The 115,343-nt window shown below is 70.6% G+C and carries 92 protein-coding genes and 1 pseudogene (2 of these 93 cut by a window edge); 51 read left to right on the plus strand and 42 right to left on the minus strand.

What is annotated here, in order from left to right:
- The 4 genes from DN051_RS06840 to DN051_RS06855 form a co-directional block, all read right to left on the minus strand.
- Nucleotides 1-398, minus strand: the 5' portion of a protein-coding gene (locus DN051_RS06840; protein WP_053760561.1) for a GNAT family N-acetyltransferase. Its footprint begins 376 nt before the window's first position; only the first 398 of its 774 coding nucleotides appear in the window; it begins with the start codon at nucleotides 396-398; its stop codon lies off the left edge, out of view.
- A gap of 238 nt (nucleotides 399-636) precedes the next feature.
- Nucleotides 637-1,386, minus strand: coding sequence for a succinate dehydrogenase/fumarate reductase iron-sulfur subunit (locus DN051_RS06845; protein WP_053760560.1), 750 nt, complete (start codon nucleotides 1,384-1,386; stop codon nucleotides 637-639).
- Entirely contained in the window at nucleotides 1,383-3,332 is a 1,950-nt protein-coding gene (locus tag DN051_RS06850; protein WP_053760559.1) for a fumarate reductase/succinate dehydrogenase flavoprotein subunit, read from the minus strand. The genes DN051_RS06845 and DN051_RS06850 overlap by 4 nt, the downstream gene beginning before the upstream one ends.
- Nucleotide 3,333: 1 nt before the next feature.
- Nucleotides 3,334-4,041 carry a succinate dehydrogenase gene (locus DN051_RS06855; RefSeq protein WP_079001218.1) on the minus strand — a complete coding sequence of 236 codons (708 nt, stop codon included), beginning with the start codon at nucleotides 4,039-4,041 and terminating at the stop codon, nucleotides 3,334-3,336.
- A gap of 84 nt (nucleotides 4,042-4,125) precedes the next feature.
- On the opposite strand from DN051_RS06855, the gene DN051_RS06860 reads away from it, so the two are divergent.
- Nucleotides 4,126-5,010, plus strand: coding sequence for a LysR family transcriptional regulator (locus DN051_RS06860; protein ID WP_112438244.1), 885 nt, complete (start codon nucleotides 4,126-4,128; stop codon nucleotides 5,008-5,010).
- A gap of 154 nt (nucleotides 5,011-5,164) precedes the next feature.
- On the opposite strand, the gene DN051_RS06865 is transcribed toward DN051_RS06860, so the two are convergent.
- The 3 genes from DN051_RS06865 to DN051_RS06875 form a co-directional block, all read right to left on the minus strand.
- Nucleotides 5,165-7,306, minus strand: coding sequence for a putative bifunctional diguanylate cyclase/phosphodiesterase (locus DN051_RS06865; protein WP_053760556.1), 2,142 nt, complete (start codon nucleotides 7,304-7,306; stop codon nucleotides 5,165-5,167).
- Complete coding sequence (locus tag DN051_RS06870; RefSeq protein WP_053760555.1) at nucleotides 7,303-8,115, minus strand: SAM-dependent methyltransferase; 813 nt, start codon at nucleotides 8,113-8,115, stop codon at nucleotides 7,303-7,305. Before DN051_RS06870 ends, DN051_RS06865 begins: the two co-directional genes overlap by 4 nt.
- Nucleotides 8,116-8,426: 311 nt before the next feature.
- Nucleotides 8,427-9,365: an SCO0930 family lipoprotein gene (locus DN051_RS06875; protein ID WP_053760554.1), complete on the minus strand. Its 939-nt coding sequence runs from the start codon at nucleotides 9,363-9,365 to the stop codon at nucleotides 8,427-8,429.
- A 727-nt stretch (nucleotides 9,366-10,092) separates the two neighbouring features.
- On the opposite strand from DN051_RS06875, the gene DN051_RS47240 reads away from it, so the two are divergent.
- Together DN051_RS47240 and DN051_RS06885 are read left to right on the plus strand one after the other, a co-directional pair.
- Nucleotides 10,093-10,221 (plus strand): hypothetical protein, encoded by a 129-nt coding sequence (locus tag DN051_RS47240; RefSeq protein ID WP_267890912.1) that lies wholly within the window; start codon nucleotides 10,093-10,095, stop codon nucleotides 10,219-10,221.
- 16 nt (nucleotides 10,222-10,237) lie between these two features.
- Entirely contained in the window at nucleotides 10,238-11,002 is a 765-nt protein-coding gene (locus tag DN051_RS06885; RefSeq protein ID WP_079001700.1) for a bestrophin-like domain, read from the plus strand.
- 110 nt (nucleotides 11,003-11,112) lie between these two features.
- On the opposite strand, the pseudogene DN051_RS46385 reads toward DN051_RS06885, so the two are convergent.
- Nucleotides 11,113-11,502: pseudogene (locus tag DN051_RS46385) on the minus strand (hypothetical protein); the annotation flags it as partial.
- 859 nt (nucleotides 11,503-12,361) lie between these two features.
- Between DN051_RS46385 and DN051_RS06895 the strand changes: the two are divergent.
- Complete coding sequence (locus DN051_RS06895) at nucleotides 12,362-13,024, plus strand: class F sortase (RefSeq protein WP_053762594.1); 663 nt, start codon at nucleotides 12,362-12,364, stop codon at nucleotides 13,022-13,024.
- 28 nt (nucleotides 13,025-13,052) lie between these two features.
- Here DN051_RS06895 and DN051_RS06900 read toward each other — a convergent pair whose 3' ends face one another.
- Entirely contained in the window at nucleotides 13,053-13,883 is an 831-nt protein-coding gene (locus DN051_RS06900) for a polysaccharide deacetylase family protein (RefSeq protein WP_053762593.1), read from the minus strand.
- Between the two features lie 200 nt (nucleotides 13,884-14,083).
- On the opposite strand from DN051_RS06900, the gene DN051_RS06905 reads away from it, so the two are divergent.
- Both DN051_RS06905 and DN051_RS06910 read left to right on the plus strand, forming a co-directional pair.
- The gene (locus DN051_RS06905) at nucleotides 14,084-14,542 is read left to right on the plus strand and encodes a universal stress protein (RefSeq protein ID WP_420709223.1); all 459 of its coding nucleotides are present in this window, start codon (nucleotides 14,084-14,086) and stop codon (nucleotides 14,540-14,542) included.
- 86 nt (nucleotides 14,543-14,628) lie between these two features.
- Nucleotides 14,629-16,041 (plus strand): amino acid permease, encoded by a 1,413-nt coding sequence (locus tag DN051_RS06910; RefSeq protein WP_053762591.1) that lies wholly within the window; start codon nucleotides 14,629-14,631, stop codon nucleotides 16,039-16,041.
- 17 nt (nucleotides 16,042-16,058) lie between these two features.
- On the opposite strand, the gene DN051_RS06915 is transcribed toward DN051_RS06910, so the two are convergent.
- A complete protein-coding gene (locus DN051_RS06915; RefSeq protein WP_246040939.1) occupies nucleotides 16,059-17,231 on the minus strand; it encodes a CapA family protein in 1,173 nt (390 codons plus the stop codon).
- Between the two features lie 208 nt (nucleotides 17,232-17,439).
- Between DN051_RS06915 and DN051_RS06920 the strand changes: the two genes are divergently transcribed.
- The 4 genes from DN051_RS06920 to DN051_RS06935 all read left to right on the plus strand — a co-directional run bounded on the left by DN051_RS06920 (nucleotide 17,440) and on the right by DN051_RS06935 (nucleotide 20,788).
- Entirely contained in the window at nucleotides 17,440-17,985 is a 546-nt protein-coding gene (locus DN051_RS06920) for a sigma-70 family RNA polymerase sigma factor (RefSeq protein ID WP_112442115.1), read from the plus strand.
- A gap of 135 nt (nucleotides 17,986-18,120) precedes the next feature.
- On the plus strand, nucleotides 18,121-18,636 hold the full coding sequence (locus tag DN051_RS06925) for a hypothetical protein (protein ID WP_112438246.1): 516 nt from the start codon (nucleotides 18,121-18,123) through the stop codon (nucleotides 18,634-18,636).
- 151 nt (nucleotides 18,637-18,787) lie between these two features.
- On the plus strand, nucleotides 18,788-19,438 hold the full coding sequence (locus DN051_RS06930) for a zf-HC2 domain-containing protein (RefSeq protein ID WP_053762588.1): 651 nt from the start codon (nucleotides 18,788-18,790) through the stop codon (nucleotides 19,436-19,438).
- A gap of 168 nt (nucleotides 19,439-19,606) precedes the next feature.
- On the plus strand, nucleotides 19,607-20,788 hold the full coding sequence (locus tag DN051_RS06935; protein WP_112438247.1) for a PP2C family protein-serine/threonine phosphatase: 1,182 nt from the start codon (nucleotides 19,607-19,609) through the stop codon (nucleotides 20,786-20,788).
- A gap of 15 nt (nucleotides 20,789-20,803) precedes the next feature.
- Here the strand turns inward: DN051_RS06935 and DN051_RS06940 are convergent, their stop codons facing one another.
- Entirely contained in the window at nucleotides 20,804-21,667 is an 864-nt protein-coding gene (locus DN051_RS06940) for an Fpg/Nei family DNA glycosylase (RefSeq protein ID WP_112438248.1), read from the minus strand.
- A gap of 31 nt (nucleotides 21,668-21,698) precedes the next feature.
- The gene (locus tag DN051_RS06945; RefSeq protein ID WP_053762585.1) at nucleotides 21,699-23,765 is read right to left on the minus strand and encodes a SpoIIE family protein phosphatase; all 2,067 of its coding nucleotides are present in this window, start codon (nucleotides 23,763-23,765) and stop codon (nucleotides 21,699-21,701) included.
- Between the two features lie 346 nt (nucleotides 23,766-24,111).
- On the opposite strand from DN051_RS06945, the gene DN051_RS06950 reads away from it, so the two are divergent.
- The gene (locus tag DN051_RS06950) at nucleotides 24,112-25,533 is read left to right on the plus strand and encodes a lipase maturation factor family protein (protein WP_112438249.1); all 1,422 of its coding nucleotides are present in this window, start codon (nucleotides 24,112-24,114) and stop codon (nucleotides 25,531-25,533) included.
- Here the strand turns inward: DN051_RS06950 and DN051_RS06955 are convergent.
- From DN051_RS06955 to DN051_RS06990, 8 genes are read right to left on the minus strand one after another with little or no spacing between them, the layout of a single operon-like run.
- Nucleotides 25,521-26,360: an amidohydrolase family protein gene (locus DN051_RS06955; protein WP_112438250.1), complete on the minus strand. Its 840-nt coding sequence runs from the start codon at nucleotides 26,358-26,360 to the stop codon at nucleotides 25,521-25,523. The genes DN051_RS06950 and DN051_RS06955 overlap by 13 nt on opposite strands.
- Nucleotides 26,357-26,671, minus strand: a complete 315-nt coding sequence (locus tag DN051_RS06960; RefSeq protein ID WP_053762582.1) for an L-rhamnose mutarotase — start codon at nucleotides 26,669-26,671, stop codon at nucleotides 26,357-26,359. The genes DN051_RS06955 and DN051_RS06960 overlap by 4 nt, the downstream gene beginning before the upstream one ends.
- Complete coding sequence (locus DN051_RS06965; RefSeq protein ID WP_112438251.1) at nucleotides 26,668-27,663, minus strand: aldo/keto reductase; 996 nt, start codon at nucleotides 27,661-27,663, stop codon at nucleotides 26,668-26,670. The genes DN051_RS06960 and DN051_RS06965 overlap by 4 nt, the downstream gene beginning before the upstream one ends.
- Complete coding sequence (locus tag DN051_RS06970; protein WP_053762580.1) at nucleotides 27,660-28,427, minus strand: SDR family NAD(P)-dependent oxidoreductase; 768 nt, start codon at nucleotides 28,425-28,427, stop codon at nucleotides 27,660-27,662. Before DN051_RS06970 ends, DN051_RS06965 begins: the two co-directional genes overlap by 4 nt.
- Entirely contained in the window at nucleotides 28,424-29,821 is a 1,398-nt protein-coding gene (locus DN051_RS06975) for an L-fuconate dehydratase (RefSeq protein WP_079001696.1), read from the minus strand. The genes DN051_RS06970 and DN051_RS06975 overlap by 4 nt, the downstream gene beginning before the upstream one ends.
- A gap of 37 nt (nucleotides 29,822-29,858) precedes the next feature.
- On the minus strand, nucleotides 29,859-30,887 hold the full coding sequence (locus DN051_RS06980) for an ABC transporter permease (RefSeq protein ID WP_112438252.1): 1,029 nt from the start codon (nucleotides 30,885-30,887) through the stop codon (nucleotides 29,859-29,861).
- Nucleotides 30,880-32,388: a sugar ABC transporter ATP-binding protein gene (locus DN051_RS06985; RefSeq protein ID WP_112438253.1), complete on the minus strand. Its 1,509-nt coding sequence runs from the start codon at nucleotides 32,386-32,388 to the stop codon at nucleotides 30,880-30,882. Before DN051_RS06985 ends, DN051_RS06980 begins: the two co-directional genes overlap by 8 nt.
- Entirely contained in the window at nucleotides 32,385-33,461 is a 1,077-nt protein-coding gene (locus DN051_RS06990) for a sugar ABC transporter substrate-binding protein (RefSeq protein ID WP_053762577.1), read from the minus strand. Before DN051_RS06990 ends, DN051_RS06985 begins: the two co-directional genes overlap by 4 nt.
- 162 nt (nucleotides 33,462-33,623) lie before the next feature.
- On the opposite strand from DN051_RS06990, the gene DN051_RS06995 reads away from it, so the two are divergent.
- Complete coding sequence (locus tag DN051_RS06995) at nucleotides 33,624-34,337, plus strand: FadR/GntR family transcriptional regulator (RefSeq protein ID WP_053762576.1); 714 nt, start codon at nucleotides 33,624-33,626, stop codon at nucleotides 34,335-34,337.
- 25 nt (nucleotides 34,338-34,362) lie between these two features.
- Here the strand turns inward: DN051_RS06995 and DN051_RS07000 are convergent, their stop codons facing one another.
- From DN051_RS07000 to DN051_RS07025, 6 genes are read right to left on the minus strand one after another with little or no spacing between them, the layout of a single operon-like run.
- The gene (locus DN051_RS07000; protein ID WP_112438254.1) at nucleotides 34,363-37,383 is read right to left on the minus strand and encodes an alpha-mannosidase; all 3,021 of its coding nucleotides are present in this window, start codon (nucleotides 37,381-37,383) and stop codon (nucleotides 34,363-34,365) included.
- A 31-nt stretch (nucleotides 37,384-37,414) separates the two neighbouring features.
- Nucleotides 37,415-39,427 (minus strand): endo-beta-N-acetylglucosaminidase, encoded by a 2,013-nt coding sequence (locus tag DN051_RS07005; RefSeq protein ID WP_112438255.1) that lies wholly within the window; start codon nucleotides 39,425-39,427, stop codon nucleotides 37,415-37,417.
- Nucleotides 39,424-40,689, minus strand: a complete 1,266-nt coding sequence (locus tag DN051_RS07010; RefSeq protein ID WP_112438256.1) for a glycoside hydrolase 5 family protein — start codon at nucleotides 40,687-40,689, stop codon at nucleotides 39,424-39,426. The genes DN051_RS07005 and DN051_RS07010 overlap by 4 nt, the downstream gene beginning before the upstream one ends.
- A 33-nt stretch (nucleotides 40,690-40,722) precedes the next feature.
- On the minus strand, nucleotides 40,723-41,637 hold the full coding sequence (locus DN051_RS07015; RefSeq protein WP_112438257.1) for a carbohydrate ABC transporter permease: 915 nt from the start codon (nucleotides 41,635-41,637) through the stop codon (nucleotides 40,723-40,725).
- Nucleotides 41,634-42,527, minus strand: coding sequence for a carbohydrate ABC transporter permease (locus DN051_RS07020; RefSeq protein WP_053762571.1), 894 nt, complete (start codon nucleotides 42,525-42,527; stop codon nucleotides 41,634-41,636). Before DN051_RS07020 ends, DN051_RS07015 begins: the two co-directional genes overlap by 4 nt.
- Before the next feature lie 6 nt (nucleotides 42,528-42,533).
- Entirely contained in the window at nucleotides 42,534-43,826 is a 1,293-nt protein-coding gene (locus DN051_RS07025) for an ABC transporter substrate-binding protein (protein ID WP_112438258.1), read from the minus strand.
- Nucleotides 43,827-44,086: 260 nt separating this feature from the next.
- Between DN051_RS07025 and DN051_RS07030 the strand changes: the two genes are divergently transcribed.
- Both DN051_RS07030 and DN051_RS07035 read left to right on the plus strand, forming a co-directional pair.
- Complete coding sequence (locus DN051_RS07030) at nucleotides 44,087-45,097, plus strand: LacI family DNA-binding transcriptional regulator (protein WP_053762569.1); 1,011 nt, start codon at nucleotides 44,087-44,089, stop codon at nucleotides 45,095-45,097.
- A gap of 175 nt (nucleotides 45,098-45,272) precedes the next feature.
- A complete protein-coding gene (locus tag DN051_RS07035; RefSeq protein ID WP_112438259.1) occupies nucleotides 45,273-46,619 on the plus strand; it encodes an amidase in 1,347 nt (448 codons plus the stop codon).
- A gap of 19 nt (nucleotides 46,620-46,638) precedes the next feature.
- On the opposite strand, the gene DN051_RS07040 is transcribed toward DN051_RS07035, so the two are convergent.
- Both DN051_RS07040 and DN051_RS45740 read right to left on the minus strand, forming a co-directional pair.
- Entirely contained in the window at nucleotides 46,639-47,121 is a 483-nt protein-coding gene (locus DN051_RS07040) for a GNAT family N-acetyltransferase (protein ID WP_112438260.1), read from the minus strand.
- Nucleotides 47,122-47,172: 51 nt separating this feature from the next.
- Complete coding sequence (locus tag DN051_RS45740) at nucleotides 47,173-47,343, minus strand: hypothetical protein (RefSeq protein ID WP_199314898.1); 171 nt, start codon at nucleotides 47,341-47,343, stop codon at nucleotides 47,173-47,175.
- A gap of 473 nt (nucleotides 47,344-47,816) precedes the next feature.
- Here DN051_RS45740 and DN051_RS07045 point away from each other — a divergent pair, with 473 nt between their 5' ends.
- Both DN051_RS07045 and DN051_RS07050 read left to right on the plus strand, forming a co-directional pair.
- On the plus strand, nucleotides 47,817-48,377 hold the full coding sequence (locus DN051_RS07045) for an HD domain-containing protein (RefSeq protein ID WP_112438261.1): 561 nt from the start codon (nucleotides 47,817-47,819) through the stop codon (nucleotides 48,375-48,377).
- A gap of 123 nt (nucleotides 48,378-48,500) precedes the next feature.
- Nucleotides 48,501-48,695: a hypothetical protein gene (locus DN051_RS07050; RefSeq protein ID WP_053762565.1), complete on the plus strand. Its 195-nt coding sequence runs from the start codon at nucleotides 48,501-48,503 to the stop codon at nucleotides 48,693-48,695.
- 12 nt (nucleotides 48,696-48,707) lie between these two features.
- On the opposite strand, the gene DN051_RS07055 is transcribed toward DN051_RS07050, so the two are convergent.
- The 5 genes from DN051_RS07055 to DN051_RS07075 all read right to left on the minus strand — a co-directional run bounded on the left by DN051_RS07055 (nucleotide 48,708) and on the right by DN051_RS07075 (nucleotide 55,482).
- Nucleotides 48,708-50,183 carry an SDR family NAD(P)-dependent oxidoreductase gene (locus DN051_RS07055; RefSeq protein ID WP_053762564.1) on the minus strand — a complete coding sequence of 492 codons (1,476 nt, stop codon included), beginning with the start codon at nucleotides 50,181-50,183 and terminating at the stop codon, nucleotides 48,708-48,710.
- Between the two features lie 106 nt (nucleotides 50,184-50,289).
- Nucleotides 50,290-51,651 (minus strand): wax ester/triacylglycerol synthase family O-acyltransferase, encoded by a 1,362-nt coding sequence (locus tag DN051_RS07060; RefSeq protein WP_112438262.1) that lies wholly within the window; start codon nucleotides 51,649-51,651, stop codon nucleotides 50,290-50,292.
- 529 nt (nucleotides 51,652-52,180) lie between these two features.
- A complete protein-coding gene (glgC, locus tag DN051_RS07065; RefSeq protein WP_112438263.1) occupies nucleotides 52,181-53,401 on the minus strand; it encodes a glucose-1-phosphate adenylyltransferase in 1,221 nt (406 codons plus the stop codon).
- Between the two features lie 130 nt (nucleotides 53,402-53,531).
- Nucleotides 53,532-54,686, minus strand: a complete 1,155-nt coding sequence (glgA, locus tag DN051_RS07070) for a glycogen synthase (RefSeq protein ID WP_112438264.1) — start codon at nucleotides 54,684-54,686, stop codon at nucleotides 53,532-53,534.
- Nucleotides 54,687-54,723: 37 nt separating this feature from the next.
- Complete coding sequence (locus tag DN051_RS07075; protein ID WP_112438265.1) at nucleotides 54,724-55,482, minus strand: (2Fe-2S)-binding protein; 759 nt, start codon at nucleotides 55,480-55,482, stop codon at nucleotides 54,724-54,726.
- A 228-nt stretch (nucleotides 55,483-55,710) separates the two neighbouring features.
- Here DN051_RS07075 and DN051_RS07080 point away from each other — a divergent pair, with 228 nt between their 5' ends.
- Nucleotides 55,711-56,841, plus strand: coding sequence for a DMT family transporter (locus tag DN051_RS07080; RefSeq protein WP_112438266.1), 1,131 nt, complete (start codon nucleotides 55,711-55,713; stop codon nucleotides 56,839-56,841).
- Here DN051_RS07080 and DN051_RS07085 read toward each other — a convergent pair.
- On the minus strand, nucleotides 56,831-58,006 hold the full coding sequence (locus DN051_RS07085; protein ID WP_112438267.1) for a transglycosylase family protein: 1,176 nt from the start codon (nucleotides 58,004-58,006) through the stop codon (nucleotides 56,831-56,833). The two genes, DN051_RS07080 and DN051_RS07085, sit on opposite strands and share 11 nt — an antisense overlap.
- Before the next feature lie 383 nt (nucleotides 58,007-58,389).
- On the opposite strand from DN051_RS07085, the gene gndA reads away from it, so the two are divergent.
- Entirely contained in the window at nucleotides 58,390-59,829 is a 1,440-nt protein-coding gene (gene gndA / locus DN051_RS07090; protein WP_112438268.1) for an NADP-dependent phosphogluconate dehydrogenase, read from the plus strand.
- A gap of 647 nt (nucleotides 59,830-60,476) precedes the next feature.
- Here gndA and DN051_RS07095 read toward each other — a convergent pair.
- From DN051_RS07095 to panD, 3 genes are read right to left on the minus strand one after another with little or no spacing between them, the layout of a single operon-like run.
- Nucleotides 60,477-61,124: an aspartate/glutamate racemase family protein gene (locus DN051_RS07095; protein ID WP_112438269.1), complete on the minus strand. Its 648-nt coding sequence runs from the start codon at nucleotides 61,122-61,124 to the stop codon at nucleotides 60,477-60,479.
- Between the two features lie 17 nt (nucleotides 61,125-61,141).
- Nucleotides 61,142-61,486, minus strand: a complete 345-nt coding sequence (locus DN051_RS07100) for a GNAT family N-acetyltransferase (protein WP_112438270.1) — start codon at nucleotides 61,484-61,486, stop codon at nucleotides 61,142-61,144.
- 23 nt (nucleotides 61,487-61,509) lie between these two features.
- Nucleotides 61,510-61,929: an aspartate 1-decarboxylase gene (panD, locus tag DN051_RS07105; protein WP_053762555.1), complete on the minus strand. Its 420-nt coding sequence runs from the start codon at nucleotides 61,927-61,929 to the stop codon at nucleotides 61,510-61,512.
- Between the two features lie 700 nt (nucleotides 61,930-62,629).
- Between panD and DN051_RS46390 the strand changes: the two genes are divergently transcribed.
- The 6 genes from DN051_RS46390 (at nucleotide 62,630) to DN051_RS07135 (ending at nucleotide 81,838) form a co-directional block, all read left to right on the plus strand.
- On the plus strand, nucleotides 62,630-62,767 hold the full coding sequence (locus DN051_RS46390; protein WP_246040940.1) for a hypothetical protein: 138 nt from the start codon (nucleotides 62,630-62,632) through the stop codon (nucleotides 62,765-62,767).
- Between the two features lie 233 nt (nucleotides 62,768-63,000).
- On the plus strand, nucleotides 63,001-64,176 hold the full coding sequence (locus DN051_RS07115; RefSeq protein ID WP_112438272.1) for a serine/threonine-protein kinase: 1,176 nt from the start codon (nucleotides 63,001-63,003) through the stop codon (nucleotides 64,174-64,176).
- Nucleotides 64,177-64,306: 130 nt separating this feature from the next.
- Nucleotides 64,307-67,366, plus strand: coding sequence for an SNF2-related protein (locus DN051_RS07120; RefSeq protein WP_246040941.1), 3,060 nt, complete (start codon nucleotides 64,307-64,309; stop codon nucleotides 67,364-67,366).
- Nucleotides 67,363-72,783: a hypothetical protein gene (locus DN051_RS07125; protein ID WP_112438273.1), complete on the plus strand. Its 5,421-nt coding sequence runs from the start codon at nucleotides 67,363-67,365 to the stop codon at nucleotides 72,781-72,783. Before DN051_RS07120 ends, DN051_RS07125 begins: the two co-directional genes overlap by 4 nt.
- Nucleotides 72,780-79,517, plus strand: a complete 6,738-nt coding sequence (locus DN051_RS07130; RefSeq protein ID WP_112438274.1) for a DEAD/DEAH box helicase — start codon at nucleotides 72,780-72,782, stop codon at nucleotides 79,515-79,517. Before DN051_RS07125 ends, DN051_RS07130 begins: the two co-directional genes overlap by 4 nt.
- Nucleotides 79,514-81,838, plus strand: a complete 2,325-nt coding sequence (locus tag DN051_RS07135; RefSeq protein WP_112438275.1) for a UvrD-helicase domain-containing protein — start codon at nucleotides 79,514-79,516, stop codon at nucleotides 81,836-81,838. Before DN051_RS07130 ends, DN051_RS07135 begins: the two co-directional genes overlap by 4 nt.
- A 57-nt stretch (nucleotides 81,839-81,895) precedes the next feature.
- On the opposite strand, the gene DN051_RS07140 is transcribed toward DN051_RS07135, so the two are convergent.
- Together DN051_RS07140 and DN051_RS07145 are read right to left on the minus strand one after the other, a co-directional pair.
- A complete protein-coding gene (locus tag DN051_RS07140; RefSeq protein WP_112442119.1) occupies nucleotides 81,896-82,954 on the minus strand; it encodes a restriction endonuclease in 1,059 nt (352 codons plus the stop codon).
- A gap of 112 nt (nucleotides 82,955-83,066) precedes the next feature.
- Nucleotides 83,067-84,068 carry a restriction endonuclease gene (locus DN051_RS07145; RefSeq protein WP_162624875.1) on the minus strand — a complete coding sequence of 334 codons (1,002 nt, stop codon included), beginning with the start codon at nucleotides 84,066-84,068 and terminating at the stop codon, nucleotides 83,067-83,069.
- A gap of 921 nt (nucleotides 84,069-84,989) precedes the next feature.
- Between DN051_RS07145 and DN051_RS07150 the strand changes: the two genes are divergently transcribed.
- Both DN051_RS07150 and cutA read left to right on the plus strand, forming a co-directional pair.
- Nucleotides 84,990-85,181: a hypothetical protein gene (locus DN051_RS07150; RefSeq protein WP_112438277.1), complete on the plus strand. Its 192-nt coding sequence runs from the start codon at nucleotides 84,990-84,992 to the stop codon at nucleotides 85,179-85,181.
- Between the two features lie 298 nt (nucleotides 85,182-85,479).
- The gene (gene cutA, locus DN051_RS07155; RefSeq protein ID WP_112438278.1) at nucleotides 85,480-85,800 is read left to right on the plus strand and encodes a divalent-cation tolerance protein CutA; all 321 of its coding nucleotides are present in this window, start codon (nucleotides 85,480-85,482) and stop codon (nucleotides 85,798-85,800) included.
- A gap of 71 nt (nucleotides 85,801-85,871) precedes the next feature.
- Here cutA and DN051_RS07160 read toward each other — a convergent pair whose 3' ends face one another.
- Entirely contained in the window at nucleotides 85,872-87,113 is a 1,242-nt protein-coding gene (locus DN051_RS07160) for a helix-turn-helix transcriptional regulator (RefSeq protein WP_112438279.1), read from the minus strand.
- Nucleotides 87,114-87,244: 131 nt separating this feature from the next.
- Between DN051_RS07160 and DN051_RS07165 the strand changes: the two genes are divergently transcribed.
- Entirely contained in the window at nucleotides 87,245-87,754 is a 510-nt protein-coding gene (locus tag DN051_RS07165; RefSeq protein ID WP_246040943.1) for an ATP-binding protein, read from the plus strand.
- 62 nt (nucleotides 87,755-87,816) lie between these two features.
- Here DN051_RS07165 and DN051_RS07170 read toward each other — a convergent pair whose 3' ends face one another.
- Nucleotides 87,817-88,317 carry an SAM-dependent methyltransferase gene (locus DN051_RS07170; RefSeq protein WP_112438280.1) on the minus strand — a complete coding sequence of 167 codons (501 nt, stop codon included), beginning with the start codon at nucleotides 88,315-88,317 and terminating at the stop codon, nucleotides 87,817-87,819.
- A gap of 72 nt (nucleotides 88,318-88,389) precedes the next feature.
- Entirely contained in the window at nucleotides 88,390-89,778 is a 1,389-nt protein-coding gene (locus tag DN051_RS07175; RefSeq protein WP_199314899.1) for an NsdA family TPR-like regulatory protein, read from the minus strand.
- Nucleotides 89,779-89,967: 189 nt separating this feature from the next.
- On the opposite strand from DN051_RS07175, the gene DN051_RS07180 reads away from it, so the two are divergent.
- The 24 genes from DN051_RS07180 to DN051_RS07305 all read left to right on the plus strand — a co-directional run.
- Nucleotides 89,968-90,465 carry a DUF6415 family natural product biosynthesis protein gene (locus DN051_RS07180; RefSeq protein WP_220451582.1) on the plus strand — a complete coding sequence of 166 codons (498 nt, stop codon included), beginning with the start codon at nucleotides 89,968-89,970 and terminating at the stop codon, nucleotides 90,463-90,465.
- Nucleotides 90,466-90,694: 229 nt separating this feature from the next.
- Nucleotides 90,695-92,596 (plus strand): glycoside hydrolase family 15 protein, encoded by a 1,902-nt coding sequence (locus DN051_RS07185; protein ID WP_112438281.1) that lies wholly within the window; start codon nucleotides 90,695-90,697, stop codon nucleotides 92,594-92,596.
- Nucleotides 92,597-92,621: 25 nt separating this feature from the next.
- Nucleotides 92,622-94,136: a sensor histidine kinase gene (locus tag DN051_RS07190; protein WP_112438282.1), complete on the plus strand. Its 1,515-nt coding sequence runs from the start codon at nucleotides 92,622-92,624 to the stop codon at nucleotides 94,134-94,136.
- A 70-nt stretch (nucleotides 94,137-94,206) separates the two neighbouring features.
- Nucleotides 94,207-94,722: a roadblock/LC7 domain-containing protein gene (locus DN051_RS07195; protein WP_112438283.1), complete on the plus strand. Its 516-nt coding sequence runs from the start codon at nucleotides 94,207-94,209 to the stop codon at nucleotides 94,720-94,722.
- Entirely contained in the window at nucleotides 94,719-95,126 is a 408-nt protein-coding gene (locus DN051_RS07200) for a DUF742 domain-containing protein (protein ID WP_112438284.1), read from the plus strand. Before DN051_RS07195 ends, DN051_RS07200 begins: the two co-directional genes overlap by 4 nt.
- Nucleotides 95,127-95,181: 55 nt before the next feature.
- A complete protein-coding gene (locus DN051_RS07205) occupies nucleotides 95,182-95,769 on the plus strand; it encodes a GTP-binding protein (RefSeq protein ID WP_162625126.1) in 588 nt (195 codons plus the stop codon).
- Nucleotides 95,769-96,413 (plus strand): GAF domain-containing protein, encoded by a 645-nt coding sequence (locus DN051_RS07210; protein ID WP_112438285.1) that lies wholly within the window; start codon nucleotides 95,769-95,771, stop codon nucleotides 96,411-96,413. The genes DN051_RS07205 and DN051_RS07210 overlap by 1 nt, the downstream gene beginning before the upstream one ends.
- Nucleotides 96,414-96,493: 80 nt before the next feature.
- Nucleotides 96,494-97,747: an acyl-CoA dehydrogenase family protein gene (locus tag DN051_RS07215; RefSeq protein WP_112438286.1), complete on the plus strand. Its 1,254-nt coding sequence runs from the start codon at nucleotides 96,494-96,496 to the stop codon at nucleotides 97,745-97,747.
- 128 nt (nucleotides 97,748-97,875) lie between these two features.
- On the plus strand, nucleotides 97,876-98,370 hold the full coding sequence (locus tag DN051_RS07220; RefSeq protein ID WP_060904573.1) for a LuxR C-terminal-related transcriptional regulator: 495 nt from the start codon (nucleotides 97,876-97,878) through the stop codon (nucleotides 98,368-98,370).
- Entirely contained in the window at nucleotides 98,367-99,017 is a 651-nt protein-coding gene (locus tag DN051_RS07225) for a hypothetical protein (protein WP_246040944.1), read from the plus strand. The genes DN051_RS07220 and DN051_RS07225 overlap by 4 nt, the downstream gene beginning before the upstream one ends.
- The gene (locus DN051_RS07230; protein WP_112438287.1) at nucleotides 99,014-99,589 is read left to right on the plus strand and encodes a DUF6624 domain-containing protein; all 576 of its coding nucleotides are present in this window, start codon (nucleotides 99,014-99,016) and stop codon (nucleotides 99,587-99,589) included. Before DN051_RS07225 ends, DN051_RS07230 begins: the two co-directional genes overlap by 4 nt.
- Nucleotides 99,590-99,663: 74 nt before the next feature.
- The gene (locus tag DN051_RS07235; RefSeq protein WP_112438288.1) at nucleotides 99,664-100,131 is read left to right on the plus strand and encodes a DUF6082 family protein; all 468 of its coding nucleotides are present in this window, start codon (nucleotides 99,664-99,666) and stop codon (nucleotides 100,129-100,131) included.
- Between the two features lie 132 nt (nucleotides 100,132-100,263).
- Nucleotides 100,264-100,452, plus strand: coding sequence for an FxLD family lanthipeptide (locus DN051_RS07240; protein WP_057608338.1), 189 nt, complete (start codon nucleotides 100,264-100,266; stop codon nucleotides 100,450-100,452).
- Between the two features lie 89 nt (nucleotides 100,453-100,541).
- A complete protein-coding gene (locus tag DN051_RS07245; protein WP_246040946.1) occupies nucleotides 100,542-102,581 on the plus strand; it encodes a lantibiotic dehydratase family protein in 2,040 nt (679 codons plus the stop codon).
- The gene (locus DN051_RS07250) at nucleotides 102,578-103,648 is read left to right on the plus strand and encodes a lanthionine synthetase C family protein (RefSeq protein WP_112438289.1); all 1,071 of its coding nucleotides are present in this window, start codon (nucleotides 102,578-102,580) and stop codon (nucleotides 103,646-103,648) included. The genes DN051_RS07245 and DN051_RS07250 overlap by 4 nt, the downstream gene beginning before the upstream one ends.
- Nucleotides 103,649-103,687: 39 nt before the next feature.
- Complete coding sequence (fxlM, locus tag DN051_RS07255; RefSeq protein WP_112438290.1) at nucleotides 103,688-105,733, plus strand: methyltransferase, FxLD system; 2,046 nt, start codon at nucleotides 103,688-103,690, stop codon at nucleotides 105,731-105,733.
- Nucleotides 105,734-105,737: 4 nt separating this feature from the next.
- Nucleotides 105,738-106,850 carry a hypothetical protein gene (locus DN051_RS07260; RefSeq protein WP_112438291.1) on the plus strand — a complete coding sequence of 371 codons (1,113 nt, stop codon included), beginning with the start codon at nucleotides 105,738-105,740 and terminating at the stop codon, nucleotides 106,848-106,850.
- A 232-nt stretch (nucleotides 106,851-107,082) separates the two neighbouring features.
- Nucleotides 107,083-109,023 (plus strand): ATP-binding cassette domain-containing protein, encoded by a 1,941-nt coding sequence (locus DN051_RS07265; protein WP_112438292.1) that lies wholly within the window; start codon nucleotides 107,083-107,085, stop codon nucleotides 109,021-109,023.
- Nucleotides 109,024-109,167: 144 nt separating this feature from the next.
- Nucleotides 109,168-109,347 carry a hypothetical protein gene (locus DN051_RS07270; RefSeq protein WP_112438293.1) on the plus strand — a complete coding sequence of 60 codons (180 nt, stop codon included), beginning with the start codon at nucleotides 109,168-109,170 and terminating at the stop codon, nucleotides 109,345-109,347.
- Nucleotides 109,344-110,429 (plus strand): methyltransferase, FxLD system, encoded by a 1,086-nt coding sequence (gene fxlM / locus DN051_RS07275; protein ID WP_162624876.1) that lies wholly within the window; start codon nucleotides 109,344-109,346, stop codon nucleotides 110,427-110,429. The genes DN051_RS07270 and fxlM (DN051_RS07275) overlap by 4 nt, the downstream gene beginning before the upstream one ends.
- Nucleotides 110,430-110,505: 76 nt before the next feature.
- Nucleotides 110,506-111,645, plus strand: coding sequence for an NUDIX domain-containing protein (locus tag DN051_RS07280; protein WP_112438295.1), 1,140 nt, complete (start codon nucleotides 110,506-110,508; stop codon nucleotides 111,643-111,645).
- Nucleotides 111,646-111,702: 57 nt separating this feature from the next.
- A complete protein-coding gene (locus DN051_RS07285; RefSeq protein ID WP_112438296.1) occupies nucleotides 111,703-113,187 on the plus strand; it encodes an NUDIX hydrolase in 1,485 nt (494 codons plus the stop codon).
- Nucleotides 113,184-114,452 (plus strand): M15 family metallopeptidase, encoded by a 1,269-nt coding sequence (locus tag DN051_RS46115; protein WP_246040948.1) that lies wholly within the window; start codon nucleotides 113,184-113,186, stop codon nucleotides 114,450-114,452. Before DN051_RS07285 ends, DN051_RS46115 begins: the two co-directional genes overlap by 4 nt.
- A gap of 129 nt (nucleotides 114,453-114,581) precedes the next feature.
- Nucleotides 114,582-115,343: the 5' portion of an NUDIX domain-containing protein gene (locus tag DN051_RS07305; RefSeq protein ID WP_246040950.1), read on the plus strand. 141 nt of this gene lie beyond the right edge of the window; only the first 762 of its 903 coding nucleotides appear in the window; it begins with the start codon at nucleotides 114,582-114,584; its stop codon lies beyond the right edge, outside the window.

Raw genomic sequence — 115,343 nt, forward strand, 5'->3', positions numbered from 1 at the left:
CCGATGACGGTGCCGTCGCGGTGGTCGGGGTGGACGCAGGAGCGGCCGACCTCGACGAGACCGGAGCGGATCGGGTCGAGCCGGGTGAGGTCGAACTCGCCCTCGGAGTAGAGCCGGCCGGCGACCGAGGCGCGCTCGGGCGGCAGCAGCCGGTAGGTGCCGACGACCTGCCCGGTGAGCGTGTCGCGGACCAGCAGGTGGTCGCAGTACGCGTCGAAGGGGTCGACGTCGAGGCCCGGCTGCGGCGTGGACAGCAGCGCGCCCATCTCGCCCGCGAAGACGTCGTGCCGCAGCCGCTGGGCGGCACGGACGTCGTCCTCGTCGCGGGCGAGGGTGACGGTGTAGCGGGTGGGAGCCGCTGGCTGCGGGGGACGGTCGAGGGTGGAAACGCCGGTCATGGCACACTCCTGGTCACGGGCCGGTTCGACGACGGCAGCGGGCGGGCCGGTGTCGTCCGGCCTGCCGCCACAGTTCTTCCTAGGCCGGTTGGCGTGTGCGTGACCTGCGGCAGGAGCGGGGATGTGCGGCTGTTGAATGCCAGGGGTGGCCCGGAATGCGAGACGGGACCGGGGATGAGCACCACTCCCGGTCCCGCCCGTCCGCACGCTTTGCGAACGTCTCCCCCACGTCGGTGGGCTACTTCTTGGCCGCCTTTCGGGTGGCCCGCAGCCACTCCTTGTTCATACCGGTGATGGAGCTCAGCGGAATGCCCTTCGGGCAGGCGGTGGCGCACTCCCCGGTGAGGGTGCAGCCGCCGAAGCCCTCCTCGTCCATCTGCGCCACCATGTCCAGCACCCGGGTCTCCCGTTCGGGCGCGCCCTGCGGCAGGACGTTGAGGTGGTTGACCTTCGCGGAGGCGAAGAGCATCGCCGCGCCGTTGGGGCACGCGGCCACGCACGCGCCGCAGCCGATGCACTCGGCGTGCTCGAAGGCGAAGTCGGCGTCGGGCTTCGGCACGGCCGTGGCGTGGGCCTCGGGCGCGGAGCCGGTCGGGGCGGTGATGTAGCCGCCGGCCTGGATGATCCGGTCGAAGGCGGACCGGTCCACGACCAGGTCCTTGATCACCGGGAAGGCCGAGGCGCGCCACGGCTCGATGTCGATGGCGTCGCCGTCCTTGAAGGACCGCATGTGCAATTGGCAGGTGGTGGTGCGCTCGGGGCCGTGCGCGTCGCCGTTGATGACGAGCGAGCAGGCACCGCAGATGCCCTCACGGCAGTCGTGGTCGAACGCGACCGGGTCCTCCCCCTTGAGGATGAGCTCCTCGTTGAGGGTGTCGAGCATCTCCAGGAAGGACATGTCGGGTGAGATGCCGTCCACCTCGTACGTGGACATGGCGCCTTGTGCGTCGGCGTTCTGCTGCCGCCAGACGCGCAGGGTGAGCTTCATGCGTAGCTCCGCTGGGTGGGGTGGACGTACTCGAAGACCAGGTCTTCCTTGTGCAGGACGGGGGACTCGCCGGTGCGGGTGAACTCCCAGGCGGCGGCGTAGGAGAACTCGTCGTCCCTGCGGGCGGCCTCGCCGTCGGGGGTCTGCGACTCCTCACGGAAGTGGCCGCCGCAGGACTCGCTGCGGTGCAGCGCGTCCAGGCACATCAGCTCGGCCAGCTCCAGGTAGTCGACGACCCGGTTGGCCTTCTCCAGGGACTGGTTGAACTCCTCGCCGGTGCCGGGCACCCGGATCCGCCGCCAGAACTCCTCGCGGATCTGCGGGATGCGCTCCAGCGCCTTGCGGAGTCCGCTGTCGCTGCGGGCCATGCCGCAGAACTCCCACATCAGCTCACCGATCTCGCGGTGGAAGGAGTCGGGGGTGCGGTCGCCGTCGATGGACAGCAGCAGGTTGAGCCGGTCCTGTGTCTCGGCCAGCACCTCCTGGACCACCGGGTGCGCCTCGGTGACCTGGCCCTGCGCCGGATTGCGCGCGAGGTAGTCGTTGATGGTCGCCGGCAGCACGAAGTAGCCGTCGGCGAGTCCCTGCATCAGCGCGGAGGCGCCGAGGCGGTTCGCGCCGTGGTCGGAGAAGTTGGCCTCGCCGATCGCGAACAGGCCGGGGATGGTGGTCTGGAGGTCGTAGTCGACCCACAGTCCGCCCATCGTGTAGTGCACCGCGGGGTAGATCCGCATGGGCACCTCGTACGGATCCTCGTCGGTGATCCGCTGGTACATGTCGAAGAGGTTGCCGTACTTCGCCTCGACGGCCTTGCGGCCCATCCGCGCGATGGCGTCGGCGAAGTCGAGGTAGACGCCCTGGCCGCCGGGACCCACGCCCCTGCCCTCGTCGCAGACGTTCTTCGCGGCGCGGGAGGCGATGTCGCGGGGCACCAGGTTGCCGAAGGACGGGTAGATGCGCTCCAGGTAGTAGTCGCGCTCGTCCTCGGGGATGCCGCTCGGCGGCCGGGTGTCTCCCTTGGCCTTGGGCACCCAGATACGGCCGTCGTTGCGCAGCGACTCGCTCATCAGGGTCAGCTTGGACTGGTGGTCGCCGGTGCGCGGGATGCAGGTCGGGTGGATCTGGGTGAAGCACGGGTTGGCGAAGTAGGCGCCGCGCCGGTGCGCCCGCCAGACCGCGGTCGCGTTGGAGTTCATCGCGTTGGTCGACAGATAGAACACGTTGCCGTAGCCGCCGGAGGCGAGGACGACGGCGTCCGCGAAGTAGGTGTCGATCTTCCCGGTGATCAGGTCGCGGGCGACGATCCCGCGGGCCCGGCCGTCGATGACGATCAGGTCCAGCATCTCGGTGCGCGGGTGCATCTCCACGTTGCCCGCCGCGATCTGCCGGCTGAGTGCCTGGTACGCGCCGAGCAGCAGCTGCTGGCCCGTCTGGCCGCGGGCGTAGAAGGTGCGGGAGACCTGGACGCCGCCGAAGGAGCGGGTGTCGAGCAGTCCGCCGTACTCGCGGGCGAAGGGCACGCCCTGCGCGACGCACTGGTCGATGATCTCCACCGACACCTGGGCGAGGCGGTGCACGTTCGACTCGCGGGCGCGGAAGTCACCGCCCTTGACGGTGTCGTAGAAGAGGCGGTGGACGGAGTCGCCGTCGTTGCGGTAGTTCTTCGCGGCGTTGATACCACCCTGCGCGGCGATCGAGTGGGCGCGGCGCGGGGAGTCCTGGTAGCAGAACTGGACGACGTGGTAGCCCTGTTCGGCCAGCGTGGCGCCGGCGGAGCCGCCGGCCAGGCCGGTGCCGACCACGATCACGGTGTGCTTGCGGCGGTTGGCGGGGTTGACCAGCTTGGCCTCGAAACGGCGCTTGTCCCAGCGTTCGTTGACGGGGCCCGCGGGGGCCTTGGTGTCGACGACCGGTTCACCGGTCGTGTAGTCGTCGTAGGAGGTCATGTCAGCTCACCAATCCGGTCATGACGCCCACGGGAACGGCGAGGAAACCGACCGTGAGCAGCAGCGCGAGGCCGTTGGCCGTCGTCTTCAGGGCGCGGTCGCGGGTGCGGCTGCCGACGCCGAGGGTCTGTGCGGCGCTCCAGAAGCCGTGCCGGATGTGCAGGCCGACGGCGAGCACCGCGACGATGTAGATGACGTTGCTGTACCAGGTCGAGAAGGTGTCGATGAGGTTCTGGTACGGGCGCAGGTGCTCGTAGCCACCGGGGTGCACGGTGCCGGTGGTCAGGTCGAGGATGTGCCAGACGATGAACAGGGCGAGGATGATCCCGCCCCAGCGCATGGTGCGCGTCGCGTAGGACGCCCTCGGCTTCTTGTGGACGTACTTGGTCGGCCGGGCCTTGATGTCGCGGCGGCTGAGCTGGTACGCGGAGACGGCGTGGGCGACGACCGCCACCACGAGCACGACCCGCACGATCCACAGCGCCCACTCGTAGTGGAGGACGGGCCCGCCCATGGTGCGCAGCCAGTGGGCGTAATGGTTGATGTCGTCGGGGCCGAAGAAGACCTTGAGGTTCCCGATCATGTGGGCGACCAGGTACATGAGCATGATGAGGCCGCTGACCGCCATCACTGTCTTCTTGCCGACGGAGCTGTCCCACACGGTGCGTGCCATGGACGGCCGTCGGTCCGTCCGCGTTGCCAGAGCCATGTCACAGGACGCTAGAGGGGAAGTACCCCATCGGTCCAAGACATGGTCCGGCTTGATTCGATAGCCGAGGCCTATGCTGGTGGTGTGCAGTTCCAGCAGCTTCAGTACTTCGTGGCGGTCGCCGAGACCCGGCACTTCACCCGTGCCGCGGATCTCGTCCATGTCGCCCAGCCCTCGTTGTCCCAGCAGATCAAGACGCTGGAGCGGGAGCTGGGCGCGGATCTGTTCCTGCGGGCGCGCGGGAACATCACACTGACCGACGCCGGCGAGGCGCTGCTGCCGCTGGCCCGGCGGATCCTGGCCGACGCGGACACGGCCCGGCACGAGGTGCAGGAGCTGGTGCAGCTGCGCCGGGGCCGGGTGCGGCTCGGCGCGACACCGAGTCTGTGCACCGGTCTGCTGCCGGACGTGCTGCGCGCCTTCCACGACCGGTACCCCGGCATCCAGCTGCTGATCGAGGAGGGCGGCTCGCACGACCTCGTACGGCACCTCGCGCGCGGAGCCCTGGATCTGGCCCTGGTCGTCCTGCCGCTGCCGACGCCGTCACCGGCGCTGACCACGGTGGAGCTGCTGCGCGAGGACCTGGTGGTGGTCTCCTCGCCCGATGCGCCCCGGCCGGGCGGTGACCGGCGTGCCGTGCAGGTCGCCGATCTGGAGGGAGAACGCCTGGTGATGTTCCGGCACGGCTACGACCTGCGGGAACTGACCGTCGCCGCGTGCCGCGCCGAGGGCTTCGAACCGGATTTCGCGGTGGAGGGCGGTGAGATGGACGCGGTGCTGGGCTTCGTCCGCGCGGGCCTCGGTGTCGCCGTCGTCCCGCGCATGGTGGCGGCCCGGTCCGGCCGCGGACTGCGGGTGACCCCACTGGCCCGCCCCGGCCTGCACCGCACGATCGCCCTGGCGCACCGCAGCGACGTGGCACCGCCCCGGGCGGCACGCGAGCTCCAGCGGATGCTGCTGGAGCGCTGACCCACCCGCGGGCGCGACCGGCCGGAGGCGCACCGCGCGCCGACGACAGCACCGGGACGAAACCCCGCGCGGCCCGTCCCCGGCATCTCCGGCACGAACCCCCGCGCCCCCGTCCCCGGCGAAGCCGCCCGAGGCTCCTCGGGCGGCGGCCGGCTCAGCCCGTCGCGTCGGCCAGGGCCAGTTCGTGCAGACGGTCCGGGGGACCCGGGCGGGCGTAGTACCAGCCCTGGGCCGTGTCGCAGCCCAGTATCCGCAGCTGCTCGGCCTGCGCTCCGGTCTCCACTCCCTCGACGGTGACCGCGAGATCGAGGCTGTGGGCGAGCGACACGATCCCCTCGACGATCTTGAGGTCGACGGGGTCGGCCGGGAACCTCTGCATGCTCTGGGTGAAGGAGCGGTCCAGCTTCAGGATGCTCACCGGCAGCCGCCGGAGGTTGGCGAGGTTGGAGTAGCCGGTGCCGAAGTCGTCCAGCGCGATGTCGACACCCATGTCGGCCAGTCGGCGCAGCGGCTTCAGGAGCGCGTCGTCGGCGCCGATCAGTGCCGACTCGGTGACCTCCAGGCAGAGCGCGTCGGGCGCGACGCCCGCGGCCTGGAGGATCTCGACGGTGTCCTGCACCAGCCCGGGGTGGGTGAGCTGGCAGGGCGAGAGGTTGACGTTGATGCGCAGCGGGGTGCCGGCCGAGGCGGCGTGGCGCTCCCGCCAGTCCCGGGCCTGGCGCACCGACTGCTCCAGCACCCAGCGGCCGAGCGGCACGATCAGGCCGGTGTGCTCGGCGAGCGGGATGAAACGGTCCGGGCCGAGGACGCCGTGCTGCGGATGCAGCCAGCGCACCAGGGCCTCCGCGCCGCGGACACTGCCGTCGCCGAGGTGGACCAGCGGCTGGTACTCGATGAAGAACTCGCCCCGCTCCAGGGCGGTCGGCAGGGCCGTGGTGAGACCGTGCCGGGTGATCGCCCGGGCGTCGGCCTCCGCGTCGGCCAGTTCGAACCGGTTGCCGCCCGCGGACTTGGCCCGGTACATCGTGATGTCGGCGCTGCGCAGCACCTCCGCCGCGCTCCGCTCCCCCGCGGCTCCCTCGACGATGCCGATACTGCCGCGCACGGTCAGTTCCCGGCCGTCGATGCTGATCGGGGCCACCAGCGCGTTCATGATGCGGGCGGCGAGTTCGTCCACCTCGCGCTGGGCGTCGGCTCCGGTGGTCAGCGCCACGAACTCGTCGCCGCCGAGGCGGGCGACCATCTCGCCGGGCGCGGTGGCGCAGCCCTGGAGCCGGTCGGCGACCTCGACGAGCAGCCGGTCGCCGGCCGCGTGGCCGAGGCTGTCGTTGATGGTCTTGAAGCCGTCGAGGTCGAGGTAGCACAGGCCGAAGCGCTGGTTCTCGCCCGAGGCCAGCACCTTCTCCAGACGTTCGAAGAACAGGGTGCGGTTGGGTAGTCCGGTGAGGGCGTCGTGCGTGGCCTCGTAGCGCAGCCGGAGGTTGAGCAGCCGCCGCTCGGTGGTGTCCTCCATGAGGGCGAGCTGGTACTGCGGGTTGCCGTCGGCGTCGCGCAGCAGGGAGACGGTCAGATTGGTCCACAGGACCGTGCCGTCCGGCCGGTAGAAGGCCTTCTCCACGTGGTAGTGCTCGCGCTCGCCGCGCACCAGTTCCTCGTACAGCCGCCACACCTGCGGGGCGTCCTCGGCGTGCGTCCACTCCCGCACGTTGCGGCCGCGCAGATTGTTCTCGGAGCCACCGAACATACGCAGCAGCGCGTCGTTGATCTCCAGGACGTTGCCGTCCAGGTCGGCGATGCCGATGCCTATGGCCGCGCCTTCGAACACCGCGCGGAACCGGGCCTCGCTGGCGTGCAGCGCCTGCGCCACCACGCCCTGGGCGCGCAGCGCGGCCTGGGCGATGGACTCCTGCTCGGCCAGCGTGCGTTCGCGCAGTGCCTCGGCGAATCCGGCGGCCATGGCGTGCTGCAGCCGCGCCGACCGCGCCCGCAGATCCTCCTGGGGGCCGTCCTCGCCGCAGTAGAGCACCAGATAGGCGTCGACGCAGTCCAGCGCCCGGCTGAGCGCCTCCGGGTCGGTGCAGTGCGCGCCGATCAGCGCGGCACCCACCGCCCGGCCCTCGGCCGCGTCGAAGGTCCGGGCCCGCAGCGCCCCGCTCAACCGGCGGGCCAGCGGCAGCAGTTCCTCCTCGAACTCCGGCCGGGTCAGCGATGTCGAGGTCGCCGGGAAGACGGCTCGGCTCCAGATCGTGGCGAACCGCCTCAGTCTGTCCTCCGGCCCGTCCGGCTCCGCGATCACGCTGTACGCCCCACGCCCGCGAAACCTGAGAAGGCGTAGGGATCCTCGTCCTCCGGTGCGGTGTCCGGCCGCCATACGGGCATCGGCACCAGTCCCGGTTCCACCATGTCGTACCCCTCGAAGAACCGCGCGATCTCCTCGCGCGAACGCATGATCAGCGGGTTGCGGAGGTCCTTGTACACGTCCACCGCGCCGCCCGCCCGCTCGGGTGGCAACGGGATTCCCTCGTACGAGGCATGCGTCAGGACCAGCATGCTGCCGGGTGCGAGCGCCTCGCCCAGCCGGGCCACCGCCCCGTAGGGGTCGTCCGTGTCCTCCACGAAGTGAAGTATGGCAACGAGGAGCAGCGCCACCGGCTGCTTCAGGTCGAGCAGGCGCTCCACCTGAGGGCTCGCCAGGATGTCCTGCGGCTTGCGGAGGTCGGCGGCGACGACGTCCGCGTGCTCGTTGCCCCGGAGCACGGCGTGGCTGTGCGCGACGGCCACCGGGTCGTGGTCGACGTACACCACGCGCGCGCCGGGGCTGGCCGACTGGGCCACCTCGTGGACGTTGCCGAAGGTCGGGATGCCCGAACCGATGTCCAGGAACTGCGAGATGCCCTGCCCTGCCGCGTACGCCACGGCGCGGCGCATGAACGCCCGGTTCGCCTGCATGATCTTGGGGAGCCCCGGCATGAACTCCATCGCCCTGCGGGCCGCCTCCCGGTCGACCTCGAAGTTGTGCGAACCGCCCAGGTAGTAGTCGTAGATCCGCGCAACGCTCGGCAGCGAGATGTCGATGCTCCGTGGGGCCCAGGCGGGACGCTCCATCCAGCTCTCCAAGACATAGGCGATCCGGTGTTCGAGCAGAGGCTACTGATCGCCCGCCAAACGGGCGAGCTGAAACGGAAATTGACCATCCGTTCCCGGTCACTGCCTCCGGCACGTGCCGGTTCGCGCCGTGCCGAGCCATGTCACGAAGGGTGTCCGGAGCGTCTCGCAGAGTTCCGGCGCACGGCACCGGGGTGGGTGGGTTTCTGAAGAAACACGACAAAGCGGCCCGCCTCCCGCATGGTGGGTTCGGGAGGCGGACCGCGGGGCCGCGCGCTGTGGGACGGACCGGTGGGGTGGTCCTCCTGCCCCTACTTCGCGGGCGCGCCGACCGGTTTTCCGTCGGGCGAGACGGCGTACCAGGTACCGCCCACGCCCTGACCGTTGGTGTCGCCGGGCTTCTTGTCACCGGCGAAGGTGTAGATGGGCCAGCAGTCGACCGTCTGCTGCTTGACGCCGTCGGACCGGGTGAAGCTCATCAGGCCCTCCTTGTCGAGGCCCTTGGTGTCGTTGGCGCCGACGGGGGCGACGACCGGCCACTTCTCCAGGCACTCGCCGTTGCAGGCCGACACCGGCTTCGGCCAGGCCTCGTCCTTCATGAAGCGGTAGACCGTGTGCCCGTTCTTGTCGACGACGATCTCGCCGAGCTTCGGGTCCTTGCGGGTGGACAGCCCGGGCAGGTCGGCGACTTCGGCCTTCTTGCCGTCGGGGGCCAGCGCGTACCAGGTGCCGCCCACGCCCTGGCCCTTGGTGTCACCGGGGTTGACGTCCTTCGCGAAGCGGTACGCCGGCCAGCCCGCGACCGTGAGCTGCTTGGTGCCGTCGGGGCGGGTGACCTCGCCGAGCAGCGCCGCGTCGATGCCCTCGCCGGCCTCGGCGTCGCCCGCGGGCACGGGCGGCCAAGCGGTCGCGCAGTCGCCTTCACAGGTGGACTTGGGCGGCTCGGCGGTGTCCTGGTCGAACCGGTAGAGAGTACGGCCGGCGCTGTCGATCAGCACCTTGCCCAGCTCCGCGTTGGCGGAGACGGCCAGCTTGCCCGCGGGAGCGGCCTGGGCCCCGGCCTGCTGGCCGTCGGCGGCCGCACCCGCGTCGGTGCCCAGTCCCGTACCTCCATAACCACCGGCCGCCGCGGAGGCGCCCACGTTCTGGCTGGCCGACTGGGTGCCGCTGTCCTGACCGCACGCCGTCGTCAGCGCCAGGACGGCCACGGCGCTCGCCACGAGTGAGGCGCTCCGCCAGGAGGTCTTCATCGTCAACTCCCCATAATCGCAAGGGTGTTGCAGCGCCCTACTGCGCCGCCGCACGACAATGGGTACGAACGGGGGCGCCGGTTGTGTTCAACGGAATCGCAGATTTCTTTCCGGGACCTGTGAAATCGCCCCCGGGCCGCACGCGCGTCCGCCCCCGCCGACCCCGGCCGGCCGCCGAATCAAACCCCCGGACGCCCTGATCCCTCCTTCGGGGGGTATCCCCCGTTCGGGCGCATGCGGCCGCCCGCGAGACCACATGATCTCGGTCGTGCATGGATCCGAAACGAGCCATTCGTCCGTCGGTGTGCGGGTGTTGGCCCTGGTGACGTTGGCCTGGGTCCTCGTCGGCCCTGCGGCGGGTGTCGCGGCGGCCGACGCCTGCGCGTACGCCTCGACGGGCCCCGGCGGCACCGACGCGGTGGCCGTCGCGGGGAGCGGCACCTGGCCCACTTTCCCGGGCTGCCCGCCGCCCACCCCCACTCCGACGCCCGAACCGCCACCACCGCCTCCTCCGCCGCCTCCTCCGCCACCGCCACCGCCACCGCCGAAGCCCACCCCGCCTCCGCCACCGGAGCCGCCACCACCACCGCCGCCGAAACCGGCGCCCGAGCCGCCTCCGCCGCCGGCGCCCAGGGCGGCGCCGCCCACCTCCGCGCCTCCGCCACCCGCTCCGCCGCCCGCACCGGCTCCGAAGCCGAAGCCGGCCCCTCGCCCCTCGGTGACGCCGGTGAGCTACCCGGAGTACCGCGCCGCGCCACGCAACCGGCCCGCACACCAAGGCCAGTCACCCGTCACCTACGTCCTGCTCATCACCGCGCCCGCGGTGATCGCCGTCGCCGCCCTGCGGCCGCGCTGATCCCTGGAGGAACCCGTTGCCGGAATGGCTTGTTCTCACCCTCGCAATGCTGGCCGCCTGCACCGTGGTGGTCGTCATCACCCTCCTGCGCAACCGCACGGCGTCCGAGGACGAGGATCCCTCCGAGACACCCGACGTCATCGAGTACATGACCATGTGGATCGGCGTGGTCTACGCCATCGTCCTCGGCCTGGCCATCGCCGGCGTCTGGGAGGCCCGCAATGTCGCCCAGGACCAGGTACGGGCGGAGGCGCAGGCGCTGCACGAGATCACGGAGCGGGTGCGGGTCTACCCCGCCGACGTCCGTGACCGGATCCGCGCCGATGTCAACGACTATGTCGGACACGTGGTGCACACCGAGTGGAAGGCGATGGCCGACACCGGCAAGGTCACCGATCGCGGCACCGAGCTGCTGAACCGTATCCGCACGGACGTCACGGACTACGAGCCGCGCACGGACTTCCAGGCGCAGGCCTACCAGCCGCTCATCGACCAGGTGGCCGCGGCCGACCAGGCGCGCACCGCGCGCGCGGACTCGACGGAGCCGACCATGCCGGGCGTCGTCTGGTTCGGCCTCGTGGTGGGGGCCGTGGTGACCGTCGGAATGGTCCTGGCCCTCCAGATCCGGCGCACCCCGCGCGAGCTGATCCTCGCGGGCGTCTTCTCCGCGCTGATCGCCTTCCTGCTGTTCCTGATCTGGGACTTCGACTCGCCCTACGGCCGCGGCATCGCGGCGTCGGCCGAGCCGTTCATCAATCTGTTCCCCGACGCCAAGGGCTGACGCCGGCGTCACCTGTCGGGCCTTCGCCCCTGCATTCCATCGGAACGGGGGCGGAGGCCCGGCGCGTGTCCTGTGCCCGGGTACGCCGTGGGAGACAGGGCCCGGATCCGCTACTCGGAGCGGCGGCGCACCCAGAACAGCCCGCCGCCGACGACGGCCGTCGCCACCAGGCCGCCGCCGATCGCCATGTCGGTGGGTGTCGCCCCGGTGGTGCTGCTGCCGCCGATGCCGCCCCGTACGCCGCCGAGGACGGTGAGCGCGGCGGGGCGCGTCAGAGTGCGGCCGGAGCAGTCGATGGTGATGTCGTACGACCCGGGCCGGGCGTTGGGGCTGATGTTCACGATGCCCCTGGACGAGCCGTTGACCCCGCCGATCGCCCCGAGCCTGGTCGAGGGGAAGACGGACGACCTCATGGTGCCGCCGTTGGGGCAGCCGTCGATCGTGACGCTCATACGGCCCCCGCGGGCGATGGCACGGGGCAGAGCGTTGATGTTGCTCGGAAAGAAGCGGCCGGGTCCGAAGCCGTTGCCGTTCCCCCCGAATCCGTTTCCGTTGCCGCCGAATCCGTTTCCGCCGAATCCGTTGCCGTTGCCCCCGAATCCGTTCCCGTTCCCGTTCCCGTTCCCGATCCCGTTTCCGTTGCCGCCGATCCCGTTTCCGCCGATGCCGTTTCCGTTGCCGATCCCGTTCCCGCCGATGCCGTTCCCGCCGATGCCCCCGATCCCGCCGTTTCCGGTGCCGTCGAGTCCGCCCAGGTTGTTGCCGCCGATCCCGCCTCCGTTGCCACCGATGCCCCCGTTGCCGACATTCCCGTTCCCGCCGATTCCGTTTCCGGTGCCGTCGTTCCCGTTGCCCGGCACTCCATTGGCGGGGTTGCCGGGGTTGCCGGGGTTGCCGTTGTTGTTGCCGACGCCGTTGCCGTTGCCGGCGTTCGGGTCCTCCTGGGCGAGGGCGAGGGGAGCGGTCAGCCCGAGCGCTGCCACGGCGGCCGCAGAGGCTGCCAGAGCACGAAGAGTACGCATGTGTTCCTCCGCGGAAGACGCCGCCCGGAGCCTGTCCCCGGTCGATCGGCGAGTGAGCGCCTCCCGCAACGACCCTCAGATGCCCGGCACGCGTCCGCATTTCGGGAATGGTCCGTCCTGGTGAGAGGACACGCCGAGCGACAATCGCACAATCCGATATTGCCGCAGGTCACATACCGTCAGAAAATTCCTGCTCACGGCGACTCGGATGGCGCACCCGAAACCCGTGCGGGCCACCCGTTCGTCTCCGCCCCCGTCGCCGGTGGCCTCCGCGGGACTTAGCGTTCTCCTATGCGCGAAGTGACGCGGCGACGGCCGCGTCGAGAGGGGAAGACCAATGTACTTTTCCGAGCCGGACGAAGAGGAGGTGCAGCGGAAGAAGCGTGCCCCGTGGGGCGTGATAGCGCTTGTTCTGCTGACCGGTCTCGCACTCATCCGGAATGGTTCGGGGGAGTTCGACGCCGGACCGCCGCAGCCCGCGTCGGCCGCCGCGGCGGACACCCGCACCGCCCCGGGCACGTCCCCGAACGCCCCGCAAGCGCTGCCCTTCTCCACACCCGGGCGGGTCAGGATTCCCGCCATCCAGGTCGACGCGCCCATGACACCCGTCGGCCTGGACGCGCAGGGCTGGGTCGACGCGCCGCCGCCGGAGACCCCGAACCTCGCGGGCTGGTTCACCGGTGCCGTCACCCCGGGCGAGAAGGGCACCGCCGTGGTGGTCGGCCATGTGGACAACTCGAAGGGTCCCGCCGTGTTCTACGGCCTCGGCGCGCTGAAGCAGCGCAACCGGGTCGAGATCACCCGGCAGGACGGGAAGACCGCCGTGTTCGAGGTCTACAGCGTCGAGGTGTTCAACAAGGACGACTTCCCGGGCGACCGGGTCTACGGCTCCAAGGGCACGCCCGAACTGCGGGTCATCACCTGCGGCGGCGGCTTCACCCAGCAGAACGGCTACGACGGGAACGTCGTCGCGTTCGCCCGCATGGTCGAGGTCCGCTGAGCGGCCCGGACCGTGCGGGCGGCCGGGATCACACCTGGTGGCGACGGGGCACGGTGATGTGGTAGCCGTCGTCCAGCAGCTGCGGCAGATAGTCGCGCAGTGCCCGCACGCTCTGCGAGCGGTCTCCCCCGGCGTCGTGCGAGAGCACCACGACACCGGGCCCGGCGCCGTTCTCCACCTGGTCGACGATGGTGCGGGTGCCCGGTTCGGTCCAGTCGAGCGTGTCGACGGTCCAGGCGAGCGGCTCCATGCCCAGCTCGGCGCCCAGCTGGAAGGCCGACCGGTTCCAGGCGCCGTAGGGGGCGCGGAACCAGCGGGGGCGCTCGCCGTACGTCTCCTCGATCACGTCGCTGGTGCGTTCCATCTCGGAGCGGATGCGTCCACGGCTCAGCTCGGTCAGCAGCGGGTGGGACCAGGTGTGGTTGCCGACGACGTGGCCCTCCTCGGCCATCTCCGCGAGCAGGTCCTTGTTGTCGACGACCATCTCGCCGCACACGAAGAACATGGCGCGGACGTCGTACGCGCGCAGCGTGCTCAGGATGTCGGGGGTGTAGCGCCGGTCGGGTCCGTCGTCGAAGGTCAGCACCATGGTGCGGCCGACGCCCGTCATGCGCAGGACCGGCTCGCGGCGTACGAGGGTCCTGGAGGCGTTCGGCCCGCCGTGTCCCACGAGGGGCTGGAGGCGGTAGGTGGAGGGCTTGAGCGGGCGGCGTGCCGGGGCTCCCGCGGCGGGGGCCGCGGGAGCGGCCGGGTCGCCGCCCGCGCCCAGTCCGAGGAGACCGGCGGCGCCGGCCGCGCCCAGAGCGGCGACGCCCCCGAGCAACGCCCGCCGGCGCGTGAGCAACTGATCCTTCTTCATGTGTCATCAGTCGCCCGGCATCCGCCCGGCGCACTTCAGCAACACCGCAGCAGCGGCAGGAAAACACCCGTGCGGCCCAGGGCGGAACGGTCGGCGTCGGGGCCGTCAGGGGCGGCGGACGGCCGGGGAGTCGAGCCGGAGGAGGACGGGTGCCCGCCCGACGCCCGGAAGCGGAGGTTCCGATAGCCTCGGGAGATGTGATGGAAAAGCACCCGCAACGGTTCGAGCGCGGCACGGACGGTCCCAAGGTCATCCTGGTCGGCGCGGACGGCTCCGACAGCTCGATGCGGGCCGTTGCCTACGCGGCCGGCCTGGCCCGCAGGCAGAACGCGCTGCTCGCCGTCGTGTACGTCCAGCCGGTGATGGCGGCGGGTGCGGCGTTCGGGGCGCCGGTCGCGGCGACCACCCGCGAGATCGCCGACGAGCTGGTGGCGGAGATCCGCGAGGCGACCGAGCGGCTGAAGGGGATATTCGAGCTGCGCTGGGAGTTCCGCACCTTCCACGGCGATCCCTACAACGGTCTGGTGAAGGCGGCGGACGAGCTGAAGGCGGACGCGGTCGTCGTGGGCGCCTCCGAACAGGCCGGTCATCGCATCGTGGGCTCCGTGGCGGTGCGGCTGGTGAAGGTGGGCCGCTGGCCGGTGACCGTGGTGCCGTAGCCATGCGTGGCGTCTTCCTTCGCGAGCGCGGCTGAGTCATCATGATCCGCCGTCAGCCGTTTGCCGATCGCGAAGAGGTGAGACGCATGGCCCGGCTCCGCGCGGGGGAAGGGGTTCTCCGCCGCAAACCCATCGAGCACATCGAGGAGACGGAGGTCGGCGAGGGCCCCCGTCTCGACCGGACCCTCGGACTGTGGCAGCTCACCGCGATCGGGGTCGGCGGCATCATCGGCGCAGGGATCTTCACGCTCGCCGGCACGGTGGCCAACGGCACGGCGGGGCCGGCGGTGGTCGTCTCGTTCCTCATCGCCGGGGTGGCGAGCGCGGCGGCGGCGCTGTCGTACGCCGAGTTCGCCGGCCTGATCCCCAAGGCGGGTTCCGCCTACACGTACGGGTACGCGGTGCTCGGCGAGTTGGCGGGCTGGTTCATCGGCTGGGACCTGCTGCTCGAGTACACGGCGATCGTGGCGGTGGTCGCGATCGGCATCTCGGGGTACTTCGGCTTCCTGATCGGCGAACTGGGCGCCGATCTGCCGAGTTGGATGCTGGGCGCGCCCGGCACCGGCGCGGGGCACCGGATCGACCTCTTCGCGGCGGTGCTGTGCCTGCTCATCGCGTATCTGCTGAACCTCGGCATGCGCAACGCGGCCCGCTTCGAGACGGTGGTCGTGGTCCTGAAGGTGCTGGTGGTGCTGCTGGTCATCGTGGTGGGCGTGTTCCACATCGACACCGCGAACTACGACCCGTTCTTCCCCTACGGCGTCGGCGGCGCGTTCACGGGTGCCGCGACGGTGTTCTTCGCCGTGTTCGGCTACGACGCGATGTCGACGGCGGCCGAGGAGTCGAAGGACGCGCAGCGGCACATGCCGAAGGCGATCCTGTACTCGCTGGCGATCTCGATGGTCCTCTACGTGGCCGCCTGCATGGTGCTGACGGGTATGCAGAACTACCGGGAGATCGACCAGGAGAGCGGCTTCTCCACCGCGTTCAAGTCGGTGGGCCTGAGCGGGCTGGCGGACGTGATCGCGGTGGGCGCGATCATCGGCATCCTGACCGTCATGTTCACCTTCATGCTGGGGGTGACCCGGGTCTGGTACAGCATGTCGCGGGACGGGCTGCTGCCGACGTGGTTCGCCAAGACGCACCCCACGCGCCATGTGCCGACCAGGGTGACCTGGATCGTCGGGGCGGCCTCGGCCGCGATCGCCGGGTTCCTGCCGATCGGTGAGGCGGCCGAGCTCACCAACATCGGGATCCTGCTGGCGTTCGTGGTGGTGTGCGTGGCGGTCATCGTGCTGCGCTACCGGCAGCCGGAGCTGCCGCGCTCCTTCCGTACGCCGTGGATGCCGTTCGTGCCGGCGCTGGGGATCGTCTTCTCGATCTGGCTGATCACGTTCCTCCACTGGCAGACCTGGGCGCGGTTCGCCGTGTGGTTGGCGATCGGGCTCGTCATCTACTTCGGTTACTCGTACCGGAAGTCGGCGCTGGCGGGCCGTTAGACGCCACCGGGGCCCGGCTAGCGACCGGTCCCCATCACCAGGCCGTCCTCGGCCGCGCCCCGGCCGAGCACCACCTGCTGGATGCGTTCGCGCACACCGGCCACGTCGGCGCCCCGGGCCAGTGCCGTGTCGAGGTCGACCACCCGGCCGGCGTCCATGTCGTACATCTGCGGGATGAACTCGGCCGTCGTCACCTCCCAGCGCCCGCCCGGGCGGGTGGGCGGGGCGAAGGTGAAGCGGCCGATGGTGGACTGGTTGCCGCGCGGGTCCACGGCGCCGCGCCGGTCGGCGGGCTGGCCGGTGACCTGGTCGCCCGTGCCGTAGATCACCCAGGTGCCGTTGACCTTCTCGTAGGCCTGCGGGACATGGGCGTGGCCGCCGACGATCAGGTCGATGTCGGGGCGGCCGTGGCTGGAGGCGGCAGTGAGGGCGTCCGCGAGGGCCAGCTGCCGCGCGTCCGGTTCGTCCTGCCCCGCGGTACCCCAGTGCAGCGAGACGACGACCACGTCGGCGCCCGCCTGCCGGGCGGCCCGGGCGTCGGCGACGATCCGGCCCTCGTCGATCAGGCCGACCGCCCAGGACTGCCCGGCCGGGAGCGCCGGGCCGCCGCTGTCCTGGGTGTAGGCGAGATGGGCGACCATCGCGGGGCCCGCGGGCATGATCGTGACCGTGCGCGCCTCGCCCTCGCTGCGGGCCGCGCCGGCATGCCGGATCCCGGCCCGGTCCAGGGCGTCCAGGATGTGCCGGACGCCGTCGGCGCCCGCGGCCAGGCCGTCCTCGGAGGCTACGGAGCAGCCGTCGTAGCCGACCGCGGCGAGCGCCTGGGCGAGTTCCGGCGGCGTCCTGGTCGGCGGACCGCCGGTGCCGGCGCCGTCGGCGTCGTACCCCGGCTCCAGGTGACAGAGCGCCAGGTCCGCTCGGGAGACGACCGGCAGCGCGCCCGCGAACAGGGGCCGGAAGTCGAGTCCTCCGGCGCCGCCCGCGTCGAAGCGCGCCCGGTCGACGACGGACGGGTGCGGCAGGACGCCGCCGGACGCCACCAGGGTGAAGGCGCGGGGAGCGGCCGGGCCCGGATGGCCGGAACGGGCCGGCGGCTCCCCGATCCGCGCCTGGCAGGCCGCGGCCGCGGCGAGGAGCGCCGTCACGGCCAGCGCCATCTGACGTCTGCGTGCGATGCGTACGATCATCATTCACCCCAGAGTGGTCGTACTTACACACAAATAGGTATGAAGCTACCCGGACCGGCAAACAGCCCCAGGGCCCCCATTAACCCGTCCGGTGCGCACGACCGGAGGTATCGGACCGTTCGTCGTACCGTTCGTCGACGCGTTCGACCGTCCGCCGCACCACCGTGTGCGCCCACTGTCCGGACCCGGCACCCTGCGGTGCCATACGGCCATGACGGCCGGAACCACCATCACCGACGGGACGACCGCCGAGCACGAGCTCGCCGCACTCCAGCGCGAGCACGGCCGACCGCTGTTCGCGCTGCTGCTCAGGCTGTGCGACGGCGACCGGCAACGCGCCGAGGACCTCGTCCAGGAAACGCTGGTACGCGCCTGGCAGCACCCCGAGGCGCTGCGCACCGACGCCTTCGAGTCCGTGCGCCCCTGGCTGCTGACCGTGGGCCGGCGGCTCGCGATCGACGCGCGGCGCGCCCGGCAGGCCCGTCCGCCGGAGGTCGGCGACGCGATCCTGGAGAACGCCCGGGTCTGCGCCGACCACGCCGAGCGGTCGGCGGCCACCGTCGATGTGCGCGAGGCTGTGAAGACACTCACTCCCGAGCATCGTGAAGTCCTGGTGCTCGTGTACTTCCAGGGGGCCAGCGTGGCGGAAGCGGCGCAGGCCCTCGGCATCCCGCCCGGTACGGTGAAATCCCGCGCGTACTACGCGCTGCGCGCCCTGCGCAGGGTTCTTCCGGGTTACGCCGCCGACCTGCGATGAAACCGATCGTTGAGTCAAGCCTCCGTAAAGCGCCTTGCTGAGGACCCCGGTTGAGTAATCGGCTGTCCTCATCCGTGTTCCGGACTGGGGCCCGGGGTCGGGCGACACGCACGCACCGGAGGAAGGCAGGAAGGGATGCAGCACAGAGGTCATCAGAGTACGGAGGGGACCGGCGGCGGAGAACTGAACGTCCCCATGGCCTGGTTGTACGCCGAGTACATCGCCGACGAACTGCTGCGGACCGGCGATCTCATGCCGCCGACGTCCTTCGAGTTCCGAGCCGGGCGGGACGCCCTGGCACTGACCATCTTCCTGTCCGACACCGAGGGCGAGCTCTCCGGCATCCGTGTCGTCTCCCAGCTGGAGACCTGGCTGTCGCTCACCGCCTACGACCAGCCGTGGCAGCACTGGGTCCGCGAGCGCATCGCCGAGCTGGCCGCCGAGGCGGGCCGGGCCGGCGGCCCCGCGCCGGACCTGGAGCTGGCCCGGGCGGCGTGGCGCTGGCTCCAGGAGACCGAGCTGCTCGCCCCCGATCTGAACGCGGTGCCGGGCGGCGGCCCGCCGGTGGGCGAGGACGACGGGCCCAAGGTCTGGACGCCCGCGTGGCAGCTGGGACTGCCGCTCGGGCACCTCGCCATCCACCTCTTCTGAGATTTCCCGGAATCCGACCAATCCTCGCGCCGGGCCGCTCCGAACTCCTTGGTTGCGATTCGGTTGAGGTCTTGAGTGATTCGGCGGCTCGGTGCGTACCGGTGGGAGCAAGGAGTAACCCCATCCGCACCCACCGACACGAGGATTCGCCATGAGGTCCCTGGAGAGGCATCGCGACGTCGGCGCGTACGCGCTCGGCGTGCTGAACGAGGCGGACGCCTTCCGTTTCGAGGACCACCTCATGGAGTGCCCCAGCTGCTCCGTGCAGGTCACCGAATTCGGCCCGACCGCACGGCAGTTGATGCTCTACCGGCGGGCCACACCGCGCGCGGTGCACCCCGTGGCCGGGCCCGGTCCGCGACTGCTGGACCGGCTGCTCGGCGAGGTGGCGCAGCGGCGCCGGGCCGGACGCCGGCGGATGCTCGTCGCGGTGGCCGCCGCGGTGCTGTGCGCCGTCGCCGGACCCGGCATCGCGATCGTCACCGACGACGGCGACCGGTCCGTGCGCGTCTCGGCCACCGACGAGCGCACCGGGGTGTGGGCGCAGGTCACCAGCGAGGACGAGGCCTGGGGCAGCCAGGTGGTGCTGGAGGTCAAGGACGCGGCGGGTCCCCGGGTCTGCCGGCTGGTCGCCGTCGGCCGCGACGGTTCCGAGGAGACGGTGACCAGCTGGACCGTGCCCCGGCTCGACGCCCGTCCGAACACCATGCAGGGCGCGGCGGCCCTGCACCCGGACCAGATCGAGCGCTACGAGGTGCGTACGACGGGCGGGAAGCGCCTGGTGACGCTCGACCCGCGGTAGCACCCGCGTCCGCCCCGGCCGCGCGCGACCGTTCACCCGTACGGCCCCGGCGGCCCGCCCTCCCGCACACCCCGCCCTTCCGGTCGCCGGGCAGGCCCTCCGGCCCGGTGTGAGACTGCTGGCACGACGCGCCCCGCCCGCGTCGGCGGTCCGACGAGGGGAGAAGAGGTGACGACGGGAGAGACCGGCGAGGGTGGACTGGAGGGCTTCCTCGCCGATCCGGAGAACGTGACGCTGGACCTGGCCACCGCGGTGGCCCGCTGCACCGAGGCCCTCGGACTTCAGCACTCGGTCGTCTACCTCGCCGATCTCCAGCAGCGCCAGCTGATCCCGCTGACCGACGTGGCGTGCACCCTGTCGGTGGACGACTCGCTCGCCGGCAGCACCTACCGCACCCAGTCGCTGCGGGTGGAGGAGTCCGGTACCGGCGGCATGACGGCCTGGCTGCCCCTGGTGGACGGCGCGGAGCGGCTCGGTGTGCTCGCGGTGCACTCCCCCGCGCTCACCCCGGCCTCGCTGCGCCGCGGCCGGACCCTCGCCGCGCTGCTGGCCATGATGATCACCTCCAGGCGGGCGTACCAGGACTCGTTCGTACGGCTGACCCGCACCGAGCGCATGCAACTGCCCGCCGAGATGCTCCGCGCCTTCCTGCCGCCCCGCACCATCGGCACCGCGCACGTCGTCTCCACCGCCGTGCTGGAGCCCGCCTACGACCTCGGCGGCGACGCCTTCGACCACTCGCTGACCGAGACCACCCTGCACACGGCGGTCTTCGACGCCATGGGCCACGATCTGCCCTCGGGCCTGACCACCGCGGTGTCGCTGGCCGCGTGCCGCAACGCCCGCCGTGCCGGGGCCGATCTGCCCGAGCTGGTCAAGAGCGTGGACGAGGCGCTGGCCCGCTGGCTCCCGGACCAGTTCTGCACCGGGGTGCTCGCCCAACTGGACCTGGCGAGCGGTGTCCTGCGCTGGACCAACTGCGGTCACCCGGCTCCGCTGCTCATCCGGGACCAGCGGCTGCTCGCCGACGCGATGGAGCGGGAGGCCGACCCGCCGATGGGGCTGCCGTCCATGCTCGCCGGGCGGACGCGGCAGTTGCACGAGACCGGCCTGCGGCCCGGCGACCGGGTGCTGCTCTACACCGACGGGGTCACCGAGGCGCGCACCCGGGAGGGCGCGCTGTTCGGTCTTGAACGGTTCACGGACGAGGTCATCCGGGCCTCCGTCACGGGCGAACTGGCCCCGGAGACGCTGCGGCGGCTGATCCACTCGATCCTGGACGCCCAGCCGGGCCGGCTGCGGGACGACGCGACGATCCTGATGTTCGAGTGGTGGCCGCCGGGCGGGTGACGTCCGCACGGACCGTCACTTCAAAAGCCGGGACATCCTGCGGTCCGCGAGCGGCTTGCCGCCGGTCTGGCAGGTCGGGCAGTACTGGAGCGAGGAGTCGCTGAAGGAGACCTCGCGGATGGTGTCACCGCACACGGGGCAGGCCTCGCCGGCGCGGCCGTGGACCCGCAGCCCGCTCTTCTTCTCGGCCTTCAGACGTCCGGCGGCCAGGCCCCGGGAGCGCTCGACGGCGTCCGTGAGCGTCGTGCGCAGCGCCTCGTACAGCCGTGCGGTCTCCTCGGGCGTGAGGGAGGCGGCGAGCTTGAACGGGGACATCTTCGCGGCGTGCAGGACCTCGTCGCTGTAGGCGTTGCCCACGCCGGCGATCAGGCTCTGGTCGCGCAGGGCGCCCTTGAGCTGCCGGCGCTCGCCCCGGAGCAGTGCGGCCAGGCGCGCCTCGTCGAAGTCCTCGGCGAGCGGATCCGGGCCGAGCCGGGCCACGCCGGGCACCTGCTGCGGATCCGCCACGAGGTACACCGCGAGCCGCTTCTGGGTGCCGGCCTCCGTCAGGTCGAAGCCCGCGCCGGTCTCCAGCGCCACGCGCAGCGCGAGCGGGCCCTTGCCGGGGCGGGGCGGGCCGTCGGGGAGGCGGTCCTTCCACTGGAGCCAGCCCGCGCGGGCCAGATGGGTCACGAAGTGCGGGCCGCCGTCCGTCGCGATGTCGAGGAACTTGCCGTGGCGGTGCACCGCGGCGACCTCGTGCCCCTCGATGGCGGACGGCGGCGGGTCGTAGGTCTTGAGCACGCTGATCGCGACCGGCAGGACCCGCACGATCTCGTGGCCGACCAGGTTGTCGGTCAGGAAGTCCTTGAGCGCTTCCACCTCGGGCAGTTCGGGCATACGTCCAGGGTGCCATCCGGCGCCGACGGTCTCAGGACCGTTCCGGCACCACGAACTCGCACCACACGCACTTGCCCCCGCCCCGGGCCTCCACACCCCACACGTCGGTGAGCAGCTCGACCAGAAGCAGCCCGCGCCCGGAGACCCCGGACTCCCCCGCGTCCCGGCGGCGCGGCAGGGCGCTGGAGGAGTCCTCGACCTCGACACGCAGACGGCGGTCGGTGCCGGACAGCACCCGCAGGGTGACGATCGCCGCGCCCTCGGTGTGCATCAGGGCGTTGGTGATCAGTTCGTCGGCGACCAGTTCCACCTCGTCCGACCGGTCGGCGGCGCTCCAGGCCCGGACCGCGGCACGGATCATGTGCCGGGCCGCGATGAGGGCCTCGGGGTCGCCCGGGGCGACGTGCTGCTGGAGGCGGCCCCCGGTCTGCGGGGTCTCCAGGCCGCGGCGGCGCAGCAGGAGCAGCGCCACGTCGTCCTCGCCGCCGCGCTCCTCGGCCACCTCGATCAGCTCGTCGGCGAGCTGCCACACGTCCCGGGGTCCGGCGGCGACCAGCCCGGCGAGGGTCTGCATACCGTCGTCGAGGTCGGCGCCGGGCTGTTCTACGAGGCCGTCCGTGCAGAGCAGCAGCGTGTGGCCGGGGTCGAGTTCTATGGTCCCGACGGGGTAGTCGAGACGCCCGAACTCGGCGGACAGGCCGAGGGGCAGGCCACCGCCGACCGGGACGCGGCGGCAGCTGCCGTCGGTGGCCCGTACCAGGGGGTCGATGTGCCCGGCGCGGACGACCTGGACCACTCCGGTGGCCAGGTCGGCCTCCGCGTAGAGGCAGGTGGCGAAGCGGTCGGTGTCCAGTTCGTGGAGGAAGACGGAGGCGCGGGCCATCACGGTGGCCGGGGTGTGCCCCTCGGCGGCGTAGGCGCGCAGCACGATGCGCAGCTGGCCCATGACGGCGGCGGCGTGCGTGTCGTGGCCCTGGACGTCGCCGATGACGGCGCCGACCCGGCCGCCGGGCAGCGGGATCAGGTCGTACCAGTCGCCGCCGATGTCGCGGCCGAGGGAGGCGGACCGGTAGCGGACGGCGACGTCGGCGCCGGGCACGCTGGGGATGGTGCGCGGCAGCATGGCCTGCTGGAGGCCGCTCGCCAGGTCCTTCTCCTGTTCGTAGAACATCGCCCGTTGCAGGCTCTGGGCGATGCTGGAGCCGAGTGCGACGAGGATGTTGCGTTCCTCGGGGGCGAAGCCGCGGCGGTCGTTGTAGAGCAGGCCCATGGCCCCGATGGGGCGGGCCTGCACGATCAGCGGCAGATAGGCGGCCGAGGTGATGTCGAGGTCGGTGATGTGCGGCCAGAGGATGGGGTAGCCGTCGGCGAACTCCTCGGGCGACTCGATGAAGCGGGGGCTCAGGGTGCGCACGACCTCGCTCATCGGGTACGGCTCGTCGATACGGGTGACCAGGGTGCCGGGCACGAAGCTGCCCTCGGGGCCCTCGGCGACCAGCCGGATGCGTCCCGCCTCGACCAGCCCCATGACCAGGCTGGTCGCGCCGAGGTGGCTGACGCCGTGGGTGTCCTTGAGCACGTCGATGACGTCCTGGACGGTACGGGCGTGCGCGAGGGCGGCCGTGGTGATCTGCACGACGCTGGTCTGGTCGCGGTCGGCGTCCACCTGTTCGCGGCGCTCGGCGAACTCGCTCAGCTCCTGGGTGGCGTCCCGGACGATGCCGATGATCCGGCGCGGCCGTCCCGTCTCGTCGCGCCGGATGTAGCCCTGGGTGTGGGTCCAGCGCTGTGTGCCGTCGCGGCGGCGGACCCGAAAGTACGCGCCGTAGTTCTCGCTGCCGTCCTTGATGGCCTGGGCGACCAGGGTGTCGAGGCGGCGGGCCTCGGCGGGCGGGACCCGGACCGACAGGGACTCGGGGTCGCCGTCGTATTCGTCGGGGCGCACGTCGAAGACCTCGTGGGCCTGGGCGTCCATGTGGAACAGACCCGTGTCCAGGTCCCAGTCGAAGCTGCCCATCTGGTTGAGCGCCAGGATCGGGTCCGGGTGGGCGGGCCAGTCGTCCGGGAGTGACAGGGCGCTCGCTCCCCGATCAGCCATGGGCCCACCTTGCCAGGGTTCAACCGATTCTTCGACCGGATCAGATCTCGGGGACATCGGCCGGGCCGGGGAGGTCGTCGGGGTCCCGTCGGGGCGTCTCGGGCGTTCGGGTGACGGGCCGCGAGGCGGGTGCGGAGGCCGCGGCGGGACACGGTCGCGCGCGGGCCACGGCGAAGGTTCCGGTCGGTTCGCGCACCAGTTTCTCCCGGCTCGTCCAAGATTTTCGACACCATTGTCTGCTTCACTCTGCTGGGTCACGCAAACCGGGCGGAGGGAGACGCAGAGTGACGGCACGGCCGGTGGCGACGGCGCCGGCAGCACAATGGGAGGAGAGGAGCGCACGCCCGTGGAGTGGTTCACCGCACCCGACTACTGGCTGAGCCGACTGGTCGTCCAGCGGTCCCTGGCCGCCGTGTACCTGTTCGCGTTTCTGACGGCGGCGCTCCAGTTCCGGGCGCTGATCGGCGCGCGAGGGATGCTGCCCGTACCGCGGTTCGTGGCGCAGGTGCCGTTCAAGCGGGCGCCGAGCCTGTTCCAACTCCACTACTCCGACCGCTTCTTCGCGCTGTGCGCCTGGTCGGGCTGCGCGGTGTCGGCCGCGCTGCTGGCGGGCCTGGACTCGCTGCTGCCGCTGTGGGGCGGCATGCTGCTGTGGCTCCTGCCGTGGGCGCTGTACCTGTCGATCGTCAACGTCGGCCAGACCTGGTACGGGTTCGGCTGGGAGTCGCTGCTGCTGGAGGTGGGCTTCCTCGCCGTGTTCCTCGGCAACGACGAGGTGGCGCCGCCCGTCGTGGTGCTGTTCCTGATGCGGTGGGTGCTGTTCCGCGTCGAGTTCGGCGCCGGTCTGATCAAACTGCGCGGCGACGCGTGCTGGCGGAAGCTGACGTGCCTGGACTACCACCACGAGACCCAGCCCATGCCGGGCCCGCTGAGCTGGTTCTTCCACCGTCTGCCCCGCCCGTTGCACCGGGTGGAGGTCGCCGCCAACCACGTCACGCAACTGGTGGTGCCCGTCCTGCTGTTCACCCCGCAGCCGGTGGCCTCGGCCGCCGCCGCCCTGATGATCGTGACGCAGCTGTGGCTCGTCCTGTCGGGCAACTTCTCCTGGCTGAACTGGATCACGATCGTGCTGGCCCTGTCCGCGGTGCGGTTCCCGGCCGCCCCGCCGCGGACGCCGGAAGCGCCGCTCTGGTACGTGGCCGTGGTCCTCGCGATCACCGCGCTGATCGCTCTCCTCAGCTACCACCCGGTGCGCAACATGCTCTCCCGCGGCCAGGTCATGAACCGCTCCTTCGACCCGCTGCACCTGGTGAACACCTACGGCGCGTTCGGCAGCGTGAGCCGGGTGCGCTACGAGGTGGTGATCGAGGGCACCGCCGACGACGTGCCGCACGAGGACTCGGACTGGCGTGAGTACGAGTTCCGGGGCAAACCCGGGGATCCTCGGCACTGGCCGCGCCAGTTCGCGCCGTACCATCTGCGGCTGGACTGGATGATGTGGTTCGCGGCGCTGTCGCCCGGGTACGCCGGCTCGTGGTTCGGGGCGCTGGTGGAGCGGCTGCTGGAGAACGACCGGGACACCCTGCGGCTGCTGCGCCGCTCGCCCTTCCCGCCCGACGCACCGCCGCGCTACGTCCGCGCCCGACTGTTCCGCTACCGCTTCACGACCTGGCGCGAGCTGCGCGAGACGGGGGCGTGCTGGCAGCGGACGTACGTGCGGGAGTACCTGCCGCCGACCCGGCTGGCCGCGGCGGCTCAGAGGTCGTAGACACGTGCGGCGGTGCCCTCGAAGACCTCCGCGCGTTCCGCCTCCCCGAGACCGGCGGTCAACTCGCCCGCTGCGTCGATGACTTCGCGGTAGGACGCGGCCAGGACGCACACCGGCCAGTCGGAGCCGAACATCAGCCGGCGCGGGCCGAAGGCGTCCAGGGCGACCTCGCCGTAGGGGCGCAGGTCGTCGACGGTCCAGGCCGCCGGGTCCGCCTCGGTGACCAGGCCCGACAGTTTGCAGACGGTGTTGGGCAGGGCGGCCAGCGCGCGGACTCCGGTGGCCCACGGCTCCCGCTCGCCGGAGGCGATGCCGGGCTTGCCGAGGTGGTCCAGGACGAAGGTGAGTCCGGGGTGCGCGGCGACGGCCTCCACGCACGCGGGCAGTTGGTGGGGCCGCACGACCAGGTCGTACACCAGCCCCGCGGCGGCGACGGCGGCCAGCCCGCGGTGCACGTCGGGCCGCAGCAGCCACCGCGGGTCGGGCTCGCCCTGCACCTGGTGACGGACGCCCTTGAGGTACCGGCCGCCGGGGAGTTCGCGCAGCCGCGCCAGTTCGTCGGCGATGTCGGGGCGGGTCAGGTCCGTCCAGCCGACGACTCCGGCGACCAGGTCGTGCGCGGCGGCGAGGGCGAGGAACTCGGGTGTCTCCTCGGGGACCGTGACCGTCTGCACGAGCACGGTGCGGTCGACTCCGGCCGCCGCCGCCTCGGGTGCGAGGTCGGTGAGGGTGAAGTCGCGGCGCAGCGGCCGGAGCGCGGGGCCGGTGATCCAGTCCTGGTCCCGTACCGACAGGTCCCAGACGTGGTGGTGGGCGTCCACGGTCACGGCAGCTCCCAGACGACGGGCAGGGCCGCGTCGGCGCCCCCGCCGGAGTAGTCGTGCACCACGTCGAGCAGTTCGGCCATCCGTGCCTGCCAGGCGACGTTGACGGGCAGTTCCTCCAGGGCGGCCAGGAGCCGGGCGTAGTCGGCGCACTCCACGACATGGAACAGCTCGTTCCCGCTGCGCCAGATCGTCCAGGAGGTGGCCCCGGCGGCCCGGACGGCCTGTGTGAGTTCCTCGGGGACCTCGCGGTGGGCGGCCTCGTAGGCGGCGACGCGGTCCGCGCGGACCCTGGTGTGCAGCGCGACTCTCATGACGGCTCCTCGGTCCGGTCGGCGGGCACCGGGGCCTCGGGCGGCAGCAGGCCCGTCTCGCGCAGCTCCCGCCAGAAGGAGGGCGGGGGCGGCCGGTGGAACTGCTCGGCGCAGTCGTCCACCTCGGCGGCCGAGCGCGCCCCGACCAGGACGCTCGCCACGGCGGGGTGGGCGGCGCAGAAGGCCAGGGCGGCGGCCCGCAGGGTCGTGCCGTGTCCCTCGGCCACGGATTTCAGGCGCAGCGCGCGGCCGAGCAATTCGGGCGGCGCGGCGGCGTAGTTGTAGGTGGAGCCGGGTCTCGGGTCGGCGAGGAGGCCGGAGTTGAAGGCGCCGCCGATGACGACCGAGGTCCCGCGGCGCCGCGCGGCGGGCAGCAGTTCGGTGAGCGCGCTCTGGTCGAGCAGGGTGTAGCGGCCGGCGCACAGCACCACGTCGACGTCGGTGTCCTCGACGAATCGGGTCAGCAGGGCGGTCTGGTTCATGCCGGCCCCGATCGCGCCGACCACGCCCTGCGCGCGCAGTTCCTCCAGCGCCGGGTAGCCCTCGCGGAAGGCCTGCTCGGCGTGGTCGTCGGGGTCGTGCAGATAGACGACGTCCACGCGGTCGACGCCGAGCCGTTCCAGGCTCGCCTCCAGGGTGCGGCGGATGCCGTCGGCGGTGAAGTCCCACACCCTGCGGTGGGTGGCCGGCACGGCGAAGCCGTTCGCCAGGTCGTCGCCGATGCCGTCGGCCGGTTCCAGGCGGCGGCCGACCTTGGTGGAGATCGTCGTCCCGGACCGCGGGTACTGCCTCAGGGCTTCGCCGAGGCGGCGTTCGGACAGGCCGAGGCCGTAGTGCGGGGCGGTGTCGAAGTAGCGGATGCCCCGGCGCCGGGCGGCGGCGACCGCCTCGTGCGCCTGCTCGTCGGTGACCGCCGTGTAGAGGTTGCCGATCCCGCCGCCGCCGAAGGCGAGGGGGCCGACCTCGACGCCGCTGCGGCCGAGGGTGTTCACGGCCGTGCCGCCGGACGCAGCCGCAGCCCGTGCATGCCGCCGTCGACGGCGAGGACGGTGCCGGTGGTGGCGCCGGACAGCGGACTGGCCAGATGGGCGATGGCGCCGGCGACCTCGGCCGGCGTGACCAGGCGGCCGGTGGGCTGGCGGGCCCGGAGCGCGGCGCGTTCGGCCGCCGGGTCGTCGGCGGCGTCGAGGAGACGGGCGATCCACGGGGTGTCGACGGTGCCGGGATTGACGCAGTTGACCCGGATGCCCTCGCGGACGTGGTCGGCGGCCATGGCCAGGGTGAGGGACTGGACGGCGCCCTTGGAGGCGCTGTACAGGGCGCGTTGCGGCAGTCCCGCGGTGGCGGCGATGGAGCAGGTGTTCACGATCGCGGCGCGGGACGAGGCCCGCAGGTGGGGCAGGGCGGCCCGGGTGCAGCGGACCATGCCGACGACGTTGACGTCCAGGACGCGATGCCATTCGGCGTCGTCGTTGTCCTCGACGGTGCCCTGGGCGCCGATGCCGGCGTTGTTGACCAGGACGTCGAGCACGCCCTGTCCGCCGAGGTCGGTGACCGCGGCGGCGATCGCCTCGCGCACCGAGGCGTCGTCGGTCACGTCGGCGGCGTAGGCCAGCAGGGGCTTGTCGACCGTCGAGGGGTCCAGGTCGAGGACGGCGACCCGGGCGCCCCGTCCGGCCAGCAGTTCCGCGGTGGCCCTGCCGATGCCGGAGGCGCCGCCCGTCACCAGGGCCCTCATGCCGTCGAAGTCGTTCATGCCGCGTGCCCCTTCTTGTTCTCGTGGAGCTTGTCGTCCTTGTTCTCGGGGTTCCCGTGGAGCGTGTCGTCGAGGTCCGCGGCCCAGAAGGTGCCGCCGGGAAACGTGTACCGCGCGATGGACTCGGGGCGCATCGCGGCGGAGAAGCCCGGCCGGGTGGGTGCCGCGTAGTGGCCCTCGCGGATCACGACCGGATCGAGGAAGTGCTCGTGCAGATGGTCGACGTACTCGATGACCCGGTCGTCGGTGGTGCCGGAGACGGCCACGTAGTCGAACATCGACAGGTGCTGGACGAGTTCGCACAGGCCCACCCCGCCCGCGTGCGGGCAGACCGGGACGCCGAACTTCGCGGCCAGCAGCAGGATGGCGAGGTTCTCGTTGACTCCGCCGACGCGGGCCGCGTCGAGCTGGAGGACGTCGATCGCGCCGGCCTGCAGGAGTTGCTTGAAGACGATCCGGTTGTGGGCGTGCTCGCCGGTGGCGACCCTGACCGGGGCGACGGCGCGGCGGATCGCCGCGTGGCCGAGGACGTCGTCGGGGCTGGTGGGCTCCTCGATCCAGTACGGGTCGAACTCGGCGAGGGCCTTGGTCCAGCGGATCGCCTCCTCGACGTCCCAGCGCTGGTTGGCGTCGATCGCCAGCCGGATGCCCGGTCCGACGACGCCGCGGGCGACCCGGCAGCGGCGGATGTCGTCGGCGAGGTCCGCGCCGACCTTGAGCTTGATCTGCCGGAATCCGTCGGCGACCGCCCGGGCGGCGAGCCGGGACAGCTTGGCGTCGTCGTAGCCGAGCCAGCCGGCGGACGTGGTGTAGGCGGGGTAGCCCCGTTCCAGGAGCCGGGCGCGCCGCTCGTCGGCGCCCTGCCGTCCCCGGCTCAGGAGGGACAGCGCCTCACCCGGCGTCAGGGCGTCGGTGATGTACCGGAAGTCGATCTGGCGCACCAGCCACTCGGGGTCGGCGTCGGCGAGCAGCCGCCACAGCGGCTTGTGCGCGCGCTTGGCGGCGAGGTCCCACACGGCGTTGAGGACCGCCCCGATCGCCATGTGCATCACCCCCTTCTCCGGCCCGAGCCAGCGCAACTGGCTGTCGCCGACCAGGGCGCGGTTCAAGGTGCCCGGGTCGGCGCACAGCTCGTCGACGGACAGCCCGACCACATGCCCGCGCAGCGCCTCGATCGCGGCGACCTGGACCTCGTTGCCCCGCCCGATGGTGAAGGTGAACCCGTGCCCCTCGTGCCCGTCCTCGGCGTCGGTGCGCAGCACGACGTACGCCGCCGAGTAGTCGGGGTCCGGGTTCATCGCGTCGGAGCCGTCGAGCTCGCGCGAGGTGGGGAAGCGGATGTCGTGGGTCTCGACCGCGGTGACGCGGGCGGGAGACGCGGGAGACGGGGACACGTAGGGCCTTTCCGTAGGTGACGGGGGATCCGGCGGTTCAGTCCTGGGCGCGGCCCGTGGTGACCCGGGCGATCATGAGGGCGACCAGGATGATTCCGCCGTAGATGGCCTGGATCCAGAAGGACGGCACCTGGGCGAGGGTGAGCAGGTTCTGCACGACTCCGAGCAGGAGTACGCCGGTGAGCGCGCCGAACATGGTGCCCCGGCCGCCGTCGAGGCTGATGCCGCCGATCACCGCGGCCGCGAACACGGTGAAGATCATGTTGTTGCCCTGGTTGGCGCTGATCGCGCCGACGTACCCGGTCTGCATGATTCCGCCGACGGCGGCGAGGGTGCCGGCGACGACGAACACGCCGAGCATGACCCGCTCCACCCGGATGCCGGCCGCGCGGGCCGCGTCCGCGTTGCCGCCGATGGCGTACAGGGCGCGGCCGACGCGGTGGTACCTCAGCACCAGTCCGACGGCGGCGAAGGCACCGGCGGCCACCCACACCGACAACGGGACGGTCAGGAACGTGGTCGTGGCCAGCGCGTAGAACGCGTCGGGCATGCCGAACAGGGTCTTGCCCTTGGTGGCGCCGACCAGCAGTCCGCGCAGCACGATCAGCATCGCGAGCGTCACGATGAACGCGTTGAGCCGGAACTTCACCACCAGGACGCCGTTGAAGGCACCGACCGCCGCCCCCACCAGGAGGACGGCGAGCAGCGCCGGCGCGGCGGACAGCTCGGTGCCCCAGCCGGACTGGGCGACCGGCAGCACGAGCAGCGCTCCGACGGCGGGCGCGATGCCGACGACCGACTCCAGCGACAGATCGAACTTGCCGGTGATCAGGACCAGCGACTCGGCGAGCACCACCATGGCGAGGGCGGCGGACGCGCCCAGGATGGAGATCAGGTTGCGTTCGGTGAGGAACGAGTCGTTCACCACCGCGCCGAGCACCATGAGCAGCACCAGCGCGGGCAGCAGGGCCAGTTCGCGGGCTCGGCGGAGCAGCACCGTCCTGGCCTGGCCCGCGGCGGCGGTGCGCGGGGGCGCCGCCGCCGGGGCGGCCTTGGTGTCAGCCATGGTCCACTCCTTCGATGGAGGCGATCAGCTCGTGGTCGTGCCAGCCGGCCGGGTGCTCGGCGACGACCCTGCCGTGGAAGAGGACCAGGACGCGGTCGCAGCGGCGCAGGTCGTCGAGTTCGTCGGAGACGACGAGCACGGCGGTGCCGTCCTCGCGGGCACTGTCCATCCGGGCGAGCAGCGACTCCTTGGACTTCACGTCGACACCGGCGGTGGGGTTGATGAGCACCAGCAGGCGCGGGTCGGAGGCGAGCGCGCGGGCCATGACGACCTTCTGCGCGTTCCCCCCGGACAGGTCGGACACCGGCTGGTCGGCGCCCTCGGTGTGGATGTCGAGGCGGTCGATCAGCTCGCCGGCGACCCGGCGCCGGCGGTCGGTGCCGACGAAGCCGTACCGGCCGAGCCGGTCCAGGACGCTCAGGGTGGCGTTGTCGCCGACGGTCATGCCGGCGATCAGGCCCTGGTCGTGCCGGTCCCGCGGGACGCAGCCGACGCCCGCCGACAGAGCGGCCCGTACGTCGCCGAACGGCAGCTCCACGCCGTCCAGTCGGGCGCTGCCCGCGGTCGGGGTGTGCAGTCCGGCGAACGTCTCGGCCAGTTCCGTCTTGCCGCTGCCGCTGATCCCGGCGAGTCCGACGACCTCGCCCCGGCGCACGGTGAGGTCGACGTTCTCGTACGCCGGTGAGCTCAGCCCTTGCGCGCGGAGCACCACGGGGGCGTCCGCGGGCACCTCGGCGCGGGCGCGCCCGCGCGTCTCGGCGACCGTCTCCCCGGCCATCGCCTCCACCAGGGCCTGGCGCGGGAGTTCGGCGACGGGGGCGGTGGTGATCCAGCGGGCGTCGCGCAGCACGGTCACGGCCTGGCAGACCTCGTAGACCTCCTGGAGGTGGTGCGAGATGAACAGGAAGGTGACGCCGGAGTCCTGGAGCGCCCGCATGCGGGTGAACAGCCGCTCGATCTCCCGGTTGTCGAGCTGGGCGGTGGGCTCGTCGAGGATGATGAACCGGGCGCCGAAGCTGAGCGCCCGGGCGATCTCCACCATCTGGCGGTCCTCGACCCTGAGGTCCGCGGTGCGGGCCTCGGGGTCGACGCGCACGTCCCAGGTGGCGAGGAGTTCGGCGGCCTCGGTCCGGAGCCTGCGCCAGCTGATCAGGCCGCCGCGGCCCTGGGGCTGGCGGTTGATGAACAGGTTCTCGGCGACCGTCAGCTCGGGCACGACGGTCGGCTTCTGGTAGACGCAGGCCACCTTGCGGCGCCACGCGTCGCGGTCGGACAGCGGGGGTGCGGGGGCACCGTCGAAGACGACGGTGCCCTCGTCGGCCGCCTGGAGTCCGGTGAGCACGGCGACCAGGGTGGACTTCCCCGCGCCGTTGCGGCCGACGAGCGCGTGGGACTCGCCGGGCCGGACCGTGAGCCGGCCGTCCTGGAGGGCGACGGTGGGACCGTAGCGCTTGACGATCCCCCGTGCCTGGACGAGTGGGATGTTCGACGGGGTGCTCATCCGACCGTGTTGCCCCACAGCTCGGGGTCGTCGACGTTGTCCTTGGTCACCAGCGGCGCGGGCAGCTGGTCCTCCAGGTTTCCGCTGGGCAGCCGGACGATCTCGGAGCCGTGGTCGGTCGGCCCGGGCTCGAACTTCTTCCCCTCCATGGCCGCCTTGATGTAGTACATGCCGTACTTCGCGTACAGGTCGGCCGGCTGGGAGACGGTGGCGTCGATCTCGCCCTTGCGGATGGCGTCGTACTCCTGCGGGATGCCGTCGTTGGAGACGATCGTGATGTGGCCGTCCTGGCCGGCCTTCTTCAGCATGCCCTTGGCCTTGAGGGTCTGGAGGGTGGGCGCGAGGTAGACGCCGCCCGCCTGCATGTAGATGCCCTTGATGTCGGGGTTGGCGTTGAGCAGTGTGTCCAGCTTGGCGGCGGCCGTGTCGGACTCCCACTTGGCCGGGATCTCCAGCACCTTCAGCTTCGGGAAGTTCTCCTTCACGCAGGTGCGGAACGCCTCCGAGCGCTCGCGGCCGTTGACCGAGGCGAGGTCGCCCATGATCTGCACGACCTTGCCGGAGGTGATGTGCTCACCGAGGTACTGGCAGGCCTTCTCGCCGTACGCCACGTTGTTCGCGCGGACCACCATCGCGACCTTGCCCTGGTCGGGCGCCACGTCCACCGCGACGACCGGGACCCCCTTGCGCTCGGCCTGGTCGAGTCCGGCCTCGATCGCGGCGCTGTCCAGCGGTGCCACGACAAGACCGCGCACGCCCTGGTTGAGCTGGTTGTTGATGTCGGTGATCTGCTGCGAGGGGTCGCTGTTGGAGTTGACCGTCTTCAGGGCGTCGACGCCCTCGGAGTCGGCCATCTTCGGCACGTAGTCGTTGTAGGACTGCCAGAACGGCGAGGTGAGCAGCGGCAGGATCACCCCCACCTTGCCGGTGCCGTCGCCCCCGGCGGTGGTGGCGCCGGTGTCCTTGGTGCTGCCGCATGCCGTCAGGACGAGGGCGGCGCAGACGGCCGCAGCCGCCGCGCGCGGGGTCCCTCGCCCGTACCGCCGTCCGTTGCGCACTGTTCCGTGGGCCATCTGCCAGCTCCTCATCGAGCGCGATCGAGCAGTTGCCCGCATATTTATCAGACCACTTCGCGCCCACAACACCCTCGGGAGCCGAAATTCTGCGACATTCGGCCGTAGTGGTCGGACCACATGGCTGGTTAGACTTCCGCGCACGGCGACGGGAGAACTGGCGTGAACGAAACCGGGACGGGTGCGGCACCGCAGAAGGGCACGGTGACGCAGCGCGCCATCGAGCAGATCAAGGCGATGATCGCCGAGGGCCTGCTGGAGCCCGGCGGACGGCTGCCCACCGAACGGGACCTGGCGGCCCAGCTCGGCATCTCCCGCAGCTCGATGCGGGAGGCGATCCGCGCGCTGACGGTGATGGGCGTCCTGGAGGCCCGGCACGGCTCGGGCATCTACGTCACCCAGCTCCAGGCCGGCGACCTGCTGGAGACCTTCGGCGTGGTGGCCGATCTGTCCCGCGGACCCCGCCTGGTGGAGCTGCTGGAGGTCCGCCGGATCCTGGAGTCGACGGCGACCGCGCTGGCCGCCGCCCGGATCACACCGGAGCGGCTGGCCGCGGTGGAGACCCATCTGGCGGCGATGAACGCCACCGACGACCCCGACGAGATCCTCGCCCACGACCTGGCCTTCCACCGCGAGATCGCGGCGGCGGCCGGCAACGAGACGATGGCCGCGATCCTGGAGGGCCTGTCCTCGCGCACCTTCCGTGCCCGGGTCTGGCGCGGCTACCAGGAGGAGGGCGCGTTCGCCCGGACCCGCCGCGAGCACGCCGCCATCCATCGCGCGCTGGTCGCCCGGGACCCCGAGGCGGCACGGGCGGCCGCCGCCGCGCACGTGGGAGAGGTGGAGGAGTGGCTGCGGGACCGGCTCACGCGCTGAGCCGGTCCCGGTACCGCGGTGCCGCTCAGGCGCGCTTCAGCCGCAGGGTCGTCAGCTCGAAGGGCCGCAGCCGTACGGCGATCCGGTTGCCGTCGAGCTCGGGCGCGGCCGTCCCCGGCAGCGGGCGCTCCAGCAGGTCGGTCACCGTGACCCCGGTCGTCTCGAAGCCCACCGTGAGCGTGGCGCGGGCCCGGCCGCCGTGCGCCTCGTGGAAGCGGACGACGACATCGCCGCTGCCGTCGTCCGCCAGCTTCACGGCGGTGACCACGACCGCGTCCTGATCGACCGTGACCAGCGGCGCGACCTCCCCCGCACCGGTGGCCCGCCGTTCCGGCAGGTTCAGCCGCCAGCCCTCGCGGACCGCGTCACCGATGTCCGCGCCCGGCACCAGGGCGTGCCGGAAGCGGTGGACACCCTGGTCGGTCTCGGGGTCGGGGAAGCGCGGGGCGCGCAGCAGGGACACCCGGACCGTGGTCGTCGTGCCGTGGTCGCCGTCGGTGCGCACCGTGCGGGTCACGTCGTGGCCGTAGGTCGAGTCGTTGACGACCGCCACGCCCCAGCCCGGCTCCGCCAGGTGGACGAAGCGGTGGTTGCAGGCCTCGAACTTGGCGGCCTCCCACGAGGTGTTGGTGTGGGTGGGGCGGTGGAAGTGCCCGAACTGCGTCTCGGACGCGTACCGTTCGGCGTGCACGTCGAGCGGGAAGGCGAGCTTGAGGAACTTCTCCGTCTCGTGCCAGTCCACCGCCGTGTCCAGGACCAGCCGCCGCTCGCCCGGCGGGAGCGACAGCTCCTGGGTCACGCGCGAGGCGCCGAAGGTGCGCACGATGCGCACGGACACGCCGTCCGCGCCGGCGGCGACCTCGTCGGCGCCGGTCAGATCGGTCACCGTGTTGCGGTAGAACTCGTCGACGTCCCAGGCGTCCCACATGTTCGGGAAGTCGGGGTGGAGCTGGAGGAGGTTCGCCGCGCGGCCCGGCGCGACCGTCTCGCGGCCTGCCTCGACGTCGAAGGCCGAGACGACCAGACCGCGGGCGTCGATCTCGATCCGCAGAAGCCCGTTGTCCAGGACGTGCCCGCCGTCCGCGAGGGAGGTGAGCACGGTCCCGCCCGCGGTCTCGGCGGTGGCCGCGCCGCCCGCGGGGACGCCGGCCCGGGTGTGCGGCGCGGCGTTGAAGACCAGGGGCGTCGTGCCCTCGCCGGCCAGGGCCCGCTGGGCCGCGTCGATGATCGCGTTCAGCTCCTCGGCGACCCGCTCGTACGTCCGGCGGGCCTCCCGGTGCACCCACGCGATGGACGAGCCGGGCAGGATGTCGTGGAACTGGTGCAGCAGCACCGTCTTCCAGATCCGGTCCAGTTCCTCGTAGGGGTAGGCGAATCCGGCGCGGACCGCGGCCGTGGCCGCCCAGAGCTCCGCCTCGCGCAGCAGGTGTTCGCTGCGCCGGTTGCCCTGCTTGGTCTTGGCCTGACTGGTGAGGGTGGCCCGGTGGAGTTCGAGGTAGAGCTCGCCGACCCAGACCGGCGGGGCGGGGTACTCGGCCGCGGCCTTGGCGAAGAAGTCGGCGGGTGACTCCCAGGTCACCGTCGCCGACCCTTCCAGGTCGCGCAGCCGGGCCGCCTTGGCGACCATCTCGCGGGTGGTGCCGCCGCCTCCGTCGCCCCAGCCGGTGGGCGCCAGGGAGCGGCGGGCGACGCCCTTGTCCTTGAAGTTCCGCGCCGCGTGGGCGATCTCGCTGCCCTTCATGGAGCAGTTGTAGGTGTCGACCGGCGGGAAGTGGGTGAAGATCCGGGTGCCGTCGATGCCCTCCCACCAGAAGGTGTGGTGGGGGAACTTGTTGGTGCGGGACCAGGAGATCTTCTGCGTCAGCAGGTACTTGCTGCCGGCCGCCTTGATGATCTGCGGCAGCCCGGCGGCGAAGCCGAAGGTGTCGGGCAGCCATGCCTCGTCGTTCTCGATGCCGAACTCGTCGAGGAAGAACCGCTTGCCGTGCACGAACTGCCGGGCCATCGCCTCCGAGCCGGGCATGTTGGTGTCCGACTCGACCCACATGCCGCCGGCCGGCACGAACCGGCCGTCGGCCACGGCCTTCTTGACCCGGGCCCACACCTCGGGCCGGTGCTCCTTGACCCAGGCCCACTGCTGGGCCTGCGACATGGCGAACACGAAGTCGGGCTCGTCCTCCAGCAGGGCGGTCATGTTCGAGGTGGTACGGGCCACCTTGCGGACGGTCTCGCGCAGCGGCCACAGCCACGCCGAGTCGATGTGCGCGTGTCCGACGGCGCTGATGCGGTGCGCGGACGGCGCGGCGGGCGCGGCGAGGACGTCGGTCAGCCGGGACCGGGCCTCGGCCGCGGTGCCGCCCACGTCCTGGAGGTCCAGGGCGTCGAGGGCCCGTTCCACCGCGCGCAGGATGTCCCACCGGCGCGCCGACTCCGGCGGCAGCTCGGCCATCAGCTCGCCGAGCACCTCCAGGTCGATCACCAGCTGCCAGACGGTCTCGTCCAGGACGGCGAGGTCCATCCGGGTGAGCGTGTACTGCGGCTCGCTGCCGGCGGTCTCCTTGTCGCCGAGCCGGGTGGGCCGGAAGGGGCGGTAGTCGAGGATGACGGGGTTGGAGGCGGCCTCGATGTGCAGGCGCACCTCCTCACCGCCCTCGACGGGCGCGCCGACGCGCACCCACTGGTTGCGCGGGTTGAGGCCCTTCACCGGCGTGCCGTCGGGCCGGTAGACCAGGCCCTCGCACTGGAAGCCGGGCATGTTCTCGTCGAAGCCGAGGTCCAGGACCGCCTCGACGGTGCGGCCGGCCCACGCCTCGGGAACGGTTCCGGTGACCCGGAACCAGCTGGTGCCCCAGGGAGCACCCCACCGGGCGCCCACCTCGATCGGCTCGGGCTCGGCCGCGAGCCCTTCGGCGACCGGTACCGGCTCGTCCGGGGCGTGCCACACGGCCACCTCCAGAGGCACGGACTCGGGATACACGGCGGGTCGGATGCGTTCGTCGAGGACACGCCTCAGGCGGGCCTCGACCAGGCTGCGGTCGTCATGCATGTGGGGTGCTCCGTAGCTGTGTTGCGGGTGGTTACCAGGTGTGGTGCACGGTCACGGGGTCCGACGCGTTGTACAGCTCCCCTACGGAACGCAGTTCGAACCGTGCCGACCGCTCACCCTGTTCGGGACGGAGCCCGCCGACGTGGTGGGCGCGCTGACAGGTGCCGCCGAGGAACCGGCGGGTCCCGTCGGGCAGGAGCCGGTGCACTGTGTAGTGGCGGACGTCGCCCGGAGCGGGCTGCCAGCCGAAACGCAGCTGGTCGGCCGAGGCTGCGGTGACGCGGAAGGCGGTGGGGGCGGCCGGGGGCCCGGGCCGCGCCGCGCGGACGGCGAGGGCGCCGAGGCGCCAGCGGACGGGTCTGCCGGGGTCGACCGGGGTGAGCCGGACGGCGATCGAACGGATCGTTCCGCTCAGCCCGGTGTGCGGCACGGTCACGGTCTGCCACCGATCGCCCGAGTCCACCGGCAGCCAGGTGTACGGGGGTGTCGCACCCGGTGCGCTCGGTTCGGCGGTGGCGACCGCGAGCTCCACGTCCACCGCACCCGCGTCGGTCCGGTGCGTCAGCTCGAGGACCGTGTCGTCACCGACCGGCAGCCGGGTGGCGTACACGTCGACCGTCGTCGCGGCGTCCAGAGCGCCGTCGACCAGCACACTGCTTCCGCCGCGCCACGCGTCGGCGAAGTCGAAGTTCACGGCCGGACGCGTGCCGTCGGTGCGCACGACCCATCGCCGCGACGGCAACCGGTCCTGGAGCCCGAGGTGGTTCCACGGCGTGTCCGAGGTGACCCGCCCCTCCTCGTACCACCGCAGCCCGTGCCCTGTGTTGAACGCGCTCGCGAAGGGCACCGACACGACCGTCGACCGGTCCGCCACCACCGTCGCGGGCGCTCGCCAGCGGTCCGTGGCGTCCGGCCGGGACGGATCGAGCGAGCGCCCGGTCCAGAACCTGTCGTCGGCCGCGTGGAAGTCCGCCGGCGCCCTGCCGTCGGCCGGCAGATGGTTGCGCGTCCACTCCGGCCGGTAGAAGCCGAGCGAGGTGATGTGCGGCGCGCCCGTCGGCACGATGGCGTCCCAGTCGACCGAGGCGTTCCAGCCGTTCGCCTCCACGTCGACACCCGCCCACAGTTCGTACCGGCTGCGCCCCAGCCGGTCCGCGAGCCGCCCCGACGACACCAGGCTGCCCGGCGTCCACCGGAAGTCGACGAACATGTCGTCGGCGGCCAGGAAGAACGGCTGGTTCTGGGTGTCGAGCGCGCCCTGCCAGCTGACGTTCCCGTTCACGGTCATCGAGTCGTACCAGGTCACACGCTGTCCGTGGGCCGCCGCGAGCGACTTCAGCTCCCGCATGAAGAACTGCATGTCCCTGCCGAGGGCGGCGTCCCCTCCCCCTGTCTCGGCGTTCACGAACCACCCGTCGAAGCCGTACGCCGCGGCGACGGCGACGAGCCGGGCCGCCAGCGGACACCGCCCGGCGGCGTCCCGCTGCACCAGGTCCCGCGTCCATTGCAACTGCCCGCCGTACGCCGCGGGCGGCAGGAACACATTGCCGAGGACCCGCACCCCGTGCCGGTGCGCGGCGTCCACGATCGGCGCGTTGGGGGCGAGGATCAGCCCCTCCCCCGACGAGCCGCCCCAGAAGACCAGTTCGTCGATGAGGGCCCAGTGGGTCAGGGCGTAGTAGTCGGCGGTGGCCGAGCCCTGGGAGGGGTTGCCCGAGGTCGGCCCGAAGGAGACCAGCGACTGGATGCGGGCCTGGTCGGTGCGGGCGGTGGGGCTCGCCGGGGTGGGGGTGAAGCGCGGCGCGAGCGGTACGGAGGCGGCGTTCAGGGCGAGGTCGGGGTCGTCGGCGGCGCGCCAGGCCTTCAGGCTGCGCCAGGTGATGCCGGTGCCCGGCGTGCCCGGCGGCAGCGAGTCCGGGTACCAGTAGGACGCGTACGGCTGGAGCGACGCGGCGGCCTCGCGGGGTGCGGCCGCGGCGGGCACGCCGGGCAGCAGGGCGGCCGCGGCGCCGGCGAGCAGCACGGTGCGTCGGGTGGGGTTCACGAGCGGGTGCCTCCGTGGGTTCCTTGTGGGAGGGGAAGTACCTGGTCGGGACGGACGACTTCGGTGATGCCGCGGGCGGTGAGGTGGTCGGGGTCCGCGGCGTTGGTGTCGAGGACCGTGGTGGGCCGGGCCCCGTCGGCGACGAGTGAGAAGAAGGCGTCGAAGACCGGCCCTCCGGGTGCGCAGCGGGAGCGGACGGACGGGTCCGCGGGAACGACGAGCGCCGTGGTGCGTGGTGCGGGGACCGGGTGCCGGGTGCGGGCGGCGCGGGCCAGGGCGCGCGCCGCGTCCTTGGGCCGGCGGTCGTTGGTGAGCAGGCCCAGGCCGTATTCGAGTTCGGGGAAGTCGGCCAGGCTCCGGGAGACGTCGTGGGAGCACCACCATGTGATGCCCCACAGGTCCGGGCAGTCCAGGGCGTGCCGCACGGTCGCCTCGGTGAAGGACCCGGCGTGCTCGGCCGGGATCAGCGGGGCGGGCGCGCCGACCTCCTGGAGCCAGACGGGCCGGCGGGGGTCCTCGGCCCAGGCCCTGCTCAGCTCGACGAGGTACTCGGCGTGGTGCTCGCTCGGTACCGAGGTGCGTCCGTGGCGCTGGGCGGTGCCGTTGAACACCCACGAGTGCACGGCCGTGACGGCGCCGCGCCGGGCGGCCTGGGCGGGAGTGAAGGGCTGGTCGTCCTGGTACCAGGTCGCGTCGTACTCGGCGTGCAGGTGGAGCCTTCCCGGGGCGCCCTGTTCGCAGGCGGCGAGCATCCGCTCCAGCCAGGCGTCGATCTGTTCCTCGGTCGCCGGGTCGGGGTCCGGATGCGGGCCGGCGGCGAACTGGTTGATCTCGTTGCCCAGTGTCATGCCGAGGAAGTTGGGCCGGCCGGCGAGGGCGGCGGCCAGGGTGCGCAGATAGGCCGCCTGGCCGTCCAGGACGTCCGGGTCGGTGAAGAGGTTGCGCCGGTGCCAGGTCCGGGTCCAGGCGGGCAGGAAGTCGAAGCTGCTGAGGTGCCCCTGGAGGGCGTCCACGTTGACGTCGAGGCCGCGTTCGGCGGCGGCGTCGACGAGCGTGACCAGCTGTTCGACGGCCTTCGGCCGGACGAGGGTGCGGTTGGGCTGGAAGTACGGCCACAGCGGGAACACCCGGATGTGGTCCAGGCCGAGGGCGGCGATGGAGTCGAGGTCGGCGCGTACGGAGTCCGGATCGAAGTCGAGCCAGTGGTGGAACCACCCTTCGCTCGGGGTGTAGTTGACGCCGAAGCGCACGGCAGGAGGCATACGGGATCCTCGCGGGTCGGTGGTACGGGTGGGTCAGCCCTTGACGGCGCCCTCGCCGACCCCGCGGAAGAAGTACCGCTGGAGACAGGCGAAGAGCAGGATCAGCGGCGCGACGGCGATGATCGTGCCCGCCGCGACCAGGCGCTCGTCGTTGGCGAAGGTGCCGTGCAGATAGTTGAGCCCGATCGTCAGCGTGAACCTGGACGGGTCGCTCAGCACGATCAGCGGCCACAGGAAGTCGTCCCAGGCCCCCATGAACGCGAAGATCGCGACGACCGCCAGGGTGCCCCTGACCGAGGGCAGTGCGATCCGCCAGAACCGCTGCCAGACGTCGGCACCGTCCACGAAGGCGGCCTCCTCGATCTCGTACGGCAGGTTGAGGAAGGCGTTGCGCATCAGCAGCACGTTCAGCGCGGCGACACAGCCCGGCAGGACCACCCCGACGAGGGTGTTGTTCAGGCCGAGCTCCCGCATGGTGGTGAACTGGGCGATGATGATGCCCTCCACCGGTACGAGCATCGCGAGCACGAAGGCGAGGGTGGCGGCGCGGCGCCCGCGGTAGCGCAGCCGGGCGAGGGCGTAGCCGGCGAGGGCCGAGCCGACGCAGTTGGTGACGACGTTGGCCGTGGCGACCTTCAGGGAGTTGAGGGCGTAGTCCCAGACGGGGATGGTGTCGGCGACCCGCTCGTAGTTGTGCAGGGTCGGATCGCCCGGGAGGAACTTCGGCGGGGAGCTGAAGATGTCCTCGGTGGGGCCCTTGAGCGAGGTCGACAGCTGCCACAGGAACGGGCCGACGGTCAGGGCCAGTACGGCGAGCAGCAGCACATAGCGCAGGGCGAGCTCCCAGGCCCGTACCCGGCGGCCGTGCTCGTCGGTGAGACGGGGGCGGGTCGGGGAGCCGGCGGTCGCCGGCCGCTCGCGGGGACGTGTCCGGTCGACGACGCTCATGAGTCCTCCCTGCGGTCGGCGCGCAGTACGAGCAGCATCAGGGCGACCGTCACCACGAAGACGACGACGGAGATGGCCGAGGCGTAGCCGACGCGGCCGGACAGTCCGGTGCCGGTGCGCTGCACGAGCATGACGAGGGTGGTGTCCTCGCCGGCCGGCCCGCCGCTGGGTCCGGCCAGCAGGTACACCTCGGAGAACACCTTGAACGCGGCGACCGAGGAGAGCGCGGCGACCAGGACCATGGTCGAGCGGACGGCGGGCACGGTGACGGACAGGAAGCGGCGCACCGGTCCGGCGCCGTCGACCGCGGCGGCCTCGTGGAGTTCGCGCGGCACGTTGGCGAGCGCCGCCAGATAAATGATCATGTAGTAGCCGAGGCCCTTCCAGACCGTGACGGTCATGGCGCTCAGCAGGAGCAGCCACTGGTCGCTGAGGAAGCCGACCCGGCCGGCCCCGACCGTCTCCAGCAGGGAGTTCACCAGCCCGCGTTCGTCGAGCAGCCACACCCAGATCAGCCCGACCACGACGATCGAGGCGACCACGGGGGTGTAGAAGGCGGAGCGGAAGAACGTGACGCCGGGGATGTTCTTCTGCACCAGCAGCGCCAGCAGCAGCGGCAGGATCACCAGGGCGGGCACGACCCCGAGGACGTAGAGCGTGCTGTTGCGCAGACCGATCCAGAACATGTCGTCGTGCAGCAGCTCGCGGAAGTTGGCGAGGCCCACGAAGTCGCCCGGGACCAGGGTGCGCCGGTCGGTGAAGGCGTTGACGACGGTGGAGACGAACGGATACAGCACGAAGGCGCCGGCGATCACGAGCCCGGGGGCGGCGAACAGCCAGGGACTCGTGGGCAGTTGACGTCGTACGCGCGTGACGGTGGAGCCGGCCATCGTGTCTCAGCCCTGCTGCTGGAGGAGCCGGTCGCAAGCCTTGACAGCGTTGTCAAGGGCTTCCTGCGGGCTCTCCTTGCCCTGGAGCGCCCGGGCGACGGCGTTGCGCAGCTCGGTCTTCATCTGCTCGCTGAACAGCACCGGCGTGTAGTTGACGGCGGTCTTCAGCGACTGGGCGGCGGCCACCCGGACCCGGGTCTCGTCGGTGCCGTCCTCCTCGGTGAAGTACGGGTCGTCGAGCGAACCCGCGGTGCTCGGGAAGATGGCGACCTTCTTCGCGAACGACATCTGGTGCTCGGCGTCGGTGACGAAGTGGGCGAAGGCCACGGCGGCGGGCTTCTGCCGGGACCGGGAGTTGACCATCACGCCCATCACGTACATGTTGACGTGGCCGGTGCTGGTGATCTGGTCGGTGATGCCGATGTTCTTGTACAGGTTCGGCGCCTGCTTCTTGAAGTTGCCGAGGTCCAGGGCGCTGCCGGGGTTCATGGCGACGGCCTCGGTGAGGAACTTCTTGCCGGACGACTCGGGCGTCGCGGTGAGCGCCTGCGGGTCGAGCGCCTTGGCGTCGTACAACTCCTTGTACTCGGCGAGGAGTTCGACACCCTTGGCGTCGTTGAACGTGAAGGCGGTGCCCTCCTTGTTCATCAGGGGCACGCCGTAGCGGCCGAAGTCCTCGACGGTCGGCACGTTGGCGAGGGTGGCGACCTTGCCGTCGCTGCTCTCGGCCATCCGCAGGGCGGCGTCGAAGAGATCGTCGTAGGTCCGCGGCGGCCGGCCGGCGTCGAGGCCGGCCTCCTCGAAGAGGGACTTGTTGTAGAACAGCGGCCCGGTGTTCAGGTACCAGGGGAAGGCGTACGTGCCCGACATGCCCGGTATCCGATGGCCGGCCCAGGCGCCCGGCAGGTACTCCTTCTCGTACTGCCCGGCGGCCTTGTCCAGGTCCAGGGCGAGGCCCGCCTCGGCCAGCGGCGCGACGAGGTCCGGCGAGACGTTGACGACGTCGGGCAGCGTGCCGCCCGCCGCGTCGGCGCTGATCTTGTCGGCGTAGCCCTCGGCCGGCTGGTCGATCCACTTCACGTCGGTGCCGGGGTGCTTCTTCTCGAACTCGGCGATCAGGTCCTCGAAGTACCCCTTGAAGTTGGCCCTGAGGTTCCAGGTCTGGAAGGTGATGTCGCCCTGGATCCTGCCGGAGGCGTCGGTGGATCCGCCGCCCCCGTCCCCGGAGCCGCAGGCACTCAGCGGCAGGACGACTACGGCGGCGGCAGCGGCGGCCAGAACTCTGCGGGAGATGCGCACGGTACCGGGCTCCTTTACGAGGAAGTGATCGGATTGGCGCCGGGCCAGACCTTGCCCGTGCGGTCCGCGGGAAGTCAATGGATTCTGCTCAGCTAAATTCATTAGTTGGACATACGCGCTGGTCAGAGAAGTGCCGATGAGTTCTTGCGGCGGATCACTAATGCGCTTTAGAGTGAGATCACTCAAGCGCATTAGTGACTGCACCGACCGAATGGGGATCAGGGGTGTCAGGCAAGCGGTCGCCCGCGCGCCGTCCGACGATGAAGGACATCGCGCGGCGCGCCGGGGTATCCGAGAGCGCGGTGTCGTTCGCGCTCAACGGCAGGCCCGGGGTCTCCGAGGTCACCCGCGCGCGGGTGCGGCGCGTCGCCGAGCAGTTGGGCTGGCGGCCCAGCACGGCGGCCCGCGCGCTGTCCGGCGAGGGGGCCGCGACGGTGGGGTTCGTGCTGGCGCGGCCCGCGCACACGCTGGGGGTGGACTCCTTCTTCCTGCAACTGGTGTCGGGCATCCAGGAGGTGCTGGCGGAGCGTCATCTCGGCCTGCTGTTCCAGGTCGCGCAGGACGTCGCCGACGAGTGCGCGGTGTACCGGCGCTGGTGGGCCGAGCACCGGGTGGACGGTGTCCTGGTCGTCGACCTGCGCACCGAGGATCCCCGCCCGGACCTCCTCGACGAACTCGGTCTGCCCGCCGTGGTGATCGGCGGCGCGCCGGACGAGCGCCATCCCGGTCTGTCCACGGTGTGGGCGGACGACGGCGGGGCGATGACCTCGGTCGTGGGCGAGTTGCACGCCCTGGGCCACCGGCGCATCGTGCACATCGCCGGACTGGCGGGGCTCGCGCACACCGAGCGGCGCATCCGCACCCTGCGCGCCGAGGCGGAACGGCGCGGGCTGACCGAGGTGCGGTCGGTGACCACCGACTACTCGGACGCGGAGAGCACCGCGGTGACCCGCCGGGTGCTGGCCGCCGCGGCTCCCCCGACCGCCCTGATCTACGACAACGACGTGATGGCCGTGGCCGGGGTCGCCGCCGCGGCCGAACTCGGCTACTCGGTACCGGCGGACGTGTCGGTGGTCGCCTGGGAGGACTCGGCGCTGTGCCGCATGGTCCGACCGTGGCTGTCCGCGCTGTCCCGGGACAGCGTGGAGTTCGGCCGCACGGCGGCCACGGAACTCACGGCACTGCTGGACGGCGGTCCGGCGCGCACGGTCCGGGTCCCGGTGCCGCAACTCATCGAACGCGAGAGCACGGGCCGGGCGCGCCGGGACTGAGGCCGGCGCGGCGGTGCGGGGCCGGTCCACCCCCGTGGGCGCCGGTGGCGGCGACGGCTCGCACGGCCCCGCCCGACGCGCCGCGAACCCCGCGCCCCCTCGACGCCGTGCGCCCGTCCGGGCAGAGTTCTCCTCACGTACTCACCAGTAGGCCCACCATGCCCGAGGAGCGCCCGTGACCAGCTGGGTCGGACGGACCGCCGTCGAGATCGCCGCCGCCGTGCACGAGAAGCGGGTCACCGCGCGGGAGGTGGTGGCCGAGCACCTCGCGCGGATCGAGCGGATCGACGGCCGGATCGGCGCCTTCCGTACGGTCCGGGCGCAGGCGGCGCTCGCGGAGGCCGACGAGGTGGGCGCCCGCGATGACCTGGCCGAACTCCCCCTGGCGGGAGTGCCCGTGGCCGTGAAGGACAACCTGGCGGTGCGCGGCGAGGCCATGCGGATCGGCTCGGCCGCGACACCCGACACCCCGTCCGGGCAGGACCATGTCACCGTGGCCCGGCTGCGGGCGGCGGGCGCGGTGGTCGTGGGGCTGACGAACGTGCCGGAGCTGTGTGTGTTCGGCACCACCGAGGGCGTGCACGGCACCGCCCTCAACCCGTGGGACACGACGCGCACGGCGGGCGGCTCGTCCGGTGGCAGCGCGGCGGCCGTCGCCGCCGGCCTGGTACCGGTCGCGCTGGGCAACGACGGCATGGGCTCGCTGCGCATCCCGGCGGCCAACTGCGGTGTCGTCACCGTCAAGCCGGGCCTCGGAGTGGTCCCGGCGGGCATCGGCGACGGCGACTGGTTCGGCATGTCGGAGAACGGGCCGCTGGCGACGACCGTGGAGGACGCCCGGCTGATGCTGTCCGTCCTCGCGGACACCGAGGTCGTACGGCCCGCCGAGCCGGCCGTCCACCGCATCGCGGTCTCGCTGCGCAGCCCGCTCGCCGGGGTCACGATCGGCAGACCGTATACGATCGCGGCCCGCGAGGCGGCCGGCCTGCTGATCGAAGCGGGGCACCAGGTGCGCCGCGCCGACCCGCCGTACCCGCTGTCGCTGGGCCTCACCTCGCTCGCCCACTGGACGGCGGGCACGTCCGTCGACGCCCGGGGGCTGGACCGGCGGCTGCTGACCCGCCGCACCCGGGTGCACGCCGCCGTCGGGCGGCGCTTCGAGCGGACCGTGCGCGGCGGCACGGCCCGCGCGGCGCTGCGCCGCCGAATGGATACGTTCTTCGCGGAGTACGACGTGCTGCTCACCCCGGCGCTGGCCCGCCGTTCCCCCAAGGCCGGGCCGTGGCACGAGCGGGGCTGGCTGCGCAACATCGCGGCCAACACCGCCTACTCGCCGATGACGCCGCCGTGGAACCTGACCGGCCGGCCCGCCATGTCGGTGCCGCTGGGCACGCTGCCCTCGGGGGCGCCGTGCGCCGTGCAGCTCGTGGGACGGCCGGGGGCGGAGGCGGAACTGCTGGAACTGGCCGCCCAGTTGGAGGCCGCGCGCCCCTGGCCGCGGACGGCGCCGCTGGAACGGTGAGCCGCGGCGCCGCGTTCGTCTACAGGGCCTTGTACATGATGTGCAGGCCCAGGGGGCCGAGCCGGGGGTGGTCGTACGCGTCGGGCACGGTGCCGAGGACGGTGAATCCCAGGGAGGTCCAGAGCGCGACCGCCGGGTTGGTCTCGACGACGGCGTTGAACACCATGCCCCGGTAACCGTGGGCCGCGGCCTCGGACAGGACGTGCTCGGCCAGGGCGCGTCCGACGCCGCGGCCGGCGCGGTCGGGGTCGACCATGAAGCCGGCGTTGGCGATCCGGGCGGCGGGGCCACCGTAGTTGGGAGTGAGGTAGGCGGAGCCGACCACGGCTTCGGAGTCGTCCTCGGCGACGTACACGCGCTTGGCCGGGCTCATCCACAGGGCGCGGGCGGCCTCCTCGGAGGTGTCCGGGTCCCAGGCGTAGGTTTCGGCGGCGGCGACGATGCGGTGCCAGAAGGGCCAGATGCTCGGCCAGTCCTCGGCCGTTGCTTCCCTGATCAGCATGGGCGTGAGTGTGGCACGCCCATGCGGTCGGCGATCGCGAGGGGAACGGAGTCAGTCCACGCTGGGCAGGATGTGCGGCTCGGCGAGGTCGTCCTCGTAGCCGGCCAGGCGGATCGGGGCGGAACGGGCCCACACGTCCAGGCTGCCGATCTCGCCGGGGCGGCGCGCACGTTCGGTGCGTTCCTTGGGGCGCTGTTCGCGATTCGTCTTCTCCGGTGTCACCGCGCACTCCTTATGTGTCGGGTCACCCTCGGGGCACGCCGGCCGGTCTGCGGTCCGCTGTCCGACGCCCGTCGGGTCTGGCGTTGTGCTGATCGGACGCGGTGGCGTCGGTCGGTCGAGTGAGAGCGGGCCGTGGTGGAACGGCTTGTCCCGGAACGGACGGTGGGTGGGTGGCGACCCGTTGCTGCTGTCCGTCCGACCCAGATTAACCAAATGAGCGGGGGCCTGCTCGATGGGGCTGAAAACTGCGGGTAACTATCTGAAGTCCCCGCGTGTGCAATCAAGGGAAATTTACACCTATTTGTCATCCAATGGACTCTTTTGTGGCTCACTCGGATGGCCTACCCGAGCGAACACGTCCACGCCCGACGGCTGTCGGGTGGTCACGCAGTTCAAGTCCCGTTGGCCGATTCGCAAGGCGGCCATGGTCTCCTGACGTCCGGCAAGGGCCTGTCCGGCGGGAGGACTGACGCATGGAGCTGCGCAGCGTCGATGAACTGATGGAACTGCTGTACGCCTGCCGCGGCGTCTGGGACACGCCGGACCGCTCCGGCGACCCGGTCGACCTGCACGACCACGCGCTCCAGACGGCCGCGCTGCTGCGCCGAAGTCGGCCCGCGGACAAGGAACTCCAGATCGCGGGGCTCGTGCACGACATAGGCCACGCCCTGCGGCCGGGCGACGGCGCCGGTCACGCCGACCACGCTGCCGACGCCGTGCGCGCCCTGCTCGGTGAGCGGGTCGCCCGGCTCGTCCGCCTGCACGTGGCCGCGAAGCGCTACCTGGCCGCGGTGTCCCCGGATCGCGCCCTGTCCCCGCAGAGCGCGCTGACCATGGCCAGGCAGGGGGGCGCGATGAGCCGCGCGGAGGCGGCCGCGTTCGAGCGTGACCCGCTCGCCGACGACGCGGTGACCCTGCGGCAGGCCGACGACGCGGGCAAGGTCGTCGGTCTGGACGCGGGGGTGCTGGAGGACTGGCGCACGGTCCTGGAACTCGCGGCCGCGCGAAACGCGCGGCTCGGCGCCGTCGACTGACGACAGGCCCACGATGCCGGGCCGGGCGCTCGGTGGGATCATGGGGTGAGTGCCTGCCGCCCGGCCCCTTCCGGTACGCGGGACCGGACGCTCCGGCAGGCCGCCGCGAGGAAGGTGGCACACATGAGCGACACCAGCCCTCCCCCGCCCCCGCCGCGCCCTCCGCGCTCCCGGCGCACGATGGCGGACCAGCGGGATCTCTCCCGCCTCGTCCTCTTCTACGCCCTGGCTGTGGGCGCGTTGCTCATCGGCGTGGCGGCGCTGCTGGTCGGCCTCGCCTGGTCGGATCTCGCGGGCAGCGCCTACGACGGCTTCTGACGCTCGCCGGCGTCACCACTTGCCGGGTGCGTAGTCCTTCAGGAAGACGCCGTACAGATCCTCGCCGGCCTCGCCGCGCACGATCGGGTCGTACACCCGGGCCGCGCCGTCGATCAGGTCGAGCGGGGCGTGGAAGCCGGCCTCGGCGAGGCGGATCTTGTCCGGGTGCGGGCGCTCGTCGGTGATCCAGCCGGTGTCGACGGCCGTCATGAGGATGCGGTCCTGGTCGAACATCTCCTGGGCACTGGTCCGGGTGAGCATGTTCAGCGCGGCCTTGGCCATGTTGGTGTGCGGGTGGCCGGCGCCCTTGTAGCCGCGGGCGAAGACGCCCTCCATCGCCGAGACGTTCACGACGTACGCGCGTCCGGCCCGGGCCGCCGCCATCGCCGGGCGCAGGCGGCTGATCAGGATGAACGGCGCCGTGGAGTTGCAGAGCTGGACCTCCAGCAGTTCCACCGGCGTGACCTCGTCCACCGTCTGGATCCAGCTGTTGGTGTCGTGCAGGTCGGGGACGAGGCCGCCCGCGTCGATCGCGGTGCCGGCCGCGATGCGCTCCAGGGAGGCGGAGCCGGAGACCAGCGCGAGGTCCGTCACGTCCTGCGCGGTGAGCATGCCGCCGCCGGCCACCGGCAGCGCCGCGACGGCGCCGGAGCCGAACGTGCCGATCACCTCGGCGGCGGGCAGCTCACCGGCGGGCAGGGGGGCGGACTCGGCGGCGACCAGTTCGCTGTAGGCCTGCGGGGAGCGCCGTACGGTCTGCGCCGCGTTGTTGATCAGGATGTCCAGCGGGCCCTCGGCGGCCACCGAGTCGGCGAGCGCCACGACCTGGGCCGGGTCGCGCAGGTCGATGCCGACGATCTTCAGCCGGTGGATCCAGTCCGCGCTGTCGGGCTGGGCCTTGAAGCGGCGGACGGCGTCGTTCGGGAACCGCGTGGTGATCGTGGTGTGGGCGCCGTCGCGCAGCAGCCGCAGCGCGATGTACATACCGATCTTGGCCCGGCCGCCGGTGAGCAGCGCGCGCTTGCCGGTGAGGTCGGCGCGCGCGTCGCGCTTGGCGCGGTTCTCGGCGGCGCACTGCCGGCACAGCTGGTGGTAGAAGTAGTCGACCTCGACGTACCGGGTCTTGCAGACGTAGCAGGAGCGGGGGCGCTGGAGTATCCCCGCGATCTGGCCCTCGGAGGTCAGGGACGAGGGCAGGACGCCCTCGGTCTCGTCGTCGATGCGCTGGGCCGAACCCGTCGCGGTCGCCTCGGTGACCGCCTTGTCGTTGGCGGTCTTGGCGGCCCGGCGCTCCTGCCGCCGCCGCTGCTTGACGGTGCGGTAGACACCCGCGGTGGCCCGGCGCACCACGATGGCGTCCGGGTGGTCGACGTCCAGCTTGTCGAGCTCCTCCAGCACGCCGAGGCAGACGGCCAGCCGCTCGGGGTCGATACCGGGCCCGTGCACCACCGCGTCCGTGATCGCCGAACCGTCCTCTGTCACCGTCATCGCCGCTGCCGTTCCCTGGATCTGTGCCTCGCGGCGCTCCGGTCGCGCCAGCTTTCGAACGGCCGAGTTTACGGAGCGCCGGGCGGCACCGCCAAACCCGTCATGATCAGGGGCCGCAGGCCTTGATCAGGGTCTCGACCTCGTCGGACACCGCCTGGGCGAACCGGTCCAGGTCCGGGACGGCCCGTGCGTCGGCGACGAGGCCGTAGTGGACCCGCCCGCGGTACGTCGACACGGCGACCGCGAGGGACTGGCCGCCGGCCAGCGGGGCGAAGGGGTAGACCTCGGTGAGCGGGTTGCCGCCGAGCGTCAGGCCGAGGCCGGGCAGCGGCACGCTGGTGACCAGGATGTCGAACCACAGCCGGGCGGCCTGGCCGACCAGCGGGCCGCCGAGCCGGTGGCCGAGCGCCGGTACATGGTCGGCGAGCAGCGCGACGGCACCCGCGCCCCGGTTGGGCCCGGCGTCCTTGTTGCGGTCCATGGCGGTACGGACCGCGCCCAGGCGGCTCAGCGGGTCGGGGTCGTCGACCGGAAGCCGTATCAAGTAACCGGACAGCCGGTTGCCCTGTGGGTGCGCGGTACGGGGGCGGCGCTTGGAGACGGGGATCAGGGCGCGCGGCGCGACCCCTTCGCTGCCGTCGCCGCGTTCGTCCAGCCAGCGGCGCAGGGCGCCCGCGACGACGGCGATCAGCACATCGTTGACGGTGCCGCCGACGGCCTTGCGGACCCGGTGCACGTCGTCGAGGTCGAGCACCACACCGGCGGTGCGGCGGGTGCCCGAGGACTCCGAGGCCAGGGCGGGCGACGAGCGCACGCCCAGGGTGGACAGCGCGACGGAGGCGCCGATGTCGAGCGCCCGGCCCACGTCGGACAGGGTGCCGCGCAGCAGCCCGGGCAGCCTGCGCACGTCCGGCAGCAGACCGCGCCTCGGCTCGGCGGGGCGCGGACGCCGCGCGGGCAGGTCGACCGGGTCCAGGACCGCGGCGGCCAGGGTCAGCGCGCGCAGGCCGTCGGCCAGGGCGTGGTGGAACTTGAACAGCACGGCGAACGACGTGCCGTCCTCGCCGGGCAGGACGTGCGCCTCCCACGGCGGCCGCTCGCGCTCCAGCGGGCGCTCCATGAGCCGGCCCGCCGCGGCCTGGAAGTCGGCGGTGGGGGCGTGCAGCCGGACGTGGTCGAGCGGGTCGAAGTCGGGGGCGGGCTCCCGGGCCGCGCCGCCGAAGGCGAGCGGCCGGCGCAGGCCGAAGGGGAACGGCTGCCGCAGGTCGAGCGGCCGCCACACGTCCCTGATCCGCATCCGCAGACCGGGCACCGCGGCGGCCCGCGCGGCGAGCAGGTCCGCGGCATGGGCGCCGGCGGTGGGCGTGCGGGTCGTGAAGACGCCGAGCGCGCCGAGATGCATGGGGTGCGTCTCGGACTCGATGTTCCAGAACGCCAGATCCAGTGGTGCGAGCAGGTCAGGAGTCAAGGGCTTGCCTCGCAACGACGACGGGGTGGGCCAGCAGTCAACCGCTCTCGGACGATTACGGTCAAGTACGATCAGGCTACGCTCAGTTAACAGCAGATTAAGTCCAGGCCTTCCTGAAAGGGGTGGGACTTATGTGACGTAAGGGTACGGAGTGACGAGGTCAGAGCCTCGTATCGGCATGAACGGAGGCCGGGTCCGGCGTGTCCGGGCGCGCTCGCGCCGCGCCGGAGCGTCCGCGCGGCGGCTGCCGCACGCCACGGCGGCGGGGCAGGTCTCGACCGCGCCGCGGGTTCCGCCCGGTCCCACGACGCGCCGGCCCGGTCCCACCTGGCCTCGGCGGCGCAACACCTCCGAAACCGGTCCCACGGCACCCCCGGCCTCGGCCGCACGACACCCGCGGGCCCGTCCCCCGGCGCCTCCGCCACCGGTCCGCGCCTGCGGTCCGCCCCCCGGCGCCCCGCGTCCAGCTCCACGGCGCCCCTGCCGCGGGCCGTCCGCTCCGCGGCGGCCGGGTTACGACACGGCCGGGCTACGACACGCGCTGGCCCTTGCCCAGCGCGATCACCCCACCCTTGGAGACGGTGTACAGCGCCGCGTCCCGGTCCGCGTTCACCCCGATCGTGGCGCCGGGCGGAACCTCGACGTTCTTGTCCAGCACGGCGCCGCGCACCACCGCGCCGCGCCCGATGTGGACGTTGTCGTGCAGGACCGACCCCTGCACCACCGCTCCCGGGTCGACCACGACCCCCGGCGAGAGCACCGACCGCATGACCTGCCCCCGGATGAGGCACCCGGCGCTGATGATCGACTCGCCGGCGATGCCGCCCGCGTTGAAGCGTGCGGGCGAGAGCTGGTTGGAGTGGGTGTAGACCGGCCAGCTGCGGTTGTAGAGATTGAAGGCCGGCCGCTCGGCGATGAGGTCCATATGGGCCTCGTAGTACGCGTCGAGGGTGCCGACGTCGCGCCAGTAGCCCCGGTCGCGGGTGGTCTCGCCGGGCACGTGGTTCTCGCCGAAGTCGTACAGGTGGGCCTCACCCCGCTCGGTGAGCTGCGGCAGGATCGAACCGCCCATGTCGTGCACGGACTTCTGGTCCTCGGCGTCCCGCTGGAGCGCCTCGAGCAGCACCTTGGTGGTGAAGACGTAGTTGCCCATGGAGGCGAGCACGCGGTCGGGATCGTCCGGCAGGCCGGACGGGTCGGCGGGCTTCTCCAGGAACCGCTCGACGGTGCTGCCGTCCGAGCCCGGGGTGATGACGCCGAAGGACGACGACTCGGAGCGCGGCACGCGGATCCCGGCCACCGTCACGCCCGCGCCGGACTCGATGTGCCGGGCGAGCATCTGCCGCGGGTCCATCCGGTACACATGGTCGGCGCCGAACACCGCGACGTACTCGGGCTGTTCGTCGTGGATCAGGTTCAGCGACTGGAGGATGGCGTCCGCGCTGCCCAGGTACCAGCGCGGGCCGAGCCGCTGCTGGGCCGGCACCGGCGTGATGTAGTTGCCGAGCAGGCTGGACATCCGCCAGGTGGTGGTGATGTGCCGGTCCAGCGAGTGCGACTTGTACTGCGTCAGGACGCAGATGCGCAGGATGTCGCCGTTGACGAGGTTGGAGAGGACGAAGTCGACGAGACGGTACATGCCGCCGAAGGTGACCGCGGGTTTCGCGCGGTCCGCGGTCAGGGGCATCAGGCGCTTGCCCTCTCCGCCCGCCAGTACGATTCCGAGCACCGAAGGTCCGCCACGACGCATGGTCGCTCCCCTCACCCTGGTTGACCCATGACTGCCCCCGGCGGGGCCGACTAAGCCTGTTCGAGGATCTCCCGTTCGAAGCCGGCCGCGCCGGACGATCCGCCTCGGGACCGGACGCGCACCGCTTCCGTCACCGGCCTCCTTCCAGGACCTGCGCATAGAGCCGGGCCGTACAGCGCGCGACCGCGTCCCAGCCGAACTCCCCCACGGCGCGCTCCCGTCCCGCCTCGCCCATGCTCCGGGCCCCCTCCGGGTCGCCCAGCACGTCGTCGAGCGCTCGGGCGAGACCCCTCTCGAAGTCGTCGTCCACCGGCACCAGTACGCCCGTCTTGCCGTCCTCGACGACCTCCGGGATGCCGCCCACCCGCGAGGCCACGACGGGGGTGCCGCAGGCCATCGCCTCCAGGTTGACGATCCCCAGCGGTTCGTACACCGAGGGGCACACGAACACGGCCGCGTGCGTGAGGAGTTGGACGACCTCCGGACGCGGCAGCATCCGCGGGATCCAGTGCACCCCGTCGCGCCCGCGGCTCAGCTCCCGGTGCAGCTCACGGAACTCGCGGTCGATCTCGGGGGTGTCGGGCGCGCCCGCGCACAGCACCACCTGTGCGGCCGGGTCGATGTCCCGGACCGCGCGCAGCAGATGGGGCACGCCCTTCTGCCGGGTGATACGGCCGACGAACAGGACGTAGGGGCGGGCCGGGTCGATGCCGATGCGGGTCAGGACGTCGGTGCCGGGGTCCGGCCGGTACAGATCGGTGTCGATGCCGTTGTGCACGACGTGGACCCGGGCCGCGTCGAGCGCGGGATAGCAGGCGAGGATGTCCGCGCGCATGGCGCCGGACACGGCGATCACGGCGTCGGCGGCCTCGATCGCGGTGCGCTCCGCCCAGCTCGACAGGGCGTACCCGCCGCCGAGTTGCTCGGCCTTCCAGGGGCGCAGCGGCTCCAGGGAGTGCGCCGTCATCACGTGCGGCACGCCGTGCAGGAGCTTGGCGACATGGCCGCCGAGGTTGGCGTACCAGGTGTGCGAGTGGACGAGTTGGCGGTCGGCCAGCGCGGCGGCCATCGAGAGGTCGACCGAGAAGGTGCGCAGTGCGTCGTTGGCGCCGTCCAGCGCGGACCAGGGCCGGTGGCGTACGACGCCGTCCGCGCGGCCCTCGCCCCAGCAGTGCACGTCGAGATCGACAAGAGATCTCAACTCCCGCGCCAGGAACTCGACATGGACCCCGGCGCCGCCATAGACGTCCGGGGGGTACTCCCGGGTCAGCAGTCCCACTCGCACCCGGAACCCCCTGTCTCAGTGGCTGGTTCCCTCATGGTCACCCAGATGCGGCGCGCGGGGAAGGGCCCGGGGGCCGGGTGAAGCAGCAGTCGCCGCACAGCCCGCCGCCGGGCACCCGGTAGTACAGGCAGCAGCTGCGGCGCCGGAACGCGGTGCCCTCCAGGGTGCCGGTTCCGGCGAGCCGGGGGCGGGCGAGGAGCTCGCCGGCCAGTGCTCGGGTCCGGGCGGCGGCCTCGGCACGGCCTGCGGCGCGCGCCCAGCGGTCCAGTTCCCGCACGGCACCCGCCAGCGCCGACGCGGCGTTGCCCCGGAGCAGACCGGACGCCAGCCCGTGACGGGTGCGCAGCAGGGCCTCGAGCGGGGCCAGATGGGCGTCGACCACGACATCCGCCACCGTCGACGCGTCCGCGGGCAGGGAACGCACCTCGGTGAGCCACAGGTCGTCGGGCGCGCCGGCGTCGGGGTCCCAGCGCAGCAGCCGCGGGTCGAGGTCCGGGATCCGGCCGTACAGCACGGCGCAGCCCAGGGCCGTGGACCACAGCCGTGCCGCGAGCCCCAGATGGGCGATCGAGGCGGCGATCCGCGCCTCGGGAGCGCGCAGGGCCGTCGCCACTTTCCGGACACGGAACCCCATGGGGTCCGCCAGGGGATCCCGGTCGTCCGCCGTGGTGCCGGCGTAGGCCCGGCCGAGGGTGGGCAGGGCCGTCGCGGGGCCGGCCGAGGGGTCCACGGTGGTGCGCAGGACGAAGAAGCCGCCGAGCGCGTTCAGGGCGGCGAGATCGGGTGCAAGGTCCACGAAGTGCAGTAGTACCAAGTCCCCTAGGGGATCGCGGCCGGGGGTACCCGTACCGGTTCACCCACCTTGGGGATGACCGGGGGCCGGTCGTACTCCATCGGCAGTAGGACGTATTGCGTGCTCAGGGACGACGACGGGAACAGCGCGAGAAGGCATTGTGTTGGCCATGGAAGAGGACCGTTCGCCGCGCCGGCCCCGGCGCTCCCGCCCCACGCAGAGGAGCAGCTCATGAGCGCCCTCGCGTTGTCCGTGCTTCTGTCCCTCGTCTCCGCCGTCGCGTACGCGGGCGGAGCGATCGTGCAGGAGCGCGTCGCGGTGTCGTCGGCGGACGGTCAGTACGCTCCGATGCGGCGGCCCGGGTGGTGGGCCGCGGTGGGCCTGAACGGCCTCGGCGGTCTGCTGCACGTGGCGGCCCTCGCCTACGGCCCGCTGAGCGTGGTCCAGCCGCTCGGCGCCCTGACGATCGTGTTCGCGCTGCCGATGGCGGCGCTGTTCGTGGGCCGCAAGGCCGGGACGACCGCCCGGCGGGGCGCCGTGATGGCGACCGTGGGCCTCGCGGGTCTGCTCTCCCTGGTCGGCACGTCCGGCTCACGGTCCCTGGACGGCGGTCAGCAGACCGCTCTCTTCGCGGCGACGGCGGGTGCCGTCGTGGCGCTGATGCTCATGGCGCGCGCGGCCCGGCACCGTCCCGTGAGCCGGGCCCTGCTGCTCGCGACCGCGTCGGGCACCGCGTTCGGGATGTCCTCGGTGTTCACCAAGACGGTCGCGGTCGACTGGACCGGCGGGGTCTCGACGGCGGACCTGCCGTCGCTGGCGGCCATCGGCGTCTTCGCCGTCGCCGGCCTGCTGCTGTCCCAGGCGTCCTACCGCGGCGCCGGTCTCGCGGCCCCGCTGGCCACGCTGACGGTGGTGAACCCGGTGGTGGCCGCCGCGGTGGGCATCACGATGTTCGGCGAGTCCTTCCGCTACGGCGCGACGGGCGCCCTGCTCGCCCTGGCCTGCGGCGTGGTGGCGGCGAGCGGCCTGGTCCTGCTGACGACCGAGCGCGTCCGGCAGTCCGAGGACCCCCGGCCGCTGCCGGAGCCCCTCACCGGGCAGCTGCCCGGCATCGCCGCCCCCGCGATCCCGTCCGGCCCCGTGCGCGAAGTCGTCGCGCTCCACGAGCACCGGCCCGTCGACGGCGCCCCGGCCGACCGCCACAAGGACGTCTTCCTGCCGAGCCCCGCCGCCCGGCAGGACACCGACGGCACGCCCGTCGACCCGGCGGGCGGCACCGCGCCGTACCACGCCTCTCTGCACGGCGCGTCCTACATCCCCTTCCCGGGGATGGACAGGCGCCGCGTCGGGGTCAGATTCTGACCCCTCCGGCCCGGAGGTACGCCACCGGGTCGACGTCCGAACCGAAGCCGGGCCCGGTCCGCACCTCGAAGTGCAGATGCGGGCCCGTGCTGTTGCCCGTGGACCCCGCCCGTCCGATGCGCTGCCCTGCGCCCACCGACTGGCCCGCCTTCACGGAGATCGCCGACAGGTGCGCGTACTGCGTGTACCGGCCGTCCGCGTGCCGGACGACCACCTCGTAGCCGAAGGAGCCGCCCCAGCCGGCGCTGACGACCCGGCCGTCCCCGACGGCCTTCACGGAGGTGCCGGTGGCCACGGGGAAGTCGACGCCGGTGTGGTAGCCCTTCGACCAGCTGGAGCCGGTCGCCCGGTAGGACGTGCCCAGGGAGCCGCTGACGGGGGCCACGAGAGCGCCGCCGCGCCGGTCACCGTCCGCCGCGGTCCGCTCCGCCTCCGCCTCCGGCTTCGGCTCGGGTCTCGGCTCGGTCCGCGTGCCCGAAGCGCTCGACGTGCTCGGCGCGGGGGCTTCGGCGGGCGCGGCCTTGCCCCGCAGGTTCAGGCGCTGGCCGGGCAGGATCAGGTCGGGGTCCGCGCCGATCGTCCTGCGGTTGCCGTCGTACAGCCGCTGCCAGCCGCCGGTGAGGCGCCGCTCCTCGGCGATGGTGGAGAGGGTGTCGCCGCGGACGACGGTGTACATCTCGACGGTGCCGGCCCGCGACTGGGGCGTGGTCTGCGGCTGCACGTCGGTGACCGAGGTCCGGGCGGTGCGGGTGGAGTCGCCGCCGGGGCGGATGTCGGGATCCTCGCCGCCGCGGGTGAGTCCGGCCCGCTCGGAGCAGACCGGCCAGGCCCCGGGCCCCTGCCCGTCGAGCACCTTCTCCGCGACGGCGATCTGCTGGTCCTTGGTGGCCAGGTCGGCGCGGGGGGCGTAGGCCGTGCCGCCGAAGGCCTCCCAGGTGGACCGGGTGAACTGGAGGCCGCCGTAGTAGCCGTTGCCGGTGTTGATGTTCCAGTCGTTGGTCGACTCGCACGCGGCGACCTTGTCCCAGGTCTCCACGTCGGCCGCCTGCGCGGCACCGGCGCCGACGAACGGGAGGGCCATTCCGGCGCCGCCCGCCGTGACGGAGAGCGAGGCGCGGTTGATCCTGTTCGGCTGATACCGGCGGTGCCGGCCGCGTACGGCCATGAAGTGCCCCCTCGACATGTGTCAGGTGGGCCAAAAGTAGGGTCAGCGAACAGGCCATGACAAGACGGCAATCAGCCGCCCGGTCAGGGCAAGTGGCGCGGAACGCACCCCCGTTGGCCGGTTCGAACACCGCCACGGTGAGGCACTTCGGCCCGTCCGTACGTACCTGGTGCCGTCGGGGCCGGACATGCGGACGGAGTAGCGGCACGTCAGGATGGCCGGGGGGTGATACTGGCGGAACGACCGGCACCGCCCTCGAACACCGGCGGTACCGACTCGCCCATCAGCACCACCGGAATACCGATCAGCACCATCGAACACGCATCGGCATCACCGATGCACGATCTAAGGGATCCACTGGACCCCCTTGAGGAGCAGGCGGAATGAGCACTTCAGCCCAGATCGGCGTCACGGGTCTCGCGGTCATGGGCCGCAACCTCGCCCGCAACTTCGCCCGCAACGGCTACACGGTCGCCGTGCACAACCGGACGCCGTCCCGGATGCACGCGCTGGTCGAGGAGTTCGGCAGCGAGGGCGAGTTCGTCGGGGCCGAGACCGCCAAGGACTTCGTGGCTGCTCTGGAGCGGCCCCGGCGCCTGGTCATCATGGTCAAGGCGGGCGAGCCGACCGACGCGGTGATCCAGGAGTTCGCCCCGCTCCTCGAACCGGGTGACATGATCATTGACGGTGGCAACGCGCACTTCGCGGACACCCGGCGCCGGGAGAAGGAGCTGCGCGAGCAGGGCATCCACTTCGTCGGCACCGGCATCTCCGGCGGTGAGGAGGGCGCGCTGCACGGGCCCAGCATCATGCCGGGCGGTTCGAAGGAGTCGTACGAGTCCCTGGGCCCCATGCTGGAGAAGATCTCCGCGAAGGCGGGCGACGGGGCGCCGTGCGTGACGCACGTGGGTCCGGACGGAGCCGGGCACTTCGTGAAGATGGTGCACAACGGCATCGAGTACGCCGACATGCAGCTGATCGGCGAGGCTTACCAGCTGCTGCGCGACGTCGCCGGGTACTCGCCCGCCGAGATCGCGGAGATCTTCCGCACCTGGAACACCGGCCGGCTCGACTCGTACCTGATCGAGATCACCGCCGAGGTGCTCTCGCACGTCGACGCGGCGACCGGCAAGCCGTTCGTGGACGTGGTGCAGGACCAGGCGGAGCAGAAGGGCACCGGCCGCTGGACCGTGCAGATCGCGCTGGACATGGGCGTGCCGGTCTCCGGGATCGCGGAGGCGGTCTTCGCCCGCTCGCTGTCCGGGCACGCCGGGCTGCGCGAGGCGTCCCGCGGGCTGGCCGGTCCGAAGGCCTCGCCGCTGGACAAGGCGGAGGCCGCGGCGTTCGCCGACCGGGTGGAGCAGGCGCTGTACGCCTCCAAGATCGTGTCGTACACCCAGGGCTTCCACGAGATCGCCGCGGGCAGCGAGCAGTACGACTGGAACGTCGACCTGGGGCGGATCGCCTCCATCTGGCGCGGCGGCTGCATCATCCGCGCGGCCTTCCTGGACCGCATCCGCGCCGCGTACGACGCCCGGCCGGACCTGCCGAGCCTGCTGTCGGACGAGACGTTCGCCCAGGAGATCGCGGCGGCCCAGGACGACTGGCGCGAGGTGCTCGTCGCCGCCACCCGGCAGGGCGTCCCGACGCCGGGCTTCTCCGCGGCCCTGGCGTACTACGACGCGCTGCGCGCCGAGCGGCTGCCGGCCGCGCTGACCCAGGGCCAGCGTGACTTCTTCGGCGCGCACACCTACCGGCGCACCGACCGCGACGGCTCGTTCCACACGCTCTGGGGCGGGGACCGCTCGGAGGTGTCGGCCTAGAGCCGGTCCGGTCCGGACGAACGGGGTGGGCGGTCCCGTGACCGCCCACCCCGTTCGTATGCCGGTCGTGCGCCGGTCCTCGGTTGATGGGCCGTGATCGCCCGGCCCGGTCGTACGGACCGGTCAGGTCAGCGGGGGCCCCGGCTCGGGGTTCGGCACCGGCTCCGGTCCCGGCGGGATCGGGGACGGGTCGGGCTCCGGGACGGGCTGCGGGCCGGGCGGCGGCGGGGCCGGGGGCGGCGCGGGTGGTTCGGGCGCCGGGCCCGGCTGCGGGGTGGGCACCGGGTCCGGGGGCTCCGGGGGAGGTCCCGGAGCGGGCCCCGGGGTGGGCCCGGGTGGTACCGGGTCGGGATACGGATTGGTCATCGTGTCCTCCGGCCAGAGGTGAACGTCCGCTCTGGACTACTCCCCGCGTACCCGGCGTACCGTGCCGCCAGTCACCCGCCGGAGCCGCTGTGTGACCAGGGCCGGCGCCGGCCGGGCTGCCGGGTCAGCACGTCGGCTGGTCCGCGCGCCGGCCGGAGGGGGGACAGATATACGGCACCGGGTGACGGGCGAGTTTGCAGGGCCACGTGCCCGACGACCAAGGCGCGAACGACCGGATCCACGTCGGACACGGTGTCCGCCCCACCGCACCGGCGGACGCGTCAGCGTGCCGACGCCGGAGCCACCGCCCGCGCCGCCGCCGCCAGACCCGGCCGAGGACTGGACAGGACCGGCACCGCGACCTGCGCGACGTGCTGTGCCGCCGCCATCGAGGCCTGGGCGAGGACGATCGAGTCGGCGTCGGTGACGGTGCGCACGGCGTCGGCCACCAGACGCACGTATCCCTCGCCGTCACCCGCCTCGAAGCGGGCCCAGGCACCCTCGACGACCAGGGTGCGCACCTCTACGGGGCGCCCGGCGCGCCGGGCCTCCTCCTCGACCAGCGACACCGTCGGGCCGAGCGTGCTGCCGAGCGCGGCGAGGACGACGACCCTGGGTCCGGCGGCCACCGCGGCGGCGGCCATCGGCCGGTCGACCCGCAGCACCGGGATCCCGGCCTCGGGACCGGCCGACTCCGCGACGCCGCCGAGGGTGGAGCAGGTGCACAGCACCGCCCGGGCACCGTCCGCGGCGGCCCGGCCGAGCACGGCCCGCACGTCGTCGGCCACCGACGACGGGCCGTCGCACCGGGCCCGGGTCAGCAGGTCCTCGTGGACGAGGTGCCGCAGTTCCAGACCCGGGTGCTCCTCGTCGCGCAGCGCGTCGAAGACCGGCACGTGGACCGGTGAGGTGTGCAGCAGTGCGAGCATGCGGACGCCCGCCCCGCTCAGAACATCTCGGGGTGGGCCGCCAGCCACGTCTTCGCCGCGCGCAGCAGCTCGGGGTCGGCCGCCGGGGCCACGTCCGGGTGACGCTCGGCCCACTTGACGACGTACGGGCACAGGGGCGCCACGGTGACGCCCTCGCGCTCGGCGATGGCGTACAGCTCGCGCGCCAGCGAACCCGCGATGCCCTTGCCCTCGTGGGCCGGCTCCACGATGGTGTGCACCGGCACCAGGGCGCGCTCGGGTGCGTCGAGGACGAAGTAGGCGATGTGGCCGACGACCTCGTCGCCGCCGAAGGCCTCCAGGCGGCCGGCCGCCCGGTCGTCGCGGATCTCGATGTCGCTCATGGGCACGCTCCTGGGTGCGAGGGTCAGGCCGACACGGCCTGGGGGCTGCGTTGCTGGTCCGAGCCGGGTACCGGCGCGGACGGGTCGGCACCCAGCGCCACGATCCGGTTGTCGCGGTCCACATGCACGACCCTCGGCTCCAGCGCCCGCGCCTCGGCGTCGGTGACCTGAGCGTAACTGATGATGATCACAAGATCGCCGGGGTGTACCAGGTGGGCCGCGGCACCGTTGATGCCGACGACACCGGATCCCCGCTCGCCCTCGATGACATAGGTCTCCAGCCGGGCGCCGTTGGTGACGTCGACGATGTGCACGAGCTCACCGGGCAGCAGATCGGCGGCGTCCAGCAGATCGGCGTCGATGGTCACGGATCCCACGTAGTGCAGGTCGGCCTGGGTGACGGTGGCGCGGTGGATCTTGGATTTGAACATTGTACGCAACATCGGGGCACTCCCACAAGTAGGCTCCCTGCCTGCGTTTTTGCAGGTCAAGGGCTGTTTCGACACCCTACAACGAGTCGCATGTTCGGGCAGCTTTCCCTGCGTTTTTGAGGACTCATGCTGACCACTTGCTGACTTTCCTGACGCCCCGTCAGTTGACTGGAGGAGGGCTTCGCCCACTCTCGCGGACCCCACCGTGGCGACGGCCCAAGCCTACGCAGCACCCCCCGAAGGACGTCCGTGATCACCGTCACGCGGACGGTCTGGATGGCAGTCAGGAGCGAAGGCGCTCGACCGGAAGCCGGACCACGCGCCGCCATGGGTCAGCTGGCACAGGCCCCTCGTATCCCGTCTCAGAGGAGGAGGCGCCCACAGCTCCATAAGTCTGAGTGGCCGAAGCAGCGCGGCAACATAGCGGCGGATCGCCGGTTAGCCAAACCGGCGATTCTCACGACCATGGCTGTGGCTCGTCCGGTGACTCCTGGCGGTGGCACAGGGCGGTTGTCAAGGACGTTTGGAATTCGACCAGAGCAGAGCGCGAACCGCTGCCGCGATCAGCTCAGGCCAGCCTCAAGGAGTCATCTTGCCCGTGGGACCGCAGTCGCACCCCGACGAGACCCGCACCGATATCGAATCGTCGCGCAGGCGCCGAAGCGTCGAGCCCGTCCTTATGGACACCTATGAGGTCGCTGCGATGCTCAATATGTCCACGAGCTGGGTCTACAGGGAGGCATCGAAACTGGGCTTGAAGGGCTACAAGCTCGGCCGAGGCAGGAATGCCAAGGTCCTGTACAAGAAGGCCGAGGTCTTCAAGTGGCTGGAACAGCAGAAGATCCATTAGAAGCGGGCAGTTTCTTGTCGGCCCCGGACTCACAGACACCCAGGAGTCGTCGACGCACCGGCTGCTGGAGATCACGGTGCCCTGACTTCCTCACGGCCGGTTTCGGCTTGCATCGCGTTGCTCGGTGTCCTGATCAGGATGAAAGCACCTCAGACTGACCTCTTGGCCGATTAGAGTGTGGCGGGCAAGAGCGCCGATCGGGTGAGGCGCGGTGGAAAGGTGAGTCGGTGCGGATGAGCGGGGTGCCCACGCGGATCGGCCGGTACACGGTGGCGCGGGAGCTCGGCTCGGGCGGGATGGGTGAGGTCTATCTCGCCTACACGCCCGCAGGTGATCCGGTCGCGGTGAAGGTGATTCGCAACGACAAGCTCGATCCGCTGACGCGTGCGCGCTTCGAGAAGGAGGCGTTGATCGCCCGCACGGTGATCGGCACGAACCGGGTGGCCCGCTTCCTGGACGCGGATCCTTACGCAGACCGGCCTTGGCTGGCCATGGAGTACGTAGCCGGTCGCACGCTGCTGGCCTGCGTGGACAGCGACGGTGTACTTCCGCTGCCGCTGGCGGCCAGCCTCGGGGCGTTGCTCGCCGAAGGCTTGTCGGCAGTCCACGCCGCGGGGTTGCTCCATCGAGACCTGAAGCCGCAGAACGTCATCCTGGGTGATGACGGCCCGATGATCATCGACTTCGGTCTGGGCGCGTTCATGGACTCCTCTCAGGAGACGCTGTCACACAGCGGCATGATCATCGGCACCGTCCGGTGCATGCCTCCGGAGCAGGCCGGCGGCCATCCACAGGTGTCACCCGCGGCAGACGTGTACGCGCTGGGCACGGTCCTGCTGTACGCGGCGGCCCGCCACTATCCGTACGACGGATCACGCTGGGAAGCAATCGCGGCACAAGTCACCAATCCCGAGATCGCTCCCGATCTCTCTGGTGTGCCTACGCCGCTGGTGCCTCTGCTGGAGTCGATGCTCGCCCACGCGCCGGAGGAGCGGCCGACTCTGCCAGCGGTCTCCGAAGCGTGCGCGAGGGTCCTCTCAGACTCCGGAGTGACACCGGCGGCTGCCCGGCTCGCGCTGATCGCCCACACCAAGGGGGGCGAGGCTCCGTCGTCCCCTGGTGAGCCGCCGACGGTGCCGTTCGAGAAGCTCATCCACGAGCAGGCTGATCTTGTCGAGAACAGTGAACCTGTGAGCCCGCTCGACGACCCGCCGCGGGCTTCACAGGCCGAAGCCGACGAACCGGAGCGGGAGCCAGAAGAGTCTGAGGTTCTCCTGCCCAAGCCGACTTTGGGGTCCGGAAGGCGGAGCGACCCTCCGAAGGCCGGCGCGGCCCGAGGACGCCCCTTGGCGTCGAAGCGGATCGCGGACGAGCTGCGCGCGTTGTATGCCGCCGATCCCGTTCTGTGACTCCTGCGTTGACAGTGCTGGGTGAGAGTCTTTGTCGGAATGGCGCGCTGGGACGGCGTAGTCCGTCGTTTGCAGGCGTGTGGGGTGTGTGCGGCCGTCGGTGGCCGCTGGTGATGGATCGGAGTGGACGTTGAGCGTCGAGGCGGAAGCCGTGGGCGGCCAGGGCGATGAGGCGTGGGACGCCTGGGCGCCGGAGGATGCTCCAGCCTCACGGCGGACCAGCGGGTCGTCCGGCTACGCCCCGGGGTCCCAGGTATTGATTCGCGACGAGCTGTGGCTCGTCCGGAACTCCAAGGACGTCGGCAAAGACGGGTGGATGGTGGAGGTCACCGGCATCTCGTCCTTCGTGCGAGGCACGGACGCGGTCTTCTACAGCCGACTCGACGCGATCCAGGTGCTGGACCCGAGAGAGACGCGGCTCGTCCCGGACGACTCACCCAACCACCGGCGGGGCCGTCTGTTCCTTGAAGCGGTGATGCGCAAGACGTTCCTGCCGCAGACCGAGCATGGGCTCGCGCTGGCCGACGGGTTCCTCATGGACCAGCAGGTGCACCAGCTGCGGCCCGCGGAATTGGCGCTGTCCCTGGAGAAGAACCCGCAGCCGCGGATCCTGATCGCCGACGTGGTGGGCCTGGGCAAGACCCTGGAGATCGGGGTGTTGCTGGCCGAGCTGATCCGGCGCGGGCGCGGCGAGCGCATCCTGGTCGTGACCCCCCAGCATGTGCTGGAGCAGTTCCAGCGGGAGCTGTGGACCCGCTTCGCCATTCCGCTCGTCCGACTGGACTCCACCGGTATCCAGCGCATCCAGCAGGACATCCCGGCCGGCCGGAACCCGTTCGCGTACTTCAAGCGCGCGATCATCTCCGTGGACACGCTCAAGAGCGACGTCTACGCGCACCACCTCGAGCACACCAACTGGGACGCCGTCGTCATCGACGAGTCCCACAATCTGGTCAACCGGGGCACCAAGAACAACGAACTCGCCCGTTTGCTGGCTCGGAAGACCGACGCGCTGGTGCTGGCGTCGGCCACGCCCCACAACGGTCGTGCCGAGTCGTTCGCCGAGTTGATCAAGATGCTGGACGAGGCGGCCATCGCCAACCCGTCGAAGTACGAAGTGAAGGACCTTGAGCACCTCTACATCCGGCGTACGAAGACGACGGCGGAGGTCCGCGACTCGTTGAAGGGCGCCTGGGCGGACCGTGGACCGTCCCAGCCGATCCACGTAACGGCCGGTGAGAAAGAACTCGCCGTCTTCCAGGAGCTCGCCACGCGCTGGATTCCGGCCGATCCCGACCAGCCGTCGGTCAGCCGACACCAACTGGTGCCCTACCAACTGCTGAAATCCTTCCTGTCCTCGCACAAGGCCCTGCTGGAGACCGTCAAAACGCGACTGACGACGCTGGACAAGCAGCCGGCCGCCGACTCGGCGCGAGGCGGGCAGAGGCCGTCCCGACCGGTCGACCCGGCGGCCCGGGAGGCGGCAAGGCAGGCGGAGCGCGCGGCCTTGTTGGACCTCCAGAACGTGGCCGAGCGGATCCAGGACGATGACTCGGCGAAACTGGCGGCCCTCCTGGACGAGCTGCGCAGCATGGGTGTCGGCCCCGATTCGGAGACCCGCGTGGTGGTGTTCTCCGAGCGCATCCCCACACTGAAATGGCTCGCGCAGGCTGTCCCGGCCGCGCTCGGTTTCCGTCGCGGCGCCGACCCCGACGAGAACAAGCCCTGGCTGGCCTTCGGCGGCGCGGTCCAGGTCATGCACGGCGATGCCACCAGCGATGAGGAGCAGCAGGCCATCGTCGAGAAGTTCGGGCTGCGCGACGACCCCGTACGCATCCTGTTCACCGGCGACGTCGCCTCTGAAGGCGTCAACCTCCACCAGCAGTGCCACCGGCTGATCCACTTCGACCTGCCGTGGTCCCTGATCCGTATCGAGCAGCGCAACGGTCGCATCGACCGCTACGGCCAGCAGCACCGGCCTGAGTTCCGTGCTCTGATCCTCACCAGCGACATCCCCTGGCGGACGGACGAGACGACCGGGGAGGCCCGAACGCTGGACGACCGCCTCGTGGGCGAGAAGCTACTGAAACGCGAGGAGGAAGCGCACAAGATCGAGGGCTCGGTGGAGGCGGTCACCGGCCTGTATCGGGCCAAGGAGGAGGAGAACCGCCTCACCCAGGACCTGATCGCCGGCCGGACCGTCGAGGAGTCGATCAAGCAGTCCCAGCAGGGGGGTGCTGCATTCCTCTCAGGACTGCTCGGCCAGGTGGGTGCCGTCCCGGAACATCCCGAGGTGCGGCGGGCGTACGTGCCACGCCTGTTCTCGTCCACCGCTGACTACTTCGACGAGGCATTGCGTCAGATCTGCCGTCCGAATCCCGAGGACCAGCTCTCTATGCGCCGCGACGACGACGGCACGATCGCCTTCGAACCTCCGCGTGACCTGCTGTACAGGCTGAAGGCACTACCGAAGTCGTACCTCGACGAGCAGCGGATCATGCCTCGGAAAACTGAGCCGGGACGGATGCGCATCACCTTCTCCAGGGACCTCGCGGACCGGCGTCTGAAGGCGGCCCGGGAGTCGTCCAAGTCGCAGTGGCCGAACGTCTCCTACGTCACCGACGTCCACCCCGTCCTGGACTGGTTGACCGACAAGGTGCTCGTTGAGGTCGGCCGCCACCAGGCCCCCGTGCTCGCCGCCTCCGTGAACTCTCCGACGTTCCTGGTGCAGGGCATCTGTTCCAACGCGCTGGGTCGGCCCACCATCGTCGAGTGGATGGCCGTCCACGGCGAACCGCACGACCTTCAGGTGACGCCTCTGACTCCGGAGGTTCTGGAGGACTACGGCGTGGGTCCGACGATGCCCGGCCGCGCCGCACCGCGCGACCTCAGCGGCCTGACGGAGCTCGTGCCTGCAGCCATCGACAGGGCTGAACAGCACCTCCGGGACCTGAAAGAGGCGTATGGCGAGGAGATCGAGGCGATCCTGGCCCCGTCCCGCAAGCGCGTCGTGCACTGGCAACAGGAAGCCATGTTCTCTTCTGATGGGACGGGAAAGCGCGGAGTGAACCTCAGTGCCAGCAGGCGGCTGAGCCTTCTCAACTCCCTGCAGACCACGGGCGAGCCGATGCTGCGCCTGCTCGCCGTCCTGGAACCGCTCAACGCCGCTGAGGGAGGCACCGACCGATGAGCACCGATTTCGACTCCTTCAGCAACCGCGGCGAATACTTCGCCGCGCACTACTTCGCCGAACAGCTCGGATCCGATCTGAACAAGGGCCTGTTCGCCACGTGGGTCCTACGCGAAGGCGATGAGCACGACCCGCGCAAGACTCCTCGGGAGCTCCTCCGCTCGCTGCGTGGCGCCTACCTCTCCGAAGACGTACGCGGCTACTTCGCCGAGGCCGCCGAGCGCGACGCAGGAGATGAGGTCCGACCGAACACCCACAACAACCCCGAGTGGCGCAAGCGTCTGGCCGAGTGGCACCACACGGTCCTTCAAGCCCTCGGCTTCGAGGCCACTCCCACCGAGGTCACCGTCCACCGCGCCGGACGCGACCACTCCCTGACCGTGGCCTACCACGGCCACGGGATCATCGCCCTGGACTGCGGCTGGGCCGCCGACAACGACGCCGCCCTGAATGCGACAGGCCCCGGTCGGCTCCTGCACCCGCTGCGTGTCAGTGCAAGCGAGATGTACGAGACCGGCCCGGCCCTGGCGTCCTGGCTTTTCCAGAGCGAGCTCGGCGAGGCCGGCGGGCCTCGCCCGCGCTTCGTCCTGCTGTTGTGCGGAGGTGTGCTCGTCCTCGCTGATCGCCAGTCCTGGAACGAGGGTCGCTTCCTCGCCGTCAACCTCGACGCAGCCCTCGAACGCAACGACCGCAGCCAGCAGGGCGAACTCGCCACCATCGCGGCGCTGTTCAGCCTGGACATGCTCCGGCCCGGCGAGAACGACCAGAGCCGGGCCATCGATGCCCTGCTGAAGTCCTCCAGCGCCAACGCCGCCGGCGTCTCCGGCGAACTGCGCCACGGGCTCCAGCGCTCGGTAGAGATCATCGCCAACGAAGTCCTCGCGCGGATGGCCGAGCCGGAGAACAACGTCACCCCGGCTGACATCGAGAGCCCCAAGATCCCCTTCGCCCGGGAACTCACCCGCGAATCCCTCCGCTACCTCTACCGCGTCCTGTTCCTCCTCTACGCCGAGGCCCGCCCCGAACTCGGCATCCTCCCCGCCGACGACGGCAGCTACGAGGCCGGCTACTCGATGGCCCGCCTGCGCGAGCTCGTCGAACGCGACGAGGAACTCGTCGAGGAGGAGGCCCGCAACGGCTTCCACCTGCACGAATCTCTGGACGTCCTCTTCAACAAGGTCAACTTCGGCCACCGCCCGTACGGCACCGAGGCCGACGACGACCAGCCCGGCGACGACGAGGAGACCCGCAAGGCCAAGGCCGCTCGCCGCAGCGAGGACCGTGGCCTGCGCTTCGAACCCCTGCGCAGCGAGCTCTTCGAGCCCCGTTCGGTACGCCTCATCGGCAGGGGCGTCCTCGACCCCCGCAGCGACGAAGACAGCGACCCACGCTGGCTCGACCTTCGCCTACGCAACGCCGCCTTGCACGAGGTGCTGCGTCTGCTCACCATGAAGAAGGGCAAGCGCGGCGAGCGGGGCGGTTTCATCTCCTATCGCAACCTCGGCATCAACCAGCTCGGCGCCGTCTACGAGGGCCTGATGTCGTACACCGGCATCATCGCCGAGGAGGAACTGTGTGAGGTCGCCAAGGGCGGTGACCCGGAAAAGGGCTCCTGGCTCATCCCCTCCAAGAAGCAGGACCAGTACCCCGACAAGACCCTCGTCCACTACGACGAGGACGACGCCCGCAAGGGCCTGCGAGGCGTCAAGAAGTACGAGAAGGGCTCCTTCGTCTACCGCCTCGCCGGCCGTGACCGCGAGACCTCCGCCTCGTACTACACGCCCGAGTCGCTGACCCAAGTTACGGTCGAGCTCACTCTCAAGCACCGCCTGGACCAGCAGCGCGACGCCGATGGCAACGTCATCAAGACCCGCGCGTCCGAACTGCTCAAGTACAAGATCTGCGAGCCGGCCCTCGGCTCCGGCGCATTCCTGAACGAGGCGATCAACCAGGTCGCTGAGGAGTACCTGCGCCGCAGGCAGGACGAGCTGGGCGTCACCATCCCAACCGCGGACGCCCTCACGGAGAAGCAGAAGGCCAAGGCATACATCGCCCTGCACAACGCGTACGGCGTCGACCTCAACGCCACGGGCGTCGAGTTGGCCGAGGTGTCCCTCTGGCTTAACACCATGCACCCAGGCATGCGCGCCCCCTGGTTCGGCCTCCACCTGCGCCGAGGCAACAGCCTCATCGGCGCCCGCCGTGCCGTCTACGCCGCCGACGACGTCACCGGCAAGGAATGGCTCAAGGCCAAGGGCGCCCTGGCGCCCACCCCGCTCCCCTTCCTCAACGACGGCGAGCCCCAACTACTCCCCCAGGACGCGGTCCACCAGTTCCTTCTGCCGAGTCCCGGATGGGCCGCGGTCGCGGGCTCGAAGGAGGCTAAGGAACTCGCGAAGGAAGGCGTTGATCAGCTCGCCGCCTGGAAGAAGGGCATCCTCCAGCGCCCGAAGCGCGGCAAGGCCGGCAAGTCGAAGAAGGAGCCGGTGTCCCAGTTCACCCGTCTCCGTGACGCCGCTCGGCGGGTCGAGTTCCTCTGGTCGCTCGTCGTCAAGCGCATGGAGCTGTCCGAGCAGGCGATTGCTCGCCGGATCGACGTCTGGGGCGCCGACCCCACGGACCCCGAGTTCGCCTTCCTCCACCGTCCCGACCAGGCCGTTCCCAAGGAGCAGGTACTCGAGGACCTCTTCAACGCTGCTGACACCCCGTACTGGCGCTTGAAAAAGATCATGGATGCCTGGTGCGCGTTGTGGTTCTGGCCCGTCGACAAGGCCGGGCTGCTCGACGGAACGGCCGGGGAGTACGCGGCACGGCTGGAAGTGACGGGAGCGGACAGCCTCAGCCGCCTGCTCGACGGCGCGCCGCTGGTGACGCAGTCGCCCGGGCCCCCTGCCGATGCGGAACCGGTCGCCGTGCCGACACCCACACCCGCTCCGCGGTTCGTCGAGGCAACGGCCCTGTTTGCTCTCGGCCCAGAGCAGACCAGCTTTGAGGACCTCGAGCTTAGCGCCGATGACTCGGTCGTGGAGGTCAAGGAGGTCAGGCCGCGGGGAGGGGCCCAGACCTCACCTCCGAAGCCAAAGGCGCTGGAGCGTCGGGCAATCGTCCCGCTCAAGGACCTGGACGACTGGCTAGAGTTCCTGGAGGCTATGCTCGGCACGGCCGACGTGCCCGAAGGTACCCTCATCGACAGCTTCAAGGACCTCGAAGCGCTCAAGAGCTTCGAGGAGACGCTGCCCAGCTTCATGGGCATGGACGCCGGCAACCCGGAGGACCGCTTCCCGTGGCTCCGAGAGGTACAAGACATCGCGGAGGAGCAGGGCTTCCTGAATTGGGAGCTGGAGTTCGCCCTCGTTTTCGCACACGGAGGCGGCTTCGATATCCAAGTTGGCAATCCGCCTTGGGTGCGCCCCCAGTGGGACGAACTCGCAGTGCTCGCCGAATTTGATCCTTGGTTCAAGCTAACCGATAAGCACAGCGCCACAGAGAAGAGCGGACGCCGCACAGCCATCCATCGAACCGTCAACGGACTCGCGTACGTGCTGGGCGAGTTGACATCCACTTCTTCAACCTCAGCATTCCTGAGTTCGACTCCAACGTATCCGCTACTCGCCGGAACACGCCCGGATCTCTACCGGGCGTTCATGTGTCGTACATGGTCGAACACGACAGGGCTCGGCATTATTGGCCTGATCCATCCAGACACCCATTTCACAGGGGATAAAGAAGCACGCCTCCGCGAGGAGGCATATCATAGACTGCGCGTCCACGCGGATTTCGTAAACCCGGGGCATCGGTTCTTTCCCGCCCCGGTCGGAGAGTCAAGCCATTTCGGCCTGCATATTTACGGACCATCCGGAGAAATCGGGTTCGATCACCTCTGCTGGCTCTTCTCAGTTGACGCCCTCCGCTTTTCCGAAACCCACGATGGCAATGGCGAGGCGCCAGGAGTCCGCTACAAAGGCGCACTCGACGAACGACCCCATCGCGCCCGCATCATCCGAGTCGACCTCGGGGTACTTGCTCAATGGCAGCGCCTAATCGGCAAGCTGGACCAGCCCACCAGCCAGTCCCGCCTCCTCTCCCCGGTAAGCACCGCGGAGGCAGAGGCTATCAAATCTCTCGCCGACTACCCGACCAAACTGGGCCAATTCTCGGTTCAAGTGTCGCAGGGGTTCTACGAGACGCCCACTCGGGACGCGGGAATCATCGAGTACAGGCTATCCACTCCGGAGGAGTGGTCCGAGGTCATCCTCAAGGGCCCACAACTCGGTGTCGCTACACCGCTATTCAAGGCCCCGAACGCAGGAAGTAATGACGTCCTCGGCATGAACTTGATGACAATTGCCGACGACGCCGTACCTCAGACCGAGTATCGGCGCGCTATCGGACGCGCCGAGTATGAGGAATGCCATGACAAGTGGTTTGATCATGGACATTTCGGCCCACAGTACGAGTATCCAGATGCACCCGATGCCAATACCAGGGAATTCCTAGAAGCAACAGGAGATTCCGAAGGGAGAATTTCACCCACAGAAAGTGGCACAGCCACGAATTCGCGGCCAGTGCGCAGTTATACCAATTTCTATCGCCTTGCTTGGCGTCGGCAGATCGCACCAGACACCGAAAGAAGCTTGTACGCGGCCGTGATCCCGCCAGGCCCTGCCCATGTCGATTTGGTCAACAGTTTGACCGCATCGAACAATAGGGAAACCGTCCTGAACTCGGGATTTTGGGCATCGATCCCCTTGGACTATTTTCTCCGCACAACAGGTAGATCAGACTTGCGTGCGGGTGATGTCCGGACGCTTCCTGCCCCCAATGTCGAGCACCCTCTTGCTTCCGCCCTGACTCTCAGGACTCTTCGTCTCAACTGCCTCACCGATGCCTACAGTGAGCTGTGGGCCGAGCTCTATGAAGCGGAGTGGCTGACGAACGAGAGTTGGGCATGCAAGTGGCCAGGAATTCAACCGCTAAATGATGTCAGGCCCATCTGGGAGCGGGATACTCCATTGCGCTCAGAACGCGCTCGCCGCGCCGCCTTGGTAGAAATTGATGCCTTGGTCGCTGTCTGGATTGGCCTCTCCGCTGAAGCGCTGATCGCGATGTACCGCGCTCGATTCCCGGTCATGAACCGTTTCGAGGAAACCACCTGGTTTGACGCAGAAGGTTGGAAGATTGCTGGAAACGCCCGCACCATTGGGCAACGCCAAACGAAGGAAAGTTGGGCCCAGTTCAAGGAGTTCCAAGCAGACCCCGCAAGCAGCCCAGTGCCAGATGGCTACACCGCACCGTTCTATAAGGCTGACCGCGAAGGGGAGATGCGGGCTGCGCACGCCTACTTCCAGAAACGGCTCGACGCCGCCGTCGCCCGTGGCGAGTGGGATCCGGTGAAGCAGGAGGTGCCGAAGCCGTGAGGCCGACGCTTCAGGCGCGGGGGCTCAAGGAGAGCCTGCTGCAGTATCTATCGACGACGTACGCGCTCACCGACGAGGGCGCGCGTGAGGCGCTGCACCGGTTCCTCGGTGACGAGACGTCGGGGATGTTCCGGGGCCCGTATCTACGAATCCGGACGCCCTTCACCGTGGCCGGCGAGGAGTGGCGCAAGCATTTGGAGTGGCAGCGGGACGGCTTCAGGCCGTACGCGCACCAGGCGGTTGCGTTCGCACGGTTGACCTCGGCGCACGGCCACACCCCGCAGCCGACGCTGGTCACCACCGGTACCGGGTCCGGTAAGACGGAGTCGTTCCTGTACCCCGTGCTGGACCACTGCCGTCGGGAGCGGGCCTCCGGCAAGACCGGGGTGAAGGCCGTCTTCCTTTACCCCATGAATGCCCTGGCCACCGACCAGGCGCAGCGCATCAACGACCTGCTCACCGAGAACGCCGAGCTCGGGAAGCTGTCGGCCGGCCTCTACATCGGAGAGCGCGCGGCGACGCAGTACGAGAGGGTGCGAACGCGGCGCTCGGACATGCAGCTGTCCCCGCCGGACATCCTGATAACGAACTACAAGATGCTGGACCTCCTCCTCCAGCGTGCGGATGACGCGCCCCTGTGGCGGGAGTCGGATATCCGCTACGTCGTCGTGGACGAGTTCCACACGTACGACGGGGCACAGGGCACGGACGTCGGGATGCTGCTGCGTCGACTCGCCGCCTCCGTTGGGGCAGCCGAGGAAGGCCGTCCGCTGGGGAAGATCTGTCCGGTCGCGACGTCGGCGACGCTTGCTTCCGGCACGGACGAGGACGGCACGGCGCAGCTGCTGGAGGTGGCCACCCACGTCTTCGGCACGGAGTTCACGGCGGACTCCATCGTCGGGGAGAACCGGCTCACGGTCGAGGAGTTCATCCCGCTCGGCGACGTGACCATGCAGCCGATGCCGACACCCGACGAGTTGCTGGCGCTGCCCGATCCGGCGACCGGCGATGAGGCGTTGCTGGATCTGATCGAGAAGGTGACGGACGTCCGTGACCTTGATCCATTCCTCCTCGGTGGGAACCTCAAGCGGCATTTGTTCACTCGTGCGGTGATGCAGGCGCTCGGCGGCGGAGTGAAGACCAGTGCCGAAGTGCTGGATGTGATGTGGCGTGCGGGCGCCGCCGGCTGGTCCGAGGCGGTGGCGCGGCAGCCGGAGAAGGCGGCTGAGGCGCTGGCGCGGTTCGTCGCGCTGCTGTCGTACGCCCGCGATCCGGAGTCCTCGCCCGCCGAGCCCCGGCCGTTCGTGCACGTCGAGGTGCATCAGTGGGCGCGTTCGGTGTCGCGGCTGCTGCGTGGGGTGCTGCCGTGGCCGAAGGCGGAGTTCCGCTGGGATGTGGCCGGCACGGCCGATGCCGGCGCGGCCGACAGCGGCCGTATGGCGCCGGTGACGACGGCGACGTCGGGGCAGAGCGCGAACCTGTTCCTGCCGGCGATCTACTGCCGTGACTGCGGACGGTCGGGGTGGGCGGTGTTCTCGCCGGAGAGCGATGACCACGATGTCCAGTTCGACACGTACAAGATCCGGCGGGCGTCACTGGGCCAGGACAAGGCCCGGGTGCGGAACCTGATCGCCGCGACGGACCGGGAGGCCAGGGAGGGTTCCGGAGCCGCGCTGCTCACGGCGGCCGGTGGCAAGGGGGGCTCGGCTGCGTCGCAGGGTGCCGGCGGGGTTCTGATGGTGCTGGACGGCACCCGTAAGCGGCTGCGACTGCCTGATCCGCTGAACGATTACGACCGGGAGACCAAGGAGCCCCGGCTGACGGCCCGCGACTCGGCGTTCGTGCTCGTGAACTTCGGGGAGACGGCGAACACCGCGGCCAAGGAGGACTGGTGTCCGGCGTGCGGTGAGCGCAACGCGATCCGCTACCTCGGTACGGGTGCCGCCGCGATGGCGGCCGCGTCCATCACCCAGCTATTCACCGGTGGGGAGCTCGACAAGAAGCTCCACGAGAAAAAGACGCTGATGTTCAACGACTCGGTGCAGGATGCCGCGCACCGTGCCGGGTTCGTCGCCAACCGCTCGTACACCTTCTCGCTCCGTGCTCTCCTCGCCGACCACCTGCGGCACGACGAGCCGACCGCGCTGAATGATCTGATTGCGAACGTCGTCGACGCCACGACGGACAAGGACACCCTCTCGGCGGTGGTGCCACCGGACCTGCACGGCTTCAAGGGCGTGAACCGGTTGCTGTCCGGCCAGGGTCGCGGTGGGGACCTGAAGACGTGGCGGCTGATCGGTCAGCGGCTGGCTTTCGAGGCGCTCATGGAGTTCGGCTTCCGGTCCCGGAACGGCCGTACATTGGAGCTGACCCGCACCGCCGCCGCACAGGTCCGCATCGACGACCCGGCGGCAGTGATCGCGCTGGTCAAACGGCTGCACGAGGAGAGCGTGCGAGACGGCCTGCCGCTGGTGGCGCAGGACGACGCCCGCTATCTGGCGTTCGTACGCATTTTCCTGGAGCGGCTCCGTACCCGGGGTGCGGTCGCCCATCAGTGGCTGAACAAGTACATCGACGAGGCGGGCACCAGCCGGTACTACATCTGGGGCAAGCGGGCTCCGGGCATGCGGGCCTTCCCGAAGGGGATAGCCGCCCCCGTGTTCCTGCTCGGGCAGCCCAAGAACGGCAGCGAGTTCGACTTCGCGACCGGACGGCTCTCCTGGTACGAGCGGTGGGCCGGGCGGTGCCTGGAGCTGCCGCGTGACCTGGCACCCGAGCTGTGGGGCCGGCTGCTGCCCGAACTCGCCTCAATGGGGCTGCTGTCGGTGCGCACCCCTAACGACACCTCGGTGCGGGTGTACGGGCTCAAGCCCGGCAACATCGAGGCCCGGCTGCTGGACGACGAGCAGGTGCGGGTCTCGTATGTGCGGTGCCCGGTGTGCTTCTGGGAGCAGACGGTCCATCCGTCGCTGCTGGACCAGTGGCACGACCAGCCTTGTCCCTCCTACCGGTGCCGACGGGGCCGCCTTGTGGCCGGCGACCGGCCCGAGAGGCTGGGGGTACACCACCGCGACCGCGACTACAGGGACGACTACTACCGGCGGCTCTACCGCGGGGCAGGCACCTATCAGGTGGTCACCGCCGAGCACACGGGCATGCTGACGCGACACCAGCGCGAGAAGGTCGAGGAGGCGTTCAAGCGCGGCGGCGGGTTCAAGGACCCCAATGTGCTCTCCTGCACGCCAACGCTGGAGATGGGCATCGACATCGGCGACCTGTCCGCCGTCGTGCTGGCCGCGCTGCCGCGCCGCCCCGCCTCCTACGCTCAGCAAGTCGGCCGGGCCGGTCGCCGCACCGGCAATGCCTTCCTGCTCACCATCCCCGACCGGCGGCGCCGCGACCTGTACTTCCTCGAGCGTCCGAAGGACCTGATCGCGGGCACGATCGTGCCGCCCGGGTCCTACTTGTCAGCCGTCGAGATCCTTCGTCGTCAGTACCTGGCGCATCTGCTGGACCTCGCCGCGGCCGGCCGTCTCGTCCGGGCGGACGGCATCGTGCTGCGCGCGCTGCCGCACAAGGCGCCGCGCCTGTTCGGCCCGTCCGGCTATCTGACCGATCTGGTGGAGCTGGCCCTCGACCAGGGCGAGGAGCTGGTCAAGGGGTTCCTGCGGCTGTTCCCGGTCGGCGTCAGCGAGCAGGCCGGGGCCGACCTGAAGGCGTATGCGACGCACGGTCTACGCAGCGCCGTAGAAAGGGCGGAAGGCGAGTGGCGGCGCGCCGAGGACGCGCTGCGGGCGCGGCTGCGGGAGATCGACGAGGCCCACGGCGAGCTGCACGACAGCGACCCCGACCAGGCCCGCCAGAAGGCGGAACTGGACGCCGAACGGCGCGGGGTGGGCAGGCAGCTGCTCCACCTGGGCGACACCACGGCACAGACCGCCCTGTGTGACCTGGGTCTGCTGCCGAACTACGCCCTCATCGACTCGTCCACGACACTGTCGGCGACCCTGTACGGCGAGGACGGCATCGATCCGAAGACGGGCAAGGTGGTGTACACGTCCGAGACCCTCTCCTATGAGCGGCCCCGCCGCTTCGCGATCCAGGAGCTGGCGCCGGGCAACACCTTCTACGTCAACGGCTACCGGCACGAGATCACCGGCCTGGAGCTGTCGACGGGTGGGCGCCAGGAGTGGCGGACCTGGAGGGTGTGCCCAGGGTGCGGGTACGTACGCACCGAGGACGCCACCGACGATCGCTCTCCGTGCCCCCGGTGCAGGACGAGCCAGATCGCCGACGACGGCTCCTGCTTGTTCCAGGTCGTGGAGCCGGCCACCGTGACGTCGCGGGACAAGCGTGAGGACGCACGGATCCGGGACGACAAGGACGACCGTGATCGCCGTTCGTACACCGTCGTGGACGCGGTGGACATCCCCGTCGAGAAGATCGAGCGGGGGAAGTCCTGGCGGCACGACCGCGAGACGTTCGGGGTGGACTTCTGCCGCACGGCGATGATCCGACGGATCAACGTCGGCCCAGTCCGCTATGACGCTCCTGCCCGAGATGACTTCGCCGGCCACCTGGTCCGGCTGAACCCCTTCCACGTGTGCACCGCCTGCGGGGCCGCGAGCGCGGACGGCCGTCCGGTCTTCGACCACGACACCGACGCCCTTGAATCGGCAGCAGCCCGCGCCCCGCAGCTCAAGCACCACCGCCCGTGGTGCCCGCTGCGCCGCGGCAAAAAGGACGGCGTCACGCAGGAGCAGGTGCTGCTGGCCCACCAGCTGCAGACCGAAGCCCTGCGGATCCTCATCCCGGCCGCGACAGCCGACGTCGACGCACGGGTGCACTCCTTCCGGGCCGCCCTGCGACTCGGTGTCGACCTGCACTTCGGCGGCGACCCGCAGCACCTGGACACCACGGTGGCCTCCATGCCGGACATGGACAGCGGCGAGCGCCGCTGGTTCCTGGTCCTCTTCGACTCTCTCCCGGGCGGTACCGGCTACCTGGACCGGCTCACCGACCGCCGTGCCTTCCGAGACACCCTCGCTCGGGCGTACGAACAGCTCAAGGCATGTCCGTGCGCCGAGGAGCAACGGCGCGCCTGCCACCGCTGTCTGCACCGCTACACCCCCGAGCAGTTCCAGGACGTCGTCTCGCGCCAGGCGGCGCTCAGCATGCTGGAGTCGCTGCTGTTCAAGGGGGACGGCGAGGACGGCTGGGACATCAGCGATGTGGAGCACACCGGGCTGGTCGGGCTGGACGCTCAGGTCGAATCCGACCTGGAGGCCCGCTTCCTGACCGCACTGCGGGACTGGGTGAAGGTCACCGACGACGCGGCCTTGGATGAGGAGGGCCACGCCAGCGGACATCTGCGATTTACCGACGGCTCGGACGTGATGCACTGGAGGCTGACGGCCCAGCGGCAGCTCGAAGGCACCCGAACGGACTTCACCTTCACCCGCGTCGGCGGTCCGGTGCAGAGCGTGCACGTCTATCTGGAAGGCTTCCGGTTCCACGCCAGCCGGGAGCACAACCTCATCGCCAAGAACGCGGCCCAGCGCACCCGGCTCCGTGCCGACGGAAAGATCGTCTTCCAGATCACCTGGGCCGACATCGATCTGTTCGAACGGCAGCCGGGGCGTACCAAGCCCGTCTGGCCACCGTACCGGGGCACCGCCCAGGAGCAGGCCAAGGCCGCCTACGAGCAGTACGGCGGCAACCGTGCGCACTTCGGCGAAGCTGTCTTCGCCAACCCGATCGACACGCTCATCGCCTATCTGCGGGACCCTGACGCCACCCGTTGGGCCCGCCGGGCCCGCGCCCTGGTCACTGGCCTCACTGCTGTTTCCGCCACGACCGCCGTCGCCGCGACCGGCAAGCGCAGCGAGCTCGTCGCCGCGTTGCGCGAACAGCTCGCTTCCTTCGGAGCCGGCCAACGACACGGCAGGCCGGTGGTACCCGACGCCGGCAGCCTCGGTCCCGTTCATGTGTTCCGGACCCAGGACGAGCACGGTCTGCCGATCGTGTTCGCGCTGGACGCGGCCGACCCTGACAACCTGCGGTGGACCGCCCTGACGGTCCTCAACGACAGCGACGCTGTCCTCGACACCGACGAGCACAAGCTGCGGTGGCGGTCCTGGCTGTACTGGACCAACATCACCCAGTTTCTGTCCCTCGTCGGCGGGGACGGTGTCCAGCTCGCCGTCAGCAGCGCTGCGGACTTCGAGGTAGAGGTTCTCGCCGTGTGCGGTGGCCTGGGTGAACTCGACTCGCTCGCCGCAGCACTCGCCCCCGCGCCCACCCTCGTGCCCGGGCCCACAGCTCGACCCGCCGCCTCGGAGCCGAGCACGGACTCGCCGGCGGAAGCCGCCCTCCGGAAGATCATCCGGGACGCCGTCTGGGACGACGACATCCTGGAGATCCTGCGCGACGACCCCGACGAGGCACCTGCCCTTCTCCGCCTCGCCGAGACGCTCGCCGAGCACGGAAAGCAGGCCCCCGTCTTCGGGTTCGAACTCGGAAGCAGCCGCTGGCAGGCGGACTTCGCCTGGCAGACTCCCGACCTCAAGATCGCCGTTGTGGCCGCCCACCAGGGCGACGAGGACATCGAGGCCCAGCGACGCGACGCCGCCTACGCCGAGGACGGCTGGACGGTCCGGACCGCCGCCGCATGGCTCGACCACCTCGACACCCTGCTCGTACAGCTCCCCAATACGGAAGGCACCACCCGATGACCGCCCGGCTCAGCCTGTACCGCAAGGCCGAACAGGAGCTGTACAAGCTCGACCGCTCGGTCAAGGCCCAGTTCTACGACTTCTCCCACGTCTTCCGGAACAACCCCAACCAGCCGGGCCTGAAGCTGAAGAAGCTCAAGGGCGACTCGCGCATCTGGTCCGCGCGGGTCAACGACTCCTACCGCGCGCTGCTGACCCCGACCGGAGTAGACGCGGACGGCACCGAGAGCTGGCTGGTCATCGCCGTCCGCCACCGCAAGGACGTCTACGAAGAGCTCCAGGTCGCAGTCAACCGTGTCACCGGCGAGATCGAGTTCGTCGACCTGTCGGTCGTCGGCGACAGCGCACTGCGCCGCGCTGGGATCACCCTGACCCCAGCCGAGCCTGACCGGGCCGCGCCGCGGGCCGAGCCCGAGCCACAGCCGCAGCCGCAGCCGCAGCCGACGGTGGAGACCCCTCCCCTGCTCGCCGCGTACAGCGCCGACCAGCTGCGTGAGCTAGGCGTCGCCGACCAGTTGATCGAGCTGGCCCTCACCGTCACCGACAGCGCCGAGCTGGACCAGCTCGTCGAGGGCGCCCCGCTGTTGTCTAAGGACGTCCTCTACGGTCTCGCCGCCGGTATGCCCATCGACGAGGTCCGCAAGGAGATCACCCAGCCCGTCGAGCTCGGCCACGAGCCCGATCTCGGTGACTTCGCCGCGGCCCTGAGCCGTACCAAGGTCACCGCTGTCGACGATGCCGTTCAGGCGGCCATCGACGAAGGGGACTTCCGAGCCTGGAAGGTCTTTCTCCACCCCACGCAGGAACGCATCGTCCACCGCCACTACAACGGACCTGCCCGCGTCTCCGGCGGGCCCGGCACCGGAAAGACCATCGTCGCCCTGCACCGGGTCAAGCACCTGGCCGAGCAACTGCCCCCCGGCAGCAACAGGGCGATCCTGCTGACCACGTTCACCAAGAACCTCACCACGGACCTCCGCCTGCGTCTGGCATCCCTCGTCGAGCCCGAACTCCTCGACCGTGTCGAGATCGCTCACATCGACCAGCTCGCCGCCCGCGTCCTGGGTGAGAACACCGCACCTGGCCGGGGCCGGCAGCGTGTCTACGACCACGTGGCGCTGAATGAGATGCGCCAACTCCTCGCCGAACTCGACGACCGCCGCTGGGAGGCCGAGTTTCTCCTGGAAGAGTGGGAGCAGGTCATTCTCGGCCAGTCCGTCGCCACCCGCTCCGCCTACTTCCAGGCCCGCCGTGCAGGACGGGGCCGTTCCCTGACCCGGCCCGAGCGCAACCACATCTGGAAGCTCGTCGAGCAGTTCACCGCCCGCCTGGACAAGCTCAGCGTGGAGACCTGGGGCCAGGCTTCCGAGCGCGCTGCCCGCTTCGAGATCGAGCGCGCCGCGAAGATCAGGGCCCGGCGCGAGTACAAAGAGGAGGTCGGCGGCAAGGACCTCATCCACCGCGACAACAGCTCCGGCATGCGCTACCTGAACTACCGCTACCGGCACATCGTCGTCGACGAGGCCCAGGACCTCAGCCCCGCGCACTGGAAGATGCTCCGGGCGATGGCCGACCCGGACCTGCCGAACGACATGTTCATCGCCGGCGACACCCACCAGCGCATCTACGACCACCAGGTAGCCCTCGGCAGCCTCGGCATCAACATCCGCGGCCGTTCTTCTCGCCTCACCCTCAGCTACCGCACCACCAAGGAGATCCTCACCGAGGCCCTCCGCGTGGTCGACCCTGTGAAGCCCGGGCAGCAGGTGAACTACGACGACCTGGACGACGGCACCGACAACCTCGCCGGATACCGCTCCGTCCTCCACGGCCCCGCCCCGACCTTCACGCCGTACGACACTTGGGAGGACGAGCTCGCCGGCCTTGCCACCACCCTGGCCATGTGGCGCGAGGAGCTTTCCACGGACGAGAACGGCTCACCCATAGACCCGAGTGGCCATATCGCCGTCTGCGTCGCCGACCGCGACATGGTCAGCCAGACCATGTACTACCTGGTCACCAAGGCCGGCATCACCTGCGCCGAACTCACCAAGGACGGTCCCAAGGGTGACGGCGAGGTCCACGTCGGCACGATGCATCGCTTCAAGGGCCTCGAGTACCAGCGCCTCGCCATCGTGGGCGCCAGTGACGGCATCCTCCCTCGCACGCACGTCATCGACCGCTACCGCACCGAGGATCCGCCCCGCTACGAGCGCGAGCAGCGCAAGGCCCGTTCCCTGCTCTTCGTGGCGACTACGCGGGCCCGAGACGCGCTGAACATCAGCTGGCACGGCAAGCCCAGCCCCTACCTGCCTGTCTGACACGGACCTCGGCCTCCCCGCCCTCGGGGAGGCCGACATTCCTCTCCTCGCTGGGCATCAGAAGTGCGAGAGAGAGCTCGCCTCGTAGCGCAGCTGATACGCCCGCACGCCACCGCCGTTCATCCGGTAGATCGTGATCGCAGAAAGGAACTGCTCCTTAACCTCCAGGGTGCGCCGCCGTTCCTTCCCCTCGACGTCACTGATCCAGTCCTCCACCTGCTTCGGCAGCTTGAAGGCAAGCTCGTACGCACCTTCCTCACCCAGCGGCGACAGCGTCCACTCCGCCGAACCGCCATTGCCGCGTCGCCGAATGCGCACTGCATGGTCCGGCTGGGCATCCGCGTACGTGGTGAACGCCAGGTGATCGCTGACAGCCAGCGGCAGGATGAATGGTGCCGACGGGAAGCCCAGCAGCAACTCGGCACCGCTGTTCTGCTGGAGCGCGGCTGCGAAGCCTGCGATCGCCGCCTGAGCCTCGTCCCGGAATCTGCCATCCGCTGGCGCCGGCGTCGGCAGCAGCCCCGCAGACGCGGTCCAGGTCCCCAGCTCCTTGCGCAGCTCCGTACGCATCCACGTCACCGGGAATGTCCCGGACATCCCGAGGTGGAACTGTGCCTGCTCCAGCGTCCACGCAGTGGTACCGATCGTCCCAAGCAGCCATGCGAAAGAGGCGCCCGACAGATCCACCAGCGAGATCTGGTGGGCCAAGGCGTACTTCTGCGCGTCCGGCGTGAACCCGCTCGTCGAGAACAGGGCGTACGCGTACTGGTACCGCTGCCGCGGCCTTCTACCGGCGGGCATCACGAAGTTCTCGTTCACGTCGTGCAGCACGCCGTGGGCGTTGCGCACGATCTCCAGTCCGCACCGCTCCTGGTAGAACTTCGCCTCCAGGAACAGCCGCACCGGCATCGAGAACGCCGGCGTGAACGCGAACTCCCCCAGTGCGTCAACCTGATGCAGTGCTCCCCGGCCCCGCACCCGAAGCGTGTTCCCGTCGGTGGCCAGCTCCTCGGGGTCCTGACTCTCATGCACCAGCAGGCGGTAGCCAGAGGAGCGCAAGAGCCAGGCAAGCGCCTCTTCCAATAAATACCCTCGCAGCGCGGCGCCCTTGATCATGGTCAACCCCCTACTCACCGAGCAATCTCCCGCGTGATCATCTCATTGGTTCACTCGGTCTAACGGAGGTCCCAGCGGCTCCGCACCAGCCAATCGCGCTCCGCCTCGGCCGTCAGGCCGGATACCAGAGGCCATTGCCCGTAGCCCTCATGTCCTCCAGCCATTGCCATACAGCAGATCGATTCACCTCAGCAACCCGATAGCTTCTGGTGCGAACGACCTCCCGGGCGCCTGGCGACCAATCCGCCGTCGCAACGAGGAGGCCCTGCTGAGCCCCCTCCCATTCGACGTCCGCTGCCAGGGCCTTGACGACAACCTTGTCGATCTCGCGCCGCACACGCTTGCACTGGATGAGCAGCGTAGGGGGAGATACGTCAGTGGCGAGAGACTTCTCCCAGACCCGAATATCCACTCCGTTGTCATTTCTCCCGGGTCCGATCTCAACCTGAAACCCGGCCCGGTGAAAATACTCGGCAACAAGCCCCTCGAACTTTCTCCAGTGGATCGACCCGACGGCGTCGTAATTCGAGGCCAAGTAATTCACGAAGCGCTGATCGAAGAAGCGCCCATATGAAGCCATCACCGACTCCGACGAGAAGAGTTCAGACAGGTCCAGGACGCCATCCCAGCTGCGCCGCACCCCCAACACAATTGGACTTCGCGCCGCCCGAAACTGCATCTCATCGATCACAGACGCGACAGCATCCGCGACCTCCTGGCCGTAGAGGCGGAGGGCCTCGGCAACGCATTCGCGCCCGTCAACGTCCCGTATCCCGTACTCAAGCTGTGGGATGTGCACGCCGGCGAGGTACCGGCCTTCGCGTGCTTGGACGACAAGGTCGGAACCTTCCCCCGGCATTGCACACTCTTTGGAAACCACCCCGGGTCTCAGTACTCGCTCCATCATGAAGGCGATGGCCCGCGCGGCCAGTTCTTCATCTCCGACTTTTGCGCAGACCCGCGGGATCACCCCATCACGGGCAGCAATCGCCCCGCGCAACCCGAGACGCTCCAGCGCGTACCGCCCGAATGCATCATTCACTTGCTTGTAGTCAGAGATCGTGAAGTTCAGCATCGCCTCGCGGACAATGCGGGCAAGCTCAACCTCTGTCACGGCTAGCCCTATCCGGATGCCAACGAGCTCCGCAAGCCATTCGAGTAACGACCGGTCGGCAGACCAGTCCTGGGCCGCACACTTGGAACACATCGCCCAACCCCTCCGACATCCGCGTGACAGCGCCGCCACATGCTAGTCCTGCGGCGCCGCAATCCCCCCGCGCTGAAGGTTGTCCCGTCAGCGATCTTGGCAGATGATCGCGCTACGGAATCGTGCACAGTAACGAGTTCGTGCAGGGTTGGCAGTGGCGCGTGGGGCCCTGATCATTGATCATGCTGCCGGGTCACAACGTTCAGTCACGTCTCGACCGTATTCGGGCGGTCTGACATTGACAGCCAGGGCCTCGTTCCTGTGGTCCTGGCTTCGGGCCTGCTTCGTAGGGCTGAGCTGGCACGCAAGTGATTCATCAGACTGCCCAAGCACACGACCCAAGCCGCCACCTTGATCCGAACCATGCAGCGTCTGACTGTGCCCGCGGGGATCTGCTCTACAACTCCACAACTCTCGTCCATCTCTGCTGCCGCCGGTGCCACAGCGCTCGTAGGCCCTGGACATGGATCGGTCTCTCGGTCACAGGCCCCTCACAACCAGTGATAAGCTCCCCACTGTGCTTGGAGGTTGAGAGCTTCAGCGCCAGAGCCCCGGTCGGTCGTGCCGACATGCGACCCTCGCGGAGCCTGAAACGTATGCCGATCTACCTCAGCAACCGCCCCTGCAGGCCGCTTACGACAGTGCGCTCCTGAGGCAAGGGAACCCGAGGAAGATTGCCGAGTTTTGCTGAGTCGGCCAGCAGTGCTCAACCCATCGCCCGTACATGCGAAAAAGGGCGATGCGCAGCCATCCCTAAAAGGGGCGGCTCGGTTGAGCCTGCCCTCCCGCTCTACCGGCCGCCCTTCCTGAAGTCGGAAGGAAAGTCCGTTGAGCGGCTCGCACGACATGGCCATCTGGATAGTTGTGGCCACTTTGTTCTCTGTACTCGTCGGCATCATCGCGGGGCTGTTTGCTGCGCAGCTCGGGGCAAGCCCCCTCGCCTGTTGGGGTGGAGGAGGCGCTGCTTTCATCTCAATTGCGACGATCTCCCTGACCGTCATCGGACTGTTTGCCGCGTAGCTCCGGCCCTGGCGAACGAACGACAGCGCTCAGCCGGGCAGTTGGGCGCTGTCCACCGAGTAACCATCTCCTTCCGGAGCCACTGACTCACAGGCATCATGCAGCCGCACAACCTCGTCGATGAGAGGACCTGCCATCACGGTGCCGAAGCGACGCGCCACCTGAATGAGCCACTGCCGTCTGACTGATCGAGGTCGGTGGTTGGTTCCCACCCGCCGTCACCAGTAGCGACCGGCTTTCGGTGTGCCGTGGACGGCTGGGTAGGGTCGCGGTATACCCGAGCTGGAGAGGTAGTTGCATGGCCAACGACATTGTGATCGCGCAGACGACCAGCGACAACGAGGACCAGGCGAAGACGCTGGCCCGTGGCGCGGTCGAGAGCAAGCTGGCAGCGGGCGTTCACATCGATGCGCCGATCACCGCCTTCTACTGGTGGAAGGGGAAGGTTGAGACGGCGCAGGAGTGGCGAATCTCGTACATGACTACGACGGACCGTCTCCCGGCACTGGAGGCGTGGTTGCACGAGAAACACCCGTACGACGTCCCCCAGTGGATCACGCTGCCCGTGAGTGGCGGGTCGGAAGCGTACCTGTCCTGGGTTGTCGAGGAGACGGCATAGGTCTGCGGATCGACGGACCGGCCGTACGACTGCGTTCGCGTCCTGGGCTTGTCCGCGTGCCGCGCGGGGACTCAGGATGCGAACTGCCGCAGATGGCGGGTGAGTTCCTGCTCATAGTCGGGGAGCGACGCTGCGATTGTTGATGCGCGCTCCTTTCCCATCGTGTTGGGCTTGGACAGTGCCGCTGCGGCGAACTGGCGTGACACGTAGACCCCTTGGTCGACGTCACCTCCACGCAGCAGGGCCGAAGCGAGATCACCGAGGACCACGACGCCTCCGTCCGGGAGTTCGTCTCCGAGGCGGTCGACTGCGGTGTCTGCTGCAGCGGTGAGTTCGGGACGCCCCAACTGCCCGTATACAGAGAGGGCCAGCGAGTCCATGCGGTACGGGGTCACGAACCGGACCCACGCCTGCTCGTTGGTGTGATCCGCGAAGTCGTAGGCGAAGCGCGCTCGCTCCAACGCCCGGAGCGCCCCCATCTCGTCGCCGGCCGCCGCAGCCTCCTCGGCGTGCCTGCCGAGGACCCAAGCGGCAGCAGTAGCGTTGCCGTGGCCTCGCACATCGCTGGCCGCCTGGGAAAGGAACTCCAACTTCGCCTTCGGCCTCGAGGCGCCGTAGCTGCTGTAGGTCAGGGCCAGGGCTCGGAGCGGAGGGTGCCCGGCGGTCGTCGCACACTGCGACGTGACCTTGTAGTAGGCGTCGGCTTTGTCGTGCTCACCCAGGTCCCAGGCAACCCAACCGGCCAGGGCAGCGGTTTCTCCGGCGGCGATAGTGAGAGCCCGCTCGTGCTCGCCGGCACGAGGCAAAGCCGCGGTGATCGCGTCAAGATGCGACTCGACCGTGCTTTGTAGCCGCCGGGCGCTGAGATTGAGTTCCTGGACGTGTAGTTCAGCGGCCCGGTCGATGAGCGCGACGGCGGAGGGCGAATCGATCTTGGACCCCTTGCTGATGGCGAAGGCGAGGCGCCCCCAGGGCTCGGCAGCCGCGCTCACGCCGACAGCGGCGCCGCCCAGCAGCATGCGACGCTTCACGGCGTCCTGGTCCTCCTCTGCATTGGCATGCCCCTTTCTCTTCCGAGCGCGGGCAGCCTTGGCCTCCCGCTGTAGCTCCTCGAAGGGCACACCGCAGGCCGCCGCGATGTGGGCGATTGTGTGATTGGTAGGGACGTTCTCGAAGTTCTCATAGCGGCTGATCTCTCGGCGGGTCATGGTGTCCCGGCCGGAGACAGCATTGATCGCGTCTGCCTGTTCCTCCTGCGTCCTGCCCGCCTCGTGCCGGAGCCGGAGGAGCAGGTCGGCGAACGGATCTGGCATGAGTGTGACCTCTGTTGGTGGGCGGAATCCAATCATGGCCTCAATTCCCCCTCCAACTTCCCCCCTTGACAGATTTTTCCCCCTCCCAATTCCCCTGGCCGACGGCGTCGCCACGCGGTGCGATAGCCCCCATGACCAGGCTCCAAGAGGAGACCCCGCCCGGCGGGGGCATCCGTAGCTTTGCCGACGTGGCAGGCGTGTCATGCGCGAGGTCGGTTCACGAAGACCGGCACAGCACATCGGCGATGGCAGGCATACCGGCGGCATCCCACGGCTGTCAGGCGGCCTTTCCCCCTGATCTCGCGAAAGTTGGGGAGATGCGGCAGACAGCCGGGGCGTTCCTGCGGCGGTGCCGTGTTTCCGAGCCGGTGGCAGCAGTCGTCGTACTGGCCGTCTCGGAGCTGGTCACCAACGCCGTGATTCACGGTGAGGGAGAAGTCGTGCTCCGGATCACGGTGGCCGTCGACGTGGTGCGCGTCTCGGTCACCGATCACCATCCGGCCCCAGCTGTACTCAAGGAAGCCGGACCCGACGGTGAATCCGGTCGCGGGATCCGGCTTGTCGATGCGATCTCAGACGCGTGGGAGAGCAGCGGCGAGGAGACGTGGTGTGAGTTCCGGTATGCGAGGGCTGCGGGTTGAGCCAGACTTCCAAATGGTTCCCGGCCATGCGGTTGACGAGTCGGGCAGCTCAGTCACCTCCCCTACAGGGGACGCGCGGAGGGCCGTTCGCTTGCCTTCGCCCAGTAGTTCGGTTCAAGCATCTCGCCAGGCCATGCGGGCTGACGGATCGGGCCCTGAGGCCCCATCTGTTCGAAGTACGGTGCCAGGTCGATCACGGGCGTCCCGTCGACGGCGTCGAGATCGGTGACCAGGAGGTCCCTGCCTTCGACCTTGAGCAACCGCGGGTAACTGACCGCCAGTTGGTTGGGGCGCCGGTGGTTACGGTGGACGAACGTACCGGTCGCCGGCCAGTTCTGGTTTCCCCTTGGACTGCGTGCGTGGAGCTGGACGTCTTCGGGTCGGGCCAGATGGAAGCGCCAGGTCACGGTCAGGTGAGAGAACTCCTCAATTCCTTGCAGCGTTTCCAGGGGATACGCGTCGTCGAGCCGGATGGTCGATTCGACCCCGCCTTGGTAGTCGTCCTGTACGCGGGTGTGGCCGCCGACGACCGTTGCGATCGACTTGACCTCGTAGGTCGGCATCAGCGCTCGTTCCTCTCCCTGGGCGTAGCGTGCGCGGCGGCCTCCGGTCAGCGCCGCGAAACCGTTCTGTGGTCAGCCTATGGCGCGCAACATGCCTCGCGTGCGACGGTCCAGTTCGGCGACGTAGCGACCACCGCGCTGCCGGACGGGCGAGATGTCGCTCTGCATGCGGACGATGACGTCGCGGGCTCGCCCGGACTGGATACCGGCCATGGCGTCGAGTGCTTCGTTCCAGGTTGCGCATGCCTCGTCGAGGCGTCCCTGCTGGACTTGGACAGCGCCGAGGTAGCCGAGCGTCACGCTGTGGGTACGGGCGAACTGTTGGCGTCGGCGCGTGGCCACGCTGCGCTTGAAGTGGATCTCCGCGTCGCGAGGCTGGCCCATGTCGCGCAGAGCGCAGGCCGTCTCGTGGGCGAGGGAGGCTTCCTGGAAGAAGCCGACGCGGGCCGGTGCCTCAGTGGCGTCGGCGCGGGCGAGGTCCCGCTCCGCGCGGCTAATGGCCGCGAGGGTGCCGGCCCGGTCGCCGTCGGACGCAAGGGCGCGTGCATGGACGATCGCCAGCAGCGCCTTTTCACGATGGCTGGCCTGGCCGTAGCGGTCGCGGGACATCGAGGCGTCGGCCAGGGCCAGTGCCCGGCGTGGATGCCCGAGGTCCACGGCCTGGTGGGCGAGGGCGCGCAGGACGTGACCACCGAGCGGTCCGTCTCCAGCTTCCGCCGCGATGCGGGCGGCAATGGTGAGGTAGCGCTGGGCAGTGCGGTGTTCGCTGGCGTCGAAGGCCATCCAACCGGCGAGGTAGGTCATCTCCGCCACGGCGGAGTACGTGTCGCGGCGGAGCTGATCTGTGCGGAATCGGCCGCCGAGCAGCGGTACCGCACCGTCGAGCAGGTGACTGGCGAGGGCCTTGCGGCCGGATGCGCCGCCTCGCTGCTGGTCGCGCGCGGAGTAGTAGACCGTGAGATCGCGGACGTCGTCGATGTCCGCCTGGGTCACCGAGCGCGAGGAGGACGGTCGGCGGTTCGCCGCTGCAGCGGGGGCGGCTGCCCACCACGAGATAGTGGGCAGGGCAAGGCCGGCCGCGGAGTAGGCGGCGGTGGCCAGCAGCTTGCGTCGGTGCATGTCGAGATCGTCGCTTCCCAGCTCGGCCAGTGCGGTCAGAGGGTCGACGCTCCAGTCGGAACCGCTGTCGGTCGTGCCTGTCGGCTCTTCTTCCAGCCCGAGATCAGCCAGGGAGAGGCGGCGGCCGAGTCTGCGGGACAGCGTCTCGCGCAGGATATGCGGTGCTCTGCCGCTGGGCTTTGTGCCCTGGACCCACATGGCGATGTGCGAGCGGGAGATCGCGTCGAGTTCGCGCACTCCGCTCTCAGCGGCCACGCGGGCCACCGCGGCGGCTGCTTGTGGCTGGGACCAGCCTGCTTCGCGCAGAAGTGCGGCGAGGGCGACGTTGCGTTCACGGGCCATGGACTGCCCCTCGGTTCCGGAATGATCTTTGACGCCTTTGACGGCCCTGCGGGCGGTGTGGGCATACCGCTCGGCCGTGATTCACGGTTCGCTCAACGTAGCGACCAGGTCACTCACTTCGCACGTCAGTCGTCGGTGCCACTTGGTGACTTGGGCTCACTTTGGCTTGATCCGAACAGGAGTTGTGTCATGCGCCTTTCGCTGGACCCTCGCCGAAGCGACAGCCAGATCGGAGGCGGGCGCGGGCGGCGAGAGTCCGCCACCGTGGTGCTGGCGCCAGAGCGCGATCACGTGGTTGCCGCGTCGGAGACGGTAACGCTCGTGCTGGGCGAGGATTCACCGCTGCCCGAGAACGCTGCCGATGTGGAGGACCTCGTTCGGCTTCTGCGCGGTCATGTCGCCCAGTTGGGAGCACGGACCGCTGTGGGCAGCCCCGTCCTGGTGCGAGCGCAACGGCTCTGCTCCGAAAGCATTCCCGAGGGCTACATGCCGAGCCGGGTGTACCTGGTCAAGCTCGCCGAAGCCACCCGGGAGCTGATGGCACACGTGGAACGGGGCGGTCCCGGGCCGAATCGAGCGAAGCGCGGGCGGCGCTGGCGGAAGCCGCAGATCAACGCGCTGCGCGGGGCGGTCTTCGCCGTCGCCCTGGCCTGTCTGGTCTTCGCCGCTTCGGTACCGCGGACATGACGGTGACCGGGGCCGTCGTCATCGGGCTGGTCCTCGGGCCGATGGCCTGGCTGGTTCTTCGCGGCGAGCGCGCGGCCGGCCCTGCAGGGGCCGACGAGGACTTGCCGCCGCCCCGGAACGCCCCTTCCTCACTCCGGTAACCACCGGCCACTCCTCTTCCCACCGTTCCCGGCCGCTGCGGCGGCCCCGATAACGCCCCGGACCTGCGGGGCTCACGGAGATCCAGACGATGAAACGGATTCGGCGCATCGAGCAGTACGGATTGATCGGCGACATGCAGACCAGTGCCCACGTCTGCGATGACGGTTCGATCGACTGGCTGTGCCTGCCCCGGTTCGACTCGCCGGCCGTCTTCACCAGCTTGCTCGGCACGCAGAAACACGGCACCTGGCGGATCGCTCCGGCCGCTCCTGCCGACCGTTCCAGCTCCGAAGCAGTCGCCGAGCGCCGGTACCGCGGTGACTCGCTCGTCCTCGAATCGGTATGGCGCACCGAGGCCGGTTCGGTCCGTGTCCGGGACTTCATGCCACCGCGCGACGGAGCACCGCAGGTGATCCGGATCGTCGAGGGCCTGACCGGTGAGGTCTCCATGATCTCGGCCATGCGTCCACGGCCGGGGTACGGAAGCGTCAGCCCGTGGATTCACGAAGTCGGTGGGCGCATGGTCGCGGAGGCCGGCGCGGACGCTCTGTGGCTCGACACCTGCGTCCCGCAGGTGGAGAAGGACGGCGTCATGGTCAGTGCTTTCTCCGTCGCCGCCGGGCAGAGCGTGGCGTTCGTCCTCAGCTGGTGCCCGTCCCACGCAGCGGCGCCCGACGTTCCCGACCCCGAGGCCGCGCTGACCGAGACACTCACGTTCTGGGAGGACTGGACACGGGAGTGCACCTACGAGGGGCCATATCGCGAGGCCGTGGTTCGATCCTTGATCGCGCTGAAGGCTATGACGTACGAGCCGAGCGGTGGGATCGTCGCGGCGCCGACCACGTCGCTGCCAGAGGAGATCGGCGGAAACCGGAACTGGGACTATCGCTTCACTTGGTTGCGGGACGCCTCCACGACGCTGGCCGCGCTCCTGGGGACCGGGTACCGGCAGGAGGCGCAGGCATGGCGGCGATGGCTCTTGCGCGCCGTGGCCGGTGATCCGGAAAACCTGCAGATCATGTACGGGATCACCGGAGAGCGTGACCTGCGGGAACGGGAGCTGTCCTGGCTGCCCGGCTACGAGGGCTCGACCCCGGTACGGGTCGGCAATGGGGCGGCGGACCAACTGCAGCTCGACGTGTACGGCGAGGTCATCGAGACCCTGTACCTCGCACACGAGAGCGGTGTCGCCCGCTGCGCCGACACCGCCGTGCTGCACCAGCGACTCATCGAGCACCTGGCACAGCGCTGGCAGGAGCCCGACGAGGGCATCTGGGAGATCCGCGGAGCACGCCGGCACTTCGTCCACTCCAAGGTGATGACCTGGGTGGCGGTCGACCGCACCATCCGCCTGACCGAGGCCGGTGCCCTCCACATCGACGTGGCCCCGTTGATCGAGCTGCGGGCAACCATCCACCACGAGGTCTGCACCAAGGGCTTCGATCCGGTGCGCAACACCTTCACCCAGTCCTACGGTTCCCAAGAGCTGGACGCCGCCACGCTGCTGATCCCCCGCGTCGGCTTCCTGCCGCCCGACGACCCCCGCGTCATCGGCACCGTGGACGCAGTGCGTCGTGAACTCGCCTCGCCGGACGGGCTCGTGCGCCGTTACCCGACCATCGGTGACCGTACCGGGGTGGACGGCCTGAAGGGCGATGAGGGCACCTTCGTCCTCTGCTCCTTCTGGCTCGTCGATGCCCTGGCTCTGATCGGCAGCCACAACGAGGCCCACGCCCTGTTCGAACGCCTCCTCGCTCTGCGCAACGACCTCGGGCTCCTTGCCGAGGAGTACGACCCCGTCCAACAGCGCCAGCTCGGCAACTTTCCGCAGGCGTTCAGTCACATGGGCCTGATCCAGAGCGCCCGGCTCCTTCAGCTCCTGTCGACGCAGTCCTCACACCATCGCGGCGCGGTCCCGGTTCCGACGCCCCGTTCGGCCCCACGCAGCACACGCCAGATCTGCGCAGACCTGACGCCGCAACACGCTTAGTCACCCCCACCTGACGAGGATTCCCATGCCTGACAGCGCCTTCCCGGCACGGCCGGCCGCTACCGGCCACCGCAGACGGCGGCCTCCGATCGACGCGTTCACGCTGCACCGTGTCCGCCGCGCCGTGGCATTGCCCCTGGTGCTGCTAGCCGCGCTGCTGGGTGCCGCCTTCCCCCTCTGGTCGGTGTCCGCCGTAGGCCCCGGGTGGCTCCTGGCCTGCCTGGTCTGCGGACTGGCCGGGGTCGCCACGGCGGCGGCTCGCGGAGCGCGTACGGCGGCAGGGGCCGTGCAGGCGACCGCGGAGGAGGACTGGGCAGCGGCACTGGCAGCGGTTGCGGGGGCAGCGGCGGCTGTCGAGAAGTCGGTGCAGTGGTCGGCGGATGAGCTGTGCCGCGGGGGACGCCCGCCGCTGCCGGACCTGCAGGCGCCAACGTCGGCCGGTCCGAACGCCGAGATCAACACGGCGTTGAGTGCCCTCCAGGTGCAAGCCATCGCGTCGCTGATACGGGTGCACGACGAGTCCCAGTCCGTCGTCCTCCTGGAAGTGCTGCGCCGTCTGGCCATGCGCGAGCACGCCCTGGTCGGCAAGGCGCTTCAGGCACTGAGCGAGCTGGAGATGCTGACCGACGACCCGGAGCTACTGGCCAAGATCTTCGAGATCGATCACCTCGTGACGCGGATGCGTCGCCAGGTCGAGAGCACTGCGGTACTGGGCGGCCAGTCCCTGCGCAGCGTGCGCCGGCCCGTTCCCGTCGCGACGGCACTGCGCGGCGCCGTCTCCGAGGTCGTGCAGTATCCACGTGTGTCCGTCGCCGCCGGGTCCGTAGGCGCCGAGCTAGGTCTTCCCGGCCATGTGGGCCCGGACCTGACGCACCTGCTGGCCGAGCTGATCGAGAACGCCTGCGAGTGCTCCGATCCCGCGACGAAGGTGATGGTGCGTGCGCAGCGCGTGGCGAACGGGCTGGCGGTCGAAGTCGAGGACCGGGCTATCCCCATGCATCCACAGACGCGGGCACAGATGAACCACCTGCTCAAAGCCCCCGACGAGGTCGACGTCAGCGGCCAAGTCCGAGCCGGCCAGCTCGGCTTGCTGGTCGCTGCGAAGATCGCCCAGTCGCACGGGCTGTCCGTTCTCCTGCAGGAGAACGTGACAGGAGGCACCACCGCCCTCGTCGTCATCCCGGCACGGCTCCTCGTAGCGATTCCCTCCGTCGACGATGCGACCGCGCGACCCCAGGGAGCCCGCCCCTCCGCTCCGCCGCAGCAGGTCGCCGCGGCTTCAGCCGTCCCGACGGCAGGCCAGGTCACACACCCCGGCAATGTGGGGGCACCAGGAGCCGTAGAGGCGGGTCACTCTGCTGATGCGCCCGCTCTTCCCACGCGTAGACGTCAGTCCGGCTCGTTCCGTCCATCGCGCGAGCGGGAGCAAGCCCCCGTGACCGGGGCGACGCCAGGGCTCGCAGCCGCCTTCCGAAACGGCATCCAGGCCGGCGGGAGAGCCGGTTCTTCCACCGCTTCGGCAGAGCAGCCCGCGCCCTGAACCCCCGTCCCTCGACGTTCCCGGTGGCCCGTTACATCCACGGGCCCTTCCCCCTTCTGGAGCGATCCCTATGAGCACCCACCCCGCGATGGACAACGTGACCGGCGACGCGCCCGTAACCGAGACAACTGCAAGCGGACAGCGGGACAACATGGCCTGGCTGCTGCGTCAGTTCGCCTCCGACGTCCCGGGCGTCACGCACGCCGTCCTGCTGTCGCGCGACGGACTGCGGCTGTTGGACAGCGACGTCGACAAGGACTGGGCGGACGAACTGTCGGCCGCCCTCAGCGGAGTTGCCTCCCTCGCGGCGAACATCACCGGCCCCAGCCACAAGAAGAGGCCGGCCCGGCAGGTCATCATCGAGCGCGACGACTGCCTCTTCTTCGTTCAAAGCGCCGGGCGTAGCGCGGCCTTCGACAACCATCCCGGCAACGAACGCGGTGAGGTGGACACGATCCTCGCCGTCATCGCAACCACGGACGTCGATGCGGGCACCGTCGGGTTCGAGATGGGGCGCCTCGTCCAGAAGTTCGCCCCCTACATGCTGATCCCGGTCCGCGTCGGCACGGGCGGAGAGGTCCGGTGAGCACACACGGCCGCACGACCGAGGAGTCGATGTTCGTGCGGACCTACACCCTGACGCGCGGGCGGACCAGGCCGCGGCACCTGCTCGGTCTGGAAACCGTGCTGGAAGCAGGACGGGGAAGGCCCGGCCCGGCCCAGGCCGAGGAATGCGAGGAGATCCTCGCCCTGTGCCGGGAGCGCCGACGATCGGTGGTCGAACTGGCGGGACGACTTGGCCGGCCCGTCACCGCCGTCAAGATCCTCGTCTCGGACCTCCTGGACGCCGACGCCTTGGTCGTCCCCCTCACCCACCCCTATGCCGACACAGGCGCGGAATCCGGTCCGTCTACCCAACTGCTGGCAGCCCTTTCAGCGGGCTTGAAGAGGAAGTGGCCTGATGCCATCGCCTACCCCCAGGCCGGATGACCCGGGCGCGGTGCTGCGTACTTCGCCGCACCCGCGCGCCGGCGCCGCGCCGACCGTGCTGAAGGTCGTGATCGCCGGGGGCTTCGGCGCGGGCAAGACCACCGCCGTAGGCGCCGTCAGCGAGATCGCGCCGTTGAGCACGGAGGAGTACCTGACCGAGGCGAGCGCAGACGTGGACAGCCTGGCGGGCATCGAGGCGAAGCAGACCACCACGGTCGCCTTCGACTTCGGCCGCCTCAGCCTGCCCGACGCGCCCGTACCCCTGGAACTGTTCCTGTTCGGCACGCCCGGCCAGGACCGGTTCGTCGACCTCTGGTACGACCTCTCCCGCGGCGCCGTCGGGGCGGTCGTCCTGGTCGACACCCGCCGTCTGGAGAGCAGCTTCACCCCCATCAGCTTCTTCGAAGACATCGGCCTGCCCTTCGTCGTCGCCATCAACCAGTTCGACGGAGCGCACCGTTACCAGCCCGAGCAGGTCCGCACTGCCCTCGAACTCCCTGCCTCCGTACCGGTGATCACCTGTGACGCTCGCGACCCGAACCACGTCGCCGGCGTCCTGCTGACCCTCGTCGGCCACGCCGTGAAGAACGCCTCCGCGAGCCGCGTTCACCACACGCCCACTACCACCCTCCAGGACGCCTGATGTCACATCACCCCAACCCCAACCCCTACCTCGCATCGCCGACCGCCCCACCCGCACTGTCCCTGCCGCGACGCGGCACGCGGGACGCCGCCCGCGGGCTGATCACCCCGCCCGCCACCGCCGTCACCGGGCCACAGACCCAGCAGGCACCGGAGCTGGCGCAACGGTACGAGCTGCTCAACCGCCTGGGCGTGCCTACCGTGGCGAGCGAGGACTTCGACGACCTGGCCCGCGACATGGCCGCCAAGGCCGGGTTCCTGTACGGGTTCGTCAATCTCTTCCTGGAGGAGCAGACCTTCGTCGGGCTGCACCAGCCGCCGGCGGACAGCGGGTACTTCATCGTCGGCCGAACCATGAGCCGCGACCACGGCTGGTGCCCGGACGTCATGGCCCGCAAGAAGGCTCTCCCGCTGCACGACGTGCACGCCAGTCCGCGCTTCAGCGGCAACCACGTGGTCGACGCCGTCGGGATCCGCTCCTACTTCGGCGCCCCGCTCGTCCATGACAGCGGCACCGTGCTGGGCACGGTGTGCGTCATCGACCCCGAGAAGCGCCCCCTGAGCGAGGCCCGACGGCTCAGGGACATCGTCATCAACGCCGGTGCCCAGGTGATGGACCACATGGTCCGCGCCCCCGTCCGCTAGGCCGTTCCACCCCCACCCGGGAGCCGTAGTCGATCCCCGGCCGCTCCACGTTGCGACCTTCGCCCAGGGAGAGGGAGACCATGTCCGCCACACCCACTACACCGCCACCGGCGCTGCGCCCCTACCTCACCGCCCGCCACGAAGTGCTGTGGGACGAGGCGGATGCCTTCGCCGCCGAGCACATCGCGTCGCGCGCCGCGCGTATGGAGGCCGCTCCGGGCAGGGTGGAGCGCAAGGTCGCCGACCTGATGGCCGCACGGGGCTGGTTCGCCGTCACCATCCCGGCCTCCTTCGGCGGGCTGGGTGCCGGACATGTGGCCAAGACCATCCTGGTCCACCGCGTCGCGCGGATCTCGGCGGCTGCCGCAGCCATCCTGCAGGCCACCCTTATCCCCGTCGGCGCCCTGCTGCACTTCGCCACCTACGAGCAGAAGGGCCGCTGGCTGCCCCGTGTCGCGGACGGTTCCCTGCTGCTATCGATCGCCGTGACCGAACCACAGGCTGGCGGACACATCGGTGGCATCGAAGCCACAGCCGAACGCGCCGGCAGCGAGTGGGTGATCACCGGCCGCAAGGTCCATATCGGCAATAGTCACCTCGCCGGTGCCCACCTCGTCGTCGCCCGCACCGCCGAAGCGGGCGTAAGCACCTCCCAGGCGCTGACCGCGTTCATGGTCGAATCAAGCCGCCGCGGGCTCTCGGTCCCCGAGCACCGCCCCGGCCTTGGTCTGCACGGCTTCTCCGCCGGCCGACTCGACCTCGATCACGTCCGTGTTCCCGAGGACAACGTGGTCGGAGAGATCGGCCAGGGGCTGAGCGTGGCCCAGAGCAGCAGCATTCTGTACGGCCGTCCCAACCTGGCCGCCGTGAGCCTCGGCATTCACGAAGCGGTCGTGGCCGCCACTACTGCTCGTCTCAAGACCCGTCCTCGCTATCGGGCCAGCCTGTCCGACCTGCCCGTACTGCGGGACCGCATCGGTGGCATGGAGGCCCGCCTGCGCGCCGGCCGGATACTCGCCTACCAGTCCGTGCACCTTCTCGACCAGGGCCTGCCCTGCGACGCCGACCTGATCAACGCCAAGTACCTCGGCCACCAGTGGGCCGCGCAGTCGGCCCAGGACGCCATGGAACTGCACGGCGCCCACGCCTTCGACCGCGACTACGTCCTCCAGCGCTTGTGGCGCGACATCCAGCACACCTACCCGCCCGCCGGCACCGGCGAGGTCCAGCGCATACGCCTAGCCGACGCCGCCTTCGACGAGGACCACATCCAGTGGTCCGAACGCCTCGCCGCCGAAGCCGCCTGGGCACGCCCCGACCCGACCGCCGCATGAGCCCCCGTACGCGGCACCCCGTGAATCCCGACCGCCGCGCACGGGCCGGTGCCGCCGGTCCCCGTCCCCCGCGGGGACCGGCGGCACCCACCCCGGTGACCGTCCGTTCCAGCCGAGAAAGAGACCCCGTGACCCCGCCCGTGACGACCAGCGCACCGATCACCCCTCTGACGCCGACGCTGCAGCGCGTCGCCCAACACCTCGCGAACGGCTGTGCATCCCAAGAGATCGCCGCGAAGACAGGGCTCTCGGCGGTCACCGTCCGCCAGTACATCCGCGACATCCGCGCGAGCCTCCACTGCCCGCCCCGCTGCAAGCCCCCCGTCATCGTGCACCGCCTGTTCACCACCCAGCAGGTGGCCTCTCCCACGGCGGACAGGCCAGCTCCGAAGCTCAGCCCCGAGCAGCTGCTGCTGTTGCGAGCCGTCGCTGAGCACAGCGATACGCGCGACATCGCCGTCGCCGCCAAGCTCGCCCCGGCCGACCAGCGCGCCGCGCTCGACCAGCTCCTCGCCGACACGGGTGCACAGGACACCACCGAACTGGTGGTCCTGGCGCACGGCTGGCAGCTGCTGCCGGCCGAGCAGGCAGCCCACGCGACGCGAAACGGGGCAAGCCAGTGACCCGGCCTACGACCTCAGCGGCCAGCGAGTACCGCTCCGCCTCCGTCCCCTTCACGCAGACGCCGCCGACCGCTATCTACGAGATGCGCATGCTGCGCACGGCGGCCGAGCGTGAGGAAGCTGCGGCCCTCGTCCAGGACCGCCAGCGCTGGCTCACAATGCACGGCCTGCCCGTACCCGCCCGCGCCGACATCCCGGCACTCTTCCGCGAGGCGCAGACCATGTCCGCCGGACTGTACGAGGACGGAAAGCTGCTGGCCTGCATGATCCCCGAGCGTGACCCCGACCTCGGATGGGGCCAGGGTCCGTGCCTCTTCCTCCAAAGCGTCCACACCCTGCCCGGCCAGTCCGATGACATCACCCGCCTGATCACCCTGTGGGCGTCCGACTTCGCCGCCCGACTCGACCTCCAAGTCGTACGGGCCGAGACGCTGGCCCGCCACACTCTCGAAGCCGAACCCCTCGCTGCCCTCCTGCGTCGGCTCACCGACAACGGCTGGGACGTGTGCGGATCCGGCCCCGGACGCGACGGCGATCGAGTAGCCCGCCTCGAACTCCCCGCCGAGCACCGCGCCGGGCTCCGCGCGCTAATCAGCTGCCAGGTCCACGCGCCTCAGCCGGCTCCGGATGACCGGAGCAACGCGTGACAACTGACGAACCGCAGCGGCCCGACCTCGCCCGCGAGCTGATCGCCCGCGCCACGGAATCGGCCACGCACCGGGCCAAGCGCGTGCGCGACCAGCTCGACGCCGTCCAACTCGGACAGGGCCGGCACACCGACCACGTCAACACCAAGGTGCTGCGCCGCATCCTGGCCGACCACGACTGGCCCGGCCACCGCCTCGTCGGCCCCGACGCGGCCCGTGCCGCGTGGAGCATCGCCCTGCACAGCGACGACGAACCCGACTTCCAGCGCGCCGCCACCACCCTGCTGGGGCGTGCGGTCCAGGCCGGCGACGCGCTGGTCCAGCACTGGGCACACCTGCACGACCGCGCCCTCATCACCAGCGGGCGCGACCAGGAGTACGGCACCCAGCTCCTGCTGCGCGCCGACGGCATCGAACTGTGCCCGCTGCGCGCGCCGGAGTCAGTCGACACACGCAGGGCCACCGTGGGTCTGCCGCCGATCGCTGTCGCTCTGAAGGCGGTGCACCGCCGGTACACCGCGCATAGCTCTGCCGATGAAGCCCCGACCGTCGTCCTCGCGGGGGCCGCGTGAAGCAGCGGAACCCCAGGTTCTCCACCAGTCGGCCTCCCGGCCGCAACTCCGCTCCGCGAAAGGATCGTTGACAGATGAAGCTCACCACCGCCGTCCTCGCTGCCGGTGCTGCCGTCTCCCTCACCACCGCCGTGGTCGGAGCCGTCCGGCTCAGGCAGGACGCGCGGCACCAGGCCGAGCGCAACGAGGCGGTCGTCGCCCGCAACCAGCTCGACTGGCTGGCGCAGATGTCCACCAACGCCGACCTCGCCAAGCTCTGGGCGCCCGCGGACATGGACGTCGAGGAGTACATGCAGCTGCTCCATGCCAACCAGCAGATCTGCACCCTCAGCCTGCGCGACCGCCTGGGCTTCGTCCGCGACGGACAACTGCCCTTCTACGCCTCGATGCTCATGAACAGCGACGTCTGCCGGCGCTACTGGGCCCGTTTCGGAGACCTCCGCGCCCAGGAGGCCGAGGGCGACGAACGCGCCGAGCACTTCACCAAGGTCCTGAACCAGGCCGCGAAGGCCCATCAGGAAGTGCAGTTCGTAGCAGCCTGACGGCACGGGTCCCATCGACTCCCAGACGTCCTGGACCAGGCGACGCCTTCGCCCGCCACCGTCTGGCACCAAGCTCCGGGCCCCGACCGGGTCCCGGGATCCCGCACCACCCATCGCCACAAGGAGGCAAGCATGACCGCCGTGCAGACGGAGAGGCCGACCGCCCCCGTGCAGTCGGACCTGGCAACCACCGACGAGACCGACCCGTTCGGGCTCGACATCACCTTCATCGAGGGCACGCCGGCGACCGAGACGGTCCTGATGTGCAGCACGGGCGACACCTGCGGCAGCTCCTGCCCCAGCGCCTGCACCACCTCGTAAGCCGGGCCACCCCGGCAGCGCGGGCCGGACGGGGCTCTCCCCGTCCGGCCCGCCCCCGCCCGTCACGCCAGAAGATGAGGAGAGCGCTGATGACACGGCAACGGCCTAGCCTGTACGAGGGCGCGGGGCAGGCCATGCTGCGCGCCGCGGTACACACGACCGAGCCCGCCATGCCGCCCTGGCCGACGACCACGGCGCCCGTGGAAGAGTGGCGCGCGTGGCTGAGCACGGTGTGGTCCGACACCGGCTTCCGCCGGACCGTGTCGCAGGCGAGCCCTCACCTGGCGGACCAGGTGCAGGCCATCATCGACGGCCGCACACCGAAGGTGCGCCGGATGCGCCGGGCGGCGCTGGCCACCGCCCGCTACGCGATCCGCTACGCCCGCCGCTCCACCCCCTACGGCCTGTTCGCCGGCGTCGCCCCGCTCGGCTTCGCCCAGGTCACGTCTGTCCGCATCGGCGACGAGCACCAGGCCGTGGCCCGCCCCGAGCCGGTCGGACTCGAGGAGATGCTCAGCGCCTGGGAGAGCGACGCTGCGCGCATGGCCGACGCCGAGGTCTGCGTCAACACCCTGATCTGTCAGCGCGACCAGCACATCCACGTGCCCTCCGAGGGCGACGCCGAGTTCCACCTCGTCCTCAGCCCCGCGCTGCGTCTCGTACTCGACCTGGCCCGATCGCCGATCGGGTACCGCCAGTTGTCCGACAAGCTGGCCGCGGAGTTCCCCGGCGTGAGCGGCACCGCGCGCGACCGGCTGCTCGGTGATCTGCTGCGGGTGCGGCTGCTGCGCTCCTCGCTGCGCGCGCCCGCCACCGTCGCCGACCCCACCGACGTCTTACCGCCCGCGGCGCGCGCTCAGGCAGCCGGCCTGCGGACCGCGTGCGACCTGCGGCTGGACTCCGACGTGCGGCTGCCCGAGCAGGTGCTGACCGAAGTGGAGACCGCCGCGACCGTCCTGGCCCGCCTGGTCACCCATCCGACCGGGACACCGACCTGGCGGCGGTGGATCGAGCAGTTCTCTGAGCGCTACGGCGAGAACACCGCGGTGCCGGTGGAAGCGGTGACGGACCCTGACCGGGGCGTGGGCTTCCCTGCAGGCTTCGTCACGGCGAGCGAACCGCCCCGGCCGATGTCCCGGCGTGACCGCCTGCTGCTGGAGCTGGCCGGCACCGCCGCCGCCGAAGGCAGCCGCACCGTCGCGGTGACCGGGGCGATGATCGAGGAACTGGAAGCAGCGGCCGGCGACAAGCCCCACGGCCTGGCGCCTCACCTCGAACTGGCCGCACAGGTCCACGCCACCTCTGTTCCGGCCCTGGACCGGGGCGACTTCCGGCTGCGCGTGCTCACTGTCTCCCGCTCGGCCGGCTCGATGACCGGTCGGTTCTGGCACCTGTTCGCCGGCGCCGAGGAGGCGTACGCGAACCTGCCCACCGTCGATCCGGAGGCGGAACTCGCGCAGCTCTCCTTCCACGCCGGACGCGTGCCGGCCGACCTGCTCACCCGCGCGCCCCAGGCCCTGCCCCGGATCGTCAGCGTCGGCGAATTCCGCCGCCCCGAACCGCACGTCCTCTTCCCCCGCGACCTGTCGGTCACCGTCGCCGACGGCCGCCCCCAGCTGGTGGAGTCCGCGACGGGCAAGCCGCTGGAGCTGCTGGCCCCCACCGCCATCAACTTCCTGTGGAACAACTACACCCCGCCGATGGCCCGCTTCCTCGGCGAGATCAGCCGGGCCACCTCCCCGCAGGTGACCTGGTTCGACTGGGGCGCCGCCTGGACCCTGCCCTTCACCCCGGCCCTCACCTACCGGCGCACCATCCTCATCACCGCCCGGTGGAAGATCCGCAGCCGCACGCTGCCTGCCCGCACCGCCCCACTCCAGCAGTGGGCGGACCAACTCCATGCCTGGCGTGCCCGGTTCCGGGTGCCGGAGCGGGTCCTGCTCGCCGAGGACGACCAGCAGCTGCCCCTCGACCTCACCCGCGACGTCGACTTGGACCTCCTGCGCGCGCACCTGGACGCCAACCCCTTCGGCATCGCCACGCTGCACGACGCGCCCCCGCCGGACGCCGACGGGTGGATCGGCGGCCGGTCCCACAGCATCGTCGTCCCCCTGGCCAGGCGCTCATGACCACGACGACCGTGCCCCGTACGCAGGACCTGTCCGAGGGCGCCCTGGGGATGGCCCTGCTCGACATCGAGCGCCGGGACCTGTCCACCGCCCGCCGCCACCTCGCCCAGGCCACCGTCCGAGGGGTGAGCACCGGCAGCAACGCCAGCCTCTTCCACGGCGCACCCGCCCTGGAGCTCGTCCTGGCCCGTGCCCACGGGGTCGGCGACGACGTCCGCGCGGCCGTCGACCGCGTCGTGGACGCCCGGCTCGCCGCCGCCCACCGCCGTCAGGCGGCCGGCGCGCTGCCCCACCTCGCCGAATGGGACCTCATCCGCGGCCTGACCGGACTCGCCGCCCTGCTGCTGTCCCGCCGCCCGATCGCGCCCCGGCTGCCCGACGTGCTCGCCTGCCTCGTCGCGCTCGCCCACCCCGCCCGTGGTGAAGGCCGGATGCTGCCCGGGTGGTGGTCGGCGGTCGGCCCGGACGGGAAGGAGATGGCCGGCGGGCACGGCAACAACGGCATGGCCCACGGCATCGCGGGGCCCCTGGCCGTGCTCTCCCTCGCCCTGCGCGCCGGAGTCAGCGTCCCCGGCCAGGAGGAAGCCGTCGGCACGTTCGCGACCTGGCTCGACCGGCACGGTGCCCACTACTGGTCCACCGCAGCACACCTGGACGCCGACCAGCCACCCGAGGCGGAACCGGCCCGCCAGTCCTGGTGCTACGGCCAGCCCGGCATCGCCCGCGCCCAGCAGCTCGCCGCGCTCGCCCTCGGCGACCCCGCACGGCGCCGAGCGGCCGAGGACACCGTCGAGACCATCCTGACCGACCCGCTGCGGCTCGCCCGCATCACCGACTCGACTCTCTGCCACGGCTGGGCCGGGCTGCTGATGCTCACCCGCGTGGTCGCCGCCGACAGCCCCGTACCCGCACGCTTCACCCCGATCATCCAGGACCTGTACCGACGGCTGGCCGCCGACTGGGAGCACCTGCCCAAACCTGGATTCATGGAAGGCCGCGCCGGAGCCCAACTCGCCCTGAACGCCACCGACACCACCGGCTGGACCCGCGTCCTCCTGCTCGCCTGACCTTCTTCTCCCCGCCGCCTCGCAAGGAGTTTTCTGCCCATGGCCTTCGACGACGAGAACCTGCCGATCCCCCCGGACACGTCCTGGTGGCACGCCTCCGTGGCCTTCCCCGACCCGCACTCGGACGCCGCCCAGGCCCTGGCGACCGCGCTGGCCGGGCGCCGCTTCCACTTCCTGCGCAAGGACGCCGGCGTGCGCCTGCGCACCGAACAGCCCGCCACCGGCCTGCTGGACCAGCTCGTCGCCGACCGCGTGATCACCGGCTGGACGGGCGGGATCTACGAGCCGGAGACCCATGCCTTCGGCGGCCCCGAAGGTATGGAGGTCGCGCACGACGTGTTCTGCGCCGACAGTCCGGCCGCGCTCGCCGAGACCGGCACCGCCGGCGCCCGCGAGCGCAGCGTGATGCTGCTGTCCGCCATGATCCGCGAGGCCGGGCTGGACCCGTTCGAAGCCGGAGACGTGTACGCCCGGTGGGCCGCCCTGCGGCCCCCCGTCACCCCACCCCAGGGGACCGCGCTGGAGCAAGCCGTCTCCGCGATGCGGAGGCTGATGAACGCGGACGCGGCTCTGCGCCCGGAGCCGGAAGCGGGCTGGGTCGAGCGCGTCGCCGAGTTCGAGGACGCCGGCCGCCGCCTGCGCCGGCTCGCCGCAGACGGTCGACTGATACGCGGAATCCGGGGCGTCATCGCCCATCACGCGATCTTCGCGTTCAACCGTGCGGGCGTGCCTGCCGAGACGCAGGCCGCCACCGCGTGGCTCGGCCGTCACGTCGCTTTCTCCGCCGGAGAAGGCGCTGACGTGTCTACCCCCAAGTCCGCCTCAGAGGACCCTAGCCTCCCTCGAATGGAGACCACCGTGACACCCGTAACCGACCCCAACCAGCTGCGCGAAGCCCTCGCCCAGCGGCTCGTCGACAGCGGCCACCTGCGCAGCAAGGCGGCCATCGACGCCTTCCGCACCACCGACCGGCACGCCTTCCTGCCCGGCGTCGACCTGGAGAGCGCGTACAAGGAGGACGCCGTCCCGATCAAGCACGACGAGCACGGGGAGATGATCTCCTGCATCTCCGCGCCGTCCATCGTCGCCACCCAGCTCGAACAGCTCGGCGCCCAGCCCGGTCACAAGGTCCTGGAGGCTGGAGCCGCCACCGGCTACAACGCCGCCCTTCTCGGCAAGATCGTCTTCCCCGGCGGGCAGGTGTGGACCCTCGACGTCGACCAGGACCTCGTCTCCGGCGCGAGCAAGCACCTCGCCGAGGCCGGCGTCGACAACGCCACCGCGGTGATGGCCGACGGCGCGGCCGGGCTGCCCGAGCACGCCCCCTACGACCGGATCATCTTCACCGTCGGCGCCGGCGACGTACCCGTGAAGATCCTCGACCAGCTCGCCCCCGGCGGACGCCTGGTCCTGCCGATGCGCATCCGCGGCAGCATCTCCCGATCCTTCGCTTTCGAACGCGACGGCGACACGTGGAAGACCGTCTCCTGCGAGATGGCCACCTTCATCCCGCTGCGCAAGGGCGTCTGCGACGACGTGTACACCCTCGTACCGATGGCAGGCGAGGGCAACGTGCGCCTGGAGACGTTCAGCGAGCAGGACGTCGACCGCGACGCGCTGCGCTCCGTCCTCGACCAGCAGCAGACCAAGCTCTACACCGGGGTGAAGTTCCGGCAGGGCTCAGCCTGGGAGTGGCTGTACCTGTACCTGGCCTGCGTGCTGCCCAACGGCCTGTCCCGACTGCCGGGCCAGCGCCCCGGGTTCACCCCGCACTTCGGGTGGGGCTCCATGGCCGCCCTCGACGGCGGGTCGCTGGCATACCTGACCATCCGGGAGGGCGAGGACGAGCAGGGCCGGTACTGGGAAGTCGGCGTGATCGGCCACGGCGAGGGCAGCGCCGACCTCGCCGAGCGCGTCGTGAGCGAGATCCGCGCCTGGGACGCGACCGGCGGCAACGACGCCCCCGAGCCGGGCTTCCGGATGGCCGTCGCGGACTCGCGAGACCGGCTGACGGCGGACGACGCCCGCTTCCTCGTCGACAAGCCCTACAGCCGACTCGTCATCGACTGGGCGCGCAAGGGCTGAGCCGATGATCCCCGCGATAGCCAGCCGCATCCCCCTGGTCCGCCGCACCAAGGCGCCCGCGCTCCCCTTGGAGGAGCGCATCAACCACCTCACCGGGCTGACCGTCGCGCCCGCAGGTGCGAGCCACCACGACCTGGTGGCCCGCGCCTGCGGGGTCCTCAACTACGCCGCGCTCATCGCCTCCGATGTCGGCCTGCCCGACCTGGCTGAGGATCTGTGCTGGCGCCAGCACCAGGTCTTCGCCGACGCCGGACGCCTGAGCGGACCGATCGCTGTCATGTCGCTGATGCCGCTGGTCAACCTCTCCCGGCTGCTGACCCGGGACGGCCAGGGCGAGGCCGCCTACGACCTGCTGGACCGCCTCAACCGCGCCGCGCGGCAGCGGGAGAAGACCGAGATCGATGGCCACACCGTCGACCTCTCGACCCTGACCGGCACGGACGAGGATCACCGCGCGGTGTGCCAGGAGCTGTACGTCACCCTCCTCGTGGACGGCGCCCGCGCCCTCGCCTGCATCGGCCGGTGGGCCGAGGCCGCCGACGCCATGACCCAGCACCGCGGCATCGGCAACCGGCTCCTCGACGGCCGCCAGATCAAGATCATGGCCCTGATGGAACAGGGCCTGGACCAACAGGCCCGCGACCTGATCGACACCACCCAGCCCACGGAGCCTTGGGAGGGAGCCATCGCCCTCCTCCTGCACGCCCACTGCCGGCCCGTAGACACCCCCGTCCCTGAACCCGACCTCGACCGCACCCTTGATGAGGCCGTCCAGCTCCTTGCCCACCCCGATCCGCCGACTGCCGCCTTCCAGACCCGGACGGGCCTGTCAGCCCTGGAACTGGACCGCACCGGACGACATGCCGCCCCCATACTCGACTCCCTCATCAGCGTCGCCCGACTCGACGCCTACGCCGCACGAGACGCACTGCACCACCCCGTCGCCGCGTCCGCCCTGGACGACGGGGCGACAGACGCGCTCAACGCGGTGATCACCGCGGCCGGACTGGGATCCGGCGTCCTGTCCGCCCACCACCATGAGGCTCTGACGGGCGCGGTCGGCCACGCCGAGACAGAACTGGAAAGGCTGCTGCAGGCCGAACCAGATCCCAGATAAGAGGGGACGACCCGGGATGCCCCCGTGCTGCCCACGCTGTTTGGCGGTGTCGGCGTTTCGGCCATTTCCTGCCCGCAGCCGCTCCAAGCCAGACCAGGGATCCCGCGCCCGCGGGGTTCCCTGACGCAGGAAATAGCGGGCTCCCCAGCACGACCGAATGACGTGTGTTCGATATCGCAGCCGTGTCGTTAGACCTCACGACTCTGCCGCAGCGACCGTCCTAGGGGGAACGATGACCTCGGCCATTACGCAGGACCAGCCGCCGCAACCGCCCAAGAAGACCGCGCCGGACGACGAACCGCAGGAGGCCGGTGTTCGAGAGGAGGAATACCTCTACCGCGACGAGTCACGGCTCCAGGCCGGCTCCCTGCTGACCTCCCGCACCATGGCGCGGCGCCTGCCCTCGCTCGTGTGGCGCTCGGTGCAGATGGCCTGGCGCGTGGACCGCGGCGCGACCATCGGACTGCTGGTGTGCCAGATCGGGACGGGTGTCCTCGCGGCCCTCGGCCTCCTGGCCGTCACAGGCACGATCACCGCGCTGATCGCCTCGGGCGACATCACCGAGCGGCTGTGGGACGCCGCCCCGCAGCTGGCCGTGATCGCCGCCGCCGCTGGCCTGCGCGCGCTGCTGGGCATCATCGTCGTCTGGCTGACCGGCCGTCTGCGACCGGTGCTCGGCCGGGCAGCGGAGCTGACGATGATCGAGGCCGCGCTCGGCGCGGAATTGGCCGCCAACAACAAGCCCGGCTACAACGACGCCTACGACATCGCCGACCGCGGCGCCCAGGTCACCCCCGACCTCGTCGAAGAAGCGCAGGACGTCCTCGCGGCCACCGCCACGCTCGCGGCCGGCGCCACCGTCCTGACCGTCCTGCACCCCCTGCTCCTTCCCCTGCTCTTCCTCGCCTGCCTGCCGCAGGCCGCCGCCTACGTCCGCTCCGCCCGCGTGCTCTACCTCGCCGGGCTGGAGACCTCCGGGCGGCGCCGGATGCTGGGCAAGCTGCGCTGGCACATGGCCTATCAGGAGTCCAGTGAGGAGATGCGCGCCTGCCTGGCCGGCCCCTTCCTGATCGGCCGGTACCGGCGGCTGGCCGCCTCGGTCAACGCGGCCGAACGAAAAGCCGCGAACGCCGGTGCCTGGATGGGACTGGCCGGAGCCGTGGCCGGCGGGATCGCCTCGACCGCGGTGTGGGCGGCGCTGCTGTGGCTCCTGGCCTCCGGGCGGATGAGTCTGGCGGCCGGCGGCGGCGCCGTCTTCGCTCTCCAGACCGCCACCGGCTCGGTGCGCGGCATCATCAACGGCGGGGCCCGCCTGGTGCGCACCGGCTGGTACGTGCAGGACTGGCAGAACTTCCTCGACAACGCCCACGGCCAGGCCATGACCGACTCCCGCGGCACCGCGCCCGTGGCCGTGCCCCCGGAGCGTTTCGAGGTCCGCGACGTCACCTACCGCTACGACGGCGCCCCGAAGGACAGCCTGAGCAACGTCTCCCTGCACGTGCGGCGCGGGGAGATCGTGGCGCTGGTCGGGGAGAACGGCTCCGGCAAGACGACCCTCTCGCGCCTGCTGTGCGGGCTGCTGCTGCCCACCGAGGGCGACGTGGCCTGGGACCACGCCTCCACCGCGGACCTGCACCCGTGGGGGTCGTGGGAGCACGTCGCGCTGGTCCCGCAGAAGTTCACGTACCTGCCGCTGACGATGCGCGACAACATCACGTTCGGGCAGGGCGACACCAGCGACGCGGCCCTGCTAGCCGCCTGCGAGGCGTCCGGCGCCGCGGAGATGCTGCCGGGCCTCCGCTCCGGCCTGAACACCCTCCTGACCAGCGAGTGGTTCGGCGGACAGCAGCTCTCCGGCGGGCAGTGGCAGCGCCTGGTCCTCACTCGCGCGTTCCACCGGCAGGCGGCGCTGCTGGTGATGGATGAACCCACGGCCGCCCTCGACGCCCGCGCAGAGCACCGGATCTTCGCCGGCCTGCGCGAACTGGCCAAGGACCGCGCCATCCTGCTGATCACGCACCGCCTCACCAACGTGGCCGTCGCCGACCGGATCGTGGTCCTGGACGAAGGGCGGATCGTCCAGGAGGGCACCTACGCCCAGCTCACCCAGGAGCCAGGTCTCTTCCGGACCCTGTGGGAGCTGCAGCGCCGGATGAGCGGCGACACCCCCTGATCACCCGGCCCGTGCGAGGCCACCGTTCTGCCAGGCAGAGACACAGGGCCGCTCCCGATGCTCCCTCCGCTCCACGTCCGAACCCGCCCAACTAGCCCCGGAAGGAATGCCGTGACGACTCCACCGGCTACGAAAGTTAGCGACGTGAGCGAGCTTCGCCACCAGCTCGTCGAGCAACTCCGCGCCGACAACCACATCCGCACCGCCGCTGTCGAGCGCGCCTTCCGAACCGTGCCCCGGCACGTCTTCGCTCCCGACGTCGCTGTGGAAGCGGCGTACGCCAAGGCATCATCCCCACCCGCCACGCGCCCGACGGCCGGGTGATCAGCTCCGTTTCCGCACCGTGGCTACAGGCCGACATGCTCGAAGCCGCTCGCATTCGGCCTGGCCACCGTGTCCTGGAGATTGGCTCCGGGGGCTACAACGCCGCCCTCATGGCCGAACTCGTCGGCCCGGCCGGGCACGTCACCACCCTCGACATCGACCCTGCCGTCGCCGAGAGGGCCACCCGCCTCCTCAGCGAGAACGGATACGACCAAGTCCACGTCGTCACCGCCGACGCCGAGCACCTGCCCACCGGTGTAGTTCCGAACGGCGGCTTCGACGCCGTCGTGGTCACCGTCGACACCTGGGACCTGCCCTGGATCGACGCCCTGGCCGAAGGCGGCCGTCTCATTGCACCGCTGCGTCTGTACGGCTACCACTGGGCCATCGGCTTCACCAGGGACAATGGGGCACTGCACAGCGACGAGCCCCTCATCGTCTGCGGCTTCGTCGCCATGCAGGGCGACGGCGCCTGGCAGACGAACCGCCGCGCCGTCCCCGGCACCGGAGTCCACCTGTCCTGGGAAGACGGCACCCCGCTGCCCGTCGACCAACTCGCCCCAGCCCTCGCCTACGAGCCGACCGTCACCCGCACCAACATCACCGTCCGCGGTCAGGAACCCTTCGACGCCCTCACCCTCTACCTCGCCGGCGCCCTGCCCGGCTTCTGCCGCCTGGAGGTCGACCCCGACGGCGACAACCAGGTCCTGAACCCGCCGCCCCAGCACTGGCCCGGCGCCGCCATCGTCCGCGGACCCTCCCTCGCCCGGCTGGCCACCGAACGCATCGGCGACGGAGACGACGGCAAGGGCCTGTACGAGTTCGTCGTCCACGGCCATGGCGCCCAAGGCGACGTCGCCGCGCAGGAGATGGCCGAGCAGGTACGCCACTGGCAGCGTAACCACCGCGGCGCCCGCTGCCCCCTCATCACCGCCCGCCCGACAGCCGACTGTGCTCCGGCAGACACGGACCACGAACCGCACGTGTTCGCCAAGAAGCACACCCGTATCACCGTGGACTGGCCGATCGTTCCCAGCAGCGCTGCCCAGCTCACCGACCCGGGGAGCTGCAGCGCCCGATGAACGGCGGTGCCTCCTGATCACCGCTCGCCCGCCCGCGCTGCACTCGCCCGTCCACCGTCTCGGAAGGCAGAGCTACGTGACCTCTCCCGTCTCCCCTTCGGATCACGTCACACCACATGCCGCCCTGTCCACGGGACAGCAGGCCGCATCCCGGCACGCAGTATGGGTCGGCGCCGCCGCGATCATCACCGACGAGGTCGGCCGGGTCCTGCTGGTGCACCCCACCTACCGCGAGGACGGCTCGTGGCTGCTGCCCGGAGGCGTCGTCGAACCCGGCGAACATCCGGACGTCACTTGCCGCCGCGAGATCACCGAGGAACTGGGCCTGGCAAACCTGCCCCTGGCAGGCGTGCTCGCAGTCCACTCCCTCTCCCCGCACCACCCCGACATTCAGCCCGGCGCTCTCTTCCCCGGGGAGATCCGGTTCGTCTTCGACGGGGGAACCCTCTGCCCCGACCAGGTCGAGGCCATCCGCCTGCCGCGCGAGGAGCTGTCCGAGTTCGCCTTCCTGGAGACCCGGGACGCGGTACAGCGGCTGCGCCCTGTGGACGGGCAGATCATGCTCGCCGCCTACCGTGCCCGGCTCGGGAACACCGCCACCGCCCAACTCGCCGACGGCCGACACATCTTCGATGTCCCGGCGCTGGACCGCCATGACGTGCACGTCCGCTACCGGCCTTTGTGGGACAGCCCTCTCAACCGCGGCCCCGTCCCTGAGCGGCTCCCCGTGCAGCAAGCCTGGGCGTGGTGCTTCGTCCCGGACGGCCGGGTCGTCCTCGTGGCCGACCCCGGCCCTCGTGGCGCCCTGCCGATGCTGCCCGGCGGCACCGTGGAGACGACCGACACGACGCCCGAGGACACCCTGCATCGCGAAGCCGCCGAGGAAGCCCAACTCACCCTGGCCGATCCGGTACGACTGGGCTGGGTGCTGGACGAGACCGGCGAGGTCTACGGCGGAGTGGGGCCCAACGCCCGGCTCCGCCTTGCCGCCCGGGTCACCGCCATCGGGCCTGCGACCGCCGACCCCGCCACCGGGCGCCCTTTCGCCCGCCTGCTCGCCACCCCCGCCCAGGCAGCCGCTCTCCTGGGATGGGGCCCGCCCGGAGCGCGGCAAGCCCTGCTCGCCGCGGAGACAGCCCGGAAGCGGTGGCGCCTGCCCATGGCTCGCGCCGCCGCCATCGAGGAAGTCCCGCCGGAGGGGATGCGGCTGAGCTGACACGAACGACCACCCCGCCTCGACTCGTCCCGCTCCACGCACCTCTGAGGTAGCCCCATGCCGTTGTCGCACGACCACATCCGCACCACCGTCGAGACCTACCTCGCTCGCCACCCTCACGAGCGCGAGCAGCTCGGCGGCCTCCTGGACGCCCTAGACCGGCCCACCGACATCGCCAGCCGCTCCACCTTCACCGGGCACGTCACCTGCGGCGCGATCGTCGTCGACCCGCTCGGCCGCGTTCTGCACGTGCTGCACCTGGCGAGCGGGAAGGTCCTCGCCCCCGGCGGACACGCCGAGCCCGTCGACGAGTCCCTGGCAGCAGCGGCGCTGCGGGAGCTGCACGAGGAGACCGGGATCCCGCCCCAGGCCGTGGCACCGTGGCCCGGCTACGAGGCCGTGCCGTTCGACATCGACATCCACGACATCGACGCCCACCCGGGCAAAGGCGAACCCGGCCACCAGCACTTCGACCTCCGGTTTCTCTTCCGCCTGCACGCCGCGACCGAGGCGCCGGTGGTGCTGCAGGAAGAAGAGGTCAGCAGCATCGAGTGGCGGCCCGTGGACAGGGTGACCTCCCCCTCCCTGCGCGAGAAGCTGCTCAAGCTCACAGCGGAGACCGAACCGCAGACCGCCAACGCCTCCGCCCTGATCTACAACGACCGCGGCGAGTACCTGCTCCACTTGCGCGACTACTTCCCCGGCCGGATCTGGGAGCCGGGCATGTGGTCCCTGCTGGGCGGCGGTCGAGAGCCCCAGGACGCCACCCTGGAACACACCGTGCGGCGTGAACTGGCCGAGGAAGCCGGCCTCGACATCGCCGACCTGACCCCGTTCGGCACCGAGTACGCCTCCGACGACGCTGGCGCGAGCGTGCCCATCGCCATCTACGCCGGCCGCTGGAACGGCGATCCCCGCGAACTCCGCCTGACGGAAGGGGTGATGCTGGCCTGGTTCGCCCCCGACGACCTCCACCGCCTGCGCATCGCAGACACCACCAGCGACCTCGTACGGCGCCACGCCGCCAGCCTCCCGGCCAGCACCGCGCCGCAGAGCGGGCCCTCATCGCACGAGGAGCGCCGCCCAGCTTCGCCGCACGGCACGGTCCTCAACGTCATCGGCGTCCACCTCTACCTGGAGCGGCCCGACGGGACGGTACTGCTCGGGCTGCGCCACCCCAACTCCGCCTTCGCGCCGTCCACCTGGCACGCCCTGGCCGGCCACTGCGAGCAGGAGAGCGCCATCACCTGCCTGATCAGGGAGGCCCGAGAGGAAGCCGGCCTGCACATCGAGCGACGGGACGTCGAACTCGTCCACGTCGTCCACCACGTCGACAAGGCTGGGGACCGGCCCCGCATGGGCCTGTTCTTCCGCGCCCGGACCTGGAGCGGCGAACCGGAACTGCGCGAGCCGGACAAGTGCACCCAGTGGAAGTTCTGGGACCCCGCCGCGCTCCCCGACGACCTCGTCCCCTACACCCGGGTGGCCATCGGAAAGATCCAGAACGGGGAGCTGTACAGCGAGACGGGCTGGCCCGCATGACCGGCACACCGAGCGGCGCACACCGTCGCCTGTCCACTGCAACTGCGGCCGGCCGTGAGGACACCCACCTCGTGGTGATCCGCGGCAACTCGGCGTCAGGCAAGTCGAGTGTGGCCCAGGGCCTGCGAGATCACTACGGCCGCGGTATCGCGATCGTGGGCCAGGACGTGATCCGCCGGAACGTGCTCAGGGAACACGACACCGCGCGCGGCGCCAACATCGCCCTGCTGGGCAGGATCGCACGCGACGCACTGAACGCCGGCTTTCACGTGGTACTCGAAGGGATCCTGTACGCCGATCGCTACAGCCACATGATCACGTCCTTGGTACGGGACCACCGCGGCGTCTCCTGCTGCTACTACCTGGACGTGCCGCTGGAAACGACGTTCGTCCGCCACGCGTCGAAAGCGGATGCCGCGTACCTGGCGCAAGTCACCGACAACCATCTCGCCTCCTGGTACCGCGAGTTGGATCTGCTGCCCGGCGGTCTGGAGACCGTGATCCCGGCCGACAGCACGCTGCAGGACACCATCGCGCGAATCCTGCGCGAAACCGATCTAGCCTCTGCCTCCCCAATTCCGCCGCCACAGTGCAAGCCGTCACAGGGAGACTCGATGAACAGTCTGGTGTTGATGTCCGATCCGCAGGTCGCCGCGATGCCGGTGCGCGAGTGCGGGGAGCCGCTCGTCGACGTGCGTGACCACAGCTTCCGCGTCGACCCCCGCAAGCAAGATCCGCTGGGCGCGTTCGCCCACGTCCGCGAGGGCGTCCTAGCCCGGCTGGAGCACGCCCGCTCGCTCCTGCCCGCTGGCACCGACCTGCTATTCATCGAGGGCTACCGGCCACTGGCCCTACAGCAGCGGTACTTCACCGAGTACCGAAACGAGCTGGCCGCCGCTCACCCCGGCTGGACAGCTGAGCGGCTGCACCAGGCCGCCAGCCGGTACGTGTCGCCGCCGGAGATCGCCCCCCACTCCGCGGGGGCGGCCGTGGACGTAACCCTCGCCGACCAGGACGGCCACGAACTCGACCTCGGCACCCGCGTCAATGCCTCCCCCGAGGAGAGCGACGGGGCCTGCTTCACTCACGCCCCGAACCTCAGCGATCGCGCGCGCTACCACCGCACGCTGCTGCTCAACGCCATGGAGAACGCAGGTTTTACCAACTATGGAACGGAGTTCTGGCACTTCTCGGTTGCCGACCGGTACGACGCGCTGATGAGGCAGGAGCCGCACGCGCGTTACGGACCGATCGAACTGCCCTAGCGCGCCGACAGCCTCGTCCACTTCCTCGCCCCCACGCCGATCCGAAAACACGGGAGCGTGGCCGCCGCCTCCTGGCCCGGTTGCGATCCCAAGACCGCAACGGACAGAACGCATCGAACGGAGGCACGTATGCCTGACGACACGCAGCAGGCGATCCCAACCGTCCCGAGTCCGGCGACCGGAGGTGAACCACAAGAGCACCACATGCACCTGCTCGGGCGGTACTACCGCCAAGTGGAAGCAGGCCGGAAGACGATCGAAGTGAGAGTGGCCACATCGCAGAAGCGCGCCGTCGCAGTCGGCGACACGGTCGTCTTCCACGACCGGGACACCGGGCGGGAACTCGACATCATCGTGCAGCGGATCACCCCATACCCCTCCTTCGAGGTTCTGCTCAGCTCGGAGGACACCATGCGCATCGACCCGGACGGGCCGCCCGGAGAGCTGCTCGCCAACCTCCGCAGCATCCACCCGCCGGCCAAGGAAGTGCTCGGCGTTCTCGCCCTCGCATTCGACCACCGCCCTGCCCGGCCCGGCCGCCCCATGCCGATGACGCCCACGCAGTACGCGCAGACCGTCCCCCACCACACGGTGTACGGCTGCCTGTACATCCGCGACGAACACGACCGGCCGGTCCAGCTCCGCTCGGTCTACGGCTCGAGACTCTGGCAGTTCCCGGGCGGCAACCTGGACGCCGCAGGCGAGGACCCGCTGCAGACCGCCCGGCGCGAGGCGGTCGAGGAGACGGGCCTCGAACTCGGTAGGAAAACGCCGAAGCTGCTCCTGACGCACTTCCTTCACGCCGGGCCGCGCCTGCCGCTGAACAAGGTGGGGCTCATCTTCGACGGAGGCCAGCTGACCGCCGACCAGCTCGGCCAAATCCGCCTCGAT

It is taken from the genome of Streptomyces cadmiisoli, from assembly GCF_003261055.1.
GTDB lineage: Bacteria > Actinomycetota > Actinomycetes > Streptomycetales > Streptomycetaceae > Streptomyces > Streptomyces cadmiisoli.

Coding starts and splice junctions, on each gene's coding strand:
- DN051_RS07015 (WP_112438257.1), bottom strand. CDS start 41,637: ATGAGCGTCGTCGACCGGACACGTCCCCGCGAGCGGCCGGCGACCGCC.
- DN051_RS07240 (WP_057608338.1), top strand. CDS start 100,264: ATGACCGCCGTGCAGACGGAGAGGCCGACCGCCCCCGTGCAGTCGGAC.
- DN051_RS06870 (WP_053760555.1), bottom strand. CDS start 8,115: ATGGAGCGTCCCGCCTGGGCCCCACGGAGCATCGACATCTCGCTGCCG.
- DN051_RS07095 (WP_112438269.1), bottom strand. CDS start 61,124: ATGCTCGCACTGCTGCACACCTCACCGGTCCACGTGCCGGTCTTCGAC.
- DN051_RS06920 (WP_112442115.1), top strand. CDS start 17,440: ATGACGGCCGGAACCACCATCACCGACGGGACGACCGCCGAGCACGAG.
- DN051_RS07080 (WP_112438266.1), top strand. CDS start 55,711: ATGAGCGCCCTCGCGTTGTCCGTGCTTCTGTCCCTCGTCTCCGCCGTC.
- DN051_RS07000 (WP_112438254.1), bottom strand. CDS start 37,383: ATGCATGACGACCGCAGCCTGGTCGAGGCCCGCCTGAGGCGTGTCCTC.
- DN051_RS07115 (WP_112438272.1), top strand. CDS start 63,001: ATGAGCGGGGTGCCCACGCGGATCGGCCGGTACACGGTGGCGCGGGAG.
- DN051_RS07125 (WP_112438273.1), top strand. CDS start 67,363: ATGAGCACCGATTTCGACTCCTTCAGCAACCGCGGCGAATACTTCGCC.
- DN051_RS06900 (WP_053762593.1), bottom strand. CDS start 13,883: ATGAAGAAGGATCAGTTGCTCACGCGCCGGCGGGCGTTGCTCGGGGGC.
- DN051_RS06925 (WP_112438246.1), top strand. CDS start 18,121: ATGCAGCACAGAGGTCATCAGAGTACGGAGGGGACCGGCGGCGGAGAA.
- DN051_RS07020 (WP_053762571.1), bottom strand. CDS start 42,527: ATGGCCGGCTCCACCGTCACGCGCGTACGACGTCAACTGCCCACGAGT.
- gndA (WP_112438268.1), top strand. CDS start 58,390: ATGAGCACTTCAGCCCAGATCGGCGTCACGGGTCTCGCGGTCATGGGC.
- DN051_RS07250 (WP_112438289.1), top strand. CDS start 102,578: ATGACCACGACGACCGTGCCCCGTACGCAGGACCTGTCCGAGGGCGCC.
- DN051_RS06980 (WP_112438252.1), bottom strand. CDS start 30,887: ATGGCTGACACCAAGGCCGCCCCGGCGGCGGCGCCCCCGCGCACCGCC.
- DN051_RS06985 (WP_112438253.1), bottom strand. CDS start 32,388: ATGAGCACCCCGTCGAACATCCCACTCGTCCAGGCACGGGGGATCGTC.
- DN051_RS06990 (WP_053762577.1), bottom strand. CDS start 33,461: ATGGCCCACGGAACAGTGCGCAACGGACGGCGGTACGGGCGAGGGACC.
- DN051_RS07030 (WP_053762569.1), top strand. CDS start 44,087: ATGAAGGACATCGCGCGGCGCGCCGGGGTATCCGAGAGCGCGGTGTCG.
- DN051_RS07140 (WP_112442119.1), bottom strand. CDS start 82,954: ATGATCAAGGGCGCCGCGCTGCGAGGGTATTTATTGGAAGAGGCGCTT.
- DN051_RS46115 (WP_246040948.1), top strand. CDS start 113,184: ATGACCGGCACACCGAGCGGCGCACACCGTCGCCTGTCCACTGCAACT.
- DN051_RS07160 (WP_112438279.1), bottom strand. CDS start 87,113: ATGCCAGATCCGTTCGCCGACCTGCTCCTCCGGCTCCGGCACGAGGCG.
- fxlM (WP_112438290.1), top strand. CDS start 103,688: ATGGCCTTCGACGACGAGAACCTGCCGATCCCCCCGGACACGTCCTGG.
- DN051_RS07010 (WP_112438256.1), bottom strand. CDS start 40,689: ATGCCTCCTGCCGTGCGCTTCGGCGTCAACTACACCCCGAGCGAAGGG.
- DN051_RS06905 (WP_420709223.1), top strand. CDS start 14,084: ATGGAAAAGCACCCGCAACGGTTCGAGCGCGGCACGGACGGTCCCAAG.
- DN051_RS07215 (WP_112438286.1), top strand. CDS start 96,494: ATGTCCGCCACACCCACTACACCGCCACCGGCGCTGCGCCCCTACCTC.
- DN051_RS06960 (WP_053762582.1), bottom strand. CDS start 26,671: ATGAGAGTCGCGCTGCACACCAGGGTCCGCGCGGACCGCGTCGCCGCC.
- DN051_RS06850 (WP_053760559.1), bottom strand. CDS start 3,332: ATGACCTCCTACGACGACTACACGACCGGTGAACCGGTCGTCGACACC.
- DN051_RS07235 (WP_112438288.1), top strand. CDS start 99,664: ATGAAGCTCACCACCGCCGTCCTCGCTGCCGGTGCTGCCGTCTCCCTC.
- DN051_RS06895 (WP_053762594.1), top strand. CDS start 12,362: ATGTACTTTTCCGAGCCGGACGAAGAGGAGGTGCAGCGGAAGAAGCGT.
- DN051_RS07040 (WP_112438260.1), bottom strand. CDS start 47,121: ATGCTGATCAGGGAAGCAACGGCCGAGGACTGGCCGAGCATCTGGCCC.
- DN051_RS07265 (WP_112438292.1), top strand. CDS start 107,083: ATGACCTCGGCCATTACGCAGGACCAGCCGCCGCAACCGCCCAAGAAG.
- DN051_RS07185 (WP_112438281.1), top strand. CDS start 90,695: ATGAAACGGATTCGGCGCATCGAGCAGTACGGATTGATCGGCGACATG.
- DN051_RS07050 (WP_053762565.1), top strand. CDS start 48,501: ATGAGCGACACCAGCCCTCCCCCGCCCCCGCCGCGCCCTCCGCGCTCC.
- DN051_RS07135 (WP_112438275.1), top strand. CDS start 79,514: ATGACCGCCCGGCTCAGCCTGTACCGCAAGGCCGAACAGGAGCTGTAC.
- DN051_RS07180 (WP_220451582.1), top strand. CDS start 89,968: ATGCGCCTTTCGCTGGACCCTCGCCGAAGCGACAGCCAGATCGGAGGC.
- DN051_RS06845 (WP_053760560.1), bottom strand. CDS start 1,386: ATGAAGCTCACCCTGCGCGTCTGGCGGCAGCAGAACGCCGACGCACAA.
- DN051_RS06875 (WP_053760554.1), bottom strand. CDS start 9,365: ATGAAGACCTCCTGGCGGAGCGCCTCACTCGTGGCGAGCGCCGTGGCC.
- DN051_RS06915 (WP_246040939.1), bottom strand. CDS start 17,231: ATGATGATCGTACGCATCGCACGCAGACGTCAGATGGCGCTGGCCGTG.
- DN051_RS06855 (WP_079001218.1), bottom strand. CDS start 4,041: ATGGCTCTGGCAACGCGGACGGACCGACGGCCGTCCATGGCACGCACC.
- glgC (WP_112438263.1), bottom strand. CDS start 53,401: ATGCGTCGTGGCGGACCTTCGGTGCTCGGAATCGTACTGGCGGGCGGA.
- DN051_RS07210 (WP_112438285.1), top strand. CDS start 95,769: ATGTCACATCACCCCAACCCCAACCCCTACCTCGCATCGCCGACCGCC.
- DN051_RS06940 (WP_112438248.1), bottom strand. CDS start 21,667: ATGCCCGAACTGCCCGAGGTGGAAGCGCTCAAGGACTTCCTGACCGAC.
- DN051_RS07175 (WP_199314899.1), bottom strand. CDS start 89,778: ATGGCCCGTGAACGCAACGTCGCCCTCGCCGCACTTCTGCGCGAAGCA.
- DN051_RS07045 (WP_112438261.1), top strand. CDS start 47,817: ATGGAGCTGCGCAGCGTCGATGAACTGATGGAACTGCTGTACGCCTGC.
- DN051_RS07190 (WP_112438282.1), top strand. CDS start 92,622: ATGCCTGACAGCGCCTTCCCGGCACGGCCGGCCGCTACCGGCCACCGC.
- DN051_RS06930 (WP_053762588.1), top strand. CDS start 18,788: ATGAGGTCCCTGGAGAGGCATCGCGACGTCGGCGCGTACGCGCTCGGC.
- DN051_RS07285 (WP_112438296.1), top strand. CDS start 111,703: ATGCCGTTGTCGCACGACCACATCCGCACCACCGTCGAGACCTACCTC.
- DN051_RS06945 (WP_053762585.1), bottom strand. CDS start 23,765: ATGGCTGATCGGGGAGCGAGCGCCCTGTCACTCCCGGACGACTGGCCC.
- DN051_RS46390 (WP_246040940.1), top strand. CDS start 62,630: ATGTCCACGAGCTGGGTCTACAGGGAGGCATCGAAACTGGGCTTGAAG.
- DN051_RS07170 (WP_112438280.1), bottom strand. CDS start 88,317: ATGCCGACCTACGAGGTCAAGTCGATCGCAACGGTCGTCGGCGGCCAC.
- DN051_RS07100 (WP_112438270.1), bottom strand. CDS start 61,486: ATGAGCGACATCGAGATCCGCGACGACCGGGCGGCCGGCCGCCTGGAG.
- DN051_RS07055 (WP_053762564.1), bottom strand. CDS start 50,183: ATGACGGTGACAGAGGACGGTTCGGCGATCACGGACGCGGTGGTGCAC.
- DN051_RS07085 (WP_112438267.1), bottom strand. CDS start 58,006: ATGGCCGTACGCGGCCGGCACCGCCGGTATCAGCCGAACAGGATCAAC.
- DN051_RS07245 (WP_246040946.1), top strand. CDS start 100,542: ATGACACGGCAACGGCCTAGCCTGTACGAGGGCGCGGGGCAGGCCATG.
- cutA (WP_112438278.1), top strand. CDS start 85,480: ATGGCCAACGACATTGTGATCGCGCAGACGACCAGCGACAACGAGGAC.
- DN051_RS07260 (WP_112438291.1), top strand. CDS start 105,738: ATGATCCCCGCGATAGCCAGCCGCATCCCCCTGGTCCGCCGCACCAAG.
- DN051_RS06910 (WP_053762591.1), top strand. CDS start 14,629: ATGGCCCGGCTCCGCGCGGGGGAAGGGGTTCTCCGCCGCAAACCCATC.
- DN051_RS07165 (WP_246040943.1), top strand. CDS start 87,245: ATGACCAGGCTCCAAGAGGAGACCCCGCCCGGCGGGGGCATCCGTAGC.
- DN051_RS07195 (WP_112438283.1), top strand. CDS start 94,207: ATGAGCACCCACCCCGCGATGGACAACGTGACCGGCGACGCGCCCGTA.
- DN051_RS06970 (WP_053762580.1), bottom strand. CDS start 28,427: ATGAACGACTTCGACGGCATGAGGGCCCTGGTGACGGGCGGCGCCTCC.
- panD (WP_053762555.1), bottom strand. CDS start 61,929: ATGTTGCGTACAATGTTCAAATCCAAGATCCACCGCGCCACCGTCACC.